We start from the raw sequence: 111,202 nt of genomic DNA, 5'->3' as shown, positions 1-111,202 counted from the left end.
CCTGAAGAAGATCCAGGAGCTCAAGACGTCCGGTGTGAAGGCGACGCCGAAGCCCACGCCCAGACCCGAGACCAAGTCCGACGGGAAGGGCAAGCAGACCTCCCAGCCGAGCGGCACCGCAACCCCGGAACCCACAAGGTCACAGTAGACACATGAGCACCCCAAGCGTCGAGCCCGTCCTCCTGCCCGCCAAGCGGCGGCTGGCCCAGTTGGCGATGCTCGCCTTCGCGGTCGTGATCGTGATGTTCGCCTACGCCAACGTGGGACTGGCGATCGACAAGCAGATCCCCGCCGGCATGCTCACCTACGGCCTCGGCCTGGGCGGCCTCATGCTGGCCGCCTACTTCGTGCTCGCCAAGTTCGCGCCCTGGGCCGACCCGCTGATCCTGCCCCTGGTGACGCTGGTCAACGGTCTCGGCCTGGTGGTCATCTACCGCCTTGAGGCGGCCGGCATGGGCGGGGCCTCGGCCAGCACCCAGCTGCTGTGGACCGCCATCGGGGTCGTCATGTTCTCCGCGACGCTGATCGTGCTGCGCGACCACCGCGCGCTGCAGCGTCTGACCTACACCGCCGGCGCGGTCGGCCTCGCCCTGCTCATCGCGCCGATGCTGCCGTTCATCGGCAAGGAGATCAACGGCGCCCGCATCTGGATCAAGATCGGCGGCTTCACCCTCCAGCCCGCCGAGTTCACCAAGCTCGCCCTGGTCGTCTTCTTCGCTGGCTACCTGGTCGCCAAGCGCGACGTGCTGGCCCTGGCCGGCCGGCGGCTGCTGTTCATCGACCTGCCCCGCGCCCGCGACCTCGGCCCGATCCTCATCGTCTGGGGTTTCAGCCTCGGCGTGCTGATCCTGCAGAAGGACCTCGGCTCCTCCCTGCTGATCTTCGGCACGTTCATCGCGATGCTCTACATCGCCACCCAGCGCACCTCCTGGGTGCTGATCGGCATCCTGCTCTTCGTCGGCGGCGCGATCCTCGCCGGGATGGTCTTCGACCACGTGCACGCCCGTTTCGAGGTCTTCCTCGACCCGGCGAACAAGGAGCTCTACGACCGTGAGCTCGGCGGCAGCTTCCAGCTCATGCAGGGCCTGTTCGGCATGGGTCAGGGCGGCGTGCTCGGCGCCGGACTCGGCCAGGGCCACCCCGATCTGATCCCGCTGGCCTTCTCGGACTTCATCTTCGCCGCCACCGGCGAGGAGCTCGGCCTGACCGGGCTGATGGCCCTGCTGATGGTCTACGCCCTGCTGGTGGAGCGCGGCCTGCGCACCTCCATCGCGGCCCGCGACCCGTTCTCCAAGCTGCTGGCGGGCGGGCTGTCGTTCATCCTGGCCTGGCAGGTCTTCATCATCGTCGGCGGCGTCACCAACCTGATCCCGCTGACCGGCCTGGTCACCCCGTTCATGTCACAGGGCGGCTCGGCGCTGCTGGCCAACTGGATCCTCATCGCATTGTTGGTACGCATGTCGGACGCGGCCAGGAAGCCGCCGCCCCAGGCCATCCAGGACGAAGGAATGACGCAGGTGTTCCAGCGATGAACGGCCCCCTCAAGCGCGCCGCCCTGGCCTGTCTGCTCATGTTCGGCCTGCTCATGATCAACGTGAACTACCTGCAGGCCGTGAAGGCGGAGGACCTGAGCGCCGACTCGCGCAACGTCCGCAACTTCTACAACCGCTACGAGGTCGAGCGCGGCCGGATCACCGCGGGCGACAGGGTGCTCGCCGAGTCCGTGGACACCGGCGGCAACAAGTTCCGCTTCCAGCGGCGCTATCCCGAGGGCAAGGTCTACGCGCCCGTCACCGGCTTCTTCGCGCCGGAGAGCGTACGCGACATGGAGGGTGCCGAGAACGACCTGCTCAACGGGACGAGCGCCGACCTGCTGATCCGGCGCAGCATCGACCTGTTCACCGCCAAGAAGACCAAGGGCGCCAACGTCGATCTGACGATCAACCCCAAGGCGCAGGAGGCGGCCTACAAGGCACTGGGCGCCAGCGGCAGGAAGGGCGCGCTGGTCGCGATCGAGCCGAAGACCGGGGCGATCCTCGCCATGGTCTCGATCCCCACCTACGACCCCAACCTGCTGTCCAAGCCGGACAAGGCCACGGTCAACAAGGCCTACAACAAGCTGGCCAAGGACGAGGACCAGCCGCTGCTGGACCGGGCGATCGAGCGCACCTACCCGCCGGGCTCGACGTTCAAGGTGGTCACCCTGGCCGCCTACCTGGAGAGCGACGACACCGTCGGCCCGCAGACCGAGGTGGACGCCCCGCAGCGGCTCCAGCTTCCCAACACCACCGCCAGCCTGCCCAACTACGGCGGCGCGGCGTGCGGCGCCGGACGGGTGACGCTGTCGTACGCGCTGGAGAAGTCCTGCAACACGCCGTTCGCCAAGATCGCCATGGAACTCGGCTACGACGCCCTCAGCGACCAGGCCAAGAAGTTCGGCATCGGCGGCGACCCGCTGGAGATCCCGATGGGGGTCGCGGGCAGCGGGATCGGCCCCGACGTGGACAAGGCCGCGCTCGCCCAGACCGCCATCGGCCAGCGCAGCAACCAGATGACCCCGCTGCAGATGGCCATGATCGCCGCCGGCATCGCCAACAACGGCGTGGTCATGAAGCCGTACCTGGTGAACAAGATCGCGGACGCCGAGGGCGGCGAGATCGACAGCGCCAGCCCGCAGGAGCTGTCCACCGCGATGAGCGAGGACAACGCGGCCAAGCTGCGCGAGATGATGGTCAACGTCGTCAGCAAGGGCACGGCCAACGCCGCGCAGATCCCCGGCGTGACCGTCGCCGGCAAGACCGGCACCGCGGAGACCGCCCCGGGCAAGCCGGCGCACGCATGGTTCATCTCCTTCGCCCCCGCCGAGGACCCCAAGGTCGCCCTCGCGCTCATCGTCGAGTCGGGCAGCGCCGGTGACGACGCCTCCGGCGGCCACACCGCGGCGCCCATCGCCAAGAGCGTGCTGGAAGCGGTGCTGGGTAGATGACCGCGTTGCTCGGAGGCCGATACCGCCCGCTGGGGCGGATCGCGACGGGCGGCATGGGCGAGGTCTGGCGGGCCAGGGACGAGCTGCTCGGCCGTGAGGTGGCGGTGAAGCTGCTGCGCCGGCACGTGGCGGCCGACCCGGCCTTCCGCGAGCGCTTCCGGCGGGAGGCCAGAATCGCGGCGGGACTGGCCGACCCCGGCATCGCCCAGGTCTTCGACTACGGCGAGGCCGACGACGTCGCCTACCTGGTGATGGAGCTGGTCCCCGGCGAGTCCCTGGCCGGCATCCTGTCGCGCGACGGCAGGCTGAGCGCCGAGGTCACCCTCGATGTGGTCTACCAGACCGCCAGGGCCCTGCGGGCCGCGCACGCCTCGGGGATCATCCACCGGGACATCAAACCGGGCAACCTTCTGGTCACCGAGACCGGTGTGATCAAAATCACGGACTTCGGCATCGCCCGGGCGCTGGAGGCCTCGCCGATGACCCAGACGGGCACCGTGCTCGGCACCGCCCAGTACCTCAGCCCCGAGCAGGCCTCCGGAGATCCGCTGACCTTCGCGACCGACGTCTACTCGCTCGGCGTGGTCGCCTACGAGTGCCTGGCGGGCCGTCCGCCGTTCGTCGCCGACACGCAGGTGGCGATCGCGCTCATGCACCTGGGCGAGACGCCGCCGCCGCTGCCCGAAAGCGTGCCGCCGGCGGTGCGCGAGCTGGTCATGGCGTGCCTGTCGAAGGACCCCGGCCGGCGTCCGGCCGGGGCGGAGGCACTGGCCGAACGGGCATACGCGCTGCGCGAGTCGCTCTCCACCACGGGCGCCGCCGACCTGGCCATGCTCACCGACCCGGCGGGATGGCGGGTGGAGCCCGCGGGCGAATGGCCCCGGGAGGTCGCCCCCGCCCTGACCACGCCCCAGGCGCCGGACGCGGGTCCGGGCACAGGTCCGGGCACGGACTCCGGTCCTGTCGCGGGGACGGGGTTCGGTCCCGTTCCGGTGCGTCCGGCGCAGGCCGCGCCGCCTCGGCGCGGCCTGCGCCGCAGAACGGTGATCGTCGCGGCCGCGGCGGGGTGCGCGGCCGCCGTCGGGCTGGGCACGCTGCTGGCCCAGGACATGCTGGGCCACGGCGGCGACGGTGAGCCGGAGAAGCCGGTCGTGCCGTCGAGTTCGGCCACCAGGACGCCGACGGTCCGGACGACCAAAAGCAGGCCGGTGACGAGCAGATCGCCGGTTCCACCGGCGAAGCCGCTCCGCCCTTCCCCCACGCCTTCGGCTACGGTAAGCACATCGGCCACACCCAGCCCCCGGCCGACGAAGTCGCCACCACCCAGCCCCAGCCCGACTGCTTCGACCCCGACGCCTACCCCCCCGACGGCGACACCAAGTCTCACACCAAGCGCCAATCCCAGCTCCGGCGACACAGAGCCGCCGAAAGGGGAGACGTGATGCGGCAACGGGCCGATGATGGACACCGGTGGCTCAAGAGCTCGCCGGCACCCAAGATGAACGGTAAGGGACAGTGCAGGAAATGACTCAGCCTCGACGCCTCGGCGATCGCTACGAGCTTGACGGCGTCGTCGGGCGTGGCGGCATGGCCGAGGTATATCGCGCCCGAGACATCCGGCTGGATCGGATCGTCGCCATCAAGACCCTCCGCGCGGATCTGGCGAGAGACCACATCTTCCAGGCCCGCTTCCGCCGGGAGGCGCAGTCCGCCGCGTCGCTGAACCACCCGTCCATCGTCGCGGTCTACGACACCGGCGAGGACGTGGCGGGCGGCGCGCCGGTGCCGTACATCGTGATGGAGTTCGTCGACGGCCGCACGCTGCGCGACCTGCTGCGGGCCGACCGGCGGCTGCTGCCCGAGCGGGCGGCCGAGCTGGTCGACGGGATCCTGCGGGCACTGGACTACAGCCACCGCGGCGGCATCGTCCACCGGGACATCAAGCCGGCGAACATCATGATCACCAACAACGGTGACGTCAAGGTGATGGACTTCGGCATCGCCCGCGCGATGGCCGACTCGGCCGCGACCATGACGCAGACCGCCCAGGTCATCGGCACCGCGCAGTATCTGTCGCCGGAGCAGGCCAGGGGCGAGCGGGTGGACGCCCGCAGCGACATCTACTCCACCGGCTGCGTGCTGTACGAGCTGCTGACCGGGCAGCCGCCGTTCACCGGAGACTCCCCCGTCGCGATCGCCTACCAGCACGTGCGCGAGGACCCGATCCCGCCGTCGCAGATCGACCCGGAGATCCCCAAGTGGGCCGACGCCATCGTGCTCAAGGCGATGGCCAAGGACCCGGCACAGCGCTACCAGAGCGCCGGGGAGATGCGGGCCGACATCCAGCGGGCCATGTCGGGCATCCCGATGGACGCCCAGACGATGGCGCTGGCCAACAACTACGGCTCGGCCACCAGGACCATGGCGGCCCCCGGCGCCGGCGGACCGGCCACCCAGCGCACCACCGCCGTCCCCGCCTACGAGTACGGCACGGAGGAGGGCGGCGGACGCGGTGAGCGCGGTCGTCGCCGGCAGCAGAACAACGGCAACACCGCCGTCAAGACCGCCGCGTGGATTCTGATCCCCCTCCTGGTGATCGGCGCCTTCATCGGGGTCGGATACATGTTCCTCAGCTCCCCCGGCGACACCGCCCAGAAGGGCACGGTCAAGGTCCCCTCGCTGACCTCGCTGACCGTGGGCGCGGCGACCAAGTCGCTGGAGGGGCTCGGCCTGAAGGTCAAGACGGTCGAGAAGTTCGACCCGGAGGCGGAGAAGGACACGGTCATCGAGACCGACCCGGCGGCCGGCACCGAGGTCGAGAAGAACAGCGAAGTCACGCTCACCGTCTCCAAGGGTGAGGAGAAGGTGACGGTGCCCAACGTGGTCAACATGACCACGGACGAGGCCAAGGCCGCCCTGGAGGGTGCGGAATTCCAGGTGGCCGTGCAGACCATCGCCTCCAGCGGCCCGCAGGACAAGGTGCTCAAGAGCGAGCCCGCCGCCGGGAAGAAGGCCCCCAAGGGCTTCACGGTCCGGATCTACGTCCCCAAGGATGCCGTCGTTCTGCCGAGCGTGATCGGCCTGACGCTCGGCGACGCGCAGCGGACGCTCAGGCAGATGGGTTTCAAGGTCAAGGTGGTCGAGAACGAGAGCGACCAGCCGAAGGGCACCGTGATCAACCAGTCCCCGGGGGCTGACGCCAAGCTCCAGCCGAACACCACGATCACCCTGGTCGTCTCCAGCGGGCAGGCCCCGCAGCCGACCGAGGATCCGGTCCCCACCCAGGACCCGAACATCACCGACCAGCCGCAGCCGGACGAGACGGAGACCGAGGACCCGTTCATCACCGAGGCGCCCAGCGACGATCTGGGCGGCGGCTGATCACCGCTTCATGAGGACGGCCCCCGCCATCCGGCGGGGGTCGTTCCCTTTTCCCGGGAGCTTCCCGGGGGCTTCCCGGGCTTTCCCGTTCCCAGGGGCTTCCCGGGAGCTTTCCGGGCTTTCCCGGGGGCTTCCCGGGGGCTTCCCGGGCCTCGGGGAGAGCCGGGCCGTATCTCCGGGAGAGCCGGGTCGTCGCGAGGTCGGGGAACGGGCCGCCGGAACATGGAAGAGCCCTTCCGCCACTCGGGGGCGATGGCGGAAGGGCTCTCACTGGTTAGTCGTTCAAGGCGGTCGCGGTGTTACACGATTCCCGCGAGCCAATTTCCGAGCAGCCGGTGGCCGTGCTCGGAGATCACCGATTCGGGATGGAACTGCACGCCTTCGACGGGTGCGGTGCGGTGGCGCAGGCCCATGACCAGGCCGTCGTCGGTGGAGGAGGTGATCTCGAGAACCTCCGGGACGGTCTCGGCGACGACCGCCAGCGAGTGGTAGCGCGTCATGGTCACCGGCGACGGCAGTCCGGCGAAGACACCGCGGCCGTCGTGTGAGATCGCGCTGGTACGGCCGTGCATCAGCTCCGGAGCCCGCGTCACGGTGGCGCCGTGGGCGATCGCGATGACCTGGTGGCCGAGGCAGACGCCGAGCAGGGGAAGGCCGCGGGCCTCGCAGTAGCCGACGAGCGGGACGCTCACCCCGGCGTCCTCGGGGGTGCCGGGACCCGGGCTGATCAGAACCCCGTCGAAGCCGGCCGCGTCCTCGACCACGACGTGGTCGCGCGGGCGCACGTCACAGGTGGCGCCGAGCTCGCGAAGGTATTGGACGATGGTGTGGACGAAGCTGTCGTGGTTGTCCACGACGAGAATGCGGGTCATCAGCCGACCGTGGTGTGATCGAAGGGAACGCGGGGTTCGAGCCAGGGGAACACGACGTACCAGAGTACGGCCGCCGCCAGCCCGGCCAGCACCACCGCGAGAAAGACCTTGGTCGCTAGGCCGCCGGGGAGCAGCCGCCAGATCCAGCCGTACACGAGACTCCTCATCTGCTCATCCGCGACGGTCCTCGGTGCTGTCCAGCTCGCCGAAGACGATGAGCCGCTGGGCGGCGGAATACTCCGGATGGCAGGTGGACAGGGTGATGAGGGCGTCGGTGGGCTTGCGGCCCGGCTTGCCGGGAACCGGGGCGATGACGTCGACCTCGGTGGGATCGACGACGCGGGTGCCGGTGACGTGGTAGGTGTAGCGGGCCTCACGGGCGTCGACCACGATGTCGTCGCCCCGGCGGAGCTCGCCGATCCGGTTGAAAGGGGCGGCGTAGGTGGTCCGATGCCCAGAAAGCACGAAATTTCCTGCTTTTCCTGGCATTGCAGATCCAGGGTAGTGCCCGGGCCCCATCCGCAGTTGCTCCGCCCCCACTCCCTCCACGACGGCATAGCGATAGTCGCGTCCGAACTTCGGGATCCTGAGCAGCGCCATCGCCCCGCCCAGCCGGACGGGGCCGAGCTTGGCGGGCTCCTTCTTCCTGAACTCCTTGAGGAGCTGCTTGCGCAGCGCCGTCTGCTGCTGAACGGTGTAGGCGCCGGTTCCCCAGAGGAGGTAAGCGCAGAAGAGCAGGACGACCACTCCGGCGGTGACACCCAGCTCCCCGAAAGCTCTCAGAGCGGCTCTCATGAGCTCAGGCTAGTGACGGCGGATCATCCCGAACCGGCACGGAGCAGGTCGTTGATCCAAGGTTTGCACGGTGATGATCCCTTCTGGGATCGCCATGTCCCGTGTGCGCCGACTATTCTTACTCGGGTCTTCGCCCACCAGCGATTACGCTAGCCGACATAGCCTGCGCACGATCCGGATCGCGCAGGGTTGACGCAGGAGAACCCCAGTGCCCAAGTCCAAGGCTCGCAAGAAGGCGGTCTACACCCCGCCGCAGACAACCCAGCAGGTCAAGATGAGCCCGCGCTGGCTGGCGCCGGTCATGGTGGCCTCCTGGATCATCGGGATCCTGTGGATCGCCGTCTACTACGTGGCGCCCACCGCCCCGCTCATCGGTGCCCTGACCAACTGGAATCTGCTGATCGGGTTCGTTTTCATCATCTTCGGTGTGGTGTTGTCCACTCGCTGGCGTTAGTTTTTTCCACAGAATTTATCCACACCCTGGGGAAGCATCAGGGTGTGGATCAGCCGGAGATGCCGAACTGGGACAGGACGGCGTACGGCGGCAGCAGCGTGACCAGCGCGATGAGAATCACCAGCAGCACCGCGCAGCCTCCCCACTGGACCATGTTGCGGCTCTTCGGCGGGGCATAGGCGAAAATCCCGCCCACCAGGGCGCCGACGACCAGGCCGCCCAGGTGCCCCTGCCAGCTGATGCCGGGAAACACGAAGGTGAGCACCGTGTTGACGCCGATCAGCAACAGCACGCTGCGGGCGTCGTAACCGAGCTTCTTGGCGACCACGAACAGCGCGCCGAACATGCCGTAGATCGCTCCTGAGGCGCCCACGGCGGCGATGCCGAACAGGTAGACCGCGACGGACCCGCCGAGCGCGGAGAGCAGGTAGAGCGCCAGGAACCGGGCAGAGCCGAGGCCGCGCTCCAGTTGGGGGCCGATGACGTAGAGGGCCCACATGTTGAACAGGATGTGGCTGAGCGCGAAGGAGCCCACGCTCAGCGGCATGTGCAGGAAGGCGCCGGTGATCAGGCGCCACCACTCGCCGCGGTAGGCGACGTCGAGGGAGTTCATCTGGAAGGTGCCCAGCACCCAGTTGGCGCCCAGGGTCTCCACGACGTAGGCCAGGACGTTGACGGCCAGCAGCGCCCAGGTGACCCGGGGCGTGGTGACCGCCAGGCCGCCGAAGGCGGATCGCGCCTGCCGTACCGTCTTGTTGCCCTGGGCCACGCACTCGGGGCACTGGAAGCCGACCGAGGCGTCGCGCATGCAGTCGGGACAGATGGATCGTTCGCAGCGCTGGCAGCGCACGTAGGTCTCACGGCCCGGATGACGGTAACACGTGGGAACCGCGGCGGTGTCAGACTCGCTGGGTGGCTGGGTGGTCATGGCGTGTCGCTGGCCCCTTCGACCGTGCTGTTATCCACAGACTGCCAGCCTATTCATGATCCCGAGCATCCGTACACGTCGAAACGGCGGCCTCCGCGCGGAGGCCGCCGTTTTCGGACTGTCAGCCCTGGACGCGGTCGATGGTGACCGACTCCAGGACGACGGGGTCCTTGGGACGGTCCCGAGCGTCGGTGTCGGTCTTGGCGATGGCGTCGACGACGTCATGGCCCTCGACGACCTCACCGAAGATGGAGTGCTTGCCGTTCAGGTGCGGCGTGGGCACGACGGTGATGAAGAACTGCGAGCCGTTGGTGCCGCGGCCGAACTGGATGCCGGCGTTGGCCATGGCGAGCAGGTAGGGACGGTTGAAGTAGAGGTCGGGGTGGATCTCGTCGTCGAACTTGTAGCCCGGGCCACCGGTGCCCTGACCGAGCGGGTCGCCGCCCTGGAGCATGAAGCCGTCGATGACCCGGTGGAAGACCGTTCCGTCGTAGAGCTTGGCGGTGGTCTTCTCTCCGGTCTGCGGGTTCACCCACTCGCGGGTGCCCTCGGCCAGCTCGACGAAGTTGCGCACGGTCTTGGGCGCGTGGTCCGGGAAGAGCTGGATCTTCACGGTGCCGCGGTTGGTCTTCAGGTTCGCGATCAACTTCTCAGCCACGATCGGATTGCCCCCTTCTGGTGTTGGCTAAAGCCTGTGCAACATGCAGTTCTTGTGATGTTTCGATGATTGCGGCCGTAGCCGGTCCATCTAAGCATCCTCCCATGACCGGTCATGATTGAGCCGCGTTCGAGCGGGCAGGGGAGGCAACGGGGCCCCGACGACTGGGGAGGTTGACGTGCCTCTAGCACAATTTGGAAAGCGCCACATCGAGATCGTGGTACCGAACACGCGGCTGGGCCAGGTGAAGGCCCAGGTCGCACGCGCTGCCGATCGAGTAGGCCCGATGGCCGGGCATGCCCGTGACACGGCCAGCGGAATGGCCACCCATGCCCGTGACACGGCCAATGCGAAGGTCTTCGTGGCCAGGGGGTGGGCGGCGCCGAGATTGGACGCCGCGGCGCACTCCCTCGAAGAGCAGATCGCGCCGAAGGTCAGTGCGATCTTGTCGCAGGCGGCCAGCAGGATCGATCCCACACCGGTGGCGAAGTCTCGCAGATGGCCGGTGGTCCTGCTGTTCACCGGCCTGGCGGTCGGAGCCATCGGCTTCGCGATGTACCGCAAGAGCACCAGCCAGTGGACCGAGGCGATGAAGGACAACATGTCCGACGCGTCCAGCTGGGTGGGGCAGAAGACACACGCCGCGACGGACAAGGCAGCCGAAATGGCCCACAGCGTCAGGTCGAAGGCCGGCGCCACGGCAGAGGAAGCCGGCACCATGGCGGAGCAGGCCGGTGACAAGGCCGACGCCACGGCGAACCAGGTCTCCAAGAAGTTGTCATGATCCATGGGGGTACGGCCCGCACCCGGATGGTGCGGGCCGTACCCCCATGTATTGACTCTCCTACCAAGCGCTTGTTAGATCGTGTTCCTCAGGACTGAAGGAGCACCGATGACGCTGTCGCCGCTCGACGACTATCCCGTCCACCAGTCACCCGACGTGATGCGGCATGTCGCGACCTCGGACCGTAACTTCTACGACCGCTACTACTTCAACTGCCACGCCGGTTCCGACGAGCTGATGCTGATCGTCGGAGTCGGCCAGTATCCCAACCTCGGCGTCACCGACGCCTTCGCCTGCGTACGTCACCGAAACCTGCACCGGGTCGTCCGAGCCTCCCGAGAGCTCGGCGACGACCGGATGAACACCCGGATCGGCCCGTTCCGCGTCGAGGTGATCGAGGGACTCAGGCGGCTGCGGATCGTGCTCGAACCCAACGAGCACGGCCTGTCCTACGATCTGACCTGGGACGCGACGATTCCGGCCACTTTGGAGCCTCGGCACTTCGTGCGCTGGCAGGAGCGGGTCATGTTCGACTCCTCCCGGCTGGCCCAGACCGGCCGGTGGACCGGGCACATCATGATCGGCGACGAGCGCGTCGAGGTCACCCCCGACCGCTGGCAGGGCACCCGCGACCGTTCCTGGGGCATCCGCCCGGTCGGCGAGCCGGAGCCGCCCGGGATCCAGGCGCGCAACGCCGGCACCTTCTACTGGCTCTACGCACCCGTCCAGTTCGACGACCACGCCATCCTGTGCATCGTCCAGGAGGACGAGAAAGGCCGCCGGGTGCTGGAAGAGGCGGTTCGGGTGTGGGGGTTCGGGTCTCCGCGGGAGGGCGAGGAGGAATATCTCGGACGTCCCGAGTACCGCCCCGAATACGTGGCGGGCACCCGGGACGTCCGAGAGGCGACGATCTCCTTCTGCCCGCCGGGAGGCAAACCCTTCGACCTGCGCTGCACTCCGATTCTCCCGGTGCACCTGATGGTGGGCACCGGATATGGCCTGGAACCGGACTGGAAGCACGGCATGTATCAGGGTCCCGGCCCGGTGGTCCAGGGTGTCACCCACACCCTGCCGCAGGACGCCGCCCGCATGTGGGGCCTGGTCGACGCGGTCGGCCGGTTCGAGTACGACGGCCACGTCGGCTACGGCCTCTACGAGTACTGGGCCCTGGGCCCGCACCCGTCCTTCCCCGACGCCTGAACCCGCGCCTTCCCCGGAGACCCGACGCCCGCGCGTCCGTTCCGGAGCCGGAGCCCGCGGGCCGCACCGGTCCCCGTCCGGTACGGCTCGCGCCGCGGGGACTTACTTCCCGGCCTCTTCGGACCTCTGCGCCTCTTCAGGCCCCTGAGCCTCTTCGGACTTCTGGGCTTCCTCGGACCTCTGGGCCTCGGCCTTCATATCCGCCAGCGGGCAGGCGATGACGTCGAGCGGCGTGCCCGGCACGGCCGTGGCGGGCACGGCCTCGGCCATCCGGACGTCGTCGGACAGCCCCTTCTCCAGGTGGACCTCACCGTCACGGGACGAGAAGACGCGGACCTCCCCGGCGGGCTTCGAAGCGTCGAGCGGGGATGCCGGAACGGTAGGCGTGGCGGGCACGGCCTCGGTCACCCGGACGTCGTCGGACAGCCCCTTCTCCAGGCGTGCCTCGCCCTCGCGGAGCGAGAAGACCCGCACCTCCCCGGCTTCGGCCCGCTTCGAGGGGTCGAGCGAGGGCGCCGGGACGGCGGGCACACTGGACGTACTAGGTGTACCGGGCTCAGTGGGCGTCGGTTCGGTGCTTTCGTTGCTCTTCTCCCACACCCCGCCCTTGGCCTTCTCCCACATCCCGCCCTTGGCCTGGAGGTCCTTGATCTCGGCCTCGGTGAGCCTGCGCACCGTGACCGTGTCCTGGTCGGCGACACCCTGACACACGACGGTGACGGCCGTCCTGTCGGAGGGAGCGGGAACGGGAGCAGGAGTGTCGGAGGCGTTGGCCGCACCGGTCAGGGTCGCCATCATGGCGCCGGCGGTGACCACGGCCGCGGCGAGGAAACGGATACGCATTCTTGCTCTCCTCGGTTGATCGGATATGACGGCCACACCGTCCCGTACGCCACCTGAACCCAGGCTGAACGCGGCCGAACCCGTCTTCAGGTTGGCTTTAGGTCGGGTGCGGCACGCTGGGCGGCATGCGCGTGCTGCTGGTTGAGGACGAAAAACGCCTGGCCGATCTACTGAAGGGCGGGCTGGCCGGTGAGGGGTTCGCCGTGGACGTCGCCCACGACGGGCGCGACGGGCTGTGGATGGCGAGCGAGAACGCCTACGACGTGATCGTGCTCGACGTCATGCTGCCCCGCTTGAACGGCTACACCGTCTGCGCCAGGCTCCGCGAGGCGGAGAACTGGACGCCGATCCTGATGCTCACCGCCAAGGACGGGGTGCACGACGAGGCCGAGGCCCTGGACACCGGCGCCGACGACTTCCTGTCCAAGCCGTTCTCCTACGTGGTGCTGCTGGCCAGGCTGCGCGCGCTGGTGCGCCGGGGCGGCGGGGCCAGGCCGGTCTCCATCACGGTGGGCGACCTGACCGTCGACCCGGCCGGGCTCCGCTGCCGCCGGGGGGAGGTGGAGATCCCGCTGACCCCTAAGGAGTTCGCCGTGCTGCACGGCCTGGCCCGCAGGCCGGGTGAAGTGGTCTCCAAAAGCGAGCTGCTCGCCCAGGCGTGGGACTTCGCCTACGACGGTGACCCGAACATCGTCGAGGTCTACATCAGCGCGCTGCGCCGCAAGATCGACTCTCCTTTCGGCCGGTCGTCCCTGGTGACCGTACGCGGCGCCGGATACCGGCTGGAGGCCTGAGGTGCCTCGTCCGCCGCTCCAGAGCATGCCGGTCCAGAGCATGCCGGTCCAGAGCATGCCGATCTGGGGCCTGTCCGTCCGGGTCCGGGCGACGCTCGCGGCCACCGCCATCGTCGCCGTCGCGCTGGGCGTCGCCGCGGCGGTACTCGTCGGCGTGCTCAAGGGCAGCCTCGTGGAGAGCGCGTCGGCCGAGGCGGCCCGGCGCGCCGACGTCACCGCCGAACTGATCTCCGTCAGCCCGTCCGTCGCCACCGGCCGGCTCGACGCCGAGACACTCGACCCGGACATTCAGATCATCGAGAAGGGCGACCTGCCCGCCGAAAAATGGCAGGCCATGGCTCAACCGGCTCAACCGGCTCAACCGGCCCAGACTGCCGGTTCCGGGCCGGGTCTCTCCCCGGCGATCACCGTCTGGGAGCCTTTCACGCGGACGACCGGCACCCGGCCCGCCGTCACGAACACTCCCCGACCGGCCTTGGGACCGAGGACGACCGCCCGTCGGGCAGCCGACGGGGAGAGCGCCGTATCCGCCAAGCGGTGGGCGCCCGCGGGCTTGTTCACCGTGGCCACCATGCCCGTCGAGACCAGCCAGGGCGTGGTGGTCGTGCAGGCCAGGGCTTCCCTGGAGCCGACCAGGGCGGCGCTGCGGACCCTGCAGGGGCTACTGCTTCCCGGTATCCCCGCGCTGCTGGCGCTGGTCGCGGCCCTGACCTGGCTGGCGGTCGGCCGGACGCTCGCGCCGGTCTCCGCCATCCGCGCCGAGATGGCTGACATCACGGCCAACGACCTGCATCGCCGGGTCCCGGTGCCACGGTCCCGCGACGAGATCGCCCGTCTCGCCGAGACCATGAACCGCACGCTCGACCGCCTGGAACTCGCCGTCGATCGGCACAAGCGCTTCGTCGCCGACGCCGCCCACGAGTTGCGCAGCCCGCTGGCCGTCCTGCGCACCCGCCTGGAGCTCGCACCGCCCGAGCCGTTGGTGGCCGAGGCCCTGACGGACGTGGACCGGATCCAGACGCTCACCTCCGATCTGCTGCTGATGGCCCGCCTGGACGCCGGTGAGCCGGCCTGCCCCGGAGAGGTGGACCTCGGCCAGGTCGCGGCCGAGGAGGCGACCCGGTCCCGGCCCCGGCCGGAGGTCCGGGTCGGGCTGGAGGTGGCCACCGACGTGGTGGTCAGCGGCTCGGCCGAGGAACTGCGCCGCCTGGTGGCCAATCTGGTGGACAACGCGGTACGGCACGCGGACTCCGCGGTCACCGTCCGGCTGACCCGGGACGGAGACGACGCCGTGCTGGACGTGTGCGACGACGGGCCAGGAATCCCGGTCGAGCACCGTGAGGCGGTCTTCGACCGGTTCACCCGGCTGGACGAGGCACGCGACCGGGACGCGGGCGGATCCGGGCTCGGGCTCGCCATCGCCCGGGACATCGCGGTCCGGCACGGCGGCACCCTGGACGTCGTCGGGGAGGGCAGAGGAGCGCGGCTACGTGCCCGCCTTCCCGCGCGGTGAGGCGCGGGAACCGGGACCTCCGCGGTGCGATCCGCCTCAGCCCAGCGGGAGCATGTAGGTCGCCGTACGGTGCTCGACCTTGAATCCGGCGCGGGTGTACAGGCCCAGGGCCCCGGTCGGGTTGGCGGCGTCCACGCCCAGCCCTGCCTTCCCGTAGCCCTGCGCGCGGAATTCGGTGAGGGCGTGGGCCAGCAGTGCGCCGGCCACGCCCCGCCCCCGCCATTCGCGCAGGGTGCCGATGATCTGGACCCACGCCTCGCGGACCCCGGTGACCTCGGTGTCCGCCTCGAAATAGTGGGTGAGCAGCACCGCCACGATCTTCCCCGATTCCTCCTGGGCGAGGAACGATCCTTCTGGACGGAACGCCTGCACACCGACGATGCTGCTCTTCCAGCTCTCCGGGGTGTGCGGCACGCTGCCCCAGTGGTCGGCGAAGGAGAGGTTGCGCACCTGGCGGGCGGCCTCCTCCATGTCCTCGCGGTAGGGGACGATCCTCAGCCCGCCGGGCAGGCCGGTCGCGGGGGTGGTGGCCGGGATCGCCGGGATCTCCGATCCCAGGTCGTGGCTCATGCCGTAGAACCACCGGACGGGGGTCATCCCCGCACGGGCGACCAGCGCGGTGGCGCCTTCGTTCCCCTCGAACACGCTCATCAGGAGTTCGAGGGGCCGACCGGGGAAACGGCGTCCGTGCAGCACCGGCGTGTTCCGGATCGCCCAGTCGAGCAGGTGGCCGCCGAGGCCGCGACGACGGTAGTCCGGATGCACCGCGCCCCACAGGTTCATCTGGTGGACCGGGTCGGCGGCGGGGCGGCAGGCGGTGAGACCGAAGGCCACCATCCTGTCGCCGTCCCAGGCGGCCAGGGTGCCCTCGGCCAGGTCGAGCAGCGGGTTGTCGAGGTCGTCGGCGAGGTCGTCGGCCCCGTAGTTCTCCCCGACGCGGTCCGCCCTCTCGACGTCGGCGAGCAGCTTCGCCCACGTGCCCACGTCGTTCTTCGTCAGCGCGCGCCATTCGAACAGCATGATCCGGAGCATACGAGGCCGTGCGACTGGGCGGCGAGAGGTTTTTCACTGCCCGGAGCCGCCGGAGCGGTGCCGTACCGCACGAACCGGGCCGCGCGAGACCGCACAAGCCGGGCCGCACGAGACCGCACGAACCGGGCCGTACGAGACCGCACAAGCCGGGCCGTACGAGACCGCACAAGCCGGGCCGCACGAACCGGGCCGCACGGGACACCGCCCTGCCTTTTGCGCCTTCGCCCGTGCGGACGTCCGGTCCGCCCACGAGAGGGCGCCCGGCACGCTCAGAGCAGGCGCACCGGGCAGTCCAGCTCCCTGCCGATCCGTTCGACTCCCGTTGCGAACCCGTCGCGCGTCCTCGCGCGGAAGCCGAGGAAGAGCCGGTTGGCCAGGGGGACGGCCCAGCGGCCGGAGCTCGCGACGTTCAAGACGCGATGGGTGAGAAGGGTTCCTTCGGGGTGCGGATCGAGGGTGTACTCCCCCCGGTACCACCATCCGCCCTGGGTCGCGAAGGTCCGGCCGGCCACCTCGACGGCCATCGCGTAACCCTCCAACCGCAGGGTGAACCGCTCGGGACCGCCTTCGATCACGCCGCCGATCGGGGAGATCAGCCAGGCGTTGTCGGGTCCGATCGGGCCGGGGCGCACCGTGAGCACCAGCCGCTCCACCCGCTCGATCGGCGTCGCGATCACACCGGCGGCCTCAAACAGCAGGGTCTTCTTCATCCGGCTCTCCCAGCAGGTTGGCGTTGAGGTCGCTCGTCCAGGTGAACTCCCCCGATCCGAGCCGGTCCAGGACGCTGCGCACCCAGCCGAGCTCGGCGTCGCGCAGCGCGCGTTCGCACTCCAGCTCCAGCAGGAGCAGGCGGGGAAGCCCGCTCTCCTCCAGGCTCTTCATGTGCGCGTCGCAGGCGAAGACCGCGCTCTCCAGCGCGGCCGCTCGGGTCAGCAGCGCCCGCTCGGCCTCGGGCACCGGCAGGCAGCCGATCAGCGAGACCGCGGCGAGGAACCCTCGCGTGTCCGCCCCCGGCTCGCTCAACAGCCGCCGCAACCGGGTCGCCAGCTCCGCCCGTCCCTCACCGGTGAGCTCGTAGACCGTGCGCTCGGGACGGCGGCCCTCCCTGCTCGTCTCCACCGGCACGATCAGTTCGTCCCCGGCCAGGCGGCCGACCGCGTGGTAGAGGCTGCGAGGCAGCCCGGTCACGTAGTCCTTGTGCGTGTCGAGGATGAGGCGGTGCAGCTCGTAGGGATGACTCGGCTTGATCGACAGCAGCGCGAGCACGGTCAACCCGACCAGATCGGGACCTCTCACCGTCACCACCCAGGAAGTGCGCAATGCCTTATTGCATTTTGCACTATAAAGATATGGCGCGAGCCGTACAAGACCGGGATCTCGTACGGCTCGCGTGGTCGCTCAGCGGCGGGTGAAGAGCGGCTCCCACGAGCCGGGCTTCTGGCTGTTGCCGCGGTAGCCGGTGAGCGGCACGGCCTCGCCCCCGTTCACGTCGACCAGGAGCAGCCGGTTGCGGAACTCGCTGACGGCGCAGTTGCCGGTCCCCTTGAGCTCGCACGCCCAGGCGATCACGCGGTCGTCGTCCGCCCAGGACACGAGCTGCTCGATCCAGTGCCCGCCGACCGGCTTGAGCGCGGTCACCTCACCGGTGCGCGTGTCCTTCAGGTCGACGACGGCGCTCCGGTCCCGGTTCTGCTCCGGGATCCACCGCCCGCCGGGCGACACCCCGGCCTCCTGGTAGGTGTCGGCCGCCCCGGGCGGGCCCTGCCGCGGGGTGCCGTCCGGGGCGTAGAACTTCTTGGTGCCGGGCGGGGTGCTGTTGTGCTCCCAGACCAGGCTGCCGTCCGTGCTCCAGGAGAAGTCCAGCCGGCCGCCGAACCGGTTGTTGTCATCCGGCTCCAGTGAATGGAACTCGATCCGCCCGCTGTCCAGGTCGACGACGCTGTAACCGGTCCGGTTCGCCTCCGCCGTCTCGCCCATCTGCTCCGTGACGACCTCGTCGGGGTTTCCCTCGTAGTGGGTGACCAGCAGCTTCCTCGCGTCGGGGGACCACCGCACCGCCGCCGCCGGTCGGTCCAGGTCGATCCACTGGGCCTCGCCCCCGCGCCCGGCGATCACCCCGACCCGGCGCGCCGGAATCCCCTCCAGCACCGCGACGGTCTCGCCGCCCGGCGCCACGTCCAGCCACGCCCATGGGGTGCGCAGGTAGGACCGGCCGGCCTTGTCGTAGAGGTACCAGGTCCGCTTCGTCACCTCTCGCTCGGCGGAGATCTTCTCCCTGTCCCAGACGTAGTAGGCGTAGGCGGCCGTACCGCCCGCCGCCACCAGGGTCTTCGGCGGCGCGGACTCCGGGTCGCCCGCGGTCTCCGTGGACGGGTTCGATCCGGTCAGGACGACGATGGCGGGCCGGTCGTCGTTCCCCTGCCGTCCCTGGACCAGGCCGGGGACCAGGCTGGGGACCGTGAGCGCACCCGCCACGACGGCCGCGGTCGCCCCCGCGACCACCGCGAACGCCTTGACCCTGGAACGCCGGCGCCTCCCCAGCGCCTTCGAGGCCAGATCGGCGGGGACCCGCGCCTCGCCGGACCAGTCGTGCAGAGTTCGCCTGACGGTCTCGTCGATGGTCATGCCGTGGCCTCCCCGGAGATCGTGTACGGCTCCCGCAGCTCGGGCGCGAGGTCGCGCAGCCTGACCAGGGACCGGTGGGCGGTGCTGCGGACCGTGCCGACCGAGCAGCCGAGCATGCCGGCCACCTCGGCCTCCGGCAGGTCCTCGTAGTAGCGCAGGATCAGCACGGCCCGCTGCCTGGCCGTCAGCCTGGCCAGCGCATGGCGCATGACGATCTGCAGGTCGACCCCGTGCGTGCCGTCGGCCACGGCCCGGTCGGGCGGCTGCTCGATGACGGCCTCCCGGCGCCGCCGCCACCAGGAGACCTGCTGGCGGTACATCGCCTGGCGGACGTACGCCTCGGGCGCGTCCACGCTGTGCCATCTGGTGACCGTCCTGGCGAGCGCGGACTGCAGCAGGTCCTCCGCCGCGTGCTGGTCGCCACCGGTCAGCAGGTAGGCCAGGCGCATCAGCGCGGGGGACCGCGCCGAGACGAACTCGCGGAACCGTCGCTCTTCTGCGGCGTCCACGATCACCTCCACTGTGTGGTTACGCCCTACAGACGCGCCGGAGTGGACGCCACTATGCTCCGCGAGCCGTACGAAATCGATGGAGCCGTACGAAATCGATGGGACGTCCGCGCGCCCGGACATCCCGTCCGGAGATGTCGCCCGTCCAACCGGCGCGGTAGAACGCGGCCCCGATGGCGAACCTCTCCTCCCGGGAGGGCTCGCGGGTGTGGGGATCGACCGTCAGTGCCTGCCGGAACGCCTGTCTCCGATCACCGAAGCGGGGTGGGGGCGACCAGGTCCTCCGCGTCCCGTGGGAAGCCGTTCCTTGGATAGCGTTGAGGCCATGCGGCTTCATGTTGGATGCGCGATGTGGACCCACACGTCGTGGCAGGGGCGTTTCCTGCCTCATCCACTCCCTCCCGGGGAGCGCCTGCGGTCCTATGCCACCTGGTGCAACGCGGTGGAGGGCAACACGACGTTCTACGCGACACCGGCGAGAAGCACGGTGGAGTCGTGGGCTCGGCAGACCGCTCCCACTTTCCGCTTCGTGGCCAAACTGCCCAAGTCGATCACGCACGAGCGCCGTCTCAGCGGCATCGACGAGGACCTCCGATCGTTCCTGGAGGCGATCGAGCCACTTGGGCCGCGAGCTCACGCCCTCTGGATCCAGCTGCCGGGATCGTTCGGTCCGACCGATCTCGGCACCCTGGCGGGCTTCCTTCGCCGGCTCCCTCGCTCGTACGGATACGCCGTCGAGGTCCGCCATCGCGCGTTCTTCGAGGACGAGCGATCCGAACGGCTTCTCGAAAAGGTTCTCTCCGGCGTTGATGCCGAGTGGATCCCGTTCGATACGACCGCTCTCTTCCGGAGCCCTCCGACCAGCGACGCCGAGCGAGACGCGTGGACGAAGAAACCACGTCTGCCACGCCGGTCGTCCGCTCTCACCGCTCATCCGATCGTTCGTTATCTCGGCCGGGACGCCACCGCGCACACGATCGAAGGTTGGCAGCGATGGATCGGCACGGTCACCGAGTGGCTGCGCGAAGGCCGCTCGCCGACCGTGTTCATCCACACCCCTGACAACGCCGATGCGCCGATGCTCGCCCGTCGTTTCCACGACGAGGTGCGGGCCCGGCTGCCCGAGATCGAGCCGCTGCCCGAACCCGTGCCGACCGAGCCGCTGACCCTCTTCTGAGCCCGGGACGCGAACCTCGATCGCCGAACGGTGCCCATCGCCGGCGGCGAGGCGGTAGGCGGGGGTCCGGAGGTCCTCGTCCTCGTCCTCGTCCTCGACGAGAACGGCCGTATCGCCGCCGACTACATGTTCTCCGGCGTCCGAGACGGGCCGGCCGGATCGGTCCGTCCCGAGCGGTCACCCGGGCCGGACCGTCGCGGCCACCGGGAACGGCCGCCCTCCACTGGGTTCCGCCAGCAGCCGGGAGTTCCGTCAGCAGCCATGAGTTCCGCCAGCAGCCGGCCTGACCCTGTCGGCTACCGGCGGGCGAATCGGTCGATCGCGCCGAGGATCTGATCGCGCATCTCGTTGCTGCCGGTGTGCCCCGAGTCCTCGACGATGATCAGCTCGGCGTCGGGCCAGGCGCGGGCCAGCTCCCAGGCGGTGTCGGCCGGGCCACTGAGATCGAGGCGGCCGTGGATCAGGACGCCTGGAATGCCGGCCAGCTTTCCCGCCTCGCGCAGCAGGATGCCCTCTTCCAGCCATGCGCCGTGTGCGAAGTAGTGCGCGCAGATCCGCACGAACGCCACCAGGTCGTCCGACGGCCGGTCGCTGTAGGGGTTCGGCTTGCCGTTCGGCTCCATGGAGACCACCACGTCCTCCCAGGTCGTCCAGTCGATGGCAGCCTTGGACCGCACCTCCGGGTCGGGGTGTTCCATCAGGCGCGCGTAGGCCGCGACCAGGTCGCCGCCGCGTTCGGCCTCCGGGACGCCGTCGCGAAAGCGCTCCCACTGCTCGGGGAAGAACCGGCCGACACCCCGGTAGAGCCAGTCGATCTCCGAGCGTCTGGTCGTGGTGACGGCGGGGATGACCATCTCGGTCACCCGCTCCGGGTGGCGCTCGGCGTAGGCCAGGATCAGCGTGGAGCCCCAGGAGCCGCCGTACAGCAGCCAGCGGTCGATACCCAGGTGCTCGCGCAGCCGTTCCATGTCGGACAGCAGGTGCTCGGTGGTGTTGAGGCTCATGTCGGCGGCCGGGTCGCTGGCGTGCGGCTTGCTGCGCCCGCAGTTGCGCTGGTCGAACAGCACCACCCGGTAGAGCTTCGGATCGAAGGTGCGCCGTTGACCGGGGGTGCACCCTGATCCCGGTCCACCGTGCACGACGAGCGCGGGCTTTCCCTCCGGATTGCCGCAGACCTCCCAGTAGACGAGGTTGCCGTCGCCGGTGTCGAGCATCCCGTGGTCATAGGGCTCGATCGGCGGATGGGACTCGGCCATGTCCTGGTTCTCCCTTCCTCGAAAAAACAACAGCGCTGTTACATTATGGGGGTGGATCCCCTGGTTCCGCCATTTCCGTGACGGGCACACCGCTTCCTTGACGGGCACACCGCTTCTGTGACGAGGCACACCGCGCCTGCCGTACCACCTCGGCGGATCCTCACCGGACACTGATCGACCAGCAGCGGAGTTGGCACACCATGAGGCTCTGATCGCCTGGGCGAGCGAAGATCAGCCCAGGGAGAGGAGATTCCAGCATGACCCGGTCACCGGGCTTCTTGGGTTGCGTCCACGGACGTGGTGTACGAGTTTTCCCAGCTAGATGGCGTGGCGCCGTGAAATGAGGACGGCCATCGCGTGATCCTTCGTGATTGCGAGTCAAGATCGAAGGAGAAGCAGGCGATGGCCGTGGACAACAGTGTGGAAGAGAGGTCAACCCGCTCCGCGGAATCGGAGTCCCGCCCGGCCGGCCCACGCCGACCGGTCGTCTTGACGCGTCACGTTCACTTCGTCAACCGCGGGAGCCGGGCGGCTTGATCCGCACCCTCTCTTCCTCGGAGTGGCTCTCGATGTCGTCGAGTTGCTCGCGGATCGTCTTCCGCAGGTCGTCGTAGTCCCGGAAGTGGTAGTCGTTGAACAGGGTGTAGCCGGTCCACATCAGGTTGGCGCACACCCTCGGCGGCACCTGGCCGGTCGCCGCGCCCATGCCGACCAGCGCCACCGACTCGATGCTGCCCGGCTCCTTCTCGTTCTGCATGTGGATGGCCTGGAACGCGGCGGCGCACGCCAGAGCCACGTTCAGCGTCTCGCTCACGTCCTGCACCGACTGCACCATCGTCGGCGTCGAGATCAGGAACTTCGGGTTGATCGCCCCGGACGGTACGCACACGGCACTTCCCACCGGCAGCGACCCCCCGAACTGATCGCGGATCGCCCGCTGGACGCGCAGTTGGATTCCCGCCCCGAGGTGTCGCTTGATGGCCGCATCAACCCCGCCGTCCATCCGCCCACGGGAGTTCGTCGGACTGACCCAGGCATCGACGTGCTGGTCGAGGATCGACCCCTTGCAGATCTCGATCTCGGGGGTGTCGGCGAACGCCGCCCGCCACGTCTGCACCACCTCCGCGTTGATGTCCGCCAGTACTACCTTGAGCGGCGGCTTCACGCGCTCGACGGTCATGGCTCACTCCGGTCACGGGAAGGGGTGTTTCCGACGCCTGCGAAGATATCGCTCCACACCGACAAACGGGATCTTGGCTGGAGATGTGGGAACGGTCTCCGCGCTCGCGGACGGACGGGCCTTCTGGACCTCCGATATCGCATCCGGGATCTTCAAGCGGCACAATTCCCCCACCTCGATCACCTGTGCCGTCACCTGCACGGCTCGCCAATCCAGGAGCCCACGATGCGCGACACCAACGCCCCCGCCTCGCCCGACCCGAATGACCCGCTGGCCCTCGCCGAACTCTTCAAGGACGGCGGCGAGCCGTGGCTGCCACTCTTGAAGCCGGTCATCGAGGCGCAACCGGCCGCGGCCACGTTCATCGGCCCGGCCCGCGGCCCGGGCGTCGTGCCCGTCCGGGAACTGACCTTCCAGGCGCTCAAACCCAACCCGCCACACAAGTGGAAGGTCGTCGTCTTCGGCCAGAATCCGTACCCGCGGGCCGAGAGCGCCACCGGCATCGCCATGTTCGACAACACCTTCCACGACTGGGCCGACAGCCAGTTCGGCAAGGTCATCACCATTCGCTGCATCATCAAGGCGGCGGCGATGTGGAAGCACGGCATCCCCAAGAAGACGCCGATCGCCGACATCCGCGCGCTGTTGAAGAAGCAGGACACCGTGCAGCCGCCGGAGTGGTTCCAGGCGATGCTCACACAGGGCGTGTTGTTGCTGAACGCGGCACTCACCGCCAGCGGCGATGGGGCGATGGGCACCGACCGGCACGCCGCGTTCTGGCGGCCGGTCGTCGAAAGGCTCGTCGAGGAGATCCTGAAAGCCAAGCAGAACGCCGACGAGAAGGACCGGGGCGTGGTGTTCGCGTGGTGGGGGGTTCACGCTCGCAGCCTGAAAGAGGTCGTACTCCGGCTCCAGAAGAAGTACCCCGAGGTGGAAGTCCAGCACATTGACCACCCCAACCCCGCGGCACAGGGCGATATCTTCTGCGACGGGAACCACTTCGCCGCGGTGAACACGGCGCTCAAGGCGCTTGGAGCCGACGAGATCGACTGGCTGCCCGGCAAGGGGTGGAACAAGCTCACGGCACAAGCCGGCGGGGCGGACGCGGACACGGCCGACCGCATGGGGGCGTTCATCGCCTCCACGATGGAGTTGCACAAGCTCTACCTCGAACGGCTCGCCAGCGTCAAAGACGAGGGACTGGTACTTCCCGCGATCACCGGCGTGTTCGACACCCCGCTCATGGACTTCCGTGAGGCCATCGCCCCGGTGGCCAAGCTCCTGTCGGGTCTCGACTGGCATGTGGAGCAGTCACGCCGGTTCGGCGAGAAGCAGGTGGACGGCGCAGCCGACGGCCTGTCCGCCGCCGAGGTCGCAGCCCTCTACCTCTACACCTGCGAGTCGGCGTTCTACCGGCAGATCAACGCCACCCTGCGCAACCCGGACCGCACTCAGATCGTCCCGTACCTTCCGTATCTACGACTCTTGTTCTCGGCCGTGTCGCGTCTGCCCGCCCGCAAGGAGCCGCTGTGGCGCGGGGTGTCGCTGGACCTGCGGGCGCAGTACCCGCTCGGCCGAACCGTGACGTGGTGGGGCGTGTCCTCGTGTACGTCGAAGCTCAGCGTGGCCCAGTCGTTCCTCGGCCGCCGCGGCAAGCGGACGCTCTTCGAGGTGCTTCCCGCGCGGGCTGTGGGCATTCGCGGTTTCTCCGCGTTCACCGGCGAGGAGGAGTTCATCCTCGCTCCCGGCACGCAGCTCGAGGTGACCGATGTGAAGGCCGAGCGCGGTGGCCTGTGTACCGTGACGCTGACCGAGCTGGCCGAGCAGTGCCTGGTGGCGTGAGCATCCACAGCATGATCAGGTTCTGCGATACGGCTGGGTAGTCCTTCGCCCGGCCGGTGATTCCCTCGCCCGGCCGGTGATCGCCTACGATCACCGGCCGGGCGAGGGGATCGACCGCAGGTCGGCCTCTTCGCAGGCCTGGCGTATGCACGAGGTTCTCCGTCGAGACGAAGTCCTGAGTGGAAGATGCGGCGAAGGCCCTGGCTCAAGAGCCGAGGTAGCGCAGCACCGCCAGGACTCGGCGGCTGTAACCGGTGGTGTGCAACAGCGCCAGCTTGTCGAACAGGGCATTGACGTGCTTTTCCACCGCGCTCTGTGACACGTGCAGCGACTGCGCGATCGAGGCGTTGGTCAGGCCCTGAGCCATCAGCTCCAGCACTTCCCGCTCGCGCCCGGTCAGCTGGGCGAGGGGGTCGGCGTGGCTGGTGCGCGCGAGCAGTTGCCGCACCACCTCCGGGTCGAAGGCCGCACCCCCGGCCCCCACCCGCTCCAGTGCGTCCAGGAAGTCGCCCACCTGGGCCACCCGGTCCTTGAGCAGGTAGCCGACGCCCTCGACGCTGGCGCTCATCAGCTCGGTGGCGTACTTCTTCTCCACATACTGCGATAGCACCAGCACCTTGACGGCCGGCCGGCTTCGCCTGATCTCCAGGGCCGCGCGCAGCCCCTCGTCGGTGTGCGTGGGCGGCATCCGCACGTCGACCACCACCACGTCGGGCTCCTGCTCGGCCACCGCCACGACCAGCGCGTCGGCGTCGCCCACGGCGGCGAGGACCTCGTGGCCCTCCTCGGCCAGCAGCCGTACCAGTCCCTCGCGCAGCAGGGTGGAGTCCTCGGCCAGGATCACCCGCACGCCAGCTCCGCCACGATCGTGGTCGGCCCACCGAGCGGGCTGGTCACCGTGAAGCGGCCGTCCAGCGCGGCCACCCGCCGCGCCAGCCCTGACAATCCGCCGCTCGCCGCGTCGGCCCCGCCAACGCCGTCGTCCTGTATGCACACGATGACCATTGTGTCGCGTTCGCGAACCTCGACGGTGACCGCGGTGGCGCGGGAGTGTTTGGCCGCGTTGGTCACCGCCTCGCTGACCACGAAGTACGCCGCCGTCTCCACCGTCGCAGGCAGCCGTGCGGACAGGTCGCAGACGACCTTGACCGGGACGCCTGCACGCTCGGCCACCCCGGCCAGCGCATCGGCGAGTCCAAGGGAGTCCAGCCCCGACGGGTAGACCCGCCAGGCCACCTCACGCAGCTCGACCAGCGCCTGCTGCGCCTGCTCGTGCACCTGCGCGAGCAGTTCCGGCCGCCCTCTGCGGGCGCGTCCGACCAGCATGGACAGCGCCACCAGCCGCTGCTGCAGCCCGTCGTGCAGGTCCCGCTCGATCCGGCGCCGCTCGGAGTCGACCGCTGCCAGCACCCCTGCTCGGCTCTCGGTCAACTCGGTGATCCGCCGCTGGAGCGCCTCGGTGGGGTCGGGGCCGAGCATCCGTACGGCCAGCCGCTGCTCCAGCGCGTGCACCCCCACCAGGCCCGACAGGTTCAGAAACAGCAGGACGAGACCTGCCAGGCAGGCGTAGGCGAGCAGTGGAAGGCTGGGCAGCATGCCGTCGACCGGCAGACCCCTTCCCCAGGACCACGTCAGGACGACGGCCACGCCGATGCCGATGCCGAGCAGGGCGACCACCAGGCCGCCGAGCACGCCCACCGGCGCCCTGGTCGCCAGGTAGCGCAGTTCCTGCCTGTCGGTGCGATCCGCGTGGAGTCCCAGGGCGGCGGGATCGAGGCGCAGGCGGCGGGCTTCGAGTACGGCCAGCCGCCGGGCCGCCCCCAGCACTCGCGGCTGACCGGCGAACGGCAGCGTCGTCAGGACGAAGACGAGGTCGAGCAGGGCGGTGACCGTCCCGAGGATCACCGCCCACAGCAGCCGCAGGCTCTTAGCCGCGAGCCGCATGCCGCCCCTTGCGCCGTTCGCTCAGCCTGACGCCCACGAAGACGAGCACGACCAGTAGCACCAGGGCGATCACCACGTTGGTGCCCACGCCGACGTAGGTTTCGACCAGCGACCAGTTCTCGCCCAGGACATGACCGGCCAGCACGAAGATCGCGTTCCAGATGAAGCTGCCGACCGTGGTCAGCAGCGTGAAGACGCCGAGTGGCATGCGCTCCACCCCTGCCGGAATCGAGATCAGACTGCGGAAGATCGGGATCATCCTGCCGAAGAGCACCGTCTTGCGGCCGTGCCGGAGGAACCACGCCTCGGTCTTGTCGATGTCGGAGACCTTCAGCAGCGGAATCCGGGCGGCCAGGGCCAGCGTGCGCTCGCGGCCGAGCAGCGCGCCCACCCAGTACAGCGCCAGCGCGCCCACCACCGAACCCGCCGTGGTCCACAGCAGCACGTCCAACAGGTCGATCTCGCCTCGGGCGGCGGTGAAACCGGCCAGCGGCAAGATCACCTCGCTCGGGAGGGGCGGGAAGAGATTCTCCAGCGCGATCGCAAGTCCTGCCCCCGGCGCCCCGAGGCTTTCCATCAGTCCGACCAGCCAATCTGTCATGCCATAGAAGATATGAATGGTCAGGATATGGCCGACATGAGGCGCATGGCCGTTTCAGGATGCGGAAAACCACACCTGCGGAAAACCTCAGCCATCCCCGGAGATCGGCCCCATTCCGCGGGCCTGGCGGCCGGACCTACTGTCACCGACCATGATCGGAAAGATGTTCGACGTCCGGAGACGGGTACTGGCCGGCCTGGCGGCCCTCGTCATGCTGGCCACGGTGATCATGCTGTCCGCGATGGCCGACAGCACGATGCAGCCCCTGCCGGCCACAGCGCCCAGCGGGGAGTTCAGCGCCGAGCGAGCCGTGGCCCACCTGAAGGAGTTCGCCGCCGAACCGCGGCCCGTCGGCAGCCCGGCGAGCGACCGTGCCAGGGACTACCTGGCCGGGCAGCTTCGCGCCGCAGGCCTTCAGGTCCAGGTCCAGCGGTCTGTCGGAGCGCGCCCGGCGGCAGGGCTGGCGACCTTCGGTCAGGTCGACAACATCGTGAGCCGGCTCCCCGGAACCGATTCGACCGGCACGGTGCTCATCGCCGCCCACTACGACTCCGCGGCCATGGGTCCGGGCGCCTCCGACGACGGCGCGGCGGTGGCCGCGATGGTCGAGACCGTCCGGGCGCTGCACGCGGGTGCCGGCCCGCGTAACGACATCGTGCTGCTGATGTCGGACGGCGAGGAGGACGGCGTGCTCGGCGCCGAGGCGTTCGTGCGGGAGCATCCGCTGGGCCGTAAGGGCGGTGTGCTGCTGAACTGGGAGGCCCGGGGGGTGAGCGGCCCCTCGCTGATGTTCGAGACCTCCAGGGACAACGCCCGGCTGGTCGAGACGTTCGTCAACGCCGTCCCGGCTCCGCGCGGCGACTCCTCCATGGTGGAGCTGTATCGGCTGCTGCCCAACAACACCGACTTCACCCCGCTGACCAAGGCCGGGTTCACCGGCATGAACTTCGCCTACATCGAGCGCTCCTCGCTCTATCACACCGCCGGAGACTCCATCGCCAACCTCGATCGTGGCAGCCTGCAGCACCACGGCACGAACATGCTGGCGCTGGCTCGCTCCCTGGGGAACACGGACCTTCGGACGCTGACCTCCGACCATGACGTCACCTACTTCCGCGCCCTCGGAACCATGGTCACCTACCCGGACCTGGCCGTCTGGCCGCTTGCGGTGCTGGCCGTCCTCGCGGTGGCGGGGCTGGCGCTGTTCGGCCGCGTCAGACGGCTGCTCAGCCTTCCCCGGCTGATGGTGGCGACGGCCTCGGCCGCCATGCCGCTGATCGCGTCGGCCGCCATGGCTCAGGGGCTGTGGGAACTGCTGGTGGCCTGGCGACCCGCTTACGACACGATGGGCGGGCTCCTGCACCGCCCGCAGCCGTTCCAGGCGGCGGTCGCGACCCTGTCCGCACTGGCGGTGCTCGGCTGGTATCTGCCGCTGCGCCGCAGGCTCGGCCCGGCGGCGCTGTCGGTCGGCGCGCTGACCTGGCTGGCCGGGCTGGGCGTGCTGTGCGCCCGGTTCGCCCCCGGAGCAGCCTTCCTGTTCACCCTGCCGGCGCTGATGTGCGCGCTCGGCGCGCTGGCGGCACTCCTGCTTCCCACGCCCGCCTGGGCACGGGTGGCCGTGGCGATGCTCGGTCCGATCACGGCCGCGATGGTGCTGCCCTCGCTGGCCGGGAACGCCTTCGACGGGATGGGGCTGGCCCTCGGCGGGGTGAGCGCGCTGGTGCTGGCACTGTTCGGGCTGACGCTGCTGCCGATCGTGGAACTGTTCCTGCCCGACCCCACCCCCGACCCCGGCACCGATTCCGACCCCGACCTCGGCACCCACCTCGGCACCGGCACCGGGCCGAGACGCGGCGCCATCGTCGCCGTGCCCCTGACGGCCGCCGTCCTCGCGCTGAGCCTGGTAGGGGTGGGGCTGCTCACGGACGGGTTCGACGCGGACCAGCCGCAACGCACCCACCTGGCGTACGTCATGGACGCCGACACCCACACCGCCCACTGGGTCAGCGCCGATCCCGACCCCGCCGAATGGACCAGGCGGTACGTCTCCGGCCGCGACGCGGCAGCGCTACCTTCGGGGTACGCGCGAGGCACACTGTGGACCGGCCGCGCACCCGCCATCGCAGCCGACGGCCCACGAGCCACCGTGCTGGCGCACAACGGGCACACGCTCAAGCTGCACGTGATCGCGGGAAAGGGCGCCCGTTCGGTGACGCTGCGGCTCGACCGGCCGATCACCCGGGCCACCGCGGCCGTCGGCCGGTTCGGCTCGGTGAGCGTCCCCGTCACCGGCACGCGAGCCGGCACCTGGCCGACTGAGATCCGCTTCCGCGGCATCCCCACCCAGGGAGTCCAGATCACCGTGCGAGTCGCGCAGGCGGATCGGATCCGCGTCACCGCGATCGCCGAAACCGACGGACTCTCCACGGTGCCGGGCTTCCTTCCCCGGCCTCCCGGCCTGGTCGCGGCCACCAGAGAAGACGGCGACCTCATCGCGGTCACCCGTAGCTACACCCTGACGAGCGCCTCTCAACAACGCTTGCCGGCGGGTTCCGGCAAGGTCACGCGATAAATCTTGTTATTTAGTGTTATTTAATGGTTTTGGCGTTACTTGGCAGTTCTGGTGTTATCTGGCAGTGAGGCCACGGCGGGCGATACGGGCCGGGCGCAGGCCGTCCGGCTCGATTCCCGGCGATCCGGCACCCTGGCGAACGAGGAGGGCGGCGGACATGGATTCGATGCGACGCCGTACGGGATTTCAAGATCTCCGAATGCGATTCTCGCGTCTCCCCTCCCAGGATTCCGCCAACGATGTCGCCGATTTCCTTGCCTGTCATTTTCCGTCCCCGTTGCACCACATTGAAGCGCCCCGGGAAGTGCCGCCCAGACTTCCCTCGAAGGTACGAATCTGCAGCTTGAAGGCTCGCAGCGACCGTCCGAGGCGCAGTGCCGTATATCTCTGGCGAATGTAGATAATTACATTTATGTAATGATGCGCCGGAAATGATTTTTGCCCCTGGCTGGGAGATTTCGTCTGGTGACACGATTAGTGTGAGTGATGTTCAGCGCCGCATCGGCATATCCCGGGACCCAGAATCGACGCTCGTCATCCCCGTCAACCGGGGTTCGGTCCTCACCTCAGGGAGTGATCTCTGATGCTCAAGCGTTTGCTCTTCGCCGTCACGCTGGCGGCGTCCACGCTCCTCGTCACCGGCACCGTCACCGGCACCGCGCAGGCCTCCGGGTCAGGCGTCTGCAAGTCGGCTCATCACGGCACCCCTATCTCCAATCCCAACCTGTGCAAGTGGAGAGACGACGGCTGCTACTACTGCTACGACTACAGGACCGCACGGTGGGACCAGCAGTATTGCAACGGCGGCTCCGGCGGCTAGCCACCTCGGCGACCAGCCTCGACGAACAACGGCAGCCCGGCGAAGCACTGCCTCGCCGGGCTGCCCCGCGTGCGGAGGAGCGCATCGCGGACGTGCAGCCGGTGTCCTCCTACTCCTCGGCCGGCTTCGGACCGCGCGGAACGTTGCTGAGCAAGGAGCAAGGCGCGCCATCGGCCGGCTGGTGCCGCCTCCATGTTGTTCGCCCTCGGCCCAGCCCGCGACACCGCGGCAGCGCTTCGTGGTCAGGTGCGGGGAACGGTTGTCGCAGATGATCGCGATGCGCACGTCAGCCGGATGCAGTGAGCGCAGGTAGCGGCAGAACCCCAGGGACCTGGAGCGGTGCTTGATCCGCTTGATCGCCCGTAGAGCTGATCCTTGCCCAGGTTGTAGGCGGCGAACAGGTGCCGGGCTCCGGGTGGTCGGGGGTAGGCCGCCGGGCGTAGCAACCGGACGACACGTCATAACGAGGCGAACGTTGTCTGACGCGGCAATAGCCGACTACCGCGTCACCGACACGGAGATGAACGCGAGGGCGGCGAAGAGGGTGATGACGACGCCTAAGCCGAACAGAAAGCCAGGTCCTCCGATTCCTTTCTTGCCGGGGTCGCCATGGTCGACAACGACGGTTCCGGAAATCACGTCATGCAGGCATTGGCGTTTCGAGCCGACGAATATCCACAGCGTATCGATCAGATTGATCAGCATCCCGGAGTACGGCGTTGACGCCAGGACAGGGTAGACAAGAGCACGAACCCCCGCGCGTCTTGGGCTCGGTGGTTCTCCAGTTGTGCTGGACACCACCTTCAAGCGATAGAGTCGCTTGCCGAGTGTCTGGCCCCACAGCGCGTGTTGCAGCCAGAAATAGACAGCGAACAGCACGGTGACCGCGATTTCGATCGGCCAATCGGGATTCCCCGCGTACGGATTGAGATAACTGATGAGGACCGATTCTTCGGACACCTCGGAACCTTCGGCAAGCAGCAGACGGATCGGCGAGATCGCTATATAAAAGATCAGGTTGTCGATAATGAAGGCCGCAAAACGATGACGCCTCGCAGCGAGCGTTCGCATTTCCAGGGATTGGGGGGCGGTTGCCATGCCGGTCAGTTTGCCGGATGACTTTGACGTGTGAAACCAGAGCGGCGGGAGATTATGAGGGGCGGCGCGATACCAGGGTCGGAGAGCGGGTCGGGTGCGGCGGGTGCGCGGTGCGGCTACGGCCCGGGTCACCGTCGGCCGGGACCGGCTCCCAGGCCGTACGCCCGAGCTGCGGGCGGCAGAGGACCGGGTACGGCGGCTCGGCGTGCCGCCGCTTGATGACGAGCGAATCGATCCGGAGGCCGGAAAGATCACATAGTGATCTGTTCCGTCTCAAAGGGTCTGCTCCGGAGTCCGGAGTGTGACCTGCGGCGACGAGATCGCAAAAAATCGCGTGAGACGCTCGGGGGGCATAGTCGAGGATGGTCCCCATGAACCACGTGATCGAAGCTCCCCGTGCCGACGACGCCGTGTCTCTGGGCCCGCTGCAGTTGAGGGCCTGGCTGCAGACGTATCCCTGCGAGGACGCGGGGATCGATGAGAACTGGATCCGTGAGCACCGTGGCTCTTCTGCCACAGACGAGGGAATCGCCCAGTGGCGGGAGTTCATCGAGACGGCGAGGCAGCAGCCGGATCTGCTGTTCTTCCGTGTCGTCCGCTCCGGGACGGAGATCGTCGGCTTCCTCTGCGGTCGCCGGGACGAGGTGGTCACCCTCGGGCCGATGTACCTGCTGGAGGAAGCCCAGGGCCGAGGCCTCGGAGGCCGATTGATGGATGAGTTCCTCACCTGGGCGGGGAACACACCTATGCGCCTGTGGGTCACCGACTACAACGAGCGCGCGATCCGCTTCTACCAACACTACGGATTCAAGGCCACCGGCGAGCGCGAGCTCTGGCAGGGAAAACTGCCAAACGTGCGTATGGCCCGAGACACCACCTCGGGCGACAACCTCAGCTGAGCCGGCACGGGATCAGATCACCGAAGCTGAGCCGGCACGGGATCAGATCACCGAGACGAATGATCATCGCTGCGAGTTCTGTTCAGGAAGATCAGCAGGAGGCATTCTGGACCGAGTTCGGCGGCTCGGCCACGATGAGGGCATGACGGATAACGGCTCAGCGCAGCCGCCGGCGGCGGGCGGAGGGGCAGGCTTACGCCTGAACTGGGCGGCAGTGAGTGCTCTGGCGGGTGCGGTTGCCACCGTGGTCGCGCTGGTCGCCTACCTGATGCCGCCGGCCCCGCCTCCGCAGACTCAGCCCACCCCGGCCTCGCAGTCATCGTCACCAGATCCGGTCACCACCCGGCCCGCACCGCCGACCCCGAGTCCGTCGCCTGAGTCCAGCACGCCCCAGCCACCACCAAGCCCCACGCGAGTGGTCCCGGTTCCCTCCCCACTGCTGTCAGCGGTCCGGCCCGGCGGCTGCGACGAGACGGCGACGGCGCTGACCGCATACCGCCAGAACGCCGGGACCACCCGCAGCAGCCAGGCCGCCGCGGCTCACCAGACATACCTCGACCTGATGAGCACAGTCCTCGACGCGCAAGGAGTGGTGGGGGCGACGATCAGTCGGCTGGCCGCCGAATTCCAGGAACTGAACTTCCGCTTGACCGGCATGACCAGCGGCGATCCCAACCAGGTGATCACGGATATCAACACAGACATCGCCGAGTTCAAGAGGCTGTGCGGATCCATCTGACCTGACGACACGTCACAGCCGGACTGGCGCGCGGCGGCTGCGGAGCAGCGGGGCCATTGGGTCCGTGCTGGAGCGCCGTTCCCGTATGCTCATCGCCTCCGCTAGCGCAAACCCGACATCGCGGCCGCGGCCGCTGCGGGCGGCGCACTTCGCGGTCTTCCCGATCGACATCCCGCTACGGGCGATAGCCGCCGGCTGCCGCCCCGGCGGCACCGTCCTCGACCCGTTCAGCGCAGTAGGGCGCCTGGCGGAAGGCGAAGAGCTGATGGCAGCCTCGGCCGGTGGCGTTGCTGTACTTCGCTGCTGTACACAGCCCCCGGGCCGGCGGCCCGCCCCGTCGTCCGATGGCAAGGGGACCCGTACCGCAGGGCCGCCGGGCCCGAGGAACGGAAGCCCCGCGGCAGCATGACCGTCCGCTTTTCGAGCCAGGCGGAGCAATCATCCTGTTGGCTGGGCTCCGCCCAAGGTCAGATGGCGTTGTACGGCTGCCGCGATGCGCCACCGGTGGCCGACGTCGCTGTCACCGTCGCTGTCACTGATCTTTAATTCGTGAAGTTACGACAGCTTGAGGACCAGGCCGGTCCCGGCCAGGCAACCGTCAATCAGATGCGGCCGGTACTGGATCTTCTTCAACTCGCGTTTGATCATGCGCACCAGGTGCTCCAGGCCCACGGCGGCGAGGTTGGCCAACCCACCGCGGTTCATCAGCGACCAGATGCCTTCCACCGGGTTGAGATCGGGAGCATCCTGCGGTTGAGCAGAGCCTTGAGCGCGCTGCGTTGCATGGTGCCGGTCAGGGTCTGAGCACGATCTTGCCGTGGGTGTGTCGGCGTTCGAGTTCGGTGTAGGCCTGGCGGACCTGCGTCAGCGGGTAGACGTTGGCGATCGGGACTTCGAGGTGTCCGTCGGCGATCAGGGCGGCCAGTTCGGCGAGTACCTCGGCGCCAGGTCTGGCGTTGGTTCCGGGTTCGGTCTTGACTCCGTACCTCGCGGCTGCCGCGAAGTCGGCGATGGTGTCGATCCGTTCGACTGCGACGCCGAGGGCAAGGGCCAGTTCGACGTACCCGCCGCCGTAGGTGTCGATGAAGGCATCGATACCGCTCGGTGCGGCGGCCTTGATCCGATCGGCGACGCCGTCACCGTATGCGACCGGGATCACACCGTGTGTTTGCAGCCACTCATGGTTGTGCTCGCTCGCCAGGCCGATGACCGTGGCTCCGGCACCGCGCGCGAGCTGAACGGCGAGCGAGCCGACTCCTCCGGCTGCTGCGGAGATGACGACGGTCTCCCCGCTGTCGAGTTGTACGGAATGCACTGCCCCCCACGCAGTCACTCCGGCGACGTACAGGCCGCCCGCTACCTCCCATGAGATGCTGTCCGGCTTGGGTGTGAGGTTGTCGACGTCGACCAGGACCAGCTCGGCCTGTGCTGCCCGCCGCTCGGAGAACCCGATCACCTCATCGCCGACCACGAATCGGTCGACTCCGGCGCCGACCTCGGCGACAACTCCGGCGAGGTCGCTGCCCTGCCCGGACGGAAAGGTCGAGGGAAAGATGTCGGCCATCGCGCCGGTGCGTATGGCCGCCTCGCCGGGGTTGACGCCTGCGGCCTTGACCCGCACGAGGACCTGCCCGCTCTCAGGCACTGGCCGGTCGACCTCGTCGACCCGCAACACCTCGATTCCACCGAACTCGTCGTATCTGACCGCCTTTGTCATTGTCTTGCTTCTCCTGTGGCGCGCGATGCGCGGCTGACGTCGAGAACGGGAATGGTTCGTGCTGGTGTGGCTGTTACCAGGGCACCGTTCCGGCGTCGTCGAAGAATCCGCCGGTCGGTCCGTCGTCGGGCAGGGTTGCGAGGTGAATCGCGATGGCCGCGCCCTGTTGTGGTGTGCGGACGCCTTGGAAGCCGTTGAGGTCGGTGGCGGTGAAGCCGGGGCAGCCGGAGTTGATCAGGATGTTGGTGTCGCTCAGTTCCTTGACGTATTGGATGGTGAGGGCGTTGAGGAAGGTCTTCGATGCCAAGTAGGCGGCGGGAACCGGGCCCATGTCGATGCCGGGGGTGGTTTGCAGAGCGAGCGAGCCGACGCTGCTGGACATGTTGACGATCCGCGGTGATGCCGAGTTGCGCAGCATCGACAGCATCGCGTTGGTGACCCGGATGACGCCGATCACGTTGGTTTCCACGACAGCTCGCACGGTCGCGGGCTCGACCGTGCTCGGTGTCTGTGGCATACCGCCGGTGATCGCGGCATTGTTGACCAGGACGTCGAGCCCTCCGGCATGGCCGGCGATCAGCTCGGCCGCGGCGGCGACACTTTCGTCGTCGGTGACGTCGAGCGGCACGCCGAACGCATCGGTCCCGGCCGCGCGCAGCTTCTCGACCGCGGTGTCGCGGCGTTGTTGATCCCTCGCGCCCACACCGATTCGCCAGCCAAGGGCGCCCAGGCCTGCGGCGATCTCGTATCCGATTCCCTTGTTCGCGCCGGTCACCAGCGCGATCGTCCGTTCACTCATGCCGTCGATCATGTTGCGGACTCGGGTGGGGCGTCCAAGACCGGTCGGGTGGGCGGCGATACCGCACGGGTATTGGTCGTGGTCAGCGCCGAATACGATGAGCTGGTGGAGACGCGGGAGTTGCGATACTTCGTCGCCGTAGCCGAGGAGTTGCACTTCGGGCGGGCGGCACAACGGCTCGCGATGGCGCAACCACCACTGTCGCGGGCGATCCAGCAGCTGGAACGGCGGCTCGGAGTCGTTCTGCTGCACCGCACCGCTCGCGCCGTCGCCTTAACCGAGGCCGGGTCGGTGCTGCTGCGGGAGGCCCGGCTCGCGCTCGACGCGGTCGAAGCCGCCGAGCGCCGCACCCGCCGCGCCGCGGGCGACCAGCCGGGTGTGGTCCTGGCCGCCAAGGCCGGAGCGTCCAGGGAACTGTTGTCGAAGCTTCTGGACGCCTACGCCGCTGAACCGGGCGCCGTGGCCGTCGAGGTGATGCTGTGCGGGCCGGGCGAGCCGGAAAGCCTGCTGCGCACCGGGCGTGCCGATGTTGCTCTGCTCCACCGGCCTTACGACACGACAGCCGGATTCGACACAGAGGATCTGCACACCGAACAGCAGGTCGTGGTCCTGCCCAAGGGTCATCCCCTCGCCAACCGGGCGTATCTGTCGTTAGTCGAGGTCAACACCCAGACGGACCTGCCCCTGCCGCGCTGGCCTGGACGGGATGGCGGCCATCCGGACGGCCCCGGCCCGCAGGTGCGCGACCATACCCAACTGTTCCAACTGATCGCGCTCGGACTGGCCTGCGCCGTCGTACCCGAGTCGCTCCGAGACCAGCTACGCGACGACCACGCCATCGTGCCGGTGCCGGACGCACCGGCCGTCACGACCGTCATCGCCTGGCCGCCACACAGCAGATCCAAAGCCGTCGCCGACCTCGTCCGCACCGCGACACGCCTCTAGCCGATATCCGCTGCAGCACCGCTGTTCGCAGGCCGCACGACTGTACCGAGCATCACCAATGTTTCGGGATGCATCCGGATTCGGGATACATCCGGAAATGCCGCGTGGAATTCGCGGGTTAAGGGTGAGGGCCCCGCGAATACGCGGTGATCGCACCAGCGATTGCCCCCCACGATCGCGCCAACAGCCGTGCTCGGCGCACCTAGTTCAAACGCCGCAAACCAAGCGGTGGGGCGGATAGGCCAAGAGGCCCACGACTAGGCCGACGCAACAACCGGACAGGCCAGCGACGACGGCGCCGACCGCTCCGAAGCGCCCGACCGTCTCTGGCCAATCCGAGGTTCTCCCGCTGGTCACAGCAATATCGCCTTCCGGTCAGCGACTGGCGACAAGATCCGACCGCTCACGCCGGATTGACGAAGTTCAGCCGTGACCACCACCGACGACAACGTCATGGCCAGCAACATCTAGCACACCGAGCGTGACGTGCAGGTCCGGCCGGACGCGGCCCGTTTCGCCGTATTCGGGGTTCAGCCAAGGTAAGCACAAAAGCCGCAATACAAGATCAACAGCGTTGCGGCTCGGGCGCGGACCTGTGTGACATCAGGCCTTGGCGAGGTGGCGATAGATGGTGGGGCGGGTAACGCCGAACTCGTCGGCGATCTGCTGGACGGTGTAGTCGCCGGAGTCGTACATCTCCCGGGCCAGGGCGACCTGGCGGGGCCGAGGGCGGCTTGAGGGGGACCATCCGGGTCGCGCCCGACGGCAGCCGGACCGAGCCACCGCTGAGTTCCACCACCCCGGTTACTACCGGGACCCCCATTCCCGATCGCAGGTGAACCATTGGTGTGTACTATCAGTACACTTCAGATATGAGAGCCATCGTCAAGACTGTGGGCACCATCCTGGTTTCGATCCTCCTCAGCTATCCGCTCTGGGCACCAGAGTGGGGGCGCGGCATCCTGGGCGAGATCGAAGCGCGGGGAATGCCCGGCGGACTGATCGCCGTTGCCGTTTTCTTCGGGCTCGTTGCGCTGTACTGCCGAGCCCTCCAGCGGACGATGACGCTCGTGCGGCCCGATGCCAGGACCGCGTCGCCCACATCGGTCTGGTGGATGTTCGCGATCCCCTACAACTTCACCGAAGATTTCTTCATCGTGCGCGCCGTCTCCACTTCGCTGGCCGCTGACGAGCAGGTGACGAGCGGGTTCATCCGGCGGTGGGCGGCACTCGGATACGGCTGGTGCGCGTTCCAGATCCTGTCGCTCTTTCCGGGGATGGCCGGGTATGTCGGCGGAGCAATCGCCCTCCCGTTGTGGGCGGCACACTGGATCATGACAGCCCGCGCCAATCGCACGCTTGCCACTCGGCAACCAGCCGCTCCGCTCACGCACAGCCTCTAGGAAACCCATGCCGCTGCCCCGCTTCGGCCGACTGCCGGTCGGCACACGAGCCGCCATCCTCGCCGTCGCCCGCGCCCACTTCGCCCGCGACGGCAAGAACGCCGCGTCGTTCAACCAGATCATCGCCGAAGCCGGCATCTCCAAGACCTCCGCCTACCACTACTTCGACGGCAAGGACGACCTCTTCGGCGCCGTAGTCGCCGACGCGGCCGACCGAATGTTCACCGCGCTCGGTCCCTGGATCGACGTGGCAACCGAGGATGAACTGTGGGAGCAGGTGACGGCAGGCACCACACGGCTCATGGCGCACCTGCGCGACCACCCCGATGACCGGGCGGTGCTTGCCGGGCGGCCTCATCCCGGCGGCGACGGCGGCTCCTGGATCCACAGGCTCGTCGCGAACGGCCTGCACATCAACCTGATCGACCCGTACCCGAACGCCGAACTGATCACCGTAGCGACCATCGGTGTCTTCGACGCCCTCGACACCTGGGCACTCGACCATCCGAGTGAGCTCGGCCACTCCGTCACGGACACGCTCACCCTGTTCCTCACACGGCTCTGGAACACCGCCCCCAAGGCGAGGAGTGAGAAATAGGTAGCCAGGGAAAGGACGCGGCCCGGCCTGAGAAGCACAGCGATCCGAAGAGGCGTCGGCAGTGCCGCGCGGTGGGGAAGTGCTGCAAGCAGACGGCGTCCGAGTGGACCGTCCACGATGCCTACATGACCTTGCGTGCCGCACTGAGCAACGCCGTACGGGAGGAGATCCTCACCCGCGACGTCGCGGCGAACGTGAAGATGTCGGTCCCTCGAAAGCGCAAGGTCAAGCCCTGATCCGTCGACGAGGCGCGTGCCTTCCTGGAGTCCGCCCGGACACGTGAGGACCCCATGTGCCCGGCCTACGTCCTGGTCCTGGTCCTGGTCCTGGTCCTGGTCCTGGTGCTGGTGCTGGTGCTGGTGCTGGTGGTCTACGCCTGGGAGAAGCGCTCGGGCTCCGCTGGGAGGATGTCGACCTCGGCAACGCCGAGATGACCATCGGCTGGCAGCTCCAGCGGGTCGCCGGCCAACTGCTCCACCGGCAGGCCAAGACAGACGCCTCGGACGCCACGCTGCCGTTTCCGGAGATCGTGACGGCGGCGCTCCGTGCCCGTCGACGGGCATGCGACGAGGCCCGTGAAGCCGCGGGGAGTCATGGCAGGAGACCGGGCTCGTCTTCACCACCGCGAGCGGGAGACCGGTCGAACCGTCCGACTTCCGGCGCAGCTTCGCCAACGCGTGCGACAAGGCGAAGGTCCGCAAGGTCCACGTGCACGCGACCCGCAAGACCTGCGCGTCTCTGCTCGTCGCGCTCGACGTCCACCCGCGCGTGGCGATGCAGATCCTCCGGCACAGCCAGATCTCGGTCACGATGAACATCTACAGCGAGGTCTCGTCGGAGGAGACCCGCAAGGCGCTCAAACGGCTGGGCAAGCAGCTCGGTTCGTAGCCGTCGCTACACGAAAAAGGCCGCTTCTCGATCACGGGAAGTGGCCTTTGACATGCGATAAGCCGCCATCACGGGCTGGATCTGCCCGTGTCATACCCCCTCACTACGATCAACGCGTGTTTGGCCTGGATCAGGTGCAGTTGATCCTCATCCTCGTGCTCCTTGTGATCGTCGGACTCAGGATTCACCAGTGGAGATCAAGGCGCTCTCTCATCAGAACCGAGCACGTAACCGAACGACCACTCCTGACGAGGGCATCCACAAGAAAGGCGGAAGCCATGAGCAGCCACCTCCGCGCGGTCACAGGCGAGGTGAGTCCCGACTCCGGACTCTTCATCATGGCCGAGGTCGCCGACGGCCGGTTGGCGGGATCGGCGGCTGAAGGGGACATCGAACCACCAGATGATCAGATCGCCGCAGGCGACGGCGGGTTCGTCATCCGGGCGAGGTACACCGACCACGTAGCTCATGTCCGGTTCGAGCTGTGGAACGAGTCTCCACCGGTGGACGCCTGGGAAGAGTTGTGGACCGGGCAACTTCTGTTGAAGTCCGGACTGGTCTGCGTCACAGGTTGGGAGTACGCCGGTCATTCACCCGATGTGGAGTTCGACCTAGGGCAGCGCGATACGACCTGGTCGGCACGGGTGAGCACCAAGATCCTTCAGACTGAACAAGAGGTCGGCTTCCCGCAGGCGATCGCCCGGGTGGAGCTGTACAGAGTCCGGTTCTGGACCTGATGGGCTCGCGTACGGCCGGCCCATCTGAGTCGTTGCTGTATTCCACTGCTGGGCGGATGCGAAAGGCCACTCCCTGATCATGGGAGATGGCCTCTGACGTGGGGTGGGGCGTTCACGAGTATGGCTGAGCAGTGACGATGGCATTTGCGGAAAGATCGCTTCCCAAGGTGCTCGTGATCGTTTCCCAGCCCGAGCATCCAGGGGTTAGCGTGCCAGGTCACGTCCAGCGGGGTGGGGGTACGAGTTGATCTCCGCATGATCCTCCCGGTCCCCGTCTCCTTGCTCGGAGTGATTTGGCGATTGCCCGAGACCTACCACCAGGTAGGCCCCGAGGCGGGGAGCGCCACTTCAAGTTCTACGAGCTACGGGACAACCTCGTCCGTGATGCGCCCGCAGTGGCCGCACACCGTCAGCACCCTTCACCACGGTCGCCACACGTGCTCGGACGCGCCCGCCGACGGCCACATCGGCCGGGAAACAACGAGATCCCGTCCGATCGAGGTGATCGGACGGGATCTCGTCAACTTCCTTCAGGCCATCTCAAGAACAACCCCTTGCGGGGTGTCCACGAGTGGGTGTGAGCCGGCCGGTTGAGAGGGGCTGGGAGATCGCTTCCCGGAGAACGGTTGATCGTTTCCCAGGCGCGGAGCACTGGGAGCGAGGTCAGTGTGCGGCGCCGGGCGTGCGGACTCTTGCATAAGGGCGGGCTTGGTCAAACCATTTGCTGGTCAGCCTTGCTCCTGACGTAGAGACGCTCGGCCGACAGCTAGCGCTCGCGGTGTAGCGCCTCGGCTTCAGAGCTGGCTCAGTCCTGGCACTCCCAGCGGGTGTGCCGGACGTCGCGCACCCCGAGATCGTTTCATAGGAGTGTTTCATGCGACTATCCGTTCGCATCGACTCATGAAGCAGTGTCCGCCCTGGACGCGGCCGGTCACGGGCGGTGTTTCATAGGTAGTCGCTTACGAAACAACCAGACGTCGGCTGTTCGCCCAGGCTCCGCGAAGCGCGGCACCGCTCTGCGCACCTTCGCCGGACGCAGGTGACGCGCTTCAGGCCCCGGGAGTGGACCCGGCGTCGTGGACCACCGCCCATCGGCCGAGCGCGCGAAGCTGCTCGCGCAGGGAACGGCCCCGCACGGTCAGCGTGTACTCCACGCGCGCCGGGACCGGGCCGTACGGCGTGCGGCGGACGTATCCGGCCTCTTCCAGGGACCGCAGCGTTCGGGTCAGCATCCGGCGGCTGATGCCCTCGATCGATCGGTCCAGTTCGTTGAAGCCGTGGCCGCGTTCGGCGAGCAGGCGCAGGATGGCCAGGCTCCATTTGTCGCCGATGGTGCGCAGCACACCCGTCACCGGGCACGCCTCGTAGGCAGCCGTCGTGACGACGGGCGAGGCCGACTCGTCAGTGGACATGAATGTGCCTTCTTCCGGCCTTCGGCGAGGTGCCCGAGGATCAGCATATGCACACGATCGAGCTGGGCCGGGTCTCGGTGACCCGGATCCCGCACTTCGGCAACGGGCCGTTGCCGCCCGCTGAGTTCTTCCCGGGCACCGATCCGGACCTGTGGCAGGCGAACCGGACCTGGCTCGTCCCTCGCCACTGGGATGAGGATGCGGACCGGGTACGGGTGAAGGTGCAGACCTGGCTGCTGCGCAGCGCGGGCCGCACCATCGTCATAGACACCGGCCTTGCCGCCGGGACCGTCCAACCGGGCGGCGTCCCGCTGACGGCCTCGCTCATCGCCGCCGGGGTGGCGCCGGCGGACGTCGATCTCGTCATCTGCACCCACCTGCACGCCGACCACGTCGGAGGCAACACCTCACCGGACGGCAACGGAGCGTTGGTCCCGGCGTTCCCCCACGCCCGCTACCTGTTCTCGCGTCCCGACCTCGACTTCTTCGACCCGCGTACGCTCACCGAGGAGCCCGGCCGCAGCGCCGCCGTTTACGAGCAATCGATCGCCCCCATCCTCCAGTCGGGACAGGCCCAGATTTGGGACGACTCGTACACCATCGACGAGAACCTGCGGCTCACCCTCGCGCCCGGCCACACTCCCGGTCACGGCGTGCTGACGCTCGAATCGGACGGCGACAGGGCGGTCTTCGCGGGAGATCTCCTGCATTCACCCGTGCAGGTCCTGGCGCCCGAGGTGTCGAGCTGCTTCTGCCACGACCCGGCGGGGGCGGCCCGCACGCGCGCGTCGACCCTCGCATGGGCCGCCGACCACAAGGCGCTCGTGATCCCGGCGCATTTCGGCGGCGCGGGAGCGGTGGAGGTCGAAAGAGACGGCTCCCGATTCGCCGTACGGCGCTGGAGGGGCTTCCCCGACACATGACCGGCCACGGCCGATCGGGCGGTTCGAGGGCGGATGCTCACGTGGAGATCCCTTGCGCTTCGAACGTCCGCTCACAATAGACCTCGCCGGAGACGATGTGCTGCTGGGCGAGGGGTGTCCGGGCTGCTGACCTAATTCGCCCTCAGGGTGCCGGCCGGGGCGGTCAGCGGCACCGTCCCGGCGACGGTCTGCCCCTGCTGTCGGCGCGGCGGCTGCGCTCCAACCGGATCGTGGAGCTGCTGGCCGCCCGCATCGACACGGTGGTGGCCGCCGCCTGGGACGACGACAACCCCGAACACCGGCGCAAGCGCGACCTCCTGCAGGGCATCGTGACCCGCCTTGTCCTCATTTCCGTCCGCCGCGCCAAGGCCGCGGCTACCTCAAGCACTACGGCGGCGACGTCGGTATCGACACCACCGCCGTCCCCACCTGGGCCAAGCCACCGCGCACCGGCAAAGGTCTGGCCTCGATCGAGATCAACGCGGGCTGGCACTACAGCGCCGGAGACGGCCCACCCACCTTCGGCTACAGCGCCACCCTGTCGTTGGCCGCCCGAACCCGCACTGCTCCTGGACGGCGCTCTGACCTGCCCGCTGACGCCCGCCCCGCTGCTGAACGCCACCACCGGCCTGGCCGACAGGGGGTGTTCACGAGTGGCCCTGACCTGCGGACGAGTCAGGGAATCGTTGATCGCTTCCCAGGATGAAGACGATCCTTTCCCGGCCGGCCCTGCATTCAAGGCCCGGGTGGGTGCCAGGAGGGATCGCTGATGCGCGAGTGCCGCGCCTGGAACCAATCGGTGGCGATGTCGGTTTCGGTGATCCGTCCGATCAGCGCCAAGGCGGAGCTGACGCTCTCGTCCGCCTCCACGGGGTCGACGTCGTCATCGGCGATCTGGAAGCGCAGCCCCTCCATCAGGTGGTCGAGCGCATGTGGATCATCGCCGAACCTCCGATCAGGCCAGTTTGGCTCGAAGGAGACGATCATGCGCCCGTCGCGGGCGTACTTGAAGTATTCCCTGCCGTGGATGTTCATGCTGAAGCTGAGGGCCTGACGGCCACCCTGGGTGACGGACAGCAGAGACGCGTCATCGTCGAAGAGCGCCGGCACGATGCCGATCCAGCCGTTGACCTCGGCCACCCAGCGAGAGCCGTCGTCGAGGTGGTGGTCGAGGATCTCGCTCAGGTAGCAGGGGGTGCGGGTGGCGAGGTCCAGGTGGAAGGCCGGGGCGAGGGTGTCGAGGTCCGCGCCCTTGATCCACAGGGCGTTGAATCCCAGCATCCAAAGGTCGTCCTCATCGAGTCCCTCGGTGAAGATCGTCGAGACCAGAAGGTCGTACAGGTAGGTCCGTGACTACATGGCCGCCTCTCGGAGAGAAGGGGCATCCCGCAAGATGCCCCTTCCGGGTCTTCACAAATAGGGCTTGCCTGGGGTGCAAGAGGGGTTGAGGAGATCGTTTCCCGAGGAAAGGATGACCGCTTCCCGCGTGCGGCGCCGGTTCGTGCAGCCGGTACGGCGTGTTCCCGGCGAGCCGGGCGGCGACCTGGTCCAGGGGGAGCGCTCGTCCATCGTCGGGGACCACCGCCGTCCAGCACATGCCCACGTCGAGCCACTGCGCGCTGTTCATCAGTCGCCGGTAGTACTCGCGCAGGTCGGCGGTCGGCGGCTGTCCGGTGTTCAAGCAGGGCCCTTTCGCTCGGCGGGAACAGATCGTCGAGATCATTCCAGAGACGCGGCGGAACCGGCCAGGCCATGCGCGCCCATGGCTTTCCACTGACTCTGCGGGGCCCAGTAAAGGATCTTGCAGTCTTGGGGTCAGCGATGCCATTGCCGACTACAACATGGAATTACATATACGCATTTAGTGATGACACCGGTTCCATGAGTGCTGCGAAGGAGGAGATGGTGGCGGCGCTGCTGGCAAGGATGAAGCAGGCCGAGGAGGCCGCACGGCAGCAATGCGCCGAGCTGTCCCCAACCGCCCGACGAGCACGGTTACGAGCCCGGAAACGAGGAGAGCCCGCCCGATCCACACGATCAGACGAGCACTCGTGACACATGATCAGGCCATCTCAAGAACAGCGCGGGGTGGAGCCTAGGAGATTCGAACTCCTGACATCCTGCTTGCAAAGCAGGCGCTCTGCCAACTGAGCTAAGGCCCCGAGATTCAAGTCGCCGACCCAAGCACATGCCCGCATACGACTTGCTTCAGTCGTACACCGTAGCAACAGGACTCGCCTCCGCGCTACTTGGCCCGCTCGCTCGCGCCCGCGCTCACGGCGGCCTGGGCACCGCATGGACGGGCCGGCCCTCCGCTTACGCTCCGACCGTTACCGCCATTCAGGGCATTTCTTTTAAGGTTTTCAATTTTATCTTAAAACGGTCCAAATTCTGTTAGCTTGACGGTCCGATCCCCTCAGGCATCAGGAGAGCGCCATATGAGAAGAAGCGTCACGACGATCACTTTTGCCGCCGTGGTCGCATTCGCCGCCACGGGCTTCGCGTTTCCGGCCGACGCTCGACAGGCGATGCCGGAGGGGGCGGCCCGGGTCAAGGTGAAGAAAGTCATAGATGGCGACACCCTGCTTGTTCTCCTCGGGCGCAAGGAGATGAAGGTCCGGGTGCTGGAGGTGAATGCGCCGGGCGGGAAGGAATGTTGGGGGAAGGAGGCCACCGCGCGGACGGCCAAGCTGCTGCCGGTCGGCTCCACGGCGTACACGCTGGCCGACAGGAAGCCGCAAGACGGAAACGGCCTCGAACTTCTCTATATCTGGAATTCCGGAGGGGTTTTCGTGAATAACGACCTCATTCGGTACGGCTATGCCAAATGGAAATCGATGAGACCGAACGACCGTTTCACCGAAGAACTCAAGAAGGAGCAGGGAAAAGCGATCAGGGAACGGCTACGGGTCTGGTCCGGGAGATGCGGTGGCATGGCCACCCCGGCACCGACGCCAACACCGACCAAGGCTCCGAACCCACCGAAGCCGACCCCCGCCCCGACGCCGACCAAGGCTCCGAACCCACCGAAACCCACCCCCACGCCGAGCGACACGGGAAACGGTGGCAACGACCCGCGTTTCCGAACCTGCGGTGAGGCGAATGCCGCAGGCTACGGGCCCTACCGGCGCGGGGTGGACCCCGAATACGCCTGGTACCAGGATCGCGACGGAGACGGCCTGGTCTGCGAGCGCTGAGTCTCGCAGCGGCCGGATCCGCCAGATCCCGGGGTGGCCGGGTCGCCGCCTCGGGATCGGAGATGACTGGTCGGCGGCCCGACGGCACGCGGAGGATCGACCGGGCCGCCGGACACACTAACCTTCAGGACCTTCAGGACGGACCTTAGAACCTTCGGTGCCTTCAGGACGGACCTTCAGAACCTTTCGGTGCTTCGGGCCCGCTTCAGAGGGCGGAGGCGCCTACCGGCGACTCCAGCCGGTCACCGCCGAGCACCAGCCTGGGGAGGTCGGCGAGGGAGTCCAGGATGTGCGTGGCGCCGCCCTTGAGAAGGCGTTCCTTGCTGTGCACCCCGGTCAGGACGCCCGCGACGACCGACGCGCCGGAGCGGCGGCCGGAGAGCATGTCGCTCTCGGAGTCACCGACCACGGCGACCTGACGGACGTCTTCGATGCCGAGTCGCAGAACCGCGGCCAGGACCATGTCGGGCATGGGCCTGCCACGTCCGGCGTCTTCCGGGCACAGCGCCAGGTCGACCTTGTCAGACCAGCTCAGGGCGGTCAGCACCCGGCTGAGCGTGGTCCGGCTGAAGCCGGTGGTGAGACAGATCTTGACGTCGGCGGCACGGAGCTTCTCCAGTGCCTCGACGGTGCCGGGCGGCGGGGTCAGGCCCGCGCGTCCGATGGCGCCCTCGTAGGAACGCTCGAAGGTCAGGTTGGCCGCCTGGGCCTGGGCCTCGTTGTCGGGGAAGATGCCCCGGAAGACCTCGATCGTCGGGCAGCCCCGGGACCGGTGCACGTGCACCATGGCACGTGCGTACGCACCGGTCCCGGGCACGATGCCCTGCGTGGCGATCGCCTCGGCGAACGCCCGTTCGACCATGGCGATATCACCGATCGTGGTGCCTGCCAGATCCAGACAGGCGAGCTTGATGGTTGTTACTCCCCCACCATGGGCAAGGACCATGAAAGCACCCGAATCGGTAGCCGCGTTGTTCAGTTCTCGCTGCCGGTGGCCTCAGTCCACAGGTCCAGCTCGGCGCGATCCGCCTGCACCTTGCGCCAGACCAGCAGTCCCCCAAGCGCGACCAGCGCCAGAACGAGCAGCTTCTTCACGGTGTGACCCCACTTCTTGACGGTCTCACCTGCCGGGGTGAGACAACGCCCGGTTCCAACGGTTCCCTGCAGCCTAGCAAGGGATCGGGCCATGATCTGGTTTGGACGGTAAGCCAACGTGGCAAATCCCGGCCAACCAGGTGATTTTAATCATGGTGCTGTACGGCTCGCATCCGGCTGAACGCGATCCGCGACGAGTTCGACCTCGAAGCCGTCCTCGTTCTCAAGATAACCCGCGTATTGGTCGGTTCCGCCCGCGTGGGGATGCCGATCGGCGAACATCAACGACCATCCGTGCTCCGCCGCCGCCGCGACCAGCGCATCCACCCGCTCTGTCCCGATCACCCGGAACGCCAGATGATTCAGACCCGGTCGGCATCGATCGTGAGAGGAGGCGGTCAGGGCGGGCGACTGCTCGACGACGACGTACACACCGTCCAGCGCCCAGCTCCGGCCGTTCTTCCACTCCTGGAAGGTCTGGTATCCCATCTCCTCCAACAGCCATCCCCAGGACTTCACCGCTCGATCGAGGTCGGGCACCCAGAGCTCAACGTGATGCAGCATTTCCCCATCCTTCCATCCGTTGTCGGCGGCAGGTCCCTCCTGCCCGTCGGCCTCGAACTCCGGTTGTAAGGGAACGCGGGCGGAGACGATCAGCCGTTCCGGACGAGGTCGGCGTAGTCGGTATGACGCTCGAGCCAGGCCTTCACGAACGAGCAGCTTGGCACGATCTTCACGTCCTCGGCACGGGCCGCGTCCAGCGCAGTGCGGACGAGCGCGCCGCCCACTCCCTTGCCTTCGAACTCCGGATCGACCTCGGTGTGGGTGTAGATGATGACGCCATGGCGGCGGACGAGTTCCAGCCGCCCCGCGTACTTGCCGTCGGCCTCCGCCTCGAAGTGGTCGCCGCCGGGCGAGAGCTTCACATCGACCTGCATGGAGCCTCCTTCATCTGGCCGCCGGACGGCGGCGCATCGATCAGCTGATCTCGAACGGCATACATTCCCGACAGGTCCGCTACATGCGCGGGCAGGACCGGTCGACGGTTCGACGGCGTGTCGTGACGTCTCCCGGCGTGTCGGCCGAGGAAGGCCCCGCACGCGAGCCCAGGCACGGCACCACCTGGTGCAACGGCGGCGATCCGCTCCGCGTACGCCTCGGAAAAGGGATCCAACGAAATTATGTCGGATAAGTAAACTGAGGACGATCGCAGCGGCGCCGTTCCAGCTGACCATCGCGAGCTGGTCGGCGCCCGTCGGATTCTCGCGATGACACCGCCGTGCCGCCCTCTTTCGCCCCTCGACCGTCTGCAGAGGTTCCCCTGTGAGCACCGCCGTCCATGTCACCGCTGTGTCCGACGCCACTCCGCAAGACGTGTCGCTGCTGGCCCTGGCCGGTGAGCTCGACTACACCAACGCCGAGCGGCTCCATCACGATCTTCAGGAAGCCATCGGCCGCGAGTCGCGCGACCTCGTCATCGACCTGAGCGATCTGGCCTTCTGCGACTCCACCGGAATCCAGATCTTCCTGAACATCCGCAAGCTCGTCCACGACCGCGGCCGCGACATCGCCCTGGCCGGATTGCAGCCCCGCCTGGAAAGGCTCTTCCATCTGACCGGGCTCATCCATGCCTTCGACATCCAGCCCACCGTGGGCGAGGCCGTCGAGGCCCTGCGATCGCACCCGTCGCCGTCCTGAAATCCCGTACGGACGGGGTTAGCATGTCTCCCGTCTGCGCGTCGGGCTCGGGCGCCGGCCGGTGCGCGCACCTGTTGCGGACACCTCGACGGATATTCCGTTCGCCCGCACGGTCGTAAGTTGGCAATGACCGGGCAGGTGTTTAGCATCATGTAACTCGTCAGCAACGCCCTGATTCTGGAGCGAGTCGGCTCGCCTCCCGGTGACTGCCAGACAAGGCGACGTCAAGGGGGTGTCGTGACCGGCGACCACGGTCAGCACTGGCCGATCGACGACGATCTCACCGGCCTGCGGCAACGTCTCCTTCAGCATGCCGCTCAGGCCGGTATGAAGGGCGAGCGTCTGGACGATCTGCTCCTCGCCGCCAACGAGGCCGTCATCAACGTCCTGGAGCACGGCGGCGGCAAGGGCACGCTGAGCATCTGGCACAACGACACCTGCATCACCGTGGACGTCGTCGACGCCGCCGGTAATCTGGCTCCCCGGGACATCCCGCCGGAGCGTCCCACGGGCACGGTGCGCGGCTTCGGCCTGTGGCTGATGAGCCAGTTGTGCGACGAGTTCAGCATCGAGCAGAGCGAAGGGGAGTCACGCGTCCGCCTGCGGATGCGCCTGCACCCCACTCCCATCCTGTAGCTCTCACCAGAGGCTTCTGTAGCTCTCGCCGGAGGCCTCAGGCCAGGCCCTGACGGACGCGCGCGGGCCGTCTGCCGCGCATATGGGACGCGCGTATCGGAGGACACCTGTACGGCAGGCGCGTACAGGACGCGTACGGGAGGACACCTGTACGGCAGGCGCGCACGGATCGTCCCGGCCGGTGCACGGCCGATATATCGATCGTCTCGGCCGGACTCCGTCGATATCCTCACCGGCACCTCGAATGATCGACGCAAGGAGCCGCCATGATCCGTTACACCGACGCCGTCGACACGATCGACGCCGATCGCCTCACGGGCTTCTTCGTCGGCTGGCCGACTCCCGCCTCGCCCGAGCAGCATCTGGCCGTCCTGCGGGGAAGTTACCGAGCGGTCGTCGCCGTCGACGAGGAGACGAACCGCGTCGTCGGGTTCGTCAACATGATCAGTGACGGCGTTCTGACCGCGTTCGTCCCCTGGCTGGAGGTCCTCCCCGAATACCAGGGCCGGGGGATCGGGTCCGAGCTGATGCGGCGGGTTCTCGCCGACACCGAACATCTCTACTCCGTCGATCTCCTTTGCGAGGCGCCGCTCCAGCCCTACTACGAGCGTTTCGGCATGCTGCGCGTCCCGGGCATGACCCTTCTGCACCGCTCTGCCCTCAAAGGCTGAGACCCTCCCGCCATCGCCGTACGGCTCCCACCGGTCAGATACGAACCTTTGCCTGCGCCGGAGATCAACCCACAGGTCAGCGGGGGATGAGGAGCTTATCGTCTGTGCGCTGGGGGGATTCGATGGGCCTTCTTAGGGTGAGCCGGGTCGGCGTGGTGGTCGCGGCGGCGGGCGCCGTACTCGCCGGATGCATGCCGTGGCAGGGTGAAGAACCGCAGGACAAGAAAGACGCGGGGGTCGCCGCCAAGGCGTCGGCGGCCGCGGCCGGGCAGGCGGCCCTCCTCAAGACCAAGCTGGCGGCGGCCGCGAAGGTCCACGCCAACGAACTGGGCCAGATTCCCGTTCTCATGTACCACCGGGTGGTGGACAAGCCGTCCACCCAGGACGACCGCACCCCCCAGCAGTTCCGCACGGAGCTGGAACGGCTGGCCCAGGAGGACTACGTCCCCATCACCGCGGCCGAGTACGTCACCGGGCACATCGACATCCCCGCCGGACGGCATCCGGTCGTCCTCACCTTCGACGATTCGTCTCCCTCGCAGTTCGACCTGGACGGGATGGGCGCGCCCAAGCCGCAGACCGCCGTCGCCATCCTCCAGGAGGTCGCCCAGCGCCATCCGGGGTTCCGCCCGGTGGCCACGTTCTACGTGACACGCGACATGTTCGGGAAGGCGACCCCGGAAGAGCAGGCCCAGATGCTGATGTGGCTGCGGGACAAGGGGTTCGACATCGGCAACCACACCCGCGACCACAAGAGCCTGCGCGGCAAACCCCAGCAGCAGGTGAACGCCGAGGTCGTCGCGGGCCATGAGCTCATCACCAAGCTGATCAACAGTGGCCCGGTCACGCTGGCCCTGCCGTACGGCAACCAGCCGAACCAGAAGGAGTGGGGCCTCAAGGGCGCCTCGGGTGGCGTCTCCTACGACTACGGCGGGGTCTTCCTCGCCGGATACACCCCGGCGCTGTCGCCGTTCAGCAAGAAGTTCGATCCGCTCGGCATCCCGCGCATCCGTTCGATGGACAAGACCGGCGACTGCGCGAAGTTCTGCTCCACCGCCTGGCTCGACTGGCTGAAGACCAACGGCGACGAGCGCTACACCTCTGACGGCGACGTGAAGACGGTCGCCTTCCCGAAGTTCAAGACGCCCTTCATGATCAAGCGTTACACCGACCGTGCCCTCGCCTACTGAGCGGGCCCGCTGAGGCCACCGGGCCTGTTGAACGCCTGATCGCTGATCGGCTGGACACCTGATCGGCTGGTCGGCTGGTCGGATCGGGACGGCCGCCGTGAGGTTGCGAGGAACGGGACATCCTTCTCACGGCGGCACGGTCGTTGGTAGGTTGGCGTACGGGTGAGCCGGGAAGTCTGGTCGGCACTTCTGCAGGCGTTCCCGAAAGTGCCGAGGTGTCATGCGTGCCCGTGATCTGGTCATCGACTTCCCGACCGTCTCCCTCGACTCACCGGCGATGGACGCCGCCCGGCTGCTGGCCGACCAGGGCCTGCCCGGCCTGATCGTGGTCGACGCCGACGGCTCGCCGTCCAGCATCCTGCCCGGCACCCAGGTGCTCCGCCTGGCCGTGCCGACCTACTGCCAGGATGATCCCGCCCTGGCCCGGGTGGTGGACGAAGCGCACGCCGACGCCTTCCTGCGGTCGCTGGCCGGGCGGACGGTCCGCGAGTGCCTGCCCGCCAACCCGAGGGAGCTGCCGATCACCGATCCGGACGCCACCGTGCTGGAGATCGCCGCGCTCATGGCGCGCACCCACAGCCCGCTCGTGGCGGTCGTGGACGGCGGGCGCCTGCTGGGAGCGGTCACGCTGCAGGCGCTGCTCGAGCGGGCTCTCGTCTCGTGACGGCTCTGGCATGGCTGTCGGTCGCGGTGTTCCTCGGCGCGTACGCGCTGATCGCGACCGAGCGCGTCCACCGGGTCGCCGCGGCGCTGGGCGGGGCCGGGATCATGCTGCTGATCCACGCCACCGACGCCGGCTCCGCGTTCTTCTCCGAACGCACCGGCATCGACTGGAACGTCATCTTCCTGCTGCTCGGAATGATGATCATCGTTGGCGTGCTCAAGCAGACCGGCGTCTTCGAGTATCTGGCGATCTGGGCGGCCAAACGGGCCGGGGGGCGACCGTACCGGCTGATGGTCCTGCTGGTCGTGATCACCGCGTCCGCCTCCGCGTTGCTGGACAACGTCACCACCGTGCTGCTGGTCGCGCCGGTGACGTTCCTGGTGTGCGAACGGCTCGCGCTGCCGGTCGCGCCCTTCCTGATCGCCGAGGCGATGGCCTCCAACATCGGCGGCACCGCCACTCTGATCGGTGATCCGCCCAACATCATCATCGCCAGCCGGGGCGGCCTGAGTTTCAACGACTTCCTCGTCCACCTCGCGCCGTTGGTCGTCGTGCTGATGGTGGCGTTCGTCGGGCTGTGCCGGATCCTGTTCAGGAAGTCCTTCCGCTACGACGAGGACCGGGCGGCGGAGATCATGCAGCTCGACGAGCGGGAGGCGATCGCCGACCGGAGACTGCTGTGGCAGAGCCTGGCCGTGCTCGTCCTCGTCATGGCCGCGTTCGTGCTCCACCCGATCCTGCACTACGAGCCCTCGGTCGTGGCGATCCTCGGCGCCGGCGTGCTGGTGGCCGCCACCAAGGTCACCACCGAGGAGGCGATCCGCGAGGTGGAGTGGCCCACCCTGGTCTTCTTCGCCGGTCTGTTCGTCATGGTCGGCGCCCTGGTCGAGACCGGCGTCATCGAGCAGATCTCCCGGGCGGCGGTGAGCGTGACCGAGGGGCGGCTCGGACTGGCCACCCTGGGCCTGCTGTGGATGTCGGCCGGCATCTCGGCGATCGTGGACAACATCCCCTATGTGGCGACCATGAGCCCCATCGTCGCCGAGTTGGTACAGGCGAACGGCGGCAACGACCACGCCCAGGTCCTGTGGTGGGCGCTGGCCCTCGGCGCCGATCTCGGCGGCAACGCCACCGCCGTCGGCGCCGCGGCCAACGTGGTCGTCATCGGCATCGCCGCGCGTAACCGCACCCCGATCGGCTTTTGGGAGTTCACCAAGTACGGCCTCGTCGTCACCTTCGTCACCGTGGCGATCGCCACGCCGTACCTGTGGCTGCGTTACCTGCTGTAGAACCCCTGTCCGGACGAGCCCTGTCCGGACGAGCACCGTCCGAACGAGCACCGCCGGATGAGCCGTCGCTCAGCGCGCCACGGCCTCCTCCTCGGCCGCGGGCTCCGGGGCCCGCAGGCCTCGCACCCCCGGGGACAGCAGCGCGGCCAGTGAGGACAGGGTGACGAGCACCGCGCATCCGACCAGGGCGGGCCGCGGGCCGGTCAGGATCGCCAGCGGCCCCGCCAGCAGCAGGCCGACCGGGCCGAACATCAGGGACCCGAGGGCGTCGTAGGAACTGACCCGCGACAGGGATTCGGCCGGGATCTCCCGCTGCATCGTGGTGTTCCACAGCACGCCGAAGAGGTCGAAGCAGACGCCCATCACGACCGCCCCGGCGACGATCGTCCACAGCGGGCTGCCCAGGCCGAGCAGCAGGTAGGGCAGCGCGGTGGGGATGGTGAGAAGCGTGCCGACCAGGATGGGACGGCGCGGCCGCAGCCCTAGCGCGACGAACACGCCGCAGATCATGCCGACCGCCTCGCCCGCCAGCACCGCCGACCAGGCCGGTGCCCCGCCCAAGCTCTCCTTGGCGACCAGCGGCCCGAGCACGCCGTGCGCGGCCTGCACGGCCATCACCAGCACCGAGAACTGCGCGACCACCACCCACAGCCACTGCCGGGAGATGAACTCGCGCCAGCCGTCGCGCAGGTCGGCGAGAACCGAGTGGCTTCCGGCCGCGGAGCGCTCGGCCGGGGTGAGACGCAACGCCGCGACGAGCACGGCGGCCACGACGAACATGAGGGCGCTGACGGCCAGCGCCCAGCCGCCGCCGAGCAGGACCACCGCGGCTCCGCTCAGGACCGTCCCGGCGACGCGTGAGACGTTGGCGCCCAGCCCCAGCAGGGCGTTGGCGGTCTGCAGCCGGTCGGCGGGGACGACGTCGGGGATGATGCCGGTCAGCGCGGGGAAGAGGACCGCCATCGAGACTCCGCTGAGCGCCGCCGCCGTCACCATGGCGGGAAGCGGAGTCCATCCGGTGAGCAGCATCGCGGCGAAGCAGGCGAACGCCACCGCGTTGAGCGTCTCCCCGGCCATCATCACCCGGTGCCGGGGCAGCCGGTCCGCGATCACACCGCCCACGAGCATGAACGCCACCATCGGCAGCGCCTCCGCGGTGAGGACCGCCGACAGCGTGGCCGCCGTCGCCCCCGGCAGCGCCAGGACGCCGAAGGCGATGGCCACTGGTGCGAACGAACTGCCCAGAACCGAGATGGTCCGGGCGGTGAGCAGCAGCGCGAAGCGCCGATCCCGAAGCATGTCGAGATCGCGGCGGTAGCTGTTCACCTGCTGGCTCCCTTACGGAACGGCCAAGAGCTTCATTTTGCCGTTCTGCACCGGCGATGTCGCATCAATATTCGAGGACCGCGATCGCCGTACGACCGCGAGGCGATCGTCCCTGGAAACCCCGATCCACTGCCGGCTGCGCGGAGACCTGTCGGGGCTGCGCGAGAGACCGTCGGGACAAAGAGAAGACCCGTCGAGGCAGCGCGAGAGACCCGTCCGGACAAAGAGAAGACCCGTCGAGGCAGCGCGGGAAACCCGTCGGGACGAAGAGAGGACTCGGAAGCGAACGGCGGTCGTCAGGTGACCGGGACGATCGCGGCCTCGACGAGCGCGCCGTCCTCGATCCGCAGCAGGCCCAGGGTGCCGTGGGGTTGACGGCGCCGGTCGGTCGGCGAGCCGGGGTTGAAGATGCGCAGTGTGCCGTCGCTCTCGTCGAGCGGGATGTGGGAGTGGCCGAAGACCACCAGGTCGGCCGAGGGGAATCGGCGGCGCATCCTGGCGAGCCTGCCCTGTGCCGCGCCGCTGTCGTGGATCATCGCCAGCCGCAGCCCGTCGAGGTCGAGTTCGAGCGTCTCGGGCGCGGCTATGTCGGGCCCGTCGTTGTTGCCCTTGACGACGTGGACCGGGGCGTAGGCGGCCAGCTCGTCGAGTACGCCGGCGACGCAGACGTCGCCGGCGTGCAGGATCAGGTCCGCGCCGCGCAGATGCTCGGCCACCCGTGGGGGGCAGGACTTCCACCGCCTCGGCGCGTGGGTGTCGGCCAGGACCACCACTTTCACGGTCCCATCCTCTCTCCACGCCCCGTGCGTGGGAAAGCGGGAGCCCGCGCACGGGGCGTGATGGACGAGGCGGAGCACGACGGCGTGACGGACGAGGCGGAACGTGACGGCGTGACGGCGTGACGGCGTGACGGACGAGGCGAAGCGTGATGGGCGAGGCGAAGCGTGATGGGCGAGGACGGTGCCGATCACGGCGCGGCGGGGGCCGTCCTCAGCGGAAGTCGTCGGCGTGGTCGGCCGCCCACTGATGGAAGGTGCGGGCCGGGACGCCGGTCAGCTCCTCGACCGTGCGGGTGACCGGCTCCGGCTCGGCCACGATGCTCGCCCAGTAGTCGAGAGCGCTGTCGACGAACGTGGCCTCGCCCCAGGCGGCGAGCAGCTGCTCTCGCGCGGCCTCCCTGGGCAGTTCCTCGTAGCGTGCCGGGCGGCCGATCGCCTCGCCGATGATGCGGACCTGCTCGGCCTGGGTCACCACCGACGGCCCGGTGAGGTCGTAGGCCTTCCCGGCGTGCCCGTCGCCGGTCAGCGCGAGCGCGGCGACCGCCGCGATGTCCCGCTCGTGGATGAGCGATCTGCCGGCCAGCGCGTACGGCCAGCGCACCACGCCCTCGCGGATCTGCCCGGCCCACATCAGCGTGTTGACCGCGAACCCGCCGGGCCGCAGGAACGTCCACTCCAGCCCGGACTCCCTGATCAGCCGCTCCACCTCGCCGTGGAACATGTCCGCCGCGGCCATCGCCGACAGGTAGACGACGCGGCGCGCGTGCCCGGCGATCAGCTTCACGACCGGCGCGGCCTGTTCGGCCGCGAACCCGGGCCAGACCAGGAACACCGATTCGACCCCGTCCAGGGCCGCCTCCACCGTCTCCGGCCGGGTCAGGTCGCCGCGTACCGCCTCGACGCCTTCCGGCAGCCGGGCGTTGCCGGGGTCGCGGACCAGGGCTCGCACCGCGGCGCCGGACTCCAGCAGCAGGGGCACCACATGGCGGCCGACGTTGCCGGTCGCTCCGATGACCAGAATCATGATTTCCTCCTCGGTTGCCCCCATCCTGAAACTTGAAGTCGACTTCAAGTCAACTCGGTCCGGCCGGAACGGGTCAGAATCCGGGCGGGGGTCGCCTCCGGGCCCGGTGTGACGTGCAGGATGATCACACCGTCGTTGTTAGGTCTCCGCCACGATGTCGGCCGCGTCCTCGGGAGAGGACACCGCCGCACGGCGTAACCGAGAATCTGCTCATACGTTCGCCGGTATAGGGCCCCGAACCGGAACCGGTCGCCTTGTTCATCCGCGTGTCATCCTCTTCAGGCCTTCCGCCCGTTTTCAGGTTTCGATTCCTACGTGTCCGCGGGCGACGGCGGAATTTCAGGCCGGGTGCGGACGGCCGGGCGGACCGAGAAGGCCTCGATCGTCGATAGGGACGAAACTCTGGAAACGGGCCGCGCCGCACGAGCGGCACCGACCGAATCGGGATTTTCGAAGGGCATCGGGCGTAATACGTAAAGTGCCCGATGCGCGAGCCGGGCAGGACATCTACCGTCTGCGGCGTAGAGAGCCCTCCAGGCAAGGTGAGCCCATGCGCGCGCTAACCGTGTTCCTCTCCGCAGTCCTGCTGACCACGACCTTCACCGCGCCCGCCACGGCGGGTTCCGCCACTGCCGACGCCAAGCCCCCGCCCGGCCCGGTGAACATCGCCTACCAGCGGGCCGCCTTCACCGCGGGCACCGCCGAAGGCGTGACGACCGGCGACGCCCTGACGTTCGCCTCCCCTGCCGGGACGACCTCCTACACCGACGCGCTCGGCACCAGGAGCTGGGAGTACGCCCGCTGGACCGGTCCGGAACGGCCGATCGGCTTCGCCGCCACCGAACTGGTCGCCTCCTGGACCGCCGACACCCCGCCGGGAAGCTGGGTGCAGATCGAGGTGCGCGGCCGTCACGCGGCCGGGACGACCAAGTGGTACGTCCTGGGCCGCTGGGCCTACGGTGAGGCCGACATCCGCCGCACCTCGGTGCCGGGTCAGGCCGACGCCGACGGCACCGTCTCCGTCGACACCTTCGTCGCCGCGGCGGGCAAGCCGATCACCGCCTATCAGTTGCGCGTCACGCTGCACCGCACGCCCGGTTCCACCGTGACGCCGAGCGTGCGGACGCTGGGGGCGATGGCCTCGGCCGTGCCCGAACGCAAAACCGTGCCGGTCAGCCCCGGCGGCACGGCCTGGGGAGTCGAGCTGAACGTGCCCCGCCGTTCCCAGAGCATCCACCAGGGCCACTACCCCGAGTGGGACGGCGGCGGCCAGGCGTGGTGCAGCCCGACCTCGACCACGATGGTCCTGGGCTACTGGGGCAGGTGGCCCAGCGCGCAGGACACCTCCTGGGTCGACCCGTCCGACCCCGACCCCGAGGTGGACTACGCCGCCCGGTACACCTACGACCACGCCTACCAGGGCGCCGGCAACTGGCCGTTCAACACCGCCTACGCCGGCCGCTACGGCATGGAGGGGTTCATCACCCGGCTGCGCTCGCTGACCGAGATGGAACGCCTGATCGCGGCCGGCATCCCGGTGATCACCTCCCAGTCGTTCAAGAAGGGCGAACTGCCCGGCGCGGGCTACGGCACCGACGGCCACATCATGGTGGTGGTCGGTTTCACCGCCACCGGCGACGTCATCGCCAACGACCCCGCCTCGCCGAGCGACGACGCCGTGCGCCGGGTCTACCCGCGGGCCGACTTCGAGAACGTCTGGCTGCGCAGCTCCAGCAGCGGCGGCGTCGTCTACGTCATCCATCCGCCGGAGCACCCGCTGCCCCCCACCGTCGCGGGACTGCCCGCCAACTGGTGAGACCGGCCCGGTACGGCGCGCCTCCCACGCGCGCCGTACCGGTGGTGACCGGATGTCCCGTGGCGGGACGGCGCCCGGTCCACCGACCTGGATCATGGAGATTCCCGACAAATTTCCACCTGCTGTCTTCGTCGCCCACGACCCCTGCGAACCGGCCGCGGCCCTGGCAGCGTGGAACCGGGCCGCGGCTTCTCGCTGCGGCGTTCTCGGGGGAGACGTCGTCTCCACGACGAAAGGCAGGCATCGGATGATGGTTGTCGGATCCGACGTGGTCGTGACGGGGTTGGGCGCCACCACACCGCTGGGTGGTGACGTGGTCTCGACGTGGGACGCCCTGCTGGAGGGACGATCCGGGATCGGCGTCATCGAGGAGGAGTGGGCGGCCGGCCTGCCGGTGCGGATCGCGGGCCGGTTGCGGGTGGAGCCCACCGAGGTGCTCGATCGGGCGAAGGCCCGGCGGCTGGACCGCTGCCAGCAGATCGCCCTGATCGCCGCGCGCGAGGCGTGGGCCGACGCCGGAACTCCCGAGACGGAGCCCGAACGCCTGGCGGTGGTCATCGGCACCGGAGTCGGCGGGGTGCTGAGCACTCTCGCCCAGAACGACATCCTGGAAGCCTCCGGGGCACGGCGGATCTCGCCGTACACCGTGCCCATGCTGATGCCCAACGGGCCCGCCGCCCTGGTCAGCATCGAACTCGGCGCCCGCGGCGGCGCCCACACCCCGGTGAGCGCCTGCGCCTCCGGGGCGGAGGCGATCGCGATGGGCCTGGATCTCATCCGTCTCGGCCGCGCCGACGTCGTCGTCGCGGGTGGCTCCGAGGCCTGCGTCCACTCTCTCACCATCGCCGGCTTCGCTCAGGCCAGGGCGCTGTCCACCCGCAACGACGCACCTCAGGAAGCCTCCCGGCCCTTCGACGCGGGACGGGACGGGTTCGTCATCGGCGAGGGAGCCGCCCTGGTGGTCCTGGAACGCGCTGATTTCGCCGCGGCCCGCGGCGCCCGTGTGCATGCGACGCTGGCCGGCGCGGGCATCACGTCCGACGCCCACCACATCACCGCGGCCCACTCCGGCGGGCAGGTACGCGCCATCCGGATGGCGCTGGCTTCGGCGGGCCTGGACGCGCTCGACGTCGGGCACGTGCACGCCCACGCCACCTCCACCCCGGTCGGGGACCTGGCCGAGGCTCACTCGATCGCCGAGGCGATCGGGACGCACCCGGCGGTCACCGCGACCAAGTCGATGACCGGCCACCTGTGCGGCGCCGCCGGAGCGATGGGGGCGATCTCCACGATCCTCGCGATCCGCGACGGGATCATCCCCGCCACCCGCAACCTGGACGACCTCGACCCGGAGGTCAAGCTCGACGTCGTCACCGGCCGGCCGCGGCACGACCGGCTGACGGCGGCGCTGACCAACTCGTTCGGTTTCGGCGGCCACAACGTCTCCCTGGTCTTCGCTTCCGCCCCCTGAGCGGCCTCCACCGCTGAGCGATCTCCACCCCTTGAGCGAACGGGGTGCGCTCGCGCTCCGCCACTCGGCGCCGCCGGGCCTCCTCCGCTCCCGGACGACGGTTTCCTGAGCGCACGGGCCCGGCACGCACGGGTCCAGCACGCGCAACTTGACACAGAACTACTACAAACCTGTTATGCCCACAGGTTGACCTTGGACGGAGGGAGGTGAATAACTGTCCGTGGGGGGTCCCGCAACCCGAACCCTTCGGAGCCGCCGATGAGCAGCGTGGTCTCGCCTGTACTGGTCGGACGCGCCGTGGAGCTACAGGTTCTGATCGACGCGATGACTCACCCACCGGCGGTGGCGCTGGTGGAGGGAGAGGCGGGCATAGGGAAGACCCGGCTCGTCCGCGCCGCGCTCGGCCGTCTCGCATCCGGCGACAGGTCCGTCCTTCTCGGCTACTGCCATCAGATCCGCGAACCCTTTCCGTACGGGCCGGTGTTCGAGGCGTTGCGGGAGATCGCGGGGCGGCTGCCGGCCACCGAGGCGCTCAATCCGGTCACCGGCGCGCTCCGCGGCTACCTTCCCGAGCTGGCCTGCGCGCTGCCACCGTCGCCGGAGCCGCTGGACGACCCGCGGGCCGAGCGGCACCGCGTGTTCCGCGCGATACGCGCCCTGCTGGCGGCCGTCGGGCCGGCCGTGCTCGTGATCGAGGACCTGCACTGGGCCGATGACGGGACCCGGGATCTGCTGCGCTTCCTGACCGACCAGCCGCCCGAGGGACTGACGACGGTGGCGACGTATCGGCGGGAGGATCGGGGCACGGCCGGGTTGCCGTTGGGCCACGCCTACCGGCACCCGCCGGGGACGACCAGCGTGGTGATACCGCTGACGCCGCTGGACGTGCCGGGCGTGCGAAGTCTGGCCGACGCGCTGTTGAACCGGTCCGGCCTGTCGCCCACGTTCGTCACGCGGCTGCACGAACGCACGGCGGGCATCCCGTTCGTGGTGGAGGAGGTGATCCGCTCCTTGCCCGACGGGGAGGGGCCCGACGCGCTGGACCGCGTCGGGGTCCCGCTGCTGCTGCGCGAGGCCATGGCCGAGCAGATGGCCGGGCTGTCCGCGGCGGCGGTGAACGCCGTGCAGGCGGCGGCGGTGCTACGGCTTCCCATGAGCGAGCGGTTGATCACCGCGGTCGGCGGGAACTCCGCCGGGCTGGGCGAGGCGCTGCGCGCCGGTGTGCTCCACGAACACCCCGGCGGCCGGTACGGCTTCCGCCACGCCCTGGCCCAGCAGGCCGTGTACGACGCGATCCCCGGCCCGGACCGGCGGCTGGCGCACGAGCACGCGATGACCGCGCTCACGGCGACGGATCCCCCGCCGCTGGTCCAGCTCGCCTTCCACGCCCGGCAGGCGGGGGACATGGACGCCTGGCTGCGCCACGGCACGGCGGCGGCCAACCACGCCGCCGCGCTCGGCGACACCGCGCTGGCGGTCGAGGTGCTGGAGAACATGCTCGCCGACCCCGACCTGCCGGCGCCGGACCGGGGCCCGCTGGTGCTGCTGCTGAGCCGTCTGGCGGCGATCGGGCTGCTGGGGCTGTCGCACCAGCGGGTGGTGCGGCTGCTGCGTCACCTGTTGAGGGAGGACTTCCTCTCCCGCGGCGTACGCGGCGAGGCGCGGCTCAACCTCGGCATGGTCCTGTGCAACCAGGCGGGTGACAACGCCGCAGGACGCTCCGAGATCATGGCCGCCGTCGCCGAGCTGCACGACCGGCCGAGGTTGGCCGCCCGCGGCCTGGCCAGCCTCGCGATGCCCGGGTGGAGCACCGAGCCGCTGGCGACGCACGAGGAGTGGATGGTCCGCGCCGAGGCGCTCGTCGCGACCGCCGACAGCCCGGAACTGGCGGCGGCGGTCCTGGCCAACCGGGCCTCGCTGGAGATGACGATCGGTTCCCCTGAGGCGTTCGCCGTCGCCGCCACGCTGCCGGTCGCCGACCCGTCCGCGGCGGTCCGGCGAGAAGCCGCCCGAGCGTATTGCAACCTTCATGACGCGGCGACCACGCTGGGCGACTACGCCACGGCCGAGAAGTTCGCCCGGGAGGGCCGGCGGCTGGCGGCCGAGACCGGCGCCCTGTACCCGGCCTATCTCATCAAGGTCTCGACGATCCGCAGGGAGTGGCTGACCGGGCGGTGGGACGGGCTGCGCGCCCGGGCGGCCGCGCTGGCGGAACCGGCCACGGAGACATCACTGGTCGCGGTGGATCTCTGGCTGGTGCTGGGCCTGCTCGCGCTGGCCACCGGTGAGTGGGAAGAGGCGGCCAGACATCTCCACGACGCGGGGCTGGACGCGCCGGACGACCGCTTCCTGCCGATCGTGGCAGCCGCCGCGGGCGGGATGATCGAGCTGCATCTCGCCCGTGGCGCTTCGGAGAGCGCGGTCGCCGAGGCCGAGCGGTCGGTCGCCCGGCTACGCCGCAAGGGCGTGTGGGTCTGGGGCGCCCACCTGGTCCCGGCCGCTGTCACCGCGATCGCCCAGGCCGGGCGTGTGGACGAGGCGGCCGAGCTGGTGGCCGAATTCGCCGACGGAATCGCGGATCGGCTCGCGCCCGCAGCGCACGCCGCTCTCGACGCCGCCCGGGGCGCGCTGGCCGCCACGGACCGGCGGCACGGCGATGCCGCCGGCTTCTTCGCCCGCGCCCGTGAGGCCTACGCCGCACTGCCCCAGCCCTACGCGGCGGCGCGGGCGCACGAGGGCGAGGCTCGGGCCGGACTCGCCCTCGGCGACCGCACCGTCGCCTCGGCCTTCGCCGAACTGGCGGAGCGATTCGCCTCACTCGGCGCCACTCACGACGCCGCTCGCTGCCGGCGCACGCTACGCGACATCGGGGTGGAGGTGCAGCTGCCACGTGGCCGCAAGGGCGGCTCCGGCGCGCTGTCACAGCGGGAGAGAGAGGTGGCCCGGCTCGTCGCACTCGGCCGGACCAATCGGGAGATCGCCGACGTGCTGTTCCTGTCGACGCGCACCGTCGAAACCCACGTCGCCACCGTGCTGCGCAAGCTCGGCATACGGTCTCGGACCGAGATCGCCCCGCCTGTCTGACCACCGGTCGCGAACTCACCAGGTGACGGCGGCCCCGATGGCGAGCTGCGCTGAGCGGGCCGGCGCCGCGACGTGTTACAGGGCCAGGTCGCCCCGCCCACGCCGTCGGAGCGCATCGTGCGGTCAGGGTTGGGCAACGGTGAACGTCAGTGACCATCGGGCGAGGGCGGCCTCAAGCGATGCGCGTGACTTCTCATCCGGCTGTGGCACGTCGGTCGCCCAGGCCACGTACCCGTCTGGCCGCACCAGCAGGGCCGTGCACGGTACGGCGGAGCGCCCCTTCGTCTGGGGGCGCCCCCAGTGCCCGCCGGTAAAGTCGATCAGCAGGGGCCTGGCATCCCTGGTCAGCTCGGCCAGCCGTACTCCGTCGTCGAGGATCAGATCGGGTGCCCATCGGCCCACCAGCGGATGGTCTCCTGCGGCGTAGCCGATGTCGTTGCCCGACATGAGATCGGCGATGCGCCGGAGGTTACCCGGGTCGGCGAGTAGTTCGGCGAAGAGCGCGCGCAGCCCGGTGACCTCGCTGCCGGGGGCGATGAGGGCGGCCTGGGCTCGTGTGGACATGATCACTCGCTCGGCGACCGGGCGGCGCTCGGTCTCGTAGGTGTCCAGCAGGCTCTCCTCGGCCCGGCCGCTGATGACCGCGGCCAGCTTCCAGCCGAGGTTGACCGCGTCCTGCAGGCCGAGGTTGAGCCCGGGGCCGCCGATCGCGGAGTGCACGTGAGCGGCGTCCCCGACCAGGAGCACGCGCCGGTCGCGGAAGCGCTCGGCCAGCCGGGTGTTGCCGCCGGTGAGTTTGCGCCGCAGGTGCGGCCCTTCCCCCTCGGGCGGGCCGAGCTCGATGTCGGCGCCGAGCACCCGGCGGATGCTGGCTCGCAGCTCAGGGATGGTCAGCGGCCCTTCGGCGTCCTCCTGGCCCCATTCGGTGGTCGCGATCAGCGGCCATGGGCTGGAGGGCAGTGGCGCGTAAACGAACATGCCGTGCTCGGTGCGGTGATGCAGCAACGGCGGGATCGGGCCGTATCCGGGGACGTTCAGCCCGCCGTCGGCCGGGTCGACGAGCTCGGCGGGCACCTTGGCGTGGGCGGTGCGCGAGATCGTGTGGTCGACGGTCACCCCGGGGAAGGCGATCTGGGCGATCTTGCGCGTGATGCTGTGCCCGCCGTCCGCGCCGACCAGGTAGCGGGCTTCGATCCGGTACGGCCCGGCCGTACCGGAGACCTCGATGGCGACGCGGTCCTCGTGCTGGGTGAAGCCGGTGACCTCCTGGCCCCGGCGGATCTCCACGCCGAGCTCGATCGCCCGCTCCTCCAGCATCTGCTCGACCCTGCGCTGTGGGACCAGCAGGGTGTGGAGCGGGTTGTTCTCGAGCGCGCTCAGGTTCAGCGGCATCGCGCCGAACACGAAACCGGGAGTCGGCGCGGGCGGGTCCGTGGTTCCGGTGAGCCGCTCGTACAGGCCGCGCCGGTCGAGCATCCGCACCACCTGGCCGACCAGTCCGTTGGCCCGGTTCTCCAGGGTGCGCTCGGGGAGCCGTTCCACGACCAGCGGGTGTGCTCCGGCCAGGCTGAGCTCGCAGGCCAGCATCAGACCGTTCGGGCCTGCTCCGGAGATGACGACGTCTGTGACCATGACACCTTTCCTCGGGTGTTTGAGGGCATGACGGATCGACCGGCGCGCGGCCGGTTGATCTCTTCTGTTCGGGTGTTTGACGGCATGACGGATCGACCGGCGCGCGGCCGGTTGATCTCTCTTGTCGGGTCAGGGTGTGGGGAGTCCCGCGGTGACCTGGTGGAAGGCGTCGCGCAGCAGGTCGGCGACCGAGGGCCGCGAGTCGGCGCGCAGCAGCAGATCCGTCACCGCCAGCAAGGCGGCGTTGACCGACCCGGCGACCAGGTGCGGGTAGAGATCACGGTCGAGATCGGTGCCGGTTCGCTCGGCCACGGCGGCGGCCAGTTCCTCCTGCGCGGCCCGGCCGGCCCGCAGGAGCTCCCCTTGGATCGCCGGGTGCCGCAGCATCAGCTTGATCCCGGTGCTCCAGCCCTCTTCGGAAGGCGCCTCGTCTTCGGTCATGCCGAGGGCGAAGCGGGCCCTGACGGCGTGGCCGATGGCTTCCCACAGTGGCTCGTCGTCCGGCCTGGCACGCAGCTCCTGCGCGATCTGGGCGGCCCGCTCGTACTGCCGCGCGGCGATCGCCTCCGCCTTGCTTGAGAAGTAGTTGTTGAACGTGCGGGGCGAGACGCCCGCCTCGGCGGCGATGTCCTCCACCTTGACGTTGTCGAAGCCTCGCTCGACGGTCAGCCGGATCGCCGCCCAGCTGAGCGCGACCCGCAGCTCTTCCTTCTTACGCTCCCTCAACCCCATGAGACCACTCTACAGAAATATGCGTGACACGCAATATTTCGTGACACGCATATTTATCGGGGACAACGACGAACCCCCGGGACCGCTGTCGGGCGGTCCCGGGGGTGTCCAGCGTCTGGGCCTGTCCCTCAGGGACGGGGCCCGACTCGTGCTCAGACGGTGATGCTCCACCAGTCGAGGTGGCCGGTGTCGATGAAGTAGTTGTCGGTTACTTCCAGCAGCCACTGCCCGGCCGCCTGCTGGGTGACGGGAACCGTGTAGGTCCGGGTGCCGTACGACGTGCAGGTGGAACCGCCGCTGGAGTCGAGGAGGTACCACTTCCCGCTCGGGCCGCGGAGCCAGATCTCAAGGTCCTCGGCGCAGGTGTGATCGATCGTGACGGTCAGCTTGACGGGCGAGTTCGCCGTACCGGTCGCGGTGGAGGTGATCGGGCTCTCGATGGTTTCGAGGTCGTCGATGGCGTAGTCGGTGTCGTTGCGGAACGTGCGGTTGCCCGAGGTGCCCTGCACGGTCAACGCGTACACCGAGGTGTGGGTGGTGGTCTCGCCGGTGCCGGTGATCGTCACCTGGTAGGTGCCGGCGGGCGTCGTGGCCGTGGTGGCGATGGTCAGCGTGGAGGAGCCGCCCGAGGTCACCGACGCCGGGTTGAATCCGGCCGTGGCGCCGCTGGGCAGACCCGACGCCGACAGGGCGACCGTCTGCGCGGTGCCCGCCGTGGTGGCGGTGGCGACCGTGGAGGTCGCCGCCTGACCGGCCTGGACCGTCCCCGACGAGGGGTTCGTGGAGATGGAGAAGTCCCGGCTGGTGCTGGTGCCGACCGCGAGCTTCCAGATCGCGTACGCCGAGGCGTCGGAGGCCCGGTCGATGATGGTGTCGTTGATGTTGCTGCTGGTGTCGCACGACTGGTGGTAGCAGGAGTCGTACGCACGGCTCGCCGTACCGCCCCACTTGGCGGCTTGCGCGGAGGTCTTGGTCGCACTGGCGCCGGCCGCGACGCCGGAGGTGGCGACGCCCGCGTTGCGGAACGACGCGTCGTCGGACCGGTTGGCGCCCTCGGTGTTCTCCTCGGGCTGGAGGTTCAGGCCGTCGTAGAAGGCCTTGAGGTGCCTGGCCGCTTCGGTGGTGATGTTGTTGATGAAGTAGCCGCCGTTGGGCGAGCCCACCATGTCGTAGTTGTGGTAGACCGTGATCTTGCTTCGCTCGGTGGAGCTGAGCGAGTTGACGTAGAACCGGGAACCGTTGAGGCCCTGCTCCTCGTCGGTCCACCAGCCGAACCGCACGTGCTTGGCCATCGTCGGGTTCTTCGACGCCAGGGTCAGCGCGACCTCCAGCAGCGCCGACGAGCCCGAGCCGTTGTCGTTGATGCCCGGACCGGCCGAGACGCTGTCGAGATGGGCGCCGGCCATGACGACCTGGTTGGCGTCACCGCCCGGCCAGTCGGCGATCAGGTTCGGTCCGGCCCCGCTGGTGCAGCCCGAGGTGCAGGGTTGCCGTACCACGGTGTAGCCGGCGGCGGTGAGCTTCTGCTCGATGTAGGACACCGACGCGGTGTAGCCGGGGCCCGTGGACCTGCGGGTGCCGCCGTTGGCGGTGGCGATGGTCTGCAGTTGCTGAAGGTGGGCCTTGACGTTGGCGAGGCTGATGTCCGGCGGGTCGGTCGGTGTGGGGCCGGTGCTGACCGTCAGGCTGTAGGCCGCCGTGTGCGTGCCGGACGTGCCGGTGCCGGTGACCGTGACGGTGTACGTCCCGGCCGGCGTCGACCCGGCGGTGCTGATGGTCAGGGTGGAGGAACCGCCCGAGGTCACCGACGCCGGGTTGAAGCTCGCGGTGGCGCCCGCCGGCAGGCCGGAAGCGGTGAGGTTGACCGTCTGCGCGCTGCCCGAGGTGGTCTGCGTTCCGACGGTCGAGGTGGTCTGCTGGCCGGGCTGTACCGAGCCGGCGGCGGGGTTCAGCGACACGGAGAAGTCGTTGCCCGTCGCGGCGCAGGTCGGCTCGCCGGACTGCACCGGGACGCTGACCGCGTTCCAGGCCGCCTTGGTGGTGGCGCACTCGGGGCTGCTCGCGCCGTACAGCTCCACGGCCGCCGCCAGTGACGCCGACCTGGCGTTGGCGTACTTCCAGGTCGAGGTCTTACGCTGCAGCGCGCCCATGAAGATCTTGCCGGCCTTCTGGATGCCGATGCCGGTCACCGAGGAGGGGCCGCCGCTGCAGATCGGGCTGTTCGGCTTGCCGCCGCCCGGCGAGGAGCCCTCGGCCAGCAGGTAGAACCAGTGGTTGAACGGGCCGGCCGCGGCGTGCACCTCGGTGCTCGGGATCGAGGTGGACCAGCAGTTGGGGTCGCCCACTCGGGACGGCTCGTACATGTACCGGATCGGGCCGTCGCCGACGAGGTCCACCTCCTCGCCGACCTCGTAGTCCGGCGGGTCGTTGGGGTTGTTGGCGTAGGCCTCGGTGAGGGCGCCGAAGACGTCGCCGACGGCTTCGTTCATGCCGCCGTTCTCGTTGCCGGAGCCGGCGCCGCCGGGCGTGGTCTGGAAGACGGCGTGGCCGAACTCGTGGCCCACCACGTCGATGTTCGTGGCCTGGCGCTGGTTGTCCTGCGAGTGGCCGAAGTTGGTGGTGCTACCGTCCCAGTAGGCGTTGACGTCGTTGAGCCCGACCTTGGCCGGGAAGCCGCCGCCGTTGCCGTTGATGCCGTTGCGACCGAGCCAGTCGCGCAGCATGTCCCATTCCTTCTGGACCGAGTACAGCGCGTCCACACACGCGGTCTCCAGGTTCGTCCCGGAGCCGTTTCCCCATGCGTCGTCGGTGCCGGTGTAGGCGGAGCCGTTCTGCCCACCGCAGCGGATGCCGTTACGGGTCGTGTCGGTCATCGAGTACGAGCTGCCGGAGCCGCTCGTGCTGATGGTGACCTGGCCGTAGTAGTAGCCGTTCCCGGTGCCCGCCCGCACCTCGTCGTAGGAGTCGACGATCTTCCCGGTGCGCGCGTCGACGAACACGTGCTGCTTGCTCGGCTTGCCGTCGGAGATGCCGGAGACCAGCGCCTCCCAGGCGAGACGCGACTTGCCTCCCCAGGCCAGGACCACCAGGCGCGGGTCCGCGCTGTCGTCGGCCCGCGACAGCCGGGTCTTCGCCTTCGCGCGGGCGTCGTCGGCGGTCACCGTCGGCGAGGTCGGCACGTTCCGGGTGGCGCCGGACGCCGCCGCGGTGTCGCGCACGTTTCCGGCGGAGTCGGTGACCACGACCGCGTCACCGCCCACCACGGGCAGCCCCTTGTAGGTGCGCTCGTAGGCGACGTAGTACATGCCGCCCGCGCCCGCGGCGACAGCGGTACGCCGGTACGTCTCGTCCGAGCCCTTCTGCAGCTTGTCCAGACCGCTCGCAACGGCCTGGTCGGCCGCGGCCGCGACGAGCGCGGACGGGTCTGTGGGGGATTTGTCGTAACCCGCGCTCCCGGGAGGAGGCTTCGCGATCGCGGGTGAGGCAGGCGCCACCGCGGTCACGACGGCCAGGCCTACGGCCGCCGCGAGTACAGCTCTGCGTCTCACATGTGTTCCTTTCGTGGTCTCCACGCCGCGTCCGGCCGAGGGTCGCCCGGCGGGCACAACGGGAGTTGGGGGGTGACGGAAGAAATGCATGGCGGAATCACACCGGGCGGCTCGGCAAATGGGTCGACAAAGGCGGCTTTTCCGTCCGGCGGAAATGGTTCCCATGGTGGGAGCGCCCTCGGCCACCTGCTCGACAGAGCCTTTTTCAGCCGGGACGAAAGTGGGTTAACGGCGACCGGCCGCTCGCGGCCGATCCGCTGTTTCGATCACGACCGCCGTCGGGAGGGGCGGCCGGAGAGGGAGAGGGCGATTAGGGAGGGAAAGAGGGACGTCGCTTCATTGCGCTCCTTGCTCTTCGCTCTGCTTGCTCTTCGCTCTGCTTGCTCTTCGCTCTGCTTGCTCTTCGCTCCGCGACCACGGTGAGGATTTTCCAGGCCGCCGACCGCGCCCGGTTCGCATCCCGCGCGTGTCCGCTCCGAAAGGAGCCTTCATCTCCCGCGATGAGCGGCGAATGCGAACCGGTCTGTGCCGTGACGCTAGAGCGATGACTGAACGCTGAACATCCGTACCAATATCCGTATATATACGGAAAAACGTCTCAATGGCGATTTACGAAGAATGACATGCAAGGAAAAGAGGCAGGGCGCGAAAACAGTTGACTCCGACGCGCGACCACGGCACAGCCCGGGGATCAGCGACCGGCGGCGCGAGCCCTGTTCCGCTCCGCCTTGACGGTGGCGGTGGTCAGGGCCGCCGCGTTGGCCACCACGTACAGGGTCACCGCGACGGGAATCATCATGGGCAGGTGAGCCGCGAGCAAGGTCAGCGCGGCGACGGCCAGCAGCACGGCGCGGACGACCGCGCCGTTGCGGACCAGCGCCCTGACGACAGTGGTGGCCACCGTTCGCTCGCTGACGGTCAGTGCCGGTCGCCGTACCTGCAGGGTTGCCATGGTGTCCTCCTCGGCCATTCGGTACCATTCGGTACCGTCTGTCGAAACGGTACTACTCGGTTCCGTATTCCCTCACCAGCAACTTTGGTACCGTCCGGTACCATCGATGTGTATGGCGACCAAAGCGCGTGAGCGTCTGCTCCAGACGGCCGAAGAGCTCTTCTACGCCGAAGGCATCCACGCCACCGGCATCGAACGGATCCTGCAGGAGTCCGGCGTCGGCCGGGCGTCCTTCTACCGGCACTTCAAGAGCAAGGACGAGCTGGTCGTGGCCGTCATCACCGACCGCGACGCCCGCTGGCGCGCCTGGCTGGACGAATCGGTGACCGCGGCCGCACCGATACCGCGGGAGCGGCCACTGGCGGTGTTCGACGCCCTGGCCCAGCGCTTCGCCCGCGCGGACTTCCGGGGGTGCGCCTTCATCAACACCATGGCCGAAACGGCCGACCCCGGCAGCCCGGCCTTCCAGGCCGCCGCCGAGCACAAGCGCCGGGTCATCGCCTACCTGGACCGACTCCTGGCCGAGGCGGGCCACGCGGCGCACCGGGATCTGGCCGGCAAGCTCGCCCTGCTGATCGACGGGGCCCTGGTGACCGCCCTGCGAGAACGCACTCCCGACGCGGCCCACCGGGCCAGGTCCGTCGCCGCCACGCTCCTCATGGACTGACCCCGCTCCGGCCGCTCCGACCGGTCAGGCCGCGAGGGGGTGCGGAGCGCTGATCACGACGGCTGACGCGTGGCCGGCGGGCTCGCCGGCCCACACGGCGGGAGCGTCATGCTCAGGAACCCGGGGCCTTTTCTTTGGGCGTGGCCCGATGACGCAGGCCGTCCTGGGAGTCGACGTACTTGAGCATGAGGCGGGCGAACTCCAGACGGTCCCGCTCGGACCAGTCGACGGTGATCTGCTCGTAGGTCGCGCGCTGGTGGCGGCGGAAACGGGCCATCAGGTCGGCGCCGCCGGGACTGAGATGCAGGACCGTGCGGCGGCCGTCCAGCTGGGAGGCGGCACGGATCAGGTAGCCGGCGGAGATGCAGTCGCTGACCATGCGGCTGGCCACCGAGGGGTCCACCCCGAGGTGGTCGGCGACCGCGCCGACGGTCACCTCGCGCCCGCCGTCGCGCTCGGCCTCCAGGACGATGTTGAGGACCAGGGTGCGGCTCAGGTCCTTGGCGGGGATGGGATTCTCCACCTCCAGCAGGGAGGAGCGGCGTAGTTTCCCGAACGCCGGTCCGACCGCGTCGAGCAGCTCATCGGCCGTTCTGAACTCCTTCGTCGTCATGGGCTCCATCTTACAATCGTTGCATTCCGAAGACATGTGTTGATCTGAAAACGTATGCATGTCATCATACATGTGCACTCGCCAACGAACGGAGTCCACCATGACCATCCTCGTCACCGGCGCCCGCGGCAAGGTCGGCCAGGCGATCGTCAACCGCCTGCACGCCGCCGGCCACAGCGTCCGCGCCGCCAGCGCCAACCCCGCCGAGCTGACCGTCCCGGCCGGCGTCGAGGTCGCCGAGCTGGGCCTCGCCCGGCCCGAGACCTTCGAAGCCGCGCTGCGGGGTGTCCGCCAGGTGTTCCTCTATCCCGAACCGGACGGCATCCACGACCTGATCAAGGTCGCCGAGGCCGCCGGCGTCGAACACGTCGTCCTGTTGTCGTCCTCCTCGGTCCTGGCCCCCGGCGCCGAGAGCGACCCGCTCGCCGGCCACAGCCTCCGTGTCGAGCGCGCGCTGGCCGGCTCCGAGCTCACCTGCACGTTCCTGCGGCCGGACGCCTTCGCCAGCAACGCGCTCGGCTGGGCCTACTTCATCGGCCAGAACCTGCCGATCCAGCTCGCCTACCCCGACGCCGACATCGCGCCCATCCACCCCGACGACATCGCCGACATCGCCGTCGAGGCTCTCACCGGCGACACGCTGACCGGCCGCGAGGTCACCCTCACCGGCGCGCGGTCGCTCACCTTCCGCGAGCAGCTCGCCGTCCTGTCCGGCGTCCTCGGCCGTGACATCCCCGTCGAGAAGATCACCCGCGCCGAGGCCGAGCAGCAGATGAGCCGCCACATGCCCGCTCCGATGGTCGGCTCACTGCTCGACCTGTGGGCCGCCGCGTCCGCCGGCCCCGCCGCCATCGCCGACACCACCGAGACCCTCCTCGGCACGCCCGCCCGCAGCTTCGAGCAGTGGGCCCGCGAAAACGCCGCGGCCTTCACCCAACGCTGATCCGACGGGCCTGCGGCCCGTCTCCTCCCCCTTAGGCAATCCCATGACCACCACTCTGGCCTCCGCCGGACCCCAGACCTCCGACCGTCGCCGGTGGGCCGTCCTCGCCGTCGTCCTGTTCGCCGCGATCCTCGACCTGCTGGACGCGACGATCACCAACATCGCCGCCCCGACCATCGCCGCCGACCTGCGCGGCGGGGACGCCCTCGTCCAATGGCTCGGCGCGAGCTACGCCCTGGCCATGGGCGTCCTGCTGGTGGTCGGCGGACGACTCGGCGACAAGTACGGCCGCCGCCGCCTGTTCCTGGCCGGGATCACCGGATTCACGATCATGTCCATCGGCTGCGGACTGGCCACAGGCCCCGCGTCCGTCGTCGTCTTCCGGCTGCTCCAGGGAGCCTTCGGCGCCCTGCTGATCCCCCAGGGGTTCGGCATCCTCGGCGCGGTGTTCCCACGCGACGAGATCGGCAAGGCGTTCGGCGTGTTCGTCCCCGCCCTGGGCCTGTCCGCGATCGGCGGTCCGGTCCTGGCCGGGTTCCTCATCCAGGCCGACCTGTTCGGCCTCGGCTGGCGCCCCATGTTCCTGATCAACATCGTGCTCGGCGGCCTCGCGATCGGCCTGGCCGCCCGGATCCTGCCCCGCGACGCGGGCGACCGTACGGTCACCGTCGACGGCCTCGGCTCCGGTCTCCTCGCCGCCACGATGCTCGGCCTGCTCTACGGGCTGATCGACGGCTCCAGCCACGGCTGGACGGCCGTTCCGATCCTGGCCCTGGCCGTGGGCACCGTCTTCTTCGGCCTCTTCTGCCTGCGCCAGCGCAACGCCGCCAGCCCGCTCATCGAGCCCTCGGTGCTGAAGAACCGCGGCTTCACCTCCGGCCTGATCCTCGGGCTCGTCTTCTACGCCGCGGTCTCAGGGCTGCTGTTCGTCCTGTCCCTCTTCCTGCAGGACGTCCTGCACCGCACACCGGGCCAGGCGTCCCTGGGCCTCGCGCCCCTCGCGGCCGGCATCATCGTCGCCTCGATCGCCGCGCACAACCTTCTCGCCCGCCTTGGACGCACCCTCGTCCTGATCGGCCTGGCCCTGGTCCTGGCCGGTACGGTCTCGCTGCTCGTCCTGGTGCACACCCAGGGCGCCGCCCTGCCCGCCTGGGCGCTCATCGCCCCGGTGTTCGTCTGCGGCCTCGGCCTCGGCACCTGCTTCGGCACCGTCTACGGGGTCACCCTCGGCGACATCGACCCCAAGGAGTCCGGCAGCGCCAGCGGTTCGCTCTCCGCGGTCCAGCAGCTGGCCAACAGCATCGGCGCCGCGGCCATCACCACCGTCTACTTCCACTCCTCCCACGGTACGGAGCAGAGCCTGGCGGTCGTCGCCGTCCTCACCCTTGTCTGCTGCGCCCTCGTCCGGCTCATGCCGCGCAACGCGCAGCCTCAGCACCACTGAACGCCTCAGGAGACATCATGCACACCACCAAGCCCATCGGTTACTGGCTCAACCGCACCGACAAGGCCCTCACCGACCACATGAACTCCATCCTGGACGAGTTCGGCCTCACCCGGATCGCCTGGCAGGTCCTCAACGTCGTCGAGGACAACCCGCGGGCCGCCGACGCCGACGTCCTGACCGTCCTCGCGGCCAACGCCGACACGCCCACCCTGACCGCCGCCATCGACACCGTGCTCGCCGACGGCTGGGCTTCCCGCCCCGAGCCGACCCTGCTCACCCTGACCGACGACGGCAGAGCCCGCCTCACCGAGGTCGCCGAACGCGTCGCCGCCTTCCGCGACCTGTCGACGCGCGGCATCTCCCTCCAGGAGTACCGGACGGCCGTCAGCGTCCTCGAACGCATGACCGGCAACCTCGAAGCCAGGTAACGCCCTACATCACCGTCTGCCTTGACGCCCCTGCATACCCGATCCTCCCGATCGGGCATGCAGGGGCGTCAGGACCCGCCTGAGCTGCGGGGAAGTGGTCCATCGGCGGATCGCGGCGGCGGGCGGGCCGTCGTCCCCACCATGGGGACAGCCCGCACGCCGCCACCGAGATCACCAGCGTCCGGGACCGGGGCTGGAACCGCGTAGGTCAGCGGCCGTTCACCGCGGGGGCGTGATCGGCGACCGAGACCTTGAGCTGCGCCGAGGAGGTCAGCACGGTCCCCACCGGCGCCTCGGCCCGGTCGGCGTCGGTGACGACGCTCCGTTCACCGAGGTACATGTAGGTCTCGCGGTCGAAGATGTACTCGTGCCGCTCACCGAGCACCGGGTCGATCCTCGCCGCGGCGATGCCCGTACGGCCCGCGGCGTCCACGGCATGATCGACGGAGACGACGCCGGGGATGGCCGCCGCCGCGCGGAACAGCGCGGCGCGTTGCGCCGCGGGCAGGTACGCCTCCGAGAGGAGACCGTTGACACGCGCCCAGGCCTCGGTATCGGCCTGGGGATCGTGTCCGAGCCGGGTGTAGAGGTGTTCGTACATTTTCGCCGGATCGGTGGGCAGCCGGCTCACGTAGGCGTAGTCGTTACGCAGGAACTCGGCACGCTGGTCGAAGTCGGCGAGCTTTTCCGGGCCGCTGCGGCCGACGGTCTCGCGGGCCTCGGGCGGGATGGGCCAGCCGGGGAACGGCTTGGGCGCCAGTTCCTCGGCCTCGATGACCCCACCCGTCGAGTCCCCCTTCACCGGCAGCCAGACCTTGCGCTTCGACCGGGACAGGTAACGCTCGGGGCGTCCGTCGCGTCCTTCGCCGTAGGAGGGGTTCATCGTCTGTGATTCGAAGACGAGGAACTGTCCGGGCTTGGGGTGCAGTTCCGGGGTCCTGTCCACGTTCTCTGCGGCCCGCTTGAGGACTTCGGCCGCCGCCACGGGCATCGTGTGGATGACCGGGGGATCACCCGCCTCCGAGCCGACGGCGACCGTCATGCCCCCGGCCGCCACCGCGGCGGCCAGTCCCACCGCGAGACCGAGCCGCATACGAGGTGTGAAGCGCCGGCGCCCCACGGCGCGTTCAACGCCTATGGGCGCTGAAGCGGCGATGGCGGCCAGCAGCCGGTCCTCCTGTGCGCGCAGGCGGGCCGGGTCGGACTGCGGGATCTCCGAGCGGAACCGCTCCAGCCGGGTCATCTCGTTCATAGGGATTCCTCGCTAACGGTGGCCATGGGATTGATCCCGCCGAGTTCTTTGCGGAGTTTCTTTCGGGCCCGGTTGACGCGTGACTGCACGGTTCCCAGGCGTACGCCCAGCGCCTCAGCGGTCTCCGAGTAGCTGAGTCCGCCCCATGCCACCAGCAGCAAAGCGTCGCGATGCCCCTTGGGCAGCGCTGCCAGCGCACCCGCCAGGCTCCGGCGGGAGGCCTCGGCGCTGAGCCGCTCGTCGCTGCGCTCGGTGAACGATGCCGTCACCGGGTCGACGCCGGTGCGTTCCACGAGACGTAGCTGCCGCACCTCGGTCCGCAGGTGCCGGCGCATCAGGTTGGTCGCGATCCCGTACAGCCACGGCCGCGCGTTCCGGCGTGACAGGTCATAGCCGTCGCGCTGCCGGAACGCCGCCAGGAAGGTCTCGGCCACCACGTCGTCGGCGGCGTCATCTCCCAGCCTGCGCGTGACGTAGCGCGTGATGTCCGGGGCGTGGCGACGGAAGACTTCGGCGAATACCTCGGGATCGCACCGGGACCGTTCGATGAAAGAGGCGTCATCGACCTCTGCCCGGCTCGGCTCGCTCATTCTGTGGCCTCTCGGCTCTGGATCAGGACACCTGTTGTTGCCAGGCCGGCCGCGCCCTGTTCCCGCCCGATCCCATCGCGCCCGTCTCGCAGAGTGTCACCGCCTGTCTCCGCCCTACCCGCCGCCGATGGAGACGGCGGTGAGGACGGTGAGCCCGATGGCGCCGCCGACCCGGCGGATGGTGTTGATCAGCCCGCCGGCCGGACCGTGCCCCAGAACGGATCGTCTCCCGTTCCGTCTCCGCGCCCTGGAGAAGATCCTCGACCGCCCGGTCTTCGCTCACATCGCTTGACCTCGGTCGTGTGGTTCCCGAAGGGCGAGAGCCACGGACATGTCACCTGATCACGACCTGCCGCGCCGCCGGAAAAGCCACCAGCCCGCCGAGGCGAGACCGGCGGCCGCCGCCACCACACCCGCATAGAACCAGAGCGATCCCGCTCCGCCCCGCGACGCGGCAGGTGAAAGCGAAGGGGAAGGGGGAACGGCGGTCGCCGTCGGACGGGCGGCCGGGCCGAGAGCGGTGAGCAGTCCGGCGGTCAGTGGCGTGGCGTCGGGGATGCCGTCCGTCAGCCGCAGAGGCCCGTCGCCCGAACGGATCATCCGGTTTCCGGCGCACAGTGAGGTGTGCAGGGAGACGCCCGGATCGGTGGCGAACAGGCCGGACTCCCCGGCGGAGGCGAACACCAGATACCGGGTCCCGACGTCGAAGCGGTATCCGCAGGAGTCCTCGTCCGAGTTGGTGGCCACCTGGAATTCGGCGTCCGCCCTCCCCTTGTAGACCTGGTCGGCGCGGAAGGTGTAGACGATCGGTGGCCTGGGGCCGAGAGGGTCGCCCTCGACCCGGCGGGCGGCCGTCACCGTCCCGGTGAAGACGGCGGCCGACTCCTCCACCTGAGCTTTCGGCCCAAGCTGGGCGCACGAGCAGGCGCACGCCGTACCGGGAGTGATCGCGAGGGTGGCGGCGATGAGCAGGAGAACGGCCAGAACCCGATGCCTCATGCCTTCATCACGTACCGCTCCAGGCGGTGGTTCGATGGCGGGCGATGGACGTTCGAGAGCGGGAGTCGCGGTATGAACGACGAGACGGCAGCGCTGCTCTTCGACGTGGTCGAACGGCTGGAGAAGAGCATCGTGGCACGCGACCGATTGAAGTCCTCAGTGCTCCGGCCCCGCAGAAGGGGCTACCGGCTACCTGAGAGCTCCTGCCCCGCAGAGGAAGCTACCGGCTGCCTGAGAAGGGTGCGCGGGGCAGGGTCGTCGAAGGCCGACAGATACACCTCGTGATGCAGGCCATTGTGTACAAGTCCGTGTTCGGTCATGAAGTCGTCCATCACCTTCAGCGACACGTGCTCTTCGCTGTAGGGACCTTCGTGGATCAGTTCCACGCACCGTCCCTCGGTGAAGGTCACGACCTGCACCCGGTCGACCGCCGCACCGGAGACGCGCGCGGTCTCCCTGGCGGCGTCGGCCGTTCCGGGCTCCGGCAGGTCGGGCAGCGGCAGCAGCAGATGCCAGCGCCACTCGTCGCGCGATACCTCCAGGTACGGCCGCTCGTCCTCCACCCACCAGCGGCCCTCCAACGGCCCTGCCTGGACGTTCATCACGGCGGCGACGGTATAGAGGGCCTGGATCGCCGAGACGTGCTCGGGTCCGCCGGGCGCGCCGCGCCCGGTGACGTTCAGGCAGGTGACAGGGCCATGGTCGATCAGCTGCGGGGTCATGACTGCTCCTCCAAAGGGATCAATAGGTGGGTGACGAGCTGTTCGGGTGCAGTAGTGGCGGGATCGGACACGTACACCTCGCGGAGCGGACCGCGGATTTGGTGGCGGTGCTCGGCGCACCAACCCAGCAGGGCGTGACCGGTGAGCGAGATCTGGTCGTAGGGGCCGACGTGGGTGGCGCAGGCGAAGTCACCGCCCGGGAGTACGTCCGGCTCGGTCCCCGGCACCGGCTCGCTGGTGACCAGGGCGATCGTGATCGGCATCGGCTCGGTCAGGTCGACCGGGAACAGCCCGATCAGCTGACTGTCATGGAGGCCGGACGTGCTGGACATCAACCGGGCGATGGCCGCCGACGTGACCCGGCCGATATTCTCGGGGCCCATCGCGCTGTCTCTGACCACCGCGACTCTGCGCGCCGGTTCGGTGACGAGACTGACCTGCGTCCGCGGGAGTCCCTCGGCCATCACCCGCTCCAGTGCCCGTAGCGTACGCCGCCGCCGGGCCAGCTCCGCCTCCAGATCGTCATGCACCCTCTCCAGAGCGCCCGTCGTGCCCGACAGCACTTGATCGATGACCGCCAGCGGCACGTCCAGAGAGCGCAACAACCCGATCGACAGAGCTTCGCGCGCCTGCGCGAAACGGTAGTAGCGGTAGCCGGTCTGCTCGTCCACATGGGCCGGCACCAGCAGCCCCAGCTCGTCGTAACGACGCAACTGCTTGATGCTGAGGCGACTGATCCGGGCGAACTGCCCGATCGGCAGCAGGTCTCCGTCCATACCCTCTAGCTTGGGGTCTGCCCCGAGGGGAGAGTCCAACTCCGGGATCGTCTTCGGCCGTTGTCACGCAGTTTGTCACTCACCCAAAGAGGCGCTTCGCCCGCCCTTCCAGGACCGTGCTTCGCCCGGAAGAGCGGGTTGTAGCACTTGGGGGGCAACGCCTGGCGGGTGCCCCCCGAGTGTTACAGCCGCTCTATCGTCAAGGCGGTCCGCCAGTTGAAGCGTGAGCATGGCAGCGGAACGTCCGAAAGGCGGCAGCGCTGGACCGTTGCCGAATGGCTCTCAGACTGGATCAAGGTGGCGTCGCTGCGCGTCACCGCACGGCCCTACGTTGTCCGCCGACCGGGCATGCGGTCTGGAGGCCGGTCCCGGCCGGCCGGGCAATGGTCACCGGCGACGGACTCAGCCGCAGTTCGTCCCGTACTTGGAGGCGACGGTGCTGTCGACGCGTCCCCTCCAGTCCACGCATGAGTCGGTCGCGAGGACATACACAGGCCCGGCGTAGCGGGTGAAGTATCCCTCGTCCTTGGTAAAGCTCTCCACGGAGGACTTTTTGAGATATGCCCCCATGAACGTAGCGCTGCCCTGGGTGTTACGGACTACCACCAAACAGTTCCACCCGTTGTTGTACGTGAGGAACATGGTGGCGTCGCCGCCGACCGCCGCCGAGTTCACCACTGCGTAGCCCGCCCCGCACTCGCCGCCGTACGACGCGGCGGACGCTGGCGCGGCAGCGGTCATCGATCCGGCGACCGACGCCGCGGCGAGCATCCCGGCCAAGGCTAACTTGGACAGCTTCATTGACGACCTCCTGATTTCGGACACTTACAAGTCGCTTTACGTCACGGCAAGCTATCCGAAAAGCCTTAATTGATCAAGGTCGGTGAGCCGGACCATTCGGCGCCGAGCCTCCGGGCGTTCCCCTTGAGGACTGGACACCTGAGACTGAGGACTGGACACCTGAGACCCTGGATCCTGCTGGTCTAAAACTGGCAGACATCGTTGACAGCTGGGTCTCCGGCCACTACGGAGACCGTCTATGTCCACCCCGAACCCCCCACTCGATCAGTGAGGCTGGGGGTGATCTGGGCGGCGCTGCTGTCCGGACAAGCCCGATAGACCAGGCGTGGCGGCGTGGGATCTGGAGGGACGGCGTCGCCACGCCTGCCAGGGGTCACCCGGCGGATTCCTGGCCCGTTCCTCCCCCGCCCCCGACGGCGACCCGGTGCACCACGTGCGGGAGCGGAGACGGCCGGCGCAATCCGAAGGACCCCGAAGGGGCCGCGAAGCTCGGCATGGCGGGGCCGGAGTTTGATTAAGGTGAGGGCCGTGGACGTCCGTGACCCCGACGGCCCTGATAGTGGCGACCTTGTGATGAAGATATGCGCCCTGCTGGACCGCGCCGGGTTCAATACCGCCTCTTCGTCCTGCACTGTGCCCTATGACATGCAGGTTCGCTACGACCCCGGCCGGGGCGTGGCGCTGGCCTGGAACCCGACCTTCTTCGCCGACGCCTCGATCTCGAACATGGCCGGCCGGTACCGCGGTATCCGCACGGCGGTCCACCTGGCCGCGATGAGCGTGGTGATCCAGGCCGGCTACCACGCTACCTACGATGCCGGCATCGGCGAGGCGCTCATCACCGGCCGACCGGCTACACCCGACACGTCTGCGCGATGACCGTGCCGTACGCCACCACGAAGTCGTGCGGGCATGGTCTGCGGTCACGGGACCCTGCGCTTCTCGGGCCCCGTGACCGCCTTCACCGCTCCGGCCGCAGATGCCGCTGACCACGCCCTTTGCGGGCAGCCGTTAGAAAGGCCGTATTCGTGGCAGGAGACGCCTGCCTGCCCTGACTCCCGCAGGCGCAAGGAGCCGAGCATGACTTCCGCCACCGATCGTGATCCGGCTTTCGCCGTCTCGGCCGGTCTGCACGACGACGCGATCATCGTGCGCCCTGCCGGAGAACTCGACCTGGCCTCGACGCCGATCCTGCGCGCGCAGCTGGAACGTATCTGGGCGCTGCCCGACGTCGCCGTCCTCATCATGGACCTGAGTGAGGTGACCTTCTGTGACTCCACCGGCCTGGCCGTGCTGATCGCGACCTTGCGTCGTAGCCGGGAACGTGGTGCCCGGCTGATGCTCGCGGGGATCACCGGCATGCTGGTTCGGCTGCTGGCCCTGACCGGCCTGCGCGATGCCTTCGCCATCTACCCCGACGTCACCGAGGCGTTACGCGCGGCCGCCGGCCGATCCGCCGACCACAGCGCCGAGCCGCACAACCCAGCGTCGTAGTAGGAGGAGTTGGAAAGGTGTCGTCGGCGGCGCGCGGGCGCCTCACGGATCGTGTGTGCTTCGGGCGCAGATCGTCTGGTCCGACAACATGCCATTCCCCGGCCTCTGCCACACGAGCCAGGGCAGGCCCGAGATCGCTCCCAGGAGTGACGACACCGGTCCATCGGTCGAGAAAGCTTCTCCCGTGAACGTCAACCACCGGTTCAAACCGGTTTCCCTGCTCCGTTTCATCGAGTCACCGCTCGCGGACGTGACCATCGGCGCAGCGCTCTGTGTCGTCGCGTTGCTGGAGATCTTCGGTTCGGAAGGTGGTCGCCACTGCACGGTGGGTCGGACCTCGTCGTCTTGCTGGCGGCCCCGATGGCTACCGCGCCACAAGCGGTCCGCCGCCATCAGCCATGGCTCGCCGTCGTCCTGACTTTGGTCGGTGTCGGCGCGACGGTGCTCAGCGCCGGCTCACTGATCTTCCTGGATCTGCCCGACCTCCCGCTTGCCGTGATCGCCTCGGGCATGCTCTCCTTCTACACGGTCCTCCGTCAGCTCAGCCGCAAGGGGGCGTGGCTCACGGCGGCCGTCGCCGCGGCCTTCGCCATCCTCTTCGATCGGACCCTGGGCCGATACGACGGCGAGGGTCTGCTGTTCATCGCCCTCGCCGTGATCGCTTTGAGCACCTTGGGCGCGGACCTGCGCCGGAGCCGTACGGAGATCGAAACGGCGCGCGCGGACAACCTGGAAACCCTCAAGAAGCAAGCGGCGATGGCGGAGAGGAACAGGATCGCGCGGGAGATGCACGACATCGTGGCACACTCGATCTCGATGATCGCCGTCCAGGCCGAGACCGCCCCCTACACGCTTCCCAAGGTCGACGACTGCGCCCGGCAGGAGTTCGTCGAGATCGCGGTGAGTGCCCGCACCACGCTCACCGAGATGCGACTCCTGCTCGGCGTGCTCCGCGCCGACATCCCGGCCGTGGCGGAGACCGCGCCGCAACCGGGGCTGGCGCGGCTCCACGAGCTCATCGAGCAGCACAACGGCCAGGTGGACCTGGATGTGATCGGCGAGCAGGTGCCTATGCCGCAGGCCGTGGACGTCTCGGCCTACCGGATCGTTCAGGAGGCGCTGACGAATGCCCGCGTCCACGCGCCGGGTGCTCGTGTCTCGATCGAGCTCGCCTACCGTCCTTCCCTGCTGGTACTGCGGATCACCGACGACGGCCCCGGCCCCTCCGGAGCCCCCTCCGACGGGCACGGCCTGGTCGGCATGCGCGAGCGCGCCCTGGCCCTGGGCGGCTGGTTCGAGGCCGGCCCCGGCCCCGCCGGCGGCTTCCTCATCCAGGCGGGCCTCCCCCTGGAATGACCTCCCCCGACGACCGGATCCGGGTGATGGTCGCCGACGACCAGCCGATCGTGCTGCGGGGGTTCGCCGCGGTGCTCGGGGCGCAGCCCGACCTCACCGTCGTGGGCACCGCCCCCGACGGCGCGCGGGCCGTACGGCTGGCCCGGGAGACCCGTCCGGACGTCGCCCTGCTGGACATCCGGATGCCGGAGATGGACGGCATCGAGGCGGCCCGCCGGATCCTGGAGACGGAGACCACCAGGGTCATCATGATCACCACGTTCGATCTGGACGACTACGTGTACGACGCGCTCTCCGCGGGGGCGAGCGGGTTCCTGCTCAAGGACGTCCGGGCGAACGACCTTGCCGACGCGGTGCGGACGGTGGCACGCGGCGACGCACTGCTCGCCCCGAAGGTGACCGGGCGGCTGATCGCCGAGTTCGCCCGGCAGCGACGGCCCGCCCCCGCGGGCAGCCCGCTGACGCCACGCGAGACGGAGGTGCTGCGGCTGGTGGCCAGGGGGCTGTCCAACGCCGAGATCGCGGCCGATCTCGTGGTCACCGAGCACACCGTAAAGACCCACGTGGCCCGGCTGCTGGCCAAACTGGGCCTGCGCGACCACACCCAGGCCGTCATCCACGCCTACGAGTCGGGCTTGGTCGCCCCGCGCACCTGACATTCGCCGGCCCCTGATGAACGGGGACGCGGCCAGCGTGATCCTATGCGCGTGGGCCCTGGTCGAGGAGGGCGTGCAACTCGGCGGTTTCGAGGATATGGGCCCGTGAGGGAAAGACCTGATGGAGCAGGACGTCGTGCGCTTCGGGGTCGGGGTCGGCGACGCCGTCGGCCAGGACGTAGAGCTGGTAGTCGCGGTCGGCCGCGTCGAGGACGGTGGACAGGACGACGCCGCTGGTACTGATGCCCGCGATGATCAGAGTGGTGATGCCGTGTTCGCGCAGCCGCTGATCGAGGTCGGTGGTGGACAGGCCTCCGTAACGGATCTTACGCACGACGATGTCTCCGTCCTGGGGAGCGAGACGTTCGTGGATAGCGGTGTCAAGGTCTGCGTGGTGCATGAGACGGTACTGGGCGATCGGTGCGAAAGACCTGTTGGTGAGCGGGATCGCAGCCCAGTCGGCCTCGGTGAAGCCGACTCGGACATAGGCGACGGTGCCGCCCTTGGCGCGAACGTCGGCGATTACCTTTTCCATGCGTCCCAGCAGGGCTTCACCGTCGCTTTCAGGTAGCAGCGCGAGGATCGCGGGCTGATAGTCCATGACGAGCAGGGCGGTGTGTGCGGGGTCGAGCGCGGAGGCGGTGCTCATGCGAGTGCTTGCCTTTCCGGTGGCGCCTGGTCGGCGTTCTTGAGTTGGGGCGTGCGGTCGTGTCGAGGGAGGAGGAGCGAGGTCGCCAGGAGGAGGAGACCGGCGATCGCGATCGCGGTGCGGGGACTGGTGAGGCCGGCCAGCAGGCCCCACACGCCGGTCATGGCCGCGATGGTGGCTTTACTGGTGATCGACCAGGCAGCCAGCGTGCGGGCGACCCGGTCCGGCGGGAGCCGTTCGAGCCGGTAGGTGGCGAATACCGGGTTGAACACGCCCATGCAGGTGATCAGCCCGAGTTCGACGGCGATGACGAGGAAGAGCCCGGTGGGGCCCGGGCTGATGAAGGCCAATCCGAGTGACCAGCACGCGCGCAGCGTCCCGGCGGTGAGCATGACCTTGTGCTGTCCGAACCGTGCGAGGAGCGGGCGGGCCAGTCGCGAGCCGATGAGGCCGCCGATGCAGGGGACGCCGAAGGCGAGGCCGTACTGCCAGGGTGCGAACCCGAGATCGCCGAGCATGAGGACGGCGAGCAACGGTGAGGCTGCCATGATCAGGCCGCTGACCAGGACGGTGTTGAAGAACAACGGGCGCAGCGCCGGACTGGCGAGGATGTACCGCCATCCCTCCAGCAGGTCGCCGGCTCCAGGCCGGGGCGGTGTGGCGGTTCGCGCGGGACGTGGCTCCCGCCCGCCGATGGCGCGGATCCCCGCGGCCGAGAGGAGGAAGCTGACCGCGTTGGCCGCCATGCTCGTCACCGGGCCCACCAGCCCGATCGCGGCGGTACCGAGCGGCGGCCCGAGCGCGGTGGCGGTCCAGGTCGTGGCCTCGAACCGCCCGTTCGCAACGAGCAGGTCCTCGGACCGGACGAGCGCCTTCAGACATGCTCCGCTCGCAGCGGTGAAGGCGATGTCGGCCGCGCCGACGACGACCGCCACGACCAGGAGCTGAGCGAAGCTCAGCCAGCCGAGCACGTAGGCGGCGGGAACGCTCATCAGCGCCGCGAACCGGATCAGGTCCATCGCGATCATCACCGGCCGTTTGCGCCGGAACTCCACCCACGGCCCGAGCGGCACCGCGACCACCGCCCCGACCGCGAGCCCCGCGGCGGCCAGAACCGACACCTCGGTAGGCCCCGCGTCCAGAGCGAGAATCGCGATCAGGGCGAACGCGTCGAACGCGAGCCGTGTGCCGAACGTGCTGACCGCGTATGCGGCCCAGAACCACCTGAACTGCCGCCCCAGCGACCTTCCCAACGCGCACCCCGCCATCTCCAGGAAACAACCATTCGTTGATTTGAGAGATCAAAATGCGTAGCTAGTAGGCATGTCAAACAACCGGCTGGCCGAAGGTGAACAACTGTGAGTTGTACACTAAGGTCGTTTGGTGTGGATCTCGATGCTGTGCGCACGTTCGTCGCCGTCGTAGACACCGGCCAGTTCCAGGACGCCGCCTCAGATCTGTCGATCACCCAGCAGGCCGTCTCCAAGCGCATCGCCGGGCTGGAGAAGGACCTCGCCGTGCGGCTGTTCACCCGCACTGCGCGCGGGGCCCGGCTCACCATCGACGGGCAGGCGTTCCTGCCCCACGCGCGCGAGCTGCTGCGCGTCGCCGAGCGCGCAGTCGCGTCCGTGCTCCCCGGCAGCCGTCCGCTGCGCGTCGATGTGATCGCCTCACGCAGCGCGGCCTCGGGCCTGATGCGCGGCTTCCACCGCGCGCACCCCGAGATCGAGCTCGACGTGGTGATGCTGTTCGATGTCGAGACGGCCGTCGCCGCCATTCGGTCCGGTGCGATCGACGCGTCCTTCCGCGCCGTCGCCGTACCCGGCCGGCCCCTTCCCGAGGACATCGAGTCCGTCCGGGTGCTCGACGAGGCGCTCCAGCTCCTCACCGGGCCCGCCCACGCGCTGGCCGGCGCCCGGTCGGTGACCGTCGCTCAGCTCGCCGGGCACCGGATCTGGATGCCCGGCATCGTCCCCGGTACCGAGTGGGCCGCCTACTACGACGATCTCGTCGCCGAGTTCGGCCTCACCATCGAGGCGACCGGCCCCAACTTCGGCTCCGACGCGCTCCTCGACACCATTGCCGACACCCCGGCCCTGGCCACTTTCATGGGCGAGCAGACCCGCCTGGTCTGGCCCGCCGACCACGGCCTGCGCCGCATCCCGGTGATCGACCCGACGCCCGTCTACCCGCACTCGCTCCTGTGGCGCCGCGACAACCCTCACCCAGCGCTGGCCGCCCTCCGCGCCCACCTCGCCGCCACAGCGGCCGGCCACGCCGCCGCCGGGACCTGGGCGCCGGGCTGGGTGATTCCGCACTGAACGCCGCCGCGTCTGCGATCATCGTGGCCGGATCGACGGACGGTGGCTCGGGGCAGGCATGGCCGTCGACACGCGGCGAAGTTCTTCTTGGGCTGGGCGCGGTTGGACGCCGTAGCGAGCTTCCCGGCCTGCGCCACGTCTGGCCGCCGACCGCATCGCTGGTTCAGGGACGCGCGATGGGTGGAAGATCATCGATTTGATTGAGGATATCCAGTATACTCAATGAGGGAGTGGCTGGCGTGTGCTTGCCAGCGGACCACCGGCCGTCGGCCGGTCCGAGGGTCGTTCGCGAGAGATCGGGGATTGTTCACGTGACGGATGCCGTTTCGCTGCCCCCCAAGGTGTCGCGGGCCGAGGTGCTGGTTCGTGAGATCGAGGGCCGGATCCTGTCCGGCGAGTGGGTGCAAGGTGACCGGCTGGGAACGCGCGCGGACCTGCGGGTCAAATATGGGGTCGCCGCCGCCACAGTGAGCGAGACGGTCCGCATGCTGGAGGCCCGTGGGCTGGTCGAGACCCGGCCTGGCAACGGAGGTGGGATCTTCGTCAGTGAGCCGGCCGCGTTCGTGCGCCTCGGCCACAAGGTTCTGGAACTGCACAGCGAGCCGATCACCGTAGCCGACTGCCTCGCCGTGCGGGACCACCTTGACCCATTGGTCGTGGTGGAGGCCGCGCGGCATCGTACGGACAGCGACATCGCGGAGCTCAACGCTCTGCTGCAGAAGCTGCTCCGCAGCCTGGACGATCCGAACACCTACCTCGCGGCCAACTGGGCCTTGCATCGCAGACTCGCCGAGGTGACCCCCAACCTCGTGCTCCGGCACCTCTACCTCAGCCTGCTCGACTTCATCGAGAGCCAGGTGAACACGGTCGTACCCGACGGCGACTTCGGCGGCGCCGAGGCCAGGGAGACGCACATGGCCATCGTGGAAGCGGTCTGCGCCGGAGACGTCGAGGCCGCGCGGCGGGCCGGGGAGCGGCACGTGCGGCTGACCAGCCGCTGATCCACTCGTTTCCGGCCAGGGGACTCCGTTCTCGGCGTGCGTGCGTGGACCCTCCACCTGGGTCGTCGCGATAGCCCGAAATGTAATTTTCGGTGTTCCGGACATGCGCCATCGATCTCGTCCATGAGCCGCAGCAGACGATCACCATACAGACGTGGCAGCGGCAGGTGGGCCAGGCGCTTCACCGCAAACCGGCACCGCGCCCAGCGCCCCGCGTCGGTCAGCCGGTAACAGCGCCGCAACCGCCCGCCGACGATCTCCTCCCGGTCCTCCCTGATCAGCCCGCGGGCTGAAGCCGGTCCAGTGCGGCGTACAAGTCCCGGCCCGCAGCCGGACCTCGCCCTCGGAGAGGCGCTCGACGTCGGTCTGCCGCCGCGGCTCGGCTTGCCAGGCTCATGGGTCGGCTCCGTGCTGCCGTAGGGCAACGCGGAGTATCGGCGAATCTCCCCAAATGACCGAAATTGGGCTTTGGTCCCTTGTTGCCGCCTCTTTCAAAGGATACATTCGATGGATCTATTGGAGGTGTCGCCTTCGAGTGCCGCCTGTGAAGAGAGATGGGTATCGCGTGCCTCAGCCCGATCCACCGTCCGGAGACCCACCGCCCACCCTTGAGATCATCCAGTTGTCGCTACTGCTCGGCGGAGTCCGGGCGCTCACCTCCGTGGACATGGTCGTCGAATCTCGCATGATCGTCGGCCTGGTCGGACCGAACGGCGCGGGAAAGACGTCCCTGTTCAACTGCGTCTGCGGCTACTATCCGGCGACGTCCGGGTGGATCCGCGTCGCGGGAACGGACGTGACCCGGTGCAAGCCACACGAACTGCCCCGCCATGGTGTGGCCCGCACCTTCCAGCATCCGATCCTGGATCCCTCGTCCACCGTCATGGAGAACGTCCTGGTGGGCGGCCACGGCGGCATCCGCTCGGGTCCGCTGTCGTACGCGCTGCGGTTGCCGTGGGCCATCCGGGACGAGCGGCGGACCACCCGGGCCGCCCGGGACCTGCTCGACTATCTGGAGATCGGGCATCAGGCGAACCTCAGAGCCGGTGAGCTGTCTTACGGCGAGCAGAAGCGCGTCGAGCTGGCGCGGGCGCTGCTCACCGGGCCGACGCTGCTGTTGCTGGACGAGCTCGCCTCCGGTCTGACGCACGAGGAGGTCATGGCCCTCGCCACGGTGATCCGCCGGATTCGGGACGACCACGGCATCTCAGTTCTCCTCGTCGAGCATCACATGGGCATGATCTCCGCGATCACCGACAAGGTGGTCGCTTTGGTGGAGGGCGTCAAGGTCGCCGAGGGCACCGCCGCACAGGTGCAGCTCGATCCGGCAGTCGTCGAGGCGTACCTGGGAGCCGCGTGATGGCGCTGCTGGAGATCCGCGACCTGCGCGCCGGATACGGCGCGGCCGAAGTGCTGCACGGCGTGGAGCTGACGGTCGAGACGGGTGGCACGACAGCGCTCCTCGGCGCGAACGGCGCGGGCAAGACGACCACGCTGCGGGCGCTGTGCGGCATGATCCACCGCCGGGGCGAGATCGTCTTCGACGGCCTCGACATCACAGGCCTGAGCACCGAGCGGATCGCCCGCCTCGGGGTGGCGCACGTCCCTCAGGGGCGCGGTTCGCTGACCAACCTCAGCGTCCGGGACAACATGATGGTCGGCGCGCTGCTCCGGCGCGATCGCTCAGCGGTACGCGGCGACCTCGACCGGTGCCTGGCCATGTTCCCGGCGCTGACCAAGCGCGTCAAGGCGGCAGCCGGCACCATGTCTGGCGGCGAGCAGCAGATGCTGGCCATCTGCCGAGCTCTGATGAGCCGTCCGAAGTTGCTGGTCCTCGACGAGCCGTCGCTCGGCCTCGCGCCCGTGATCACTCGCCGGGTCTTCGACGCGCTGCTCGGCTTCCGGGCCGAGTGGGGCGTGTCCATGCTGGTCGTCGAGCAGAACGCGAACCTCGCCCTCGGCCTGGCCGATCGGGCGTCCGTGCTCGAATTCGGGCGCGTCGTGGTAGCGGGGCCGGCGGCGGAGATCGCCGGCCGCGACGACGTGCGCCGCGCCTACCTCGGAACGTGAGGTACCTTCCGATGCACGCACTTCAGCAGGTCATCGATGGGATGACCACTGGTTCGATCTACGGTGCGTTAGCACTGGCTCTCGTGCTGGTCTATCGATCCACGGGAATGATCAACTTCGCCCAGGGGCAGATGGCCGTGCTGTCGACCTATCTGGCCTGGGCGATGACACAGGCGGACGTTCCGATCGTGCCGGCCGTCGTCCTGGCGATCCTCATCGCGATCCTCATCGGGGCCGGTGTCGAGCGATTGCTGATCCGCCGCTTCGAGGGGCGCGACCACCTCACCACGATCATCGTCACCGTCGGCCTCCTGACCACGTTCAACGGTGTGGTGATCTGGCTTTGGGGCGCGGACCTGAAGACGATCCCCTCGCTGTTTCCGGAACGCGACCTCAGTGTCGGCGCGATCCACTTCACCTTGCAGGACATCGGCATCGTGGGCGTGTTGATCGCGGTCATCCTCGTCATGCAGGCCCTGTTCCGGGGCACGCGGCTGGGGCTGGCGCTGCGGGCCGTCGCCGACAATCCGCAGTCGAGCGCGTTATCCGGGCTGCCGATCGGTGTGCTGCTGATGACGGGCTGGGCGCTGGCGGGGGCGGTCGGCGGTCTGGGCGGCGTGCTGATCGCGCCGAAGATCTCGCTGCAGCCCGGCATGCTCGACAACGTCCTGACCTACGCGGTGGCGGCGGCGATCCTCGGAGGACTCGACAGCCCGATCGGCGCCATCGTCGCCGCTTGGACGCTCGGCATCGCGCAGAACCTGGCCGGCACCTACATCCCTCTGGTGGGAACCGACCTGCAGATCGCGGTCCCGCTTGTGATCATGGCGGTCGTACTCCTGATCCGGCCGCAGGGCCTGTTCGGGCGAAGGGAAGTGATGCGGGTATGACCCGCTTGACGAATGCCGTCCGGCCCTCGTGGCGGGGGAGCCTCGCCGATCGGCGGGCGACCAGATGGGCCGCGGGCGTCGCCGTCGCCGTCGCCGCCGTCGCGATCCCCTTCAACGCCTCGCCTTACACCAACCTCCAGCTCACGCTGGTGATCGCGCTGGCCGTGGCGATCCGCGGGATCGACGTGCTGACCGGGTACGCGGGTCAGGTGACTCTGGGGCAGAGTGCGTTCTTCGGCATCGGCGCCTACGTGGGCGCCTACGGCTTCGCCCACGGCTGGCCGGTCGTGGGCGGCTTCCTGCTCGCATCGATCCTGTGCGCGGTGGCCGGGGTGATCGTGGCCATTCCGGCCGTGCGGCTGCGGGGATTCGCCTTCGGGGTGATCACGCTGGCCCTACCCGTCGTCGCCGTCCCGCTCGCCATCCGGCTGGAAGGACTGACCGGAGGCGCCATCGGGCTGGCGGTGAGCACGATCTCGGCGCCGAGCTGGAGCGGATTGGCCGATGACCAGTGGCAGTACCTGCTCGTGCTCGCCATCGGGGCCGCGATGTTCCTGCTGGCGCGCAATCTGCTGGCCGGCCGGGTGGGCCGGGCCCTGACGCTGATCCGGACCAGTGAGATCGCCGCCTCGTCGGTGGGAATACCCGTACAGCGCTACAAGATCCTCGCCTTCGCGATCGCCTCGGCGTACGGGGGAGTCGCGGGTTGGCTGTACCTCATCGCGGTCCGCTACATCGGCGTCGACTCCCTGGCGCTCACGTTGTCGATATCGATGCTCGTCGCCCTCGTCGTCGGGGGCGTGCGCAGTCCGCTCGGCTGCGTGATCGGAGCGGCCTTCTACATTCTTGTCCCGAACATCACGGATCGGGCCACGCCTGGGCGCTCCGCGCTGTTCTTCGGCGTCGCTCTGCTGATCGTGCTGCTCATGGTGCCGGGTGGGATCAGCGGAGCGCTGCGGGCCGCCTGGTCCAGGCTGATCGTGGCGCGCCGTCCAGTGGAATCGATCCCCGCGGCGCCTGCTGAGCAACGCGTGATCGCCTGATCGCAGACCTTGCCGCGCCCCTCCTCAAAAGATATATTCAATACATCGAAAGCATCTTTACAATGCTCGATGTGCTCACGCTCCCATCCCCCCGAACCCGACGAGACGAAGGCCTCCGGGCTTGGCGTACGAAGGTTCCTTCCACCTCCGGAGTGATCTCGTTGGCACTGTTCACGCGAAACCTGGCGCTGACCGTCGGCGCGGCAGGGTTACTCATGCTCGCGGCCTGCGGTCGCGACGCCGGTACGGCCGGGCCGACCATCTCCAGCGATCCCGGCATCACTGACACGACCATCACAATCGGCACGAGTCAGCCACTGTCCGGGCCGCTGGCGAGCGCGGGCGAGGCCACATTGGCGGCTTCGCAGGCGTACTTCGCCCACGTCAACGCGCAGGGCGGGGTCAAGATGGGCGACGGCAAGACCCGCACCATCAAGTACGTGTACTACGACGACGCCTACGATCCCGCCAAGAGCGTGCAGAACTACCAGCGCCTGGTTCACCAGGACGCGGTGTTCGCGGTGTTCCAGCCGCTCGGCACCGGGCCCAACCTGGCGATCATGCCGCGTGCGAACGCCGACAAGGTCCCGCACCTGTACGTGCACTCGGGCTCGGAGAAGTTCAGCGACCGCGCGAAGAACCCGTGGACGGTCGGGTGGGGGCCGACGCCCGTCTCCGAAGGAGAGACGTACGGCAAGTACCTGGCGGCGCGGAACAAGCCGATGACGGTCGCCGTGCTCAGACAGAACGATGATCTCGGGCAGGGCTATCTGACGGGCCTGCAGGCCGGCATCAAGGGCTCCGAAGTCGAGATCGTGAAGATCGCCACGTACGGCCGCACCGACTCGACCGTGGACAGCCAGATCTCCGCCCTGGCGAGCACCAAAGCCGACGTGCTGTACATGGGCGTGGTGATCCCACCGCTCATGATCAGCGGCATCAAGCACGCAGGCACGCTCGGCTGGTCGCCGGAGATCTACATGGTGAACAACACCGCCGACATCAGTGGAATCCTCAAGCTGGGCAAGCTGACCGGCCTCGACGACCTGTACACCGCGTCCTTCGTCAAGGCCGCGGACGACCCGCAGTGGCAGGACGACCCCGGCGTCAAGGGGTACCTGGAGAGCATCAAGGAGTATCCCAAGGCGTTCGGCAACCTGGTGAACGGCGAGATCTCCTACGGCGAGGCCGAGACGCTGGTGGCCACGCTGGAGCAGACCAAGGCGCCGACCCGGCAGGCCCTGATGGACGCGGTCCGCACGCTGGCCCACGCCCCGGCCGTCGATGTCCTCATGCCGGGCGTCACGCTCGACGCCACCGACGCCACCGCGCCCCCGGTGCACGGACAGGTCGTCCAGCACTTCGACGGCACGTCCTGGCAGACGGTCGAGGAAAAGGCGGAGTGACCACGATGTCTTATTCGATCTTCGAGGACACCATGGCCGAGATGACCGGGCAGGAGCTCGAGGCCGCCGCACTGCGCAGACCGCCGGTGCTCCTGCCGCTGGGCGTCATCGAGGCGCACGGTCCGCACCTGCCGCTCGGCACCGACGTGTACGGCTCGTATCTGCTGTGCAAGCTCACCCGGCGGCGACTCGCCGAACGTGGTGTGGAGAGCCTCATCGCGCCCCCGTACTACTGGGGGATCAACTTCGTCACGGGCGCCTTCCCAGGATCGTTCCGGGTGCGCCGCGAGATCGCGGAAGGGCTGCTGTCCGACATCCTCGACACCATCCTCGGCACCGGCTTCACCCGCGTCTTCCTCGTCAACCACCAGGGCGACATCCGGCACAAGCAGATGGTGGCCGATGTCGTGCGGAGCAAGAACGCCGACGGTCACACCGGCGTCCAGTGGCTCGACGACGGATCGTCGCTCGCGCGCCTGGAGCAGACCGGTGACGAGCCGATGTGGCGGCTGTACGATCCGCCGGAACGGTGGCGCGGAGGGCTGAGGACGCACGGCGGAGAGACCGAGACGGCACTGGTCGGGCGGTACTTCCCCGAGCTCGTCAACTGGGACGAGCAGGAGCACCTGGCCCCGGCGAACCTGTCCGCGCGCGAACTGGCGGAATGGCGCAGGGGCGAGGAGCACGCGCCGAAGGTGACGCCCCTGGCCTACCACGGCAGCCCGCACCCGTCCTACGACGAATGGCGCTATTACGACCACCACGCCAAGGCCATGGCCGATGCCGTGGCCGCGGACAACTGATCGGAGAGGAACATGGCCGAGATATCTCTCGCCGTCGCCGCCAGCCACGCGCCGGGGCTGACCGGATGGTTCGACATGGCGCCGGAGGACGATCGGCGTGTCGTGAACCAGGCGTACACCGCGATCCGGGAGGCCATCGTGGCGTCCGCGATCGACGTGCTCGTGATCGTCGGGAACGACCACGTCGCCAACCACCGGGTCGGTGCCGGCGTCGACTTCACCTTCGGCCTCGCCGATCGCCACCGCGGGCCGGACGAATGGTTCAAGCCGTGGTTGCGAGTCCCCGACTACGACATCCCCGGTGCCCCCGATGTCGCCTCCGCACTCTTCGACCGGCTGCGCGGCGCGACGAGCGTGAACGTCGCCGGCACGCGGGAGAATCTGCGCTTCGACGACAACATCTCAGTGCCGGTCACCAAGACGGGGCTGGCGGAGACGGGAGTACGACTCGTTCCCGTCCTGCAGAACTGCACCATTCCGCCCGTACCGGATGAGCGAGCGTGTTATGCCTTCGGCGTGGCGCTCGGTGAGGCGATCCGCACGGGATTGCCGGGTGATCTACGAGTCGGTCTGTTCGGGTCGGGCGGACTCAGCCACGAGCCGGGCGGCCCCCGCTACCTGGAGATCGACGAGAAGTTCGATCACTGGTGGATGAACATGCTGGAGGCCGGCGACCATGAGAAGGTCCTGGCCGAGGCGACCTTCGACCGGATGGAGCAGGCCGGTTCCGGCGGAACCTCCGAGCTGCTGTCCTGGATCGTGGTCATGGGGGCCATCGGCGAGCGGCCGTGCACGTCGCTGGGCTACGTCGCCTTCGATGAGTGGCGCTGCGGCGTCGGCGCGGTGCACTGGGACATGACCCGGCCCAGCGACAAGACAGAGGTGAAGTGATGGCGCTGGAGCACTTCCGGCCGCAACTGCGGACCAACGATCTCGTGCAAGACCTGAAGTGGAATGACGAGCTGCGGACCCGCTTCGAGGCATCCGAGGCGACGGTGCTGGCCGAGTACCCGCTCACCGAGGAGGAGCGGGAGGCGATCCGCACCCGTGACTTCCGCCGGCTGTACGAGTTGGGGCTGCACCCGTACCTGCTCAGCCAGCTCGCCCGTCTGCTGTTCGGCACCGGTGAGAAGGCCGGCACGTCCGCACCGGCGATGGCGCTCATCCGATCACTACTCGGAGACGAGTACGAGCAGTACATGGGGAACCGGAGTGGTTGAGCCGTCCTGGCGCATCGGCGTCGAAGACGGGGAGACGCGAGCGCGCACCCCGGTGATCGACGTCCATGCGCATGCCATGCCCATGCCGCTGCTGCGGCACCTGGCACGAGAGGGCCGCGCCGACCTGTCGTCGCTGGCCGAGCACGCCATCGCCCTCGACCCCCAGCTCAGCGGCCTGGCCGGGTGGTCCCGCATCCCCGTGCCCCGAGAGCAGTACGACGTGGCATCCCGGCTGGCCGCCATGGACGCGACGGGGGTCGACGCGCAACTCGTCTCGGCGCCCCCGTTCGTGGTCGGGTCGATGTGCGAGGACCCCGACCTGGTCATCGACGTGACACGCCGGGTGAACGACACGCTCGCCCAGTTCGTGGCAGGCGCACCCGACCGCCTGTTCGGCCTGGCCACGGTGCCGGTCGGGCACCCGGACGCCGCACGGGAACTGGCGCGCTGCCTGGATCAGCTCGGCTTCGCCGGGGCGGCCGTCGGCTCCTTCGGCGGCGGGGCCGAGCTCGACGATCCGGTGAACGAGGAGCTCTGGGAGGAGCTGTCGGCACGCCGGTGCTTCACGCTGCTGCACCCCAGCCGGGCGTCGGCGGCCGAGCGGCTCGCGTCGTACTACCTGGTGCAGTTACTCGGGTACCCGGTGGAGACCGCGCTGGCCACCGCACGACTGATCCTGGGTGGTGTCCTGGACCGGCATGATCTGGTCCTGTGCCTGGCGCACGGCGGCGGTTGCGTCCACGGCGTGGGCGGCCGGCTGAACCTGGGGTGGCGGCGCAAGCCGGCGGCGCGTACCACGCCCGAGCTTCCGGCGGCCTACCTCGCCGGTCTGTACTACGACACGGCCGTCTTCGACAACAGGGCGCTGTCCCGGCTGATCGAGGATGTCACCGCCGGTCACGTGCTTCTCGGCACCGACATGCCGTTCGACCTCGCCGATGAGGTGCCGCTTGAGACGATCTCGGAGCTGGGCATGCCGCCGGGCGACGCGGAGGCGATCCTGGGCGGCAACGTGCTGAAGCTGCTGCCGATCGATGTCCGGCCGGTGGCAAGGAGGCTCGTCGGATGACCGATCCAGCGACCGGGGTGGCGTTGATCGTCATCGACATGCAGAACGACTACTGCCACCCCGACGGTGTCTTCGCGCGCGCGGGCCTCACGGTCGACCGTCTGCCCGAGCTGGTCGACGGCGTCAACACCCTGGTGGCGGCGGCGCGCGCCGGTGGGCGCCCGATTGTCTGGGTGCGCATGGAGTGGTCCGACGACGACCAGGTGGGGCTTCTGGGCGAGCGGAGCCCGTTCCTGCGACGTGCCGGTCTGCGTGCCGGCACCTGGGGCAGCGAGCTGCTGTCCGGCCTCGATGCGCGCGGCGATGACATCGTGACCACCAAGCCGCGCTTCAGCGCGTTCTTCGAGACGCCTCTGGAGGACCTGCTCCGGGAGCGGGGAGTCGGGCGAATCGTCGTCGTGGGCGTACGAACCGATTTCTGCGTCGAGTCGACCGTACGCGACGCCTTTTTCCGCGACCTGGAGGTCGTCGTCGTGGCCGATGCCGTCGCCGGCTACTTCGAGGAGTTGCATCGCGGGAGCCTGCGGGTGATGGGCACCGTCTTCGCCGACGTGGTGGATCTCGACGCGGGCACGGCCCTCCTCCGCGACGCCAGTCTGACCAATTAGCACAAAGGAGTGAACACATGAGTGTGACCACAGACCTGGCATCGGTCGCGCGGACCGTCGAGGTCGACGGGATCGCGACAACGGTCATCGACACCGGCGAACCCGCGTCCGGCAGCTCGGCGCCGCCGCTGCTGTTGCTGCACGGGTCCGGCCCGGGGGTGACCGCGCTGGCGAACTGGCGGCCGATCATCCCCGCCTTCGCGGCATCGCGGCGGGTCATCGCACCGGACCAGCTCGGGTTCGGCGGCACGGCCACCGGTGAGGCCCGCACGTACGGCCGCGCGTCCTGGACCCGGCACGCGCTGGCGCTGCTCGACGAGCTCGGCATCGACCGGATCGACATCATCGGCAACTCGATGGGCGGTGCGATCGCCCTCTCGCTCGCGGCTGCGCGCCCCTCCCTGCCCCGCCGCATCGTCCTCATGGGCTCCATGGGGGTCGCGATGCCGCTGCCCGACGGCCTCGACGGAGTCTGGCGCTACGAGCCCAGCATCGAGGAGTCGCGCCGCGTCATCGGGCTGTTCGCCCACAACCGCGACCTCATCACTGACGACCTGGTCCAGATGCGGTACGAGGCGAGCATCCGGCCGGCCGTCCGCGACTCGTGGCAGGCCATGTTCCCGCCGCCGCGCCAGCGCTGGGTCGACGACCTCGCTTTGACCGGGGCGGAGCTCAACGCGATCGACCAGCCGGTGCTGCTGGTTCACGGTCGCGACGACAAGGTCGTCCCGTGGAGTTCGTCCGCCGCCCTGCTGGACCTCCTGCCCGATTCGCGGCTGCACGTCCTGGGCGGCTGTGGACACTGGACGATGATCGAGCGCACTACGGATTTCCTCGCCGTCGTCGAGCCCTTCCTCGCCGCCTGATCAGGTCTCACGGACAGCGGGTGGCCCGCTGAGATCGTTCCATCCTGAATCCGCAGGTCGGGGTCTGGCGTGATCGGGTGAGGGGGTGCGCGCTCTGCTCGGCGGCGGTGGTCATGCTCGGAGATCGTTTGTCATCGGCTGGACTCGAGTTTCGTCAGGACGAGCAGGGCGCGCAGCAGGTCGGCGACGAAGGTGCGGGTTTTCGTCGACAACGGCAACGCGCACCGGTAGCGCACCGTACTGGTGCTGCCCCGGCGCACGATCCGTTGCAGTTGCTGCCCCTCTTGGTCGGTCAGTCTGCGTACTCGGACGGGCTCTGCCACCATGCCTCCCCACACGGTTGGATACATCGCCCTATCCAACCGGCGCGAGGACCCTCGGCGAGATCACCCACTGCATTGATCCACTGCATTGCCCGGCCGATGCCTACTCAGCACGAGTGGCATTCCTGGGCGATCTGTAGGACTCGTGGAAGACGTTGCGTTCCTGGGCCCGACGACCGGGGTGGCGTCGTTCCTCTGCCGGATAGCCGACGGACATGAGCAGCGCGATTGCCAGGTCGTCGCGATCGCCGATGCCGATCGCCTTCTTCACCTTGGTCTCGTCCCAGCCATTCATCGGCGAGGTGGCAAGTCCCATCTCCGTGGCGGCGAGCATCACATAACTGGCCGCGATCATCGCGTCCTTGACCGCGTACTCCCGCAGCAGGCCACGCTCCTCGAGATCTGTCTGGAACGCCTGTGACGCTGCGGAGAACATCGTGACGAACTCCTCGTTCCACGCCCCACTGCGGCGGGCCTGGTCGTAAACGTCGCTGTGGTCGTCGCGCCAGGACATTGGCTCGGCCACGAAGACCAGCATGAGCGGCGCTTCCTGTGGCTGGGGCTGACCGCCGGTGGCCCAGGCCAGAGCCTCACGACCTTCGTCGCTGGTGACGACGACGATGGACCGGTCCTGGAGGTTCCAACTGGTGGGTGCCTCGATGGCGAGAGCGAGGAGTGTGTCGAGGGCGGCTGCGGGGATCGGATCGGGGTGGTAGTGGCGGACGGTGCGGCGGGTGCGGATGGCTTTGGCGACAGACATGGTGTGAGGCGTCATGACACTCACTATTGGAGAGTGACTCTCCATATGGAAGAGGGTACTAATTTGTGCGTTACTCTCCTTTCATGGAGACCTTCGTGGAGTCCTCCGGGCTGCCGGCCGACGCCTTCTCGGCGAAGTGCCCGACCCGCCAGGTGCTTGACCACATCGCAGGCAAGTGGACGGTCCTCGTCGTGGACGCCCTCCTCGCGGGCACTATGCGCTACACCGACCTGAGCCGACGCATCGAGGGCGTCTCGCAGAAGATGCTCACCCAGACCCTGCGCAGCCTCGAAGCCGACGGGTTCATCACCCGCATCGTCCACCCCACCATCCCGCCCCGGGTCGACTACGACCTCACTTCCCTTGGCCGCAGCCTGGCCGAGCCCATCACCGCGCTCCGGCAGTGGACGGAAACCCACATCAACGAGATCGAACAAGCCCGGAGCCGACACAACCCCTGACCTGGCAGCGGGCCGCACCGCGCGCCCGTCTCGCCTACCGAACCCGGCGAACCTCCCCGGTCACAGCACTAGCGGTTCGCCTGCTGTCGATGTGGACTGATCTCTGTCACCTGCTCAGGGACGATCCCACTAACGAACGGCTAACAAACGATCAAAAGGCCAGATCCGTGATCTCCGGATCTGGCCTCTGAGTTGCTCAAACTGTGTGGGGCTACCAGGACTTGAACCTGGGACCTCTTCCTTATCAGGGAAGCGCTCTAACCGTCTGAGCTATAGCCCCGCATTACGCGAAAGAACGGTATCGCATCCGGCTTCCGGAGGCGAACCCGCTCGGTCGAACAGGGAAAAGCTTACCCTGTTCCGGCGCCCGCTTGCGCCATGTCCCCGGTCCGGGGATCGGGGACATGGCGACGGGTGGCTACTCGGCCTCGCTGAAGGTGACCTCCACGCCGCCGACCAGGTCGGAGGCGATGTTGTAGATCACTGAGCCGAGGGTGGACAGGGCCGTGATCAGCACCACGTTCACCGCGCCGATCAGTGCGGTGTAGCCGAGGATGCGGACCGGCTCGAACCAGGAGGCGACGTCCAGGCCGCTGGTGGTCTTGCCGTCGGCCGTCGTCAGCTGGTTCACCATCTGCGTGATGTTGTCGAACACCCCAAGTCCGGACAGCACCATGTAGAGCACCGCAACTGCGACGAACAGCACGACGAAGCAGACCAGGGACACCACGAAGCTGAACTTCATGGCCGACCACGGCTCGATCCGGCGCAGCACCAGGTGAGCCTTGCGTGGCGCCCTCGGTGCGGAGCCGTCCGCCGCCTTCTTGCCCGGCGCCTCGGGCCCGGGAGACGACAGGCCTCCCGGAGCCCAGGAGGAGCTGTCGGTCTCGGTGGAACGCGGGCGAATCCGTACCGTGGAATCGCCTGGCTTGCCGTCCTCGATCGCCGTCACGTTCTGCCTGCCCTTGACCTCGTCGGTTACCGATTTATCGGTCTCCGGCGTGGGCGCGCTACCGTCAGCCGGTGACTCGACCACCTCGACGGCATCCGCTTCGGTGGCCTTGTCCATCTTCTCTGTCACCTGATCGCGTGTCGACGAGGAGGCCGAACGTGGCCCTGGTCTGGCCTGAGCAGACACCGGCTACTCCCCTTCCGCTTCCACGTTTTGCTCGGCGTCCAACGCCTCGGCATTGCGGGCGAGAGCCACGACGCTGTCCCCCTCCGCGAGATTCATCAGACGTACCCCCATGGTCTGGCGACCGGACTGCTTAATCTCCCCTGCGCTGGTCCGGATAACCCCGCCGGCGGACGTGATCGCGAAAACCTCGTCCTCCGGACTGACCATGGCAGCACCAACCAGCTTGCCACGAGCACTGACGATCTTGGCAGTCAGGACGCCCTTGCCGCCTCGTCCCTGCACCGGGTACTGATCGGCCGGAGTGCGCTTGGCGTACCCGCCCTCGGTCGCGATCAGCACGTCCTCGCCGTCGGCGATGCGGTTCATCGCCAGCAGCTCGTCCCCTTCGAGGAACCGCATGCCGATCACGCCGCTGGTCGCCCGGCCCATCGGGCGCAGGGCCTCGTCGGAGGCCGTGAAGCGGATGGACTGAGCGCCGCGGGAGACCAGGAGGAGGTCGTCCTCCTCAGACACCAGCCTGGCAGCGATCACCTCATCATCTTCCCTCAGGTTGATGGCGATCAGGCCACCTGAACGCGGCGAGTCGTATTCGGACAGACGCGTCTTCTTCACCAGACCGCTGCGGGTGGCCAGCACGAGGTACGGCGCGACCTCGTAGTCACGCAGGTCCAGCACCTCCATGACGACCTCGTCCGGCTGCATGGCCAGCAGGTTCGCCAGGTGCTGGCCGCGCGCGTCGCGGCCGGAGTCGGGCAGCTCGTAGGCCTTGACCCGGTAGACCCGGCCCTTGTTGGTGAAGAACAGCAGCCAGTGGTGGGTCGTGGTGACGAAGAAGTGGTCGACGATGTCGTCCTGCCGCAGCTGCGCGCCGCGCACGCCCTTGCCGCCGCGCTTCTGCGCCCGGTACAGGTCGGTGTTGGTGCGCTTGGCGTAACCGCCGCGGGTGATCGTGACGACCATGTCCTCCTCGGCGAGGAGGTCTTCGATCGACATGTCGCCCTCATAGGCGATGATCTCCGTCTTGCGCTCGTCACCGTACTTCGCGGTGATCTCCGAGAGCTCGTCGAAGACGATCGTCCGCTGCCGCTCGGGCGAGGCCAGGATCTCCTGGTAGTCGACGATGTGCACCATCAGCGCGTCGTGCTCGTCGGTGATCTGCTGGCGCTCCAGGGCGGCCAGCTTGCGCAGCTGCATGTCGAGGATGGCCTGCGCCTGGATCTCGTCGATCTCCAGCAGCGTCATCAGGCCGCCCTGCGCGGCGGACGCCGACGGCGAGCGCCGGATGAGGGCGATGACCTCGTCCATCCGCTCCAGCGCCTTGAGCAGCGCGCGCAGGATGTGGGCCCGCTCCTCGGCCTTGCGCAGCAGGTAGCGGGTCCGGCGGACCACGACCTCGATCTGGTGGTCGATGTAGTGGCGGACGAACTGGTCGAGCCGGAGCGTGCGCGGCACGCCGTCGACCAGGGCCAGCATGTTGGCGCCGAAGGTGGTCTGGAGCTGGGTGTGCTTGTAGAGGTTGTTCAGCACGACCTTGGCGACCGCGTCGCGCTTGAGCACGATCACCAGGCGCTGGCCGACCCGGGAGGAGCTCTCGTCGCGGACGTCGGCGATGCCGGTGATCCGGCCGTCCTTCACCGACTCGGCGATCGACAGCGCGAGGTTGTCCGGGTTGACCTGGTAGGGAAGCTCGGTGACGACCAGGCACTGGCGGCCCTTGGCGTCCTCCTCGACCTCCACGATCGCCCGCATGGTGATCGAGCCGCGGCCGGTCCGGTAGGCGTCGTCGATGCCCCGGCGGCCGACGATGAGCGCCCCGGTCGGGAAGTCGGGGCCCTTGACCCGGGCGATCAGCGCCTCGAGGAGCTCCTCGTCACCGGCGTCGGGGTTCTGCAGGGCCCACCTGACACCGTCGGCCACCTCGCGCAGGTTGTGCGGCGGGATGTTCGTGGCCATGCCGACGGCGATTCCGGCCGACCCGTTGACCAGCAGGTTCGGGAATCGCGACGGGAGGACCAGCGGCTCCTGGGAACGCCCGTCGTAGTTGGGCTGGAAGTCGACGGTGTCCTTGTCGATGTCACGGATCATCTCCATGGCGATCGGCGCGAGCTTGCACTCGGTGTATCGCATGGCGGCCGGCATGTCGTTGCCCGGCGATCCGAAGTTGCCCTGGCCGTCGACCAGCGTGTAGCGCAGCGCCCAGGGCTGGGCCAGCCGTACGACGGTGCCGTAGATCGACGAGTCGCCGTGCGGGTGGTAGGAGCCCATGACGTCGCCGACGACGCGGGAGCACTTGAAGTAACCGCGGTCGGGACGGTAGCCGCCGTCGTACATGGCGTAGAGCACGCGGCGGTGCACCGGCTTGAGTCCGTCGCGGACGTCGGGCAGCGCGCGGGACACGATGACGGACATCGCGTAGTCCATGTAGCTGCGCTGCATCTCCGACTGGATGTCGACCGGCTCGATGCGCTCTGCGGGCGGAGTGTTCACATCCGTCACGGGTGATGGATCCTTTTCAGAGTCGGAGAAGAGGCTGTACGGCTACCGCTACACATCGAGGAAACGGACGTCTCGCGCGTTCCTGATGATGAAGGAGCGGCGCGCCTCGACGTCTTCGCCCATGAGAACGCTGAACAGGTCGTCGGCCTGGGCGGCGTCGTCGAGGGTGACCAGGCGCAGCACCCGGGTCTCGGGGTTCATCGTGGTCTCCCAGAGCTGGCCGGCGTTCATTTCGCCCAGACCCTTGAACCGCTGGATGCCGTCGTGCATGCGCGGGTCGCGCTTGCCCCGGGCGATGCCGTCCTCGATGATCGCGTCGCGCTCGGGGTCGGAGTAGGCGTAGGAGGCGTCCTCGCCGCGGCGGTCCCACTTGATCTTGTAGAGCGGCGGCTGGGAGAGGTAGACGTGGCCGGCCTCGATCAGCGGCCGCATGAAGCGGAACAGCAGCGTCAGCAGCAGCGTGTTGATGTGCTGGCCGTCGACGTCGGCGTCGGCCATCAGGATGAGCTTGTGGTAGCGGAGCTTGGCGATGTCGAACTCGTCGTGCACGCCGGTGCCCATGGCCGTGATCAGCGCCTGGACCTCGGTGTTTCGCAGCACCTTGTCGATGCGCGCCTTCTCCACGTTCAGGATCTTGCCTCGGATCGGCAGGATCGCCTGGAACTTGGAGTCGCGGCCGCCCTTGGCCGAGCCGCCCGCCGAGTCGCCCTCGACGATGAACAGCTCGCACTTCTCCGGATCGCTCCACTGGCAGTCGGCCAGCTTGCCGGGCAGGCCGGACCCGGACTCCAGCAGCGACTTGCGCCTGGTCAGGTCACGGGCCTGGCGTGCGGCCAGACGGGCGCGAGAGGCCTGCAGGGACTTGTTGATGATGTCCTTGGCCTCGCCCGGGTTGCGTTCGAACCAGTCGCGCAGGTGGTCGTTGCAGGCCTTCTGGACGAACGACTTGGCCTCGGTGTTGCCCAGCTTGGTCTTGGTCTGGCCCTCGAACTGCGGGTCGGCCAGCTTCACCGAGATGATCGCGGTGAGGCCCTCGCGGATGTCCTCACCGGCCAGGTTGTCGTCCTTGCCCTCCTTGAGGAACTTCTGCTCGCGGGCGTAGCGGTTGACGATCGACGTCAACGCCGCCCGGAAGCCCTCCTCGTGGGTGCCGCCCTCGGCCGTGTTGATCGTGTTGGCGAAGGTGTAGACCGACTCGCTGTAGGAGTTGTTCCACTGCATGGCGATCTCGACCGAGATCCCCTCGCCGCTCTCCTCGAAGTCGATCACCGAGACGTGGGCGGGCTCCTTCTTGGAGTTGAGGTGCGTGACGAAGTCGGACAGGCCGCCCTCGTAGTGGTAAATCACCTCTTTGGGCTCGCCGTTGACGTGGTCGGGCCGCTCGTCCCGCAGGGAGATCGTCAGGCCCTTGTTGAGGAAGGCCATCTCCTGGAAGCGGCGCGAGAGCGTCTCGAAGCTCCACGTCGTGGTCTCGAAGATCGTCGCGTCGGCCCAGAACGTGATCGAGGTGCCGGTCTCCTCGGTCGGCTTCCCCTTGACCAGGGGGTGGGTCGGCCGGGTCTCGGCGTAGCTCTGCCGCCAGTGGTGCCCGTCACGGCGGATCTCCACCTCCAGCTTGCTGGAGAGGGCGTTCACCACCGAGACGCCCACGCCGTGCAGGCCGCCGGAGACCGCGTAGGACTTGCTGTCGAACTTTCCGCCCGCGTGCAGCACGGTGAGGACGACCTCGACCGCCGGACGGCCTTCCGCCTCGACGATGCCGACGGGGATGCCTCGACCGTTGTCCACGACCCGCACGCCGTTGTCGGCGAGCAGGGTGACCTCGATCCTGTCGGCGTGGCCGGCGAGGGCCTCATCGACGGAGTTGTCCACGACCTCGTAGACGAGGTGGTGGAGACCGCGTTCTCCGGTCGAGCCGATGTACATACCCGGGCGCTTACGGACCGCCTCGAGCCCTTCGAGAACGGTGATTGAGCTAGCGTCGTAGGACAAGTGCGGAATCCTCCTGCCGCGGACACGCAGCGGGAGGGAATTTCAGCCCCGCCGTGCCCGTCACCGTCGTGAATGCCCCGATGCGCTCACCCAGGGGAGTCGGCTCACATGCCGGGGGTGACACGCAAACGGACGTGTCCGGAATTCGGTTTCATTCTAGCGGCTCAGCGCGCATGATGTGGCATTGACGGGCTCTAGAAGCCTCTGTCGCGCGTCGACCATCCTCTCAAGGATCCCCCTACGCGGAGAGGGCTCGTCGCGTCAGAAAGGCCGCTGATCCGTTTTTGAGCGGTCGATCAGCCGTAGGTGTCGCCCGGGCCGCGGCTGCCGGTGACCCGTAGACCACCGCTGGGACGGGGGCCGTTCTGCGGGCCGCGCACCTTCACCCGCTGCACCGTTCCGTCCCCGAGCTCCTCGTTCAGCCGCCTGACCAGCGTTCTCGCCAGCAGGCGCACCTGGGTCGCCCAGGCGGTGGAGTCGGCGACCACCACGACCTCGCCGTCGGCGAAGGTCTCCGGCGTGGTGTGCGCGGCCAGGTCGGGGCCGACGATCTCGTGCCAGCGGCCGAACACCCCTCCCACGGCGACGGGCTGCTCCCAGCCCCGGTCGGCCAGCAGGTCGGCTATGGCCCGGCCGAAAAGCTGGGGATCTCCGAAATCCCTGCGCGGCCCGGCCGCTCTGCGCCGGGGCTCGCGGCGGGGAAGCTGCCCCCTTCTGGCCGCGTCCGCTTTGGCCTGGGCCAGTTTCTCCCTCGCCAGAGCGGCTCCCTTGGCCGCCGCGCTCTTCGCCGATCCCGCTTCGGAAGATCCCGGCCCGAGAGATCCGGACGTCGCTGATCCGGACGCCGAAGCCGCCGGCTCCGGTGATCTCCCACCGGCCGCCGGGGGCGTCCCGGGCGCCGGACCGGACTTCGGAGGTCTCTCATCGGACACGGGTCACGCTCCCCTCGGCGACGTCGAACCGGGACCCGACCAGTTCGGCGGGCACGTCGTCGGCGACCGCGGCGGTGATGAGCACCTGCTCGGCCGGGGCGACGATCTCGGCCAGGCGGCGGCGGCGCTGGTTGTCCAGCTCGGCGAAGACGTCGTCGAGGATCAGCACCGGATCACCGCCGTCGGCTCTGAGCAGGTCGTAGGCGGCCAGCCGGAGCGCCAGCGCGAACGACCACGACTCGCCGTGGCTGGCGTAGCCGCGCGCGGGCAGCTCGCCGAGACCGAGGAACAGGTCGTCGCGGTGCGGACCGACGAGGGTGACGCCGCGTTCGAGCTCGGAGCCGCGCACCTCCAGCAGACCGGCCCGCAACCGCTCCTCCAGGGTGGCGCGATCGGTCCCCTCACCGGCGGGCAGGGTGCCGCGATATTCCAGCCCGGCGGCCGCGGAGGCGGGGGCGAGGGCCGCGTAGGAGGCGGCGACCAGCGGCCGCAGCGCCTCGACCAGCTCCAGCCGGGCCGCCAGCAGCTCAGCGCCGTGCCTGGCCAGGTGGGCGTCCCAGACCTCCAGGGTGCTCAGCGGGTCTCCGGCCCCGGCGGCGGCGAACGCCGCGTCGCTGTCGGCCCGTCGCCCGCTCCGGCTGCCCCGCCGTGCCTGCGCCGCCGTGCGCAGCAGGGCGCTGCGCTGCTTGAGCACCCGGTCGTAGTCGGCGCGGACCCCGGCGAACCGGGGGGTCCTGGCCACCAGCAGGTCGTCGAGGTAGCGGCGCCGCTCGGAGGGGTCGCCCTTGACCATGGCCAGGTCCTCGGGGGCGAACAGGACCGTGCGCAGCAGCCCGACGACGTCGCGGGGGCGAGACACCGGCGAACGGTTCAGCCTGGCCCGGTTGGCCTTGCCGGGGTTGATCTCCAGCTCGATCAGCGCCCGCCGGTCCTCCCGCACGACCACGGACCTGACGATCGCCCGGGTCGCCCCCTGCCGCACCAGCGGCCCGTCGTTGGCGACCCGGTGGCTCGACTGCGTCGCCACGTAACCCAGCGCCTCGACCAGGTTGGTCTTGCCCTGCCCGTTGGGTCCCACGAAGGCCGTGACACCGGGCTCCAGGCCGAGGTCGGCGGTGTCGTAGGACCGGAAGTCGGTCAGGGAGAGGTTGGCGACATGCACCCCAGGAAGATTAGTCGGCCGCGCCCACCGCCGGTGCGTCCCGCTCTCACGGCGGCACGCGCCCCGTCCCGGGAGCGGCCCCCACGCCGGGGACGGGCCCTGTGGAAAACGGCCCGCGCCGCTTTCGGAGGCCGGGCTCTCCGTACGGCCCGCGCCCTGCGGGGAAGCGCGGGCGCGGGCCGTACGGGCGCCGGTCTAGCCGGTCTATCTGTCGGCCTCCACCGGCGGGGCGACGTCGGCGCCGGGGGCGTCGGCGCCCTTGGCGATCTGGCCCTCCTTCGAGGTGACGGCGTGCCCGCCGAACTGGTTGCGCAGGGCCGCGACGACCTTCATGGCCGGCGAGTCGTCCTGGCGGGAGGCGAACCTGGCGTACAGCGCGGCGGTGATGACCGGCAGCGGCACCGCGTGGTCGACCGCCGCCTGCACCGTCCACCGGCCCTCGCCCGAGTCCTGTGCGTAACCCTTGAGCTCGGCCAGGGCCGGGTCCTCGTCGAGCGCGCGAACCAGCAGGTCCAGCAGCCACGAGCGGATGACCGTGCCGTGCCGCCAGCTCTTGAAGGCCCCGGGCACGTCGGTGACGACGTCGGAGGCCTCCAGCAGCTCCCAGCCCTCGGCGAAGGCCTGCATCATGCCGTACTCGATGCCGTTGTGGACCATCTTCGCGAAGTGGCCGGCGCCGACCTCGCCCGCGTGGACGAAGCCGCCCTCCTCGGGCCTGAGGGTGCCGAAGATCGGCATCAGCCGCTCGACGTCGGGCTTGGAGCCGCCGACCATCAGCGCGTAGCCGTTCTGCAGACCCCAGACGCCGCCGCTGACGCCGCAGTCGACGAAGCCGATCTCCTTGGCGCCGAGCTCGGCGGCGTGCTTCTGGTCGTCCAGATAGTGCGAGTTGCCGCCGTCGATGACGATGTCACCGGCCGACAGCAGGTCACCGAGCTCTTCGATCGTCGCCTGCGTCGGCGCCCCCGCCGGCACCATGACCCAGACCGCGCGCGGCGCCTGGAGCCGGTCCACCAGGTCCTTCAGGCTCGAGACGTCACTGACCGCGGGATCGCGGTCGTAACCGACGACGTCGTGGCCGCCGCGGCGCAGCCGCTCGGCCATGTTGCCGCCCATCTTGCCCAGCCCGACCATGCCGATCTGCATACGAGCACCCCCTTCAGGGTTCCATCATCCACCTACACCCGGCGTGCCAGCGCAAGCCGTACCAGATCGGCGTTTCCGTCGACGGGATCGCCCTCCGGGCCGTGGAGGACGTCCTCCAGGCCGATGCGCGTGGCCAGAGCCAGCTGCCCCGCCTCGTCCACAAGTATCCAGGCCGGTTCTCCCTCACCGTGGAGCAGCCTCGGGCCGGGCACGGCGAGCTCGTCGAGGCGGGCGAGCACGGCGTGCGCGCGCGACACGGCGGTGTCCGCCGAGCCGCCGATTATCTCGACGAGCACCCGCACGCACTCCAGGCCGGTCGCCGCGAGCGCGTCGGCGTCGGCGGTGGACCAGACTCCGGCCTCGACACCCACGCCGAGCCGCCGAAGATCATGCCACAGGTCGGAGAAGCCGGACTCGGAGAGGTTCACGGACGCGAAGTCCGGCCGGTCCTGCGGGGCGAGCGCGCTCCAGCCGCGTACGGCCTCGCTCCGCGCCTGCGCGTCCCAGTCCGTTATCCACAGCCCTGTGCTCACCCCGACGGGAAGCCCGGGACACGCCCGCCGTACCGCGCGCACGGCCGCACCGATGTGGACGGCGCTGAGCGTCTCGCTGCCCGCCTCGTCACGCGGATGCATGTGCACGGCCGCCGCACCCGCCTCACGGGCCTCACGGGCCTCCTCAGCGAGCTCCAGGGGGGTCAGGGGAAGGGCGGGGTGCGCTCCGGCCTTCCTGTTCCCGTTGAGACACGCCTTGATCATCGTCGTGGCCATCGACGCCCCCGTGTTCCTTCGCGTCCACACGCCGGCCCACGGGCGCGGGCCGGCTCTGCGGGAGATCCTCCTCCGCGACGGGGACACGGTTCGCGCCGGGGTCGTGCCGGCTTTCGCGCCGGTTCGGGGCCGGCCTCGGACCGGCGTCAGCTGGACAGGCGAATGGGCATGATCAGGTAGCGGTAGTCGGGGACGCCCTCGTCGTCCACAGGCTTTCCACCGGTGAGGATGGCGGGCTTGGTGGAGGTGGTCATCTGCAGGCGGGCCACGTCGGAGTCGATCGCGCCGAGCCCCTCCAGCAGGAACTGGTGGTTGAAGGCGATGTTGATGTCGTCACCGTCGAAGTCGACGGGAAGCACCTCGACCGCCTGGGCCTCGTCGCCGCTGCCCGCCTCCAGGACGACCTCGCCGCCGCGGAAGGCCAGCCGGACCGGGGTGTTGCGCTCGGCGACCAGGGCGACGCGCTTGACGGCCTCGACGAACGCGCTCGTGGACAGGTCCGCGCGGGCGGAGAACTCGGTCGGCAGCAGCGAGCGGTACTTGGGGAACTCCGGGTCGAGCAGCCGGGTGGTGGTGCGGCGGCCTGCGCTGGAGAAACCGATCATGCCCTCGCCGGTGCCGCCGACCGAGCTCATCGCGATCTCGACCTCGGCGCCGGTGCTTCCCAGCGCCTTGGCGGCGTCGGCGAGGGTCTTGCCGGGGATCATGGCGATCGCCGAGAAGTCGGGCTGGCCGGGCTGCCACTTCAGCTCTCGTACGGCGAGGCGGTAGCGGTCGGTGGCGGCGAGGGTGACGGTGTCGCCCTCGATCTCCATGCGCACGCCGGTCAGCATCGGCAGGGTGTCGTCCTTGCCGGCGGCGACGGCGACCTGGCCGACGGCGGAGGCGAACACGTCGCTGCCCACCCGGCCGGCGGCCGGCGGCATCGTCGGCAGGGAGGGGTAGTCCTCCACAGGCATGGTGAGAAGTGTGAACCGGGCGCTGCCACAGGTGACGACCGCCTTGGCGCCCTCCACGACGAAGTCCACCGGCTGCGCGGGAAGCGCCCTGGTGATCTCGGCGAGGAGCCTGCCCGAGACGAGCACCACGCCCGCCTCCCCGGTCTGCGGTTCGAGGGTCACCTCGGCGGACACCTCGTAGTCGAAGCCGGAGAGCTTGAGCTGCCCCTTCTCCGTGACCTCGAGGCGCATGCCGGCCAGCACCGGCACGGAAGGACGCGCCGGAAGGCTGCGCGCCGTCCATGCGACCGCCTCAGCGAGAACGTCTCGCTCGATCCGGAACATCACGTGGATCTGCCTCCTGTGTGCCGAGCGCTCTTCGCTCGGTGCCTTGGGTTCGAGTGTTCACTGTCCCGCACCTGCGCTCCCCGGAACCCCTCTATGGGTCTTGAGTTTCTAGTTAGAGATACAAGGGGTCATCGCATTAGGGGCGGTGGAAACTGTGGAAGATGGTCGTTTCCGCAGGTCAACTATAGTTTTTTCATCCACTGGGGGTGTGGGTGGACCATGTGGAGAACTCGTGGGGCTGGGGAGAACCAAGCTGTGCACACAGGCCATCCCCAGATCTTGGGGTGTTCGTCCACCGGTTATCCACGAGGTTTCCCCAGGTTCTCCACGGGGTAGGAAGCCGTTTTGTCCTTGGGGAAAACTCTCTTCACAGGGCGTCCCCAGGTTGTCCACGAGTTCTCCCCAGGTTCTCCCCAGGTTCTCCCCAGATTCGTCCCCAGGCGCCGAAGGCGTCCGTGACCCCCCGATTCGCCGATGATCACGGCCGAACGCGCCGATCGCGTCCGTCCGGCACGTGCCCACCGGTGATCCACAAGGTTTTCCACAGCCTGTGCATCACGCCAGGGCGAATCTCACCCATTGCGCGACTGCTGCTTGATCCTGGTGGTCAGTTCGTTGACCTGGTTGTAGATCGACCGACGCTCGGCCATGAGCGAGCGGATCTTCCGGTCGGCGTGCATGACCGTGGTGTGGTCGCGGCCGCCGAACTGCTGCCCGATCTTGGGCAGTGACATGTCGGTGAGCTCCCGGCACAGATACATGGCGATCTGCCGGGCGGTGACCAGGACACGCGAGCGTGAGCCGCCGCACAGGTCGTCGATCGACAGGCCGAAGTAGGCGGCGGTGGAGGCCATGATCGTGGCGACCGTTATCTCGGAGCCGGCGTCCTCGGTGATCAGGTCCTTGAGCACGACCTCGGTGAGCTGCAGGTCCACCGACTGCCGGTTGAGGCTGGCGAACGCGGTGACCCGGATCAGGGCACCCTCCAGCTCGCGGATGTTGGTGGAGATGCGGCTGGCGATGTATTCCAGCACCTCGGGCGGCGCGGCCAGGCCCTCCTGGATCGCCTTCTTGCGCAGGATCGCGATGCGGGTCTCGAGTTCGGGCGGCTGCACGTCGGTGATCAGCCCCCACTCGAACCGGTTGCGCAGCCGGTCCTCCAGGGTGACGAGCTGCTTGGGCGCCCGGTCGCTGGAGATGACGATCTGCTTGTTGGCGTTGTGCAGGGTGTTGAAAGTGTGGAAGAACTCCTCCTGGGTCTGCTCCTTGCCCTCCAGGAACTGGATGTCGTCCACGAGCAGGATGTCGACCGCCCGGTAGCGGCTGCGGAAGCCGTCGGCCTTGTGGTCGCGGATGGAGTTGATGAAGTCGTTGGTGAACTCCTCCGAGCTCACGTATCTCACCCGGGCGCCGTCGTAGAGGCTCTGCGCGTAGTGGCCGATCGCGTGCAGCAGGTGGGTTTTCCCCAGACCGGAGTCACCGTAGATGAACAGCGGGTTGTAGGCCTTGGCCGGAGCCTCGGCCACCGCGACCGCGGCCGCGTGGGCGAAGCGGTTGCTGGAGCCGATGACGAAGGTCTCGAAGGTGTACTTCGGGTTCAGCCGGGCCGGCTCCCCCTGCGGGCGTCCGCCGCGGCCGTCCCACCTGTTGTGCACCGGGCCGGAGGCCGGGCTCGGCGCGGGCCGCTCGAAGGTGTCCTGCTCGGGGCGTGAGGCGGGAGGCTGCGGGGTGTATCCGCCGCGGCCGTATCCGCCGCCCTGCTCGGCCGGTGGCGGAGCGGGAGAGGACTCGGCCGGCAGGTACGGCTGGGCCGGCTCCTCCATGTGCTGGTAGGAGTAGGAGTACGGCTGTCCCTGTGGTTGACGCTGTGGATATTCGGTGGACGGCGGAGCCGCGGAGCCGGGGCCCTGGTAGGGGTGCTGCGGGCCGGAAACGCTGTGGTGCTGGGAAGTCACCGGCTGTGCATAACCCTGCTGCGGCCCGCCGCCCTGGGGATAACCCTGCGGCGGCGCCTGGGGATAAGACTCCGGGCGAGAGGCGACGCCGGGCTCGGAGCCCGCCGCGCTGGGGTCGACCATGACCGCGACCCGCATCGGGCGGCCGAACTCCTGGGACAGCGCGTGACTGATCAGCGGACGAAGCTTGTTCTCCAGGACGTCTCTGGCGAAATCGGTAGGAGCCGCGAGCACCACGGTGTCGTTCATGAGGCCGAAGGGCCGGGTCATGCTGAGCCAGACGCGCTGCTGGGACGGAACGCTCTCGTTGAGGGAGTTCTCCAGCGCCCGCGCCCACACCGCGCCGAGGTCCATGCCATCCAC

General features: G+C 68.8%; 107 protein-coding genes, 2 tRNA genes and 2 pseudogenes (1 of these 111 cut by a window edge). 55 read left to right on the top strand and 56 right to left on the bottom strand.

Going from position 1 to position 111,202, the window contains the following annotated elements; translation table 11 throughout:
* The 5 genes from ACQPYK_RS00555 to pknB all read left to right on the top strand — a co-directional run.
* Positions 1 to 148, top strand: the final stretch of a protein-coding gene (locus ACQPYK_RS00555; protein WP_433248460.1) for a Stp1/IreP family PP2C-type Ser/Thr phosphatase. 1,181 nt of this gene lie to the left of the window's left edge; 148 of the gene's 1,329 nt are visible here — the last part of the coding sequence; its start codon lies beyond the left edge, outside the window; it ends in the stop codon at positions 146 to 148.
* A gap of 4 nt (positions 149 to 152) precedes the next feature.
* On the top strand, positions 153 to 1,532 hold the full coding sequence (locus ACQPYK_RS00550; RefSeq protein WP_433248457.1) for an FtsW/RodA/SpoVE family cell cycle protein: 1,380 nt from the start codon (positions 153 to 155) through the stop codon (positions 1,530 to 1,532).
* Positions 1,529 to 2,986 carry a peptidoglycan D,D-transpeptidase FtsI family protein gene (locus ACQPYK_RS00545; protein WP_433248454.1) on the top strand — a complete coding sequence of 486 codons (1,458 nt, stop codon included), beginning with the start codon at positions 1,529 to 1,531 and terminating at the stop codon, positions 2,984 to 2,986. Before ACQPYK_RS00550 ends, ACQPYK_RS00545 begins: the two co-directional genes overlap by 4 nt.
* Positions 2,983 to 4,428 (top strand): protein kinase domain-containing protein, encoded by a 1,446-nt coding sequence (locus ACQPYK_RS00540; protein ID WP_433248451.1) that lies wholly within the window; start codon positions 2,983 to 2,985, stop codon positions 4,426 to 4,428. The genes ACQPYK_RS00545 and ACQPYK_RS00540 overlap by 4 nt, the downstream gene beginning before the upstream one ends.
* An 82-nt stretch (positions 4,429 to 4,510) precedes the next feature.
* A complete protein-coding gene (pknB, locus tag ACQPYK_RS00535; protein ID WP_433248448.1) occupies positions 4,511 to 6,367 on the top strand; it encodes a Stk1 family PASTA domain-containing Ser/Thr kinase in 1,857 nt (618 codons plus the stop codon).
* Between the two features lie 299 nt (positions 6,368 to 6,666).
* Here the strand turns inward: pknB and ACQPYK_RS00530 are convergent, their stop codons facing one another.
* Genes ACQPYK_RS00530 through ACQPYK_RS00520 form a run of 3 tightly spaced genes read right to left on the bottom strand, consistent with a single transcriptional unit; the run spans position 6,667 to position 8,034 of the window.
* On the bottom strand, positions 6,667 to 7,239 hold the full coding sequence (locus ACQPYK_RS00530; RefSeq protein ID WP_433248445.1) for an anthranilate synthase component II: 573 nt from the start codon (positions 7,237 to 7,239) through the stop codon (positions 6,667 to 6,669).
* The gene (locus ACQPYK_RS00525) at positions 7,239 to 7,406 is read right to left on the bottom strand and encodes a hypothetical protein (RefSeq protein WP_433248442.1); all 168 of its coding nucleotides are present in this window, start codon (positions 7,404 to 7,406) and stop codon (positions 7,239 to 7,241) included. Before ACQPYK_RS00525 ends, ACQPYK_RS00530 begins: the two co-directional genes overlap by 1 nt.
* A gap of 4 nt (positions 7,407 to 7,410) precedes the next feature.
* Positions 7,411 to 8,034, bottom strand: coding sequence for a class E sortase (locus tag ACQPYK_RS00520; RefSeq protein WP_433248439.1), 624 nt, complete (start codon positions 8,032 to 8,034; stop codon positions 7,411 to 7,413).
* Positions 8,035 to 8,242: 208 nt separating this feature from the next.
* Between ACQPYK_RS00520 and ACQPYK_RS00515 the strand changes: the two genes are divergently transcribed.
* Positions 8,243 to 8,488: a cell division protein CrgA gene (locus ACQPYK_RS00515; RefSeq protein ID WP_433248436.1), complete on the top strand. Its 246-nt coding sequence runs from the start codon at positions 8,243 to 8,245 to the stop codon at positions 8,486 to 8,488.
* 49 nt (positions 8,489 to 8,537) lie between these two features.
* On the opposite strand, the gene ACQPYK_RS00510 is transcribed toward ACQPYK_RS00515, so the two are convergent.
* Both ACQPYK_RS00510 and ACQPYK_RS00505 read right to left on the bottom strand, forming a co-directional pair.
* A complete protein-coding gene (locus tag ACQPYK_RS00510; protein ID WP_433248433.1) occupies positions 8,538 to 9,416 on the bottom strand; it encodes a rhomboid family intramembrane serine protease in 879 nt (292 codons plus the stop codon).
* Between the two features lie 121 nt (positions 9,417 to 9,537).
* Positions 9,538 to 10,074 (bottom strand): peptidylprolyl isomerase, encoded by a 537-nt coding sequence (locus tag ACQPYK_RS00505; protein WP_433248430.1) that lies wholly within the window; start codon positions 10,072 to 10,074, stop codon positions 9,538 to 9,540.
* A gap of 178 nt (positions 10,075 to 10,252) precedes the next feature.
* On the opposite strand from ACQPYK_RS00505, the gene ACQPYK_RS00500 reads away from it, so the two are divergent.
* Together ACQPYK_RS00500 and ACQPYK_RS00495 are read left to right on the top strand one after the other, a co-directional pair.
* Positions 10,253 to 10,858: a hypothetical protein gene (locus tag ACQPYK_RS00500; RefSeq protein ID WP_433248427.1), complete on the top strand. Its 606-nt coding sequence runs from the start codon at positions 10,253 to 10,255 to the stop codon at positions 10,856 to 10,858.
* 108 nt (positions 10,859 to 10,966) lie between these two features.
* Positions 10,967 to 12,058: a hypothetical protein gene (locus ACQPYK_RS00495; protein ID WP_433248424.1), complete on the top strand. Its 1,092-nt coding sequence runs from the start codon at positions 10,967 to 10,969 to the stop codon at positions 12,056 to 12,058.
* A 102-nt stretch (positions 12,059 to 12,160) separates the two neighbouring features.
* Here the strand turns inward: ACQPYK_RS00495 and ACQPYK_RS00490 are convergent, their stop codons facing one another.
* On the bottom strand, positions 12,161 to 12,901 hold the full coding sequence (locus ACQPYK_RS00490) for a hypothetical protein (protein ID WP_433248421.1): 741 nt from the start codon (positions 12,899 to 12,901) through the stop codon (positions 12,161 to 12,163).
* 125 nt (positions 12,902 to 13,026) lie between these two features.
* Here ACQPYK_RS00490 and ACQPYK_RS00485 point away from each other — a divergent pair, with 125 nt between their 5' ends.
* Both ACQPYK_RS00485 and ACQPYK_RS00480 read left to right on the top strand, forming a co-directional pair.
* Entirely contained in the window at positions 13,027 to 13,695 is a 669-nt protein-coding gene (locus ACQPYK_RS00485; RefSeq protein WP_433248418.1) for a response regulator transcription factor, read from the top strand.
* 1 nt (position 13,696) lies between these two features.
* Complete coding sequence (locus ACQPYK_RS00480; protein WP_433248415.1) at positions 13,697 to 15,208, top strand: sensor histidine kinase; 1,512 nt, start codon at positions 13,697 to 13,699, stop codon at positions 15,206 to 15,208.
* 36 nt (positions 15,209 to 15,244) lie between these two features.
* Here ACQPYK_RS00480 and ACQPYK_RS00475 read toward each other — a convergent pair whose 3' ends face one another.
* The 5 genes from ACQPYK_RS00475 to ACQPYK_RS00455 all read right to left on the bottom strand — a co-directional run bounded on the left by ACQPYK_RS00475 (position 15,245) and on the right by ACQPYK_RS00455 (position 19,374).
* On the bottom strand, positions 15,245 to 16,228 hold the full coding sequence (locus ACQPYK_RS00475) for a GNAT family N-acetyltransferase (RefSeq protein ID WP_433248412.1): 984 nt from the start codon (positions 16,226 to 16,228) through the stop codon (positions 15,245 to 15,247).
* A 281-nt stretch (positions 16,229 to 16,509) separates the two neighbouring features.
* Positions 16,510 to 16,950, bottom strand: coding sequence for a hypothetical protein (locus ACQPYK_RS00470; protein WP_433248409.1), 441 nt, complete (start codon positions 16,948 to 16,950; stop codon positions 16,510 to 16,512).
* Positions 16,928 to 17,536 carry a PadR family transcriptional regulator gene (locus tag ACQPYK_RS00465; RefSeq protein WP_433248406.1) on the bottom strand — a complete coding sequence of 203 codons (609 nt, stop codon included), beginning with the start codon at positions 17,534 to 17,536 and terminating at the stop codon, positions 16,928 to 16,930. Before ACQPYK_RS00465 ends, ACQPYK_RS00470 begins: the two co-directional genes overlap by 23 nt.
* Before the next feature lie 102 nt (positions 17,537 to 17,638).
* Complete coding sequence (locus tag ACQPYK_RS00460) at positions 17,639 to 18,865, bottom strand: hypothetical protein (RefSeq protein ID WP_433248403.1); 1,227 nt, start codon at positions 18,863 to 18,865, stop codon at positions 17,639 to 17,641.
* Entirely contained in the window at positions 18,862 to 19,374 is a 513-nt protein-coding gene (locus ACQPYK_RS00455) for a SigE family RNA polymerase sigma factor (protein ID WP_433248401.1), read from the bottom strand. Before ACQPYK_RS00455 ends, ACQPYK_RS00460 begins: the two co-directional genes overlap by 4 nt.
* A 325-nt stretch (positions 19,375 to 19,699) precedes the next feature.
* Here ACQPYK_RS00455 and ACQPYK_RS00450 point away from each other — a divergent pair, with 325 nt between their 5' ends.
* A complete protein-coding gene (locus ACQPYK_RS00450; protein WP_433248398.1) occupies positions 19,700 to 20,551 on the top strand; it encodes a DUF72 domain-containing protein in 852 nt (283 codons plus the stop codon).
* Positions 20,552 to 20,847: 296 nt separating this feature from the next.
* Here ACQPYK_RS00450 and pip read toward each other — a convergent pair whose 3' ends face one another.
* Positions 20,848 to 21,807, bottom strand: a complete 960-nt coding sequence (gene pip, locus ACQPYK_RS00445) for a prolyl aminopeptidase (RefSeq protein WP_433248395.1) — start codon at positions 21,805 to 21,807, stop codon at positions 20,848 to 20,850.
* Between the two features lie 511 nt (positions 21,808 to 22,318).
* Positions 22,319 to 22,987 (bottom strand): macro domain-containing protein, encoded by a 669-nt coding sequence (locus ACQPYK_RS00440; RefSeq protein WP_433248392.1) that lies wholly within the window; start codon positions 22,985 to 22,987, stop codon positions 22,319 to 22,321.
* Positions 22,988 to 23,212: 225 nt separating this feature from the next.
* Here ACQPYK_RS00440 and ACQPYK_RS00435 point away from each other — a divergent pair, with 225 nt between their 5' ends.
* On the top strand, positions 23,213 to 24,829 hold the full coding sequence (locus tag ACQPYK_RS00435; protein WP_433248389.1) for an ADP-ribosyltransferase domain-containing protein: 1,617 nt from the start codon (positions 23,213 to 23,215) through the stop codon (positions 24,827 to 24,829).
* Positions 24,830 to 25,034: 205 nt separating this feature from the next.
* On the opposite strand, the gene ACQPYK_RS00430 is transcribed toward ACQPYK_RS00435, so the two are convergent.
* The 3 genes from ACQPYK_RS00430 to ACQPYK_RS00420 are packed head-to-tail and all read right to left on the bottom strand — an operon-like array spanning position 25,035 to position 27,374.
* Complete coding sequence (locus tag ACQPYK_RS00430; RefSeq protein WP_433248386.1) at positions 25,035 to 25,679, bottom strand: response regulator transcription factor; 645 nt, start codon at positions 25,677 to 25,679, stop codon at positions 25,035 to 25,037.
* Entirely contained in the window at positions 25,670 to 26,773 is a 1,104-nt protein-coding gene (locus tag ACQPYK_RS00425) for a sensor histidine kinase (RefSeq protein WP_433248383.1), read from the bottom strand. The genes ACQPYK_RS00430 and ACQPYK_RS00425 overlap by 10 nt, the downstream gene beginning before the upstream one ends.
* Positions 26,757 to 27,374 (bottom strand): DedA family protein, encoded by a 618-nt coding sequence (locus tag ACQPYK_RS00420; protein ID WP_433248380.1) that lies wholly within the window; start codon positions 27,372 to 27,374, stop codon positions 26,757 to 26,759. The genes ACQPYK_RS00425 and ACQPYK_RS00420 overlap by 17 nt, the downstream gene beginning before the upstream one ends.
* A 163-nt stretch (positions 27,375 to 27,537) precedes the next feature.
* Here ACQPYK_RS00420 and ACQPYK_RS00415 point away from each other — a divergent pair, with 163 nt between their 5' ends.
* Positions 27,538 to 29,946: a M28 family peptidase gene (locus ACQPYK_RS00415; protein ID WP_433248377.1), complete on the top strand. Its 2,409-nt coding sequence runs from the start codon at positions 27,538 to 27,540 to the stop codon at positions 29,944 to 29,946.
* A 583-nt stretch (positions 29,947 to 30,529) separates the two neighbouring features.
* Positions 30,530 to 30,766, top strand: coding sequence for a hypothetical protein (locus tag ACQPYK_RS00410; protein WP_433248374.1), 237 nt, complete (start codon positions 30,530 to 30,532; stop codon positions 30,764 to 30,766).
* Positions 30,767 to 31,264: 498 nt separating this feature from the next.
* Here ACQPYK_RS00410 and ACQPYK_RS00405 read toward each other — a convergent pair whose 3' ends face one another.
* A complete protein-coding gene (locus ACQPYK_RS00405; RefSeq protein ID WP_433248371.1) occupies positions 31,265 to 31,864 on the bottom strand; it encodes an RDD family protein in 600 nt (199 codons plus the stop codon).
* A gap of 371 nt (positions 31,865 to 32,235) precedes the next feature.
* Here ACQPYK_RS00405 and ACQPYK_RS00400 point away from each other — a divergent pair, with 371 nt between their 5' ends.
* On the top strand, positions 32,236 to 32,763 hold the full coding sequence (locus ACQPYK_RS00400) for a GNAT family N-acetyltransferase (protein ID WP_433248368.1): 528 nt from the start codon (positions 32,236 to 32,238) through the stop codon (positions 32,761 to 32,763).
* Between the two features lie 415 nt (positions 32,764 to 33,178).
* The gene (locus ACQPYK_RS00395) at positions 33,179 to 33,502 is read left to right on the top strand and encodes a hypothetical protein (protein ID WP_433248365.1); all 324 of its coding nucleotides are present in this window, start codon (positions 33,179 to 33,181) and stop codon (positions 33,500 to 33,502) included.
* A gap of 555 nt (positions 33,503 to 34,057) precedes the next feature.
* On the opposite strand, the pseudogene ACQPYK_RS00390 reads toward ACQPYK_RS00395, so the two are convergent.
* The 3 genes and pseudogenes from ACQPYK_RS00390 to ACQPYK_RS00380 form a co-directional block, all read right to left on the bottom strand.
* Positions 34,058 to 34,255: pseudogene (locus tag ACQPYK_RS00390) on the bottom strand (IS630 family transposase); the annotation flags it as partial.
* A gap of 40 nt (positions 34,256 to 34,295) precedes the next feature.
* Positions 34,296 to 35,219, bottom strand: a complete 924-nt coding sequence (locus ACQPYK_RS00385) for an NADP-dependent oxidoreductase (protein WP_433248362.1) — start codon at positions 35,217 to 35,219, stop codon at positions 34,296 to 34,298.
* Between the two features lie 73 nt (positions 35,220 to 35,292).
* Positions 35,293 to 36,030, bottom strand: coding sequence for an SDR family NAD(P)-dependent oxidoreductase (locus ACQPYK_RS00380; RefSeq protein ID WP_433248359.1), 738 nt, complete (start codon positions 36,028 to 36,030; stop codon positions 35,293 to 35,295).
* Positions 36,031 to 36,066: 36 nt separating this feature from the next.
* Between ACQPYK_RS00380 and ACQPYK_RS00375 the strand changes: the two genes are divergently transcribed.
* Entirely contained in the window at positions 36,067 to 36,963 is an 897-nt protein-coding gene (locus ACQPYK_RS00375; protein WP_433248356.1) for a LysR family transcriptional regulator, read from the top strand.
* Positions 36,964 to 37,566: 603 nt separating this feature from the next.
* Here the strand turns inward: ACQPYK_RS00375 and ACQPYK_RS00370 are convergent.
* Positions 37,567 to 37,746 (bottom strand): helix-turn-helix domain-containing protein, encoded by a 180-nt coding sequence (locus ACQPYK_RS00370; protein ID WP_433248353.1) that lies wholly within the window; start codon positions 37,744 to 37,746, stop codon positions 37,567 to 37,569.
* Between the two features lie 89 nt (positions 37,747 to 37,835).
* Between ACQPYK_RS00370 and ACQPYK_RS00365 the strand changes: the two genes are divergently transcribed.
* The 5 genes and pseudogenes from ACQPYK_RS00365 to ACQPYK_RS00345 all read left to right on the top strand — a co-directional run bounded on the left by ACQPYK_RS00365 (position 37,836) and on the right by ACQPYK_RS00345 (position 40,589).
* Complete coding sequence (locus ACQPYK_RS00365) at positions 37,836 to 38,366, top strand: hypothetical protein (RefSeq protein WP_433248350.1); 531 nt, start codon at positions 37,836 to 37,838, stop codon at positions 38,364 to 38,366.
* A 7-nt stretch (positions 38,367 to 38,373) separates the two neighbouring features.
* The gene (locus ACQPYK_RS00360) at positions 38,374 to 38,964 is read left to right on the top strand and encodes a TetR/AcrR family transcriptional regulator (RefSeq protein WP_433248347.1); all 591 of its coding nucleotides are present in this window, start codon (positions 38,374 to 38,376) and stop codon (positions 38,962 to 38,964) included.
* Between the two features lie 290 nt (positions 38,965 to 39,254).
* Positions 39,255 to 39,398: a hypothetical protein gene (locus ACQPYK_RS00355; RefSeq protein ID WP_433248344.1), complete on the top strand. Its 144-nt coding sequence runs from the start codon at positions 39,255 to 39,257 to the stop codon at positions 39,396 to 39,398.
* 223 nt (positions 39,399 to 39,621) lie between these two features.
* Positions 39,622 to 39,852: pseudogene (locus tag ACQPYK_RS00350) on the top strand (tyrosine-type recombinase/integrase); the annotation flags it as partial.
* 116 nt (positions 39,853 to 39,968) lie between these two features.
* Complete coding sequence (locus ACQPYK_RS00345) at positions 39,969 to 40,589, top strand: hypothetical protein (protein ID WP_433248341.1); 621 nt, start codon at positions 39,969 to 39,971, stop codon at positions 40,587 to 40,589.
* Between the two features lie 1,049 nt (positions 40,590 to 41,638).
* Here ACQPYK_RS00345 and ACQPYK_RS00340 read toward each other — a convergent pair.
* Positions 41,639 to 42,001, bottom strand: coding sequence for a winged helix-turn-helix transcriptional regulator (locus ACQPYK_RS00340; RefSeq protein WP_433248338.1), 363 nt, complete (start codon positions 41,999 to 42,001; stop codon positions 41,639 to 41,641).
* Between the two features lie 47 nt (positions 42,002 to 42,048).
* On the opposite strand from ACQPYK_RS00340, the gene ACQPYK_RS00335 reads away from it, so the two are divergent.
* Complete coding sequence (locus ACQPYK_RS00335; protein ID WP_433248335.1) at positions 42,049 to 42,924, top strand: MBL fold metallo-hydrolase; 876 nt, start codon at positions 42,049 to 42,051, stop codon at positions 42,922 to 42,924.
* 735 nt (positions 42,925 to 43,659) lie between these two features.
* On the opposite strand, the gene ACQPYK_RS00330 is transcribed toward ACQPYK_RS00335, so the two are convergent.
* On the bottom strand, positions 43,660 to 44,205 hold the full coding sequence (locus ACQPYK_RS00330) for a DUF6461 domain-containing protein (protein WP_433248332.1): 546 nt from the start codon (positions 44,203 to 44,205) through the stop codon (positions 43,660 to 43,662).
* A gap of 808 nt (positions 44,206 to 45,013) precedes the next feature.
* Positions 45,014 to 45,086, bottom strand: a tRNA-Ala gene (locus tag ACQPYK_RS00325).
* 276 nt (positions 45,087 to 45,362) lie between these two features.
* On the opposite strand from ACQPYK_RS00325, the gene ACQPYK_RS00320 reads away from it, so the two are divergent.
* A complete protein-coding gene (locus ACQPYK_RS00320) occupies positions 45,363 to 46,121 on the top strand; it encodes a thermonuclease family protein (RefSeq protein WP_433248329.1) in 759 nt (252 codons plus the stop codon).
* Between the two features lie 205 nt (positions 46,122 to 46,326).
* Here ACQPYK_RS00320 and ACQPYK_RS00315 read toward each other — a convergent pair whose 3' ends face one another.
* The 4 genes from ACQPYK_RS00315 to ACQPYK_RS00300 form a co-directional block, all read right to left on the bottom strand.
* Entirely contained in the window at positions 46,327 to 47,067 is a 741-nt protein-coding gene (locus ACQPYK_RS00315; RefSeq protein ID WP_433248326.1) for an HAD-IA family hydrolase, read from the bottom strand.
* Between the two features lie 29 nt (positions 47,068 to 47,096).
* Positions 47,097 to 47,216 (bottom strand): DLW-39 family protein, encoded by a 120-nt coding sequence (locus tag ACQPYK_RS00310; RefSeq protein ID WP_211264163.1) that lies wholly within the window; start codon positions 47,214 to 47,216, stop codon positions 47,097 to 47,099.
* Positions 47,217 to 47,366: 150 nt separating this feature from the next.
* Complete coding sequence (locus tag ACQPYK_RS00305; RefSeq protein ID WP_433248323.1) at positions 47,367 to 47,780, bottom strand: VOC family protein; 414 nt, start codon at positions 47,778 to 47,780, stop codon at positions 47,367 to 47,369.
* A gap of 89 nt (positions 47,781 to 47,869) precedes the next feature.
* Positions 47,870 to 48,154: a GNAT family N-acetyltransferase gene (locus ACQPYK_RS00300; RefSeq protein ID WP_433248320.1), complete on the bottom strand. Its 285-nt coding sequence runs from the start codon at positions 48,152 to 48,154 to the stop codon at positions 47,870 to 47,872.
* 385 nt (positions 48,155 to 48,539) lie between these two features.
* On the opposite strand from ACQPYK_RS00300, the gene ACQPYK_RS00295 reads away from it, so the two are divergent.
* The 6 genes from ACQPYK_RS00295 to ACQPYK_RS00270 all read left to right on the top strand — a co-directional run bounded on the left by ACQPYK_RS00295 (position 48,540) and on the right by ACQPYK_RS00270 (position 53,364).
* Entirely contained in the window at positions 48,540 to 48,914 is a 375-nt protein-coding gene (locus ACQPYK_RS00295; protein ID WP_433248317.1) for an STAS domain-containing protein, read from the top strand.
* A gap of 237 nt (positions 48,915 to 49,151) precedes the next feature.
* Entirely contained in the window at positions 49,152 to 49,550 is a 399-nt protein-coding gene (locus ACQPYK_RS00290) for an ATP-binding protein (protein WP_433248314.1), read from the top strand.
* 266 nt (positions 49,551 to 49,816) lie between these two features.
* A complete protein-coding gene (locus ACQPYK_RS00285) occupies positions 49,817 to 50,221 on the top strand; it encodes a GNAT family N-acetyltransferase (protein ID WP_433248311.1) in 405 nt (134 codons plus the stop codon).
* Positions 50,222 to 50,343: 122 nt separating this feature from the next.
* Positions 50,344 to 51,411: a polysaccharide deacetylase family protein gene (locus ACQPYK_RS00280; protein WP_433248308.1), complete on the top strand. Its 1,068-nt coding sequence runs from the start codon at positions 50,344 to 50,346 to the stop codon at positions 51,409 to 51,411.
* Between the two features lie 220 nt (positions 51,412 to 51,631).
* Complete coding sequence (locus tag ACQPYK_RS00275) at positions 51,632 to 52,075, top strand: CBS domain-containing protein (protein ID WP_433248305.1); 444 nt, start codon at positions 51,632 to 51,634, stop codon at positions 52,073 to 52,075.
* On the top strand, positions 52,072 to 53,364 hold the full coding sequence (locus ACQPYK_RS00270; RefSeq protein ID WP_433248302.1) for an ArsB/NhaD family transporter: 1,293 nt from the start codon (positions 52,072 to 52,074) through the stop codon (positions 53,362 to 53,364). The genes ACQPYK_RS00275 and ACQPYK_RS00270 overlap by 4 nt, the downstream gene beginning before the upstream one ends.
* Before the next feature lie 69 nt (positions 53,365 to 53,433).
* On the opposite strand, the gene ACQPYK_RS00265 is transcribed toward ACQPYK_RS00270, so the two are convergent.
* The 3 genes from ACQPYK_RS00265 to ACQPYK_RS00255 form a co-directional block, all read right to left on the bottom strand.
* Complete coding sequence (locus tag ACQPYK_RS00265; protein WP_433248299.1) at positions 53,434 to 54,690, bottom strand: MFS transporter; 1,257 nt, start codon at positions 54,688 to 54,690, stop codon at positions 53,434 to 53,436.
* A 296-nt stretch (positions 54,691 to 54,986) separates the two neighbouring features.
* Positions 54,987 to 55,469 (bottom strand): metallophosphoesterase family protein, encoded by a 483-nt coding sequence (locus tag ACQPYK_RS00260; RefSeq protein ID WP_433248296.1) that lies wholly within the window; start codon positions 55,467 to 55,469, stop codon positions 54,987 to 54,989.
* Between the two features lie 211 nt (positions 55,470 to 55,680).
* On the bottom strand, positions 55,681 to 56,493 hold the full coding sequence (locus tag ACQPYK_RS00255; RefSeq protein WP_433248293.1) for an NAD(P)H-binding protein: 813 nt from the start codon (positions 56,491 to 56,493) through the stop codon (positions 55,681 to 55,683).
* Positions 56,494 to 57,043: 550 nt separating this feature from the next.
* On the opposite strand from ACQPYK_RS00255, the gene ACQPYK_RS00250 reads away from it, so the two are divergent.
* The 3 genes from ACQPYK_RS00250 to ACQPYK_RS00240 all read left to right on the top strand — a co-directional run bounded on the left by ACQPYK_RS00250 (position 57,044) and on the right by ACQPYK_RS00240 (position 62,864).
* Positions 57,044 to 58,309, top strand: coding sequence for a C39 family peptidase (locus ACQPYK_RS00250; protein ID WP_433248290.1), 1,266 nt, complete (start codon positions 57,044 to 57,046; stop codon positions 58,307 to 58,309).
* 247 nt (positions 58,310 to 58,556) lie between these two features.
* Complete coding sequence (locus ACQPYK_RS00245) at positions 58,557 to 59,780, top strand: beta-ketoacyl-[acyl-carrier-protein] synthase family protein (RefSeq protein ID WP_433248287.1); 1,224 nt, start codon at positions 58,557 to 58,559, stop codon at positions 59,778 to 59,780.
* A gap of 258 nt (positions 59,781 to 60,038) precedes the next feature.
* Entirely contained in the window at positions 60,039 to 62,864 is a 2,826-nt protein-coding gene (locus tag ACQPYK_RS00240; RefSeq protein ID WP_433248284.1) for a helix-turn-helix transcriptional regulator, read from the top strand.
* A gap of 123 nt (positions 62,865 to 62,987) precedes the next feature.
* Here ACQPYK_RS00240 and ACQPYK_RS00235 read toward each other — a convergent pair whose 3' ends face one another.
* The 4 genes from ACQPYK_RS00235 to ACQPYK_RS00220 all read right to left on the bottom strand — a co-directional run bounded on the left by ACQPYK_RS00235 (position 62,988) and on the right by ACQPYK_RS00220 (position 69,728).
* Positions 62,988 to 64,496, bottom strand: a complete 1,509-nt coding sequence (locus ACQPYK_RS00235) for an FAD-dependent monooxygenase (protein WP_433248281.1) — start codon at positions 64,494 to 64,496, stop codon at positions 62,988 to 62,990.
* A gap of 129 nt (positions 64,497 to 64,625) precedes the next feature.
* Positions 64,626 to 65,228, bottom strand: a complete 603-nt coding sequence (locus tag ACQPYK_RS00230; protein ID WP_433248278.1) for a TetR family transcriptional regulator — start codon at positions 65,226 to 65,228, stop codon at positions 64,626 to 64,628.
* Positions 65,229 to 65,380: 152 nt separating this feature from the next.
* Positions 65,381 to 68,776, bottom strand: a complete 3,396-nt coding sequence (locus tag ACQPYK_RS00225; RefSeq protein WP_433248275.1) for a M28 family peptidase — start codon at positions 68,774 to 68,776, stop codon at positions 65,381 to 65,383.
* A gap of 691 nt (positions 68,777 to 69,467) precedes the next feature.
* Complete coding sequence (locus tag ACQPYK_RS00220; protein ID WP_433248272.1) at positions 69,468 to 69,728, bottom strand: hypothetical protein; 261 nt, start codon at positions 69,726 to 69,728, stop codon at positions 69,468 to 69,470.
* A gap of 112 nt (positions 69,729 to 69,840) precedes the next feature.
* Between ACQPYK_RS00220 and ACQPYK_RS00215 the strand changes: the two genes are divergently transcribed.
* Positions 69,841 to 70,395, top strand: a complete 555-nt coding sequence (locus tag ACQPYK_RS00215) for a TetR/AcrR family transcriptional regulator (protein WP_433248269.1) — start codon at positions 69,841 to 69,843, stop codon at positions 70,393 to 70,395.
* A 112-nt stretch (positions 70,396 to 70,507) separates the two neighbouring features.
* Here ACQPYK_RS00215 and ACQPYK_RS00210 read toward each other — a convergent pair whose 3' ends face one another.
* Positions 70,508 to 71,008: a MarR family winged helix-turn-helix transcriptional regulator gene (locus ACQPYK_RS00210; RefSeq protein ID WP_433248266.1), complete on the bottom strand. Its 501-nt coding sequence runs from the start codon at positions 71,006 to 71,008 to the stop codon at positions 70,508 to 70,510.
* A 100-nt stretch (positions 71,009 to 71,108) separates the two neighbouring features.
* Here ACQPYK_RS00210 and ACQPYK_RS00205 point away from each other — a divergent pair, with 100 nt between their 5' ends.
* The 3 genes from ACQPYK_RS00205 to ACQPYK_RS00195 are packed head-to-tail and all read left to right on the top strand — an operon-like array spanning position 71,109 to position 73,826.
* Positions 71,109 to 71,951, top strand: coding sequence for an NAD(P)H-binding protein (locus tag ACQPYK_RS00205; protein ID WP_433248263.1), 843 nt, complete (start codon positions 71,109 to 71,111; stop codon positions 71,949 to 71,951).
* 43 nt (positions 71,952 to 71,994) lie between these two features.
* Complete coding sequence (locus tag ACQPYK_RS00200) at positions 71,995 to 73,395, top strand: MFS transporter (RefSeq protein WP_433248260.1); 1,401 nt, start codon at positions 71,995 to 71,997, stop codon at positions 73,393 to 73,395.
* 17 nt (positions 73,396 to 73,412) lie between these two features.
* Positions 73,413 to 73,826, top strand: a complete 414-nt coding sequence (locus ACQPYK_RS00195; protein ID WP_433248257.1) for a MarR family winged helix-turn-helix transcriptional regulator — start codon at positions 73,413 to 73,415, stop codon at positions 73,824 to 73,826.
* Positions 73,827 to 74,034: 208 nt separating this feature from the next.
* Here the strand turns inward: ACQPYK_RS00195 and ACQPYK_RS00190 are convergent, their stop codons facing one another.
* From ACQPYK_RS00190 to ACQPYK_RS00165, 6 genes are all read right to left on the bottom strand, one after another.
* Positions 74,035 to 75,078: a CU044_5270 family protein gene (locus tag ACQPYK_RS00190; RefSeq protein WP_433248254.1), complete on the bottom strand. Its 1,044-nt coding sequence runs from the start codon at positions 75,076 to 75,078 to the stop codon at positions 74,035 to 74,037.
* Positions 75,075 to 75,668, bottom strand: coding sequence for an RNA polymerase sigma factor (locus tag ACQPYK_RS00185; protein WP_433248252.1), 594 nt, complete (start codon positions 75,666 to 75,668; stop codon positions 75,075 to 75,077). The genes ACQPYK_RS00190 and ACQPYK_RS00185 overlap by 4 nt, the downstream gene beginning before the upstream one ends.
* A gap of 342 nt (positions 75,669 to 76,010) precedes the next feature.
* Positions 76,011 to 76,667 carry a hypothetical protein gene (locus tag ACQPYK_RS00180; protein ID WP_433248249.1) on the bottom strand — a complete coding sequence of 219 codons (657 nt, stop codon included), beginning with the start codon at positions 76,665 to 76,667 and terminating at the stop codon, positions 76,011 to 76,013.
* 182 nt (positions 76,668 to 76,849) lie between these two features.
* Entirely contained in the window at positions 76,850 to 77,389 is a 540-nt protein-coding gene (locus ACQPYK_RS00175; protein WP_433248246.1) for a GyrI-like domain-containing protein, read from the bottom strand.
* On the bottom strand, positions 77,386 to 78,165 hold the full coding sequence (locus ACQPYK_RS00170; RefSeq protein WP_433248243.1) for a MerR family transcriptional regulator: 780 nt from the start codon (positions 78,163 to 78,165) through the stop codon (positions 77,386 to 77,388). The genes ACQPYK_RS00175 and ACQPYK_RS00170 overlap by 4 nt, the downstream gene beginning before the upstream one ends.
* 402 nt (positions 78,166 to 78,567) lie before the next feature.
* The gene (locus ACQPYK_RS00165; RefSeq protein WP_433248240.1) at positions 78,568 to 78,966 is read right to left on the bottom strand and encodes a spore-associated protein A; all 399 of its coding nucleotides are present in this window, start codon (positions 78,964 to 78,966) and stop codon (positions 78,568 to 78,570) included.
* A gap of 528 nt (positions 78,967 to 79,494) precedes the next feature.
* Between ACQPYK_RS00165 and ACQPYK_RS00160 the strand changes: the two genes are divergently transcribed.
* From ACQPYK_RS00160 to ACQPYK_RS00145, 4 genes are all read left to right on the top strand, one after another.
* Complete coding sequence (locus ACQPYK_RS00160) at positions 79,495 to 79,845, top strand: hypothetical protein (protein WP_433248237.1); 351 nt, start codon at positions 79,495 to 79,497, stop codon at positions 79,843 to 79,845.
* 201 nt (positions 79,846 to 80,046) lie between these two features.
* Positions 80,047 to 80,460, top strand: coding sequence for an STAS domain-containing protein (locus tag ACQPYK_RS00155; protein WP_433248234.1), 414 nt, complete (start codon positions 80,047 to 80,049; stop codon positions 80,458 to 80,460).
* Between the two features lie 360 nt (positions 80,461 to 80,820).
* The gene (locus ACQPYK_RS00150; RefSeq protein WP_433248231.1) at positions 80,821 to 81,816 is read left to right on the top strand and encodes a sensor histidine kinase; all 996 of its coding nucleotides are present in this window, start codon (positions 80,821 to 80,823) and stop codon (positions 81,814 to 81,816) included.
* Positions 81,813 to 82,472: a response regulator gene (locus tag ACQPYK_RS00145; RefSeq protein ID WP_433248228.1), complete on the top strand. Its 660-nt coding sequence runs from the start codon at positions 81,813 to 81,815 to the stop codon at positions 82,470 to 82,472. Before ACQPYK_RS00150 ends, ACQPYK_RS00145 begins: the two co-directional genes overlap by 4 nt.
* A 43-nt stretch (positions 82,473 to 82,515) precedes the next feature.
* On the opposite strand, the gene ACQPYK_RS00140 is transcribed toward ACQPYK_RS00145, so the two are convergent.
* A complete protein-coding gene (locus ACQPYK_RS00140; RefSeq protein WP_433248225.1) occupies positions 82,516 to 83,121 on the bottom strand; it encodes a cysteine hydrolase family protein in 606 nt (201 codons plus the stop codon).
* Positions 83,118 to 84,374, bottom strand: a complete 1,257-nt coding sequence (locus tag ACQPYK_RS00135; protein ID WP_433248222.1) for an MFS transporter — start codon at positions 84,372 to 84,374, stop codon at positions 83,118 to 83,120. Before ACQPYK_RS00135 ends, ACQPYK_RS00140 begins: the two co-directional genes overlap by 4 nt.
* Positions 84,375 to 84,506: 132 nt before the next feature.
* Between ACQPYK_RS00135 and ACQPYK_RS00130 the strand changes: the two genes are divergently transcribed.
* The 13 genes from ACQPYK_RS00130 to ACQPYK_RS00070 all read left to right on the top strand — a co-directional run bounded on the left by ACQPYK_RS00130 (position 84,507) and on the right by ACQPYK_RS00070 (position 96,418).
* Positions 84,507 to 85,442: a LysR family transcriptional regulator gene (locus tag ACQPYK_RS00130; protein ID WP_433248219.1), complete on the top strand. Its 936-nt coding sequence runs from the start codon at positions 84,507 to 84,509 to the stop codon at positions 85,440 to 85,442.
* A 311-nt stretch (positions 85,443 to 85,753) separates the two neighbouring features.
* On the top strand, positions 85,754 to 86,443 hold the full coding sequence (locus ACQPYK_RS00125; protein ID WP_433248216.1) for a FadR/GntR family transcriptional regulator: 690 nt from the start codon (positions 85,754 to 85,756) through the stop codon (positions 86,441 to 86,443).
* A 565-nt stretch (positions 86,444 to 87,008) separates the two neighbouring features.
* A complete protein-coding gene (locus ACQPYK_RS00120) occupies positions 87,009 to 87,803 on the top strand; it encodes an ABC transporter ATP-binding protein (RefSeq protein ID WP_433248213.1) in 795 nt (264 codons plus the stop codon).
* Positions 87,803 to 88,513, top strand: coding sequence for an ABC transporter ATP-binding protein (locus tag ACQPYK_RS00115; RefSeq protein ID WP_433248210.1), 711 nt, complete (start codon positions 87,803 to 87,805; stop codon positions 88,511 to 88,513). Before ACQPYK_RS00120 ends, ACQPYK_RS00115 begins: the two co-directional genes overlap by 1 nt.
* Positions 88,514 to 88,524: 11 nt before the next feature.
* Entirely contained in the window at positions 88,525 to 89,403 is an 879-nt protein-coding gene (locus tag ACQPYK_RS00110) for a branched-chain amino acid ABC transporter permease (protein ID WP_433248207.1), read from the top strand.
* Positions 89,400 to 90,446, top strand: a complete 1,047-nt coding sequence (locus tag ACQPYK_RS00105; RefSeq protein ID WP_433248204.1) for a branched-chain amino acid ABC transporter permease — start codon at positions 89,400 to 89,402, stop codon at positions 90,444 to 90,446. The genes ACQPYK_RS00110 and ACQPYK_RS00105 overlap by 4 nt, the downstream gene beginning before the upstream one ends.
* A gap of 161 nt (positions 90,447 to 90,607) precedes the next feature.
* The gene (locus ACQPYK_RS00100; protein WP_433248201.1) at positions 90,608 to 91,852 is read left to right on the top strand and encodes an ABC transporter substrate-binding protein; all 1,245 of its coding nucleotides are present in this window, start codon (positions 90,608 to 90,610) and stop codon (positions 91,850 to 91,852) included.
* A gap of 5 nt (positions 91,853 to 91,857) precedes the next feature.
* Positions 91,858 to 92,655: a creatininase family protein gene (locus tag ACQPYK_RS00095; protein ID WP_433248198.1), complete on the top strand. Its 798-nt coding sequence runs from the start codon at positions 91,858 to 91,860 to the stop codon at positions 92,653 to 92,655.
* Positions 92,656 to 92,667: 12 nt separating this feature from the next.
* Positions 92,668 to 93,546 (top strand): hypothetical protein, encoded by an 879-nt coding sequence (locus ACQPYK_RS00090; protein WP_433248195.1) that lies wholly within the window; start codon positions 92,668 to 92,670, stop codon positions 93,544 to 93,546.
* Complete coding sequence (locus ACQPYK_RS00085; protein ID WP_433248192.1) at positions 93,546 to 93,875, top strand: extradiol ring-cleavage dioxygenase; 330 nt, start codon at positions 93,546 to 93,548, stop codon at positions 93,873 to 93,875. Before ACQPYK_RS00090 ends, ACQPYK_RS00085 begins: the two co-directional genes overlap by 1 nt.
* A complete protein-coding gene (locus ACQPYK_RS00080) occupies positions 93,868 to 94,944 on the top strand; it encodes an amidohydrolase family protein (protein WP_433248189.1) in 1,077 nt (358 codons plus the stop codon). Before ACQPYK_RS00085 ends, ACQPYK_RS00080 begins: the two co-directional genes overlap by 8 nt.
* On the top strand, positions 94,941 to 95,552 hold the full coding sequence (locus ACQPYK_RS00075; RefSeq protein WP_433248186.1) for a cysteine hydrolase family protein: 612 nt from the start codon (positions 94,941 to 94,943) through the stop codon (positions 95,550 to 95,552). Before ACQPYK_RS00080 ends, ACQPYK_RS00075 begins: the two co-directional genes overlap by 4 nt.
* 17 nt (positions 95,553 to 95,569) lie before the next feature.
* Entirely contained in the window at positions 95,570 to 96,418 is an 849-nt protein-coding gene (locus ACQPYK_RS00070; protein WP_433248183.1) for an alpha/beta fold hydrolase, read from the top strand.
* 131 nt (positions 96,419 to 96,549) lie between these two features.
* On the opposite strand, the gene ACQPYK_RS00065 is transcribed toward ACQPYK_RS00070, so the two are convergent.
* Both ACQPYK_RS00065 and ACQPYK_RS00060 read right to left on the bottom strand, forming a co-directional pair.
* Entirely contained in the window at positions 96,550 to 96,768 is a 219-nt protein-coding gene (locus tag ACQPYK_RS00065; RefSeq protein ID WP_433259152.1) for a hypothetical protein, read from the bottom strand.
* A 76-nt stretch (positions 96,769 to 96,844) separates the two neighbouring features.
* Entirely contained in the window at positions 96,845 to 97,501 is a 657-nt protein-coding gene (locus ACQPYK_RS00060) for a nitroreductase family protein (RefSeq protein ID WP_433248180.1), read from the bottom strand.
* A gap of 83 nt (positions 97,502 to 97,584) precedes the next feature.
* Between ACQPYK_RS00060 and ACQPYK_RS00055 the strand changes: the two genes are divergently transcribed.
* Entirely contained in the window at positions 97,585 to 97,962 is a 378-nt protein-coding gene (locus tag ACQPYK_RS00055) for a winged helix-turn-helix transcriptional regulator (RefSeq protein ID WP_433248177.1), read from the top strand.
* Positions 97,963 to 98,168: 206 nt separating this feature from the next.
* Here the strand turns inward: ACQPYK_RS00055 and ACQPYK_RS00050 are convergent.
* From ACQPYK_RS00050 to dnaA, 10 genes are all read right to left on the bottom strand, one after another.
* Positions 98,169 to 98,242 (bottom strand) — tRNA-Ile (locus ACQPYK_RS00050).
* A 138-nt stretch (positions 98,243 to 98,380) separates the two neighbouring features.
* Positions 98,381 to 99,043: a DUF3566 domain-containing protein gene (locus ACQPYK_RS00045; protein WP_433248174.1), complete on the bottom strand. Its 663-nt coding sequence runs from the start codon at positions 99,041 to 99,043 to the stop codon at positions 98,381 to 98,383.
* A gap of 60 nt (positions 99,044 to 99,103) precedes the next feature.
* Positions 99,104 to 101,596, bottom strand: a complete 2,493-nt coding sequence (gene gyrA / locus ACQPYK_RS00040; protein WP_433248171.1) for a DNA gyrase subunit A — start codon at positions 101,594 to 101,596, stop codon at positions 99,104 to 99,106.
* Between the two features lie 48 nt (positions 101,597 to 101,644).
* The gene (gyrB, locus tag ACQPYK_RS00035; RefSeq protein ID WP_433248168.1) at positions 101,645 to 103,588 is read right to left on the bottom strand and encodes a DNA topoisomerase (ATP-hydrolyzing) subunit B; all 1,944 of its coding nucleotides are present in this window, start codon (positions 103,586 to 103,588) and stop codon (positions 101,645 to 101,647) included.
* Between the two features lie 296 nt (positions 103,589 to 103,884).
* A complete protein-coding gene (locus ACQPYK_RS00030) occupies positions 103,885 to 104,520 on the bottom strand; it encodes a DUF721 domain-containing protein (protein ID WP_433248165.1) in 636 nt (211 codons plus the stop codon).
* Positions 104,510 to 105,682, bottom strand: coding sequence for a DNA replication/repair protein RecF (gene recF / locus ACQPYK_RS00025; RefSeq protein ID WP_433248162.1), 1,173 nt, complete (start codon positions 105,680 to 105,682; stop codon positions 104,510 to 104,512). Before recF ends, ACQPYK_RS00030 begins: the two co-directional genes overlap by 11 nt.
* A 204-nt stretch (positions 105,683 to 105,886) precedes the next feature.
* Complete coding sequence (gene gnd, locus ACQPYK_RS00020) at positions 105,887 to 106,828, bottom strand: phosphogluconate dehydrogenase (NAD(+)-dependent, decarboxylating) (RefSeq protein WP_433248159.1); 942 nt, start codon at positions 106,826 to 106,828, stop codon at positions 105,887 to 105,889.
* Between the two features lie 32 nt (positions 106,829 to 106,860).
* Positions 106,861 to 107,598, bottom strand: a complete 738-nt coding sequence (locus ACQPYK_RS00015; protein WP_433248156.1) for a 3-keto-5-aminohexanoate cleavage protein — start codon at positions 107,596 to 107,598, stop codon at positions 106,861 to 106,863.
* A gap of 146 nt (positions 107,599 to 107,744) precedes the next feature.
* A complete protein-coding gene (gene dnaN, locus ACQPYK_RS00010; RefSeq protein WP_433248153.1) occupies positions 107,745 to 108,884 on the bottom strand; it encodes a DNA polymerase III subunit beta in 1,140 nt (379 codons plus the stop codon).
* A gap of 572 nt (positions 108,885 to 109,456) precedes the next feature.
* Complete coding sequence (dnaA, locus tag ACQPYK_RS00005; RefSeq protein WP_433259128.1) at positions 109,457 to 111,193, bottom strand: chromosomal replication initiator protein DnaA; 1,737 nt, start codon at positions 111,191 to 111,193, stop codon at positions 109,457 to 109,459.
* Positions 111,194 to 111,202 lie beyond the last annotated feature (9 nt).

Source organism: Streptosporangium sp. CA-135522, assembly GCF_050949235.1.
Lineage (GTDB): Bacteria > Actinomycetota > Actinomycetes > Streptosporangiales > Streptosporangiaceae > Streptosporangium.
Note: the sequence above shows the minus strand (reverse complement) of the source record. Positions and strands in the feature narration are given on the sequence as shown.

What these genes read in the sequence shown, in the direction of transcription:
- ACQPYK_RS00550 (WP_433248457.1), top strand. Translation starts at nt 153, where the DNA reads ATGAGCACCCCAAGCGTCGAGCCCGTCCTCCTGCCCGCCAAGCGGCGG.
- ACQPYK_RS00545 (WP_433248454.1), top strand. Translation starts at nt 1,529, where the DNA reads ATGAACGGCCCCCTCAAGCGCGCCGCCCTGGCCTGTCTGCTCATGTTC.
- ACQPYK_RS00540 (WP_433248451.1), top strand. Translation starts at nt 2,983, where the DNA reads ATGACCGCGTTGCTCGGAGGCCGATACCGCCCGCTGGGGCGGATCGCG.
- pknB (WP_433248448.1), top strand. Translation starts at nt 4,511, where the DNA reads ATGACTCAGCCTCGACGCCTCGGCGATCGCTACGAGCTTGACGGCGTC.
- ACQPYK_RS00530 (WP_433248445.1), bottom strand. Translation starts at nt 7,239, where the DNA reads ATGACCCGCATTCTCGTCGTGGACAACCACGACAGCTTCGTCCACACC.
- ACQPYK_RS00525 (WP_433248442.1), bottom strand. Translation starts at nt 7,406, where the DNA reads ATGAGGAGTCTCGTGTACGGCTGGATCTGGCGGCTGCTCCCCGGCGGC.
- ACQPYK_RS00520 (WP_433248439.1), bottom strand. Translation starts at nt 8,034, where the DNA reads ATGAGAGCCGCTCTGAGAGCTTTCGGGGAGCTGGGTGTCACCGCCGGA.
- ACQPYK_RS00510 (WP_433248433.1), bottom strand. Translation starts at nt 9,416, where the DNA reads ATGACCACCCAGCCACCCAGCGAGTCTGACACCGCCGCGGTTCCCACG.
- ACQPYK_RS00495 (WP_433248424.1), top strand. Translation starts at nt 10,967, where the DNA reads ATGACGCTGTCGCCGCTCGACGACTATCCCGTCCACCAGTCACCCGAC.
- ACQPYK_RS00490 (WP_433248421.1), bottom strand. Translation starts at nt 12,901, where the DNA reads ATGCGTATCCGTTTCCTCGCCGCGGCCGTGGTCACCGCCGGCGCCATG.
- ACQPYK_RS00485 (WP_433248418.1), top strand. Translation starts at nt 13,027, where the DNA reads ATGCGCGTGCTGCTGGTTGAGGACGAAAAACGCCTGGCCGATCTACTG.
- ACQPYK_RS00475 (WP_433248412.1), bottom strand. Translation starts at nt 16,228, where the DNA reads ATGCTGTTCGAATGGCGCGCGCTGACGAAGAACGACGTGGGCACGTGG.
- ACQPYK_RS00470 (WP_433248409.1), bottom strand. Translation starts at nt 16,950, where the DNA reads ATGAAGAAGACCCTGCTGTTTGAGGCCGCCGGTGTGATCGCGACGCCG.
- ACQPYK_RS00460 (WP_433248403.1), bottom strand. Translation starts at nt 18,865, where the DNA reads ATGACCATCGACGAGACCGTCAGGCGAACTCTGCACGACTGGTCCGGC.
- ACQPYK_RS00450 (WP_433248398.1), top strand. Translation starts at nt 19,700, where the DNA reads ATGCGGCTTCATGTTGGATGCGCGATGTGGACCCACACGTCGTGGCAG.
- pip (WP_433248395.1), bottom strand. Translation starts at nt 21,807, where the DNA reads ATGGCCGAGTCCCATCCGCCGATCGAGCCCTATGACCACGGGATGCTC.
- ACQPYK_RS00440 (WP_433248392.1), bottom strand. Translation starts at nt 22,987, where the DNA reads ATGACCGTCGAGCGCGTGAAGCCGCCGCTCAAGGTAGTACTGGCGGAC.
- ACQPYK_RS00435 (WP_433248389.1), top strand. Translation starts at nt 23,213, where the DNA reads ATGCGCGACACCAACGCCCCCGCCTCGCCCGACCCGAATGACCCGCTG.
- ACQPYK_RS00425 (WP_433248383.1), bottom strand. Translation starts at nt 26,773, where the DNA reads ATGCGGCTCGCGGCTAAGAGCCTGCGGCTGCTGTGGGCGGTGATCCTC.
- ACQPYK_RS00420 (WP_433248380.1), bottom strand. Translation starts at nt 27,374, where the DNA reads ATGACAGATTGGCTGGTCGGACTGATGGAAAGCCTCGGGGCGCCGGGG.
- ACQPYK_RS00415 (WP_433248377.1), top strand. Translation starts at nt 27,538, where the DNA reads ATGTTCGACGTCCGGAGACGGGTACTGGCCGGCCTGGCGGCCCTCGTC.
- ACQPYK_RS00410 (WP_433248374.1), top strand. Translation starts at nt 30,530, where the DNA reads ATGCTCAAGCGTTTGCTCTTCGCCGTCACGCTGGCGGCGTCCACGCTC.
- ACQPYK_RS00405 (WP_433248371.1), bottom strand. Translation starts at nt 31,864, where the DNA reads ATGGCAACCGCCCCCCAATCCCTGGAAATGCGAACGCTCGCTGCGAGG.
- ACQPYK_RS00400 (WP_433248368.1), top strand. Translation starts at nt 32,236, where the DNA reads ATGAACCACGTGATCGAAGCTCCCCGTGCCGACGACGCCGTGTCTCTG.
- ACQPYK_RS00385 (WP_433248362.1), bottom strand. Translation starts at nt 35,219, where the DNA reads ATGACAAAGGCGGTCAGATACGACGAGTTCGGTGGAATCGAGGTGTTG.
- ACQPYK_RS00380 (WP_433248359.1), bottom strand. Translation starts at nt 36,030, where the DNA reads ATGATCGACGGCATGAGTGAACGGACGATCGCGCTGGTGACCGGCGCG.
- ACQPYK_RS00365 (WP_433248350.1), top strand. Translation starts at nt 37,836, where the DNA reads ATGAGAGCCATCGTCAAGACTGTGGGCACCATCCTGGTTTCGATCCTC.
- ACQPYK_RS00360 (WP_433248347.1), top strand. Translation starts at nt 38,374, where the DNA reads ATGCCGCTGCCCCGCTTCGGCCGACTGCCGGTCGGCACACGAGCCGCC.
- ACQPYK_RS00355 (WP_433248344.1), top strand. Translation starts at nt 39,255, where the DNA reads ATGTGCCCGGCCTACGTCCTGGTCCTGGTCCTGGTCCTGGTCCTGGTC.
- ACQPYK_RS00340 (WP_433248338.1), bottom strand. Translation starts at nt 42,001, where the DNA reads ATGTCCACTGACGAGTCGGCCTCGCCCGTCGTCACGACGGCTGCCTAC.
- ACQPYK_RS00335 (WP_433248335.1), top strand. Translation starts at nt 42,049, where the DNA reads ATGCACACGATCGAGCTGGGCCGGGTCTCGGTGACCCGGATCCCGCAC.
- ACQPYK_RS00330 (WP_433248332.1), bottom strand. Translation starts at nt 44,205, where the DNA reads ATGCTGGGATTCAACGCCCTGTGGATCAAGGGCGCGGACCTCGACACC.
- ACQPYK_RS00320 (WP_433248329.1), top strand. Translation starts at nt 45,363, where the DNA reads ATGAGAAGAAGCGTCACGACGATCACTTTTGCCGCCGTGGTCGCATTC.
- ACQPYK_RS00315 (WP_433248326.1), bottom strand. Translation starts at nt 47,067, where the DNA reads ATGGTCCTTGCCCATGGTGGGGGAGTAACAACCATCAAGCTCGCCTGT.
- ACQPYK_RS00305 (WP_433248323.1), bottom strand. Translation starts at nt 47,780, where the DNA reads ATGCTGCATCACGTTGAGCTCTGGGTGCCCGACCTCGATCGAGCGGTG.
- ACQPYK_RS00300 (WP_433248320.1), bottom strand. Translation starts at nt 48,154, where the DNA reads ATGCAGGTCGATGTGAAGCTCTCGCCCGGCGGCGACCACTTCGAGGCG.
- ACQPYK_RS00285 (WP_433248311.1), top strand. Translation starts at nt 49,817, where the DNA reads ATGATCCGTTACACCGACGCCGTCGACACGATCGACGCCGATCGCCTC.
- ACQPYK_RS00280 (WP_433248308.1), top strand. Translation starts at nt 50,344, where the DNA reads ATGGGCCTTCTTAGGGTGAGCCGGGTCGGCGTGGTGGTCGCGGCGGCG.
- ACQPYK_RS00275 (WP_433248305.1), top strand. Translation starts at nt 51,632, where the DNA reads ATGCGTGCCCGTGATCTGGTCATCGACTTCCCGACCGTCTCCCTCGAC.
- ACQPYK_RS00255 (WP_433248293.1), bottom strand. Translation starts at nt 56,493, where the DNA reads ATGATTCTGGTCATCGGAGCGACCGGCAACGTCGGCCGCCATGTGGTG.
- ACQPYK_RS00250 (WP_433248290.1), top strand. Translation starts at nt 57,044, where the DNA reads ATGCGCGCGCTAACCGTGTTCCTCTCCGCAGTCCTGCTGACCACGACC.
- ACQPYK_RS00245 (WP_433248287.1), top strand. Translation starts at nt 58,557, where the DNA reads ATGATGGTTGTCGGATCCGACGTGGTCGTGACGGGGTTGGGCGCCACC.
- ACQPYK_RS00240 (WP_433248284.1), top strand. Translation starts at nt 60,039, where the DNA reads ATGAGCAGCGTGGTCTCGCCTGTACTGGTCGGACGCGCCGTGGAGCTA.
- ACQPYK_RS00235 (WP_433248281.1), bottom strand. Translation starts at nt 64,496, where the DNA reads ATGGTCACAGACGTCGTCATCTCCGGAGCAGGCCCGAACGGTCTGATG.
- ACQPYK_RS00230 (WP_433248278.1), bottom strand. Translation starts at nt 65,228, where the DNA reads ATGGGGTTGAGGGAGCGTAAGAAGGAAGAGCTGCGGGTCGCGCTCAGC.
- ACQPYK_RS00220 (WP_433248272.1), bottom strand. Translation starts at nt 69,728, where the DNA reads ATGGCAACCCTGCAGGTACGGCGACCGGCACTGACCGTCAGCGAGCGA.
- ACQPYK_RS00215 (WP_433248269.1), top strand. Translation starts at nt 69,841, where the DNA reads ATGGCGACCAAAGCGCGTGAGCGTCTGCTCCAGACGGCCGAAGAGCTC.
- ACQPYK_RS00210 (WP_433248266.1), bottom strand. Translation starts at nt 71,008, where the DNA reads ATGACGACGAAGGAGTTCAGAACGGCCGATGAGCTGCTCGACGCGGTC.
- ACQPYK_RS00205 (WP_433248263.1), top strand. Translation starts at nt 71,109, where the DNA reads ATGACCATCCTCGTCACCGGCGCCCGCGGCAAGGTCGGCCAGGCGATC.
- ACQPYK_RS00200 (WP_433248260.1), top strand. Translation starts at nt 71,995, where the DNA reads ATGACCACCACTCTGGCCTCCGCCGGACCCCAGACCTCCGACCGTCGC.
- ACQPYK_RS00195 (WP_433248257.1), top strand. Translation starts at nt 73,413, where the DNA reads ATGCACACCACCAAGCCCATCGGTTACTGGCTCAACCGCACCGACAAG.
- ACQPYK_RS00190 (WP_433248254.1), bottom strand. Translation starts at nt 75,078, where the DNA reads ATGAACGAGATGACCCGGCTGGAGCGGTTCCGCTCGGAGATCCCGCAG.
- ACQPYK_RS00185 (WP_433248252.1), bottom strand. Translation starts at nt 75,668, where the DNA reads ATGAGCGAGCCGAGCCGGGCAGAGGTCGATGACGCCTCTTTCATCGAA.
- ACQPYK_RS00180 (WP_433248249.1), bottom strand. Translation starts at nt 76,667, where the DNA reads ATGAGGCATCGGGTTCTGGCCGTTCTCCTGCTCATCGCCGCCACCCTC.
- ACQPYK_RS00175 (WP_433248246.1), bottom strand. Translation starts at nt 77,389, where the DNA reads ATGACCCCGCAGCTGATCGACCATGGCCCTGTCACCTGCCTGAACGTC.
- ACQPYK_RS00170 (WP_433248243.1), bottom strand. Translation starts at nt 78,165, where the DNA reads ATGGACGGAGACCTGCTGCCGATCGGGCAGTTCGCCCGGATCAGTCGC.
- ACQPYK_RS00165 (WP_433248240.1), bottom strand. Translation starts at nt 78,966, where the DNA reads ATGAAGCTGTCCAAGTTAGCCTTGGCCGGGATGCTCGCCGCGGCGTCG.
- ACQPYK_RS00155 (WP_433248234.1), top strand. Translation starts at nt 80,047, where the DNA reads ATGACTTCCGCCACCGATCGTGATCCGGCTTTCGCCGTCTCGGCCGGT.
- ACQPYK_RS00150 (WP_433248231.1), top strand. Translation starts at nt 80,821, where the DNA reads ATGGCTACCGCGCCACAAGCGGTCCGCCGCCATCAGCCATGGCTCGCC.
- ACQPYK_RS00145 (WP_433248228.1), top strand. Translation starts at nt 81,813, where the DNA reads ATGACCTCCCCCGACGACCGGATCCGGGTGATGGTCGCCGACGACCAG.
- ACQPYK_RS00140 (WP_433248225.1), bottom strand. Translation starts at nt 83,121, where the DNA reads ATGAGCACCGCCTCCGCGCTCGACCCCGCACACACCGCCCTGCTCGTC.
- ACQPYK_RS00115 (WP_433248210.1), top strand. Translation starts at nt 87,803, where the DNA reads ATGGCGCTGCTGGAGATCCGCGACCTGCGCGCCGGATACGGCGCGGCC.
- ACQPYK_RS00110 (WP_433248207.1), top strand. Translation starts at nt 88,525, where the DNA reads ATGCACGCACTTCAGCAGGTCATCGATGGGATGACCACTGGTTCGATC.
- ACQPYK_RS00105 (WP_433248204.1), top strand. Translation starts at nt 89,400, where the DNA reads ATGACCCGCTTGACGAATGCCGTCCGGCCCTCGTGGCGGGGGAGCCTC.
- ACQPYK_RS00095 (WP_433248198.1), top strand. Translation starts at nt 91,858, where the DNA reads ATGTCTTATTCGATCTTCGAGGACACCATGGCCGAGATGACCGGGCAG.
- ACQPYK_RS00090 (WP_433248195.1), top strand. Translation starts at nt 92,668, where the DNA reads ATGGCCGAGATATCTCTCGCCGTCGCCGCCAGCCACGCGCCGGGGCTG.
- ACQPYK_RS00085 (WP_433248192.1), top strand. Translation starts at nt 93,546, where the DNA reads ATGGCGCTGGAGCACTTCCGGCCGCAACTGCGGACCAACGATCTCGTG.
- ACQPYK_RS00075 (WP_433248186.1), top strand. Translation starts at nt 94,941, where the DNA reads ATGACCGATCCAGCGACCGGGGTGGCGTTGATCGTCATCGACATGCAG.
- ACQPYK_RS00070 (WP_433248183.1), top strand. Translation starts at nt 95,570, where the DNA reads ATGAGTGTGACCACAGACCTGGCATCGGTCGCGCGGACCGTCGAGGTC.
- ACQPYK_RS00065 (WP_433259152.1), bottom strand. Translation starts at nt 96,768, where the DNA reads ATGTATCCAACCGTGTGGGGAGGCATGGTGGCAGAGCCCGTCCGAGTA.
- ACQPYK_RS00060 (WP_433248180.1), bottom strand. Translation starts at nt 97,501, where the DNA reads ATGTCTGTCGCCAAAGCCATCCGCACCCGCCGCACCGTCCGCCACTAC.
- ACQPYK_RS00055 (WP_433248177.1), top strand. Translation starts at nt 97,585, where the DNA reads ATGGAGACCTTCGTGGAGTCCTCCGGGCTGCCGGCCGACGCCTTCTCG.
- gnd (WP_433248159.1), bottom strand. Translation starts at nt 106,828, where the DNA reads ATGCAGATCGGCATGGTCGGGCTGGGCAAGATGGGCGGCAACATGGCC.
- ACQPYK_RS00015 (WP_433248156.1), bottom strand. Translation starts at nt 107,598, where the DNA reads ATGGCCACGACGATGATCAAGGCGTGTCTCAACGGGAACAGGAAGGCC.
- dnaA (WP_433259128.1), bottom strand. Translation starts at nt 111,193, where the DNA reads ATGGACCTCGGCGCGGTGTGGGCGCGGGCGCTGGAGAACTCCCTCAAC.